Here is a 115,343-nt window from a genome sequence, read left to right as displayed (position 1 = left end):
TCATCGACGACGCCGAGGAGGTTGCGCAGTTCGTCGCTTACGGACACGGCGTCGGGATGCGCGGCGTGCTCCAGCAACGTGCCGTCGATGTCGAGGAAAAGCGCCCATTGTCCTTCCGGCAGGTCGGGTGCGGTTGGCAGGCCCGGTGCTTTCGGCAGACTATTCATGACGCCACCTTCCGCATGCGGTCCAACAGTGAGACGATGTTGCTGCCGGTGTTTGCGGGCCGCTCGGCGACACTTGTCGCTCTTTCGAGGTCGCCGCGTTTGCGCAGGCGCGCGGCATCGAGAAGCATGCTGCCGGCCCAGCGAAAGACATTGTTGTCGCGCACTATTTCGCGCATCGGGCGCATGCGCTCGCGTTGTTCGTCCGGTGACATGGTCAGCGCCTGCAGCAACACCTGGCTCATCATCGCCGCGTCGTAAGGATTGACGATCAGTGCTTCCAGCAGTTCGCGCGACGCGCCGGCAAACGTGCTGAGCAACAGCACGCCCTGTTCGTCGTCACGCGCGGCGACGAATTCCTTGGCTACGAGGTTCATGCCGTCATGCAGGCTGGTGACCATGCAGATGTCGGCGGCGCGATAGATCTCATAGACCTGTTGCTGCGAACGGTGCTCAGCCACCATGACCACGGGCTTGTAGCCGTCATGACCGTAGCGCTGGTTGATCTCGTTGGCATAACGCAGGCATTCATCGTGCAATTGCTGGTAGGCCGGCAGCGTGCCGCGGCTTGGGGCAGCAATCTGCAGGAACACTACCTTGCCGATCCACTCGGGGTGGCGCGTAAACAATTCGTCCAGCGCATGGAAGCGGTCGAGGATGCCCTTGGTGTAGTCCAGGCGCTCGACACCGACGCACAGCCTAACGTCCGCCGACAGGCCGAACCGCTCACGCAGGCGGGCGCGGCTTTCCTCGACCGGTGGCAGTTTGGCCAGGAGTTCGGCCGGCCATTCGATGGAGATGGGATAGGCGTGCACCAGTGTCGTCCGCCCGCCATACGAGATCGCGGCGTCGGCGCGCTCGATCCGGCTTTCCAGGAACCTGTCTACGCTTTCAGTGAAATTATTGGCATGAAACTGGGTGTGAAAGCCGATGATCGAGCTCCCGAGCAGTCCATCAAGAACGCGTTCGCGCCATGGACAGATGCTGAACACTTCGGAGTTCGGCCACGGGATGTGCCAGAAGGTGATGATGATCGCCTCCGGCAGGCGCTCGCGGATCATGCGCGGCAGGAGCGCGAAATGGTAATCCTGAACCAGCACGATCGGCCGCTCATTGCGCGCCTCGGCAACCACCATATCGGCGAATTTGCGGTTGACGACCTCATAGGCCTCCCAGTCCGAGGCACGGAAGACCGGCCGGGTGAAGGCGATATGGCAGAGCGGCCAAAGCCCTTCATTGGCAAAGCCGAGATAGTAGCCCTGATATTCGTCGTCGCTCAGCCACACGCGGCGCAGCGTATAGGACGGATTGTCCGGCGGCACCTGAACCCGATCGTTGCTATCGACCGTCAGACGATCCGCCGTTCCGCCGCCATAGGCGATCCAGGTGCCGCTGCAGGCGCGGGTGATAGGCTCAAGCGCCGACACCAGGCCGCTGGCCGGCACCAGAAGCTCGACGCCGTCGTCCTTGATGTTGTGGATATAGGGTTCTCGGTTCGAGACGACGATGACCTGCGCGTCCGGCAGGTCGTCGGCAAGTATCTTGCGCAAGGTGTCGGGCGACCAGTTCACCAGCGCCGCGTCGGGAGATTGTCCATTCTTCTCGAACTCCCGCAAAACCTTGCGCGTCGCTTCCGATGCGACGTCCTCGCCGGCAGTCGGTGCAACCGTCAAGCTATGGCTACGACGTTGCCTGGAGATCGATAACAGAACGGCTAGAATCGAAAGGCCAAGGCTTGCAAGGATCAAGACCCAGAGCAGGGCCATGCCATAATCGGTCATTCCAATTCCAACTCAATTTTGGCCGTCAGGGCCTTTTTCTTCATGGTTCCATTTGAGTGTTCGCAGCCGACGATCGCCCGTGAGAACCTGTGTTTTTTGCAACGCACAAACCTTGGGATCGGTTCCCGTTGAAAGCCGTTCCGATCATGTCCGCACGATCAGCGGAACCAGCCCCTCATGGCGGTCGGCGAGAAAGGCGACGACGCGGTCGCCGACGCGCTGAAAGGTAAGATCGACCCTCTTTTCGCCGACACCCAGATGCCTGAGCGTCAGCGTATCGATGCCGATCGGCAAACGGGGTCGGGTCACATGGATTTCGCCGTTCCAGCCGTCGATTTCCAGACCGAGGCACGCCTGCATCAGCATGAAGGCCGAGCCTGCCGACCACGCTTGCGGCAGGCAGGCGACGGGGTAGGCGATCGGCGCTTCGCCCGGCGAGCGGGTGAAACCGCAGAACAGTTCCGGCAGTCGCATGTTGAAATGCACTGCCGATTCGAACGTACCGCTCATCAGCCGCACCACGCTGTCACGCTCGCCGAACCGCGCCAGGCCGGCGCCGCACATCGCCGTGTCATGCGGCCAGATGGAACCATTGTGGTACGACATCGGGTTGAACAGCACAGCATCGTCGGAAAGCGTTCGCACCCCCCAGCCGGAGTGGAAGGAAGCCGAAAGCAACTGGTCGGCGACCATCTTAGCCCGCGCCGGTTCGGGCAGGCCGACATAGAGCAGGTGTCCGGCATTCGACGTGCGCACCTTGCACGGCTCTCCGGCGCCGTCGATCGCCAGCGCATAGAAGCCGAGATCGTCCAGCCAGAAATCACGCTCGACGGCGATCCGCATCTCTTCGGCGCGATTTTCCCAGTGCTCGGCCTGCGCGAACTCGCCCCGGCGGCGGGCAAGAGCGGCAAGGCCCCTGAAGGCTGCGAAGACATAACCCTGCACTTCGACCAGCGCGATCGGCCCCTTGGGAATGCGCCCGTCGGCGTGGAAGACGGAGTCGAAGCTGTCCTTCCAGCCTTGGTTCGCAAGGCCGGATTCGGCGGCGCGCTGATAGGTGACGAAGCCGGTTGCGCGGCTCGCCTCTTCCGTCCACTTGGCGGCGGCGCAGAGAGATGGCCACAGGCTGGCGATGAAGTCCATGTCGCCGGTGCGCTCGGCATAGGCGCAAGCGAGGTGGATGTAGAGCGGCGTGGTATCGACGCCGCCATAGTAACGGCCGAAAGGCAGCTCCTGCAGCGCCACCATCTCGCCCTTGCGCGTCTCGTGCATGATCTTGCCGGGCTGCGAGTCGCTGAAAGGCGATGTTTCGGTCGCCTGGTGCTGGGCGAGGAAGGCAAGCACGCCGCGCGCCAGGCCGGGGTTGAGCCATAGCATCTGCAGCGCCGAGATGACGCCGTCACGGCCGAAGGCCGTCGAAAACCAGGGGATGCCGGCATAGGGGTAAGGGCCGGTCGACAGCTCGGTGGTCAGCAAGGCGACATCGGCGCGAGCGCGTTCGACCCAATCGTTGAAGACGCGGCCCGAACTGTGCACCGTCGCTCCATGGCGGCGCTTGGCCCGCATGCCGAAACGGGCGCGCGCCGCGGCCGCCCGGAAGCGGTCGCGGTCGGGCGTTTCGGTCAGTTCCGCGCCGACCTCGACGTAAAGCATCTTGCTGCTGCGCTTGGTCACTGCGATGAGGAAATCCGCGCGCTCGGCGCTCAGCTGGTCCGGCGGCTGCGAGAACGTGATCGCAGACACCCGCGCCAGCCCGTCCAGTCCGTCATAGCGCAGCAGCACCGAGGCAGGCTCGATCTCCGCTGCATGCGCCATTCCGCGCTTCGGCCGGGTCGAACCGCGCACCTCGAACATGTCGCGGAAATCGGCGGCAAAATGCAGCGAGACGCGGATTGCCGAATGCTCCTGGCTGTAGTTGGAAAGGGTGATGCGCTCGAACAGCCGGTCCTGCCACAACAGCCTGACGCGCTCGATATGGATGGCGCCCTGGGGGATGTCGCGGCCACCGACGCTTTGCATCGGCAAATTGGTCATATTGCTGGTGAACAGCACATTGTCCTGGCTGAGCGAGGCGCCGAGCAGAGATGTCTGCCGGCCGCCGACGGTGAGCCTGAACTCCGACAGCACCCGGGTGTCGTCACGGAAGAAACCGTCGCCCGCACCCCTGATATCGCCGTAGGCATCGGCCACGGCAAAACAGTCGCCTTGCTTCAGGGCAAACAGCCGGTGCGGCTCGCGCGGCGCGGTTTCGTCCAGGGAGGCAAGGGCCACGGCAGGGTCGAGCTTGCGCTCGTCAAGTTCGGTCATCAGTCACAAATCTCTGTTTCGGGCTCGGAACGTCCGCCGTCGTTCACGACGCTTTCGATTCAGCCGGGGCGCCGATGAGACGCGCATAGGCAGTGAGATAGTCGCGCGCCATCCTGTTGGCGGAGAACCGACTTTCGAAGACGGCGCGCACCTTTCGCCGGTCGAGTTGCAGCAAGGCCGGCACCGCGGCGACCGCGGCGTCGAGAGAATCGACGACAAATCCGGTAACGCCATGGTCGATGACTTCCGGCAACGCACCGCAGTTCCAGCCGATGGTTGGCGTACCGCACGCCATCGCCTCGATCGCGGCAAGGCCGAACGGCTCGGGCCAGTCTATCGGAAACAGCAGACCAGCGGCATTGCCGAGGAATTCAGTCTTCTCACTCTCGGCGATCTCGCCGACATAGTCGATGCGGTCGCCATCGATCAACGGCTCGATCGTCTCATGGAAATAGGCGCGATCATCGTCGCCGATCTTGGCCGCCAGCTTGAGCTTCATGCCCGAGCGCAAGGCGATGTCGATGGCCCGGTCCGGCCGCTTGTCGCGCGAAAGCCGGCCGAGAAAGGCAAGGTATGGTTCGCCCGCCGCCGTCTCGAAGGTCGGCTGATAGAGACCCGTCGGCAGCCCGTGATGGATGGTGGCCAGCCAATTGGCATTCGCAAGCCCGGTCTTCTGGCTATGCGAGATCGAGATCAGCGGAAAGCGCGGAAAACGCTCATAGGCTGGCGCCAGATCGACATAATCGAGCCGGCCATGAGGCGTCGTCACCGTCTTGTCCGGCATGGTCTCGAAGAACGAGAAATGCAGGAAATGGCTGAGATGAAAATGAATGATATCAAAGTCGTGGGCTCGGTTCCTCACATCGGCAAGCATCGCAAGATGCGCCGCCGTGTCCGATTTCAGCGGGCGCGGATCGAGGCGTAGCGCGCGTTCGCGACCTGGTATCAGTCTGGCCGACGTCCGGCTGTCGCCGCTGGCGAACAGCGTCACCTCATGGCCGAGTTCGACCAGCCCTTCGGTCAGATAGGAAACGATGCGCTCGGTGCCGCCATAGAGAAGGGGTGGCACCGATTCGTGCAAAGGGGCGACATGGGCTATGCGCATGGTTTGAACGTGTCCCTCAAGGCAATCACGAGAGCGAAATGCATCAGCCGGCCTAACGTTCCGGACAAAAGCGGGCGTCGGCAACCCAAGCCCACCAGCGCAGATTTTTTTGCAATAAGCGGAACAAACGCGCCATCCGCGAATTTAGTAGGGTTGGTTCGCGCTGCGGCCGACCAGGGAGAGAACAAAATGGACCGCTTGCATTTCTTTACGCCCGTGCGCATTGCGCGCGGGCAGGGACACCCCGTCGAGGAAGTCGATAGCGTTGCCGAAGCGATGGTCTTTTTGCAGAAATGGCCATTGGGACGGCGTGGGCCTGTGTATCAGTGCGCCGTGAATTGCTGCTCCGCGGCCCTGTCGGGCAGAATGTCGGCCGAAGCAGCCAGGAAGGCGTTTACGGGCTTTGCCCGCATCACCCGGCTGCTCGATGATGACATGGCCCTGCCGATGGGCGGCGAAAGCATGGCGGAAGTCCACGCGCTGAGGCGCTAGGCGCCGGTCCAGCCATTTGGCTATTGAACACCCGGGCTTTGGCGGCGCGGGCATCATCTTTTTCGCACCGGAGTATTCCGGCGCGGCCCTTCACCTCATGGGCCACACTGTGCTTTCATGCGGCGTTTCGCATGACCGGTGGGTGACGACCATCGACGGGCGGTCCGAACGTGGAGGGGTAGACAATGCCGAAACTGATCCTGGGAACACTCGGCGCTATCGTCATCGCCCTCATCTGGGCGGTCTTTGCCAGTTTGATGGGCGCGCCATCGATCGTGATCACGGTCGGCGCGGTCGCCATTGGGGCCGGCGTCTACACCTACGTCGACCGACGCTCGACTTGACGCGTCCCCGGTCTGCCGCGCGCTCGACCAATTGCACGCCGGTGTTTGACGCGCGCGGCAGTCGCGGCGGGCATTCTTCAAAGATGAGCTTGCTGGCCGCATAGAGAGCCAAGACGCAGACAGGGCGCCACACGTCGGACCGGGCTCCGCGAGAACTTGGGAGAGATCGTCAAAGATCTTTCAATCCGGCCAATGTAGATCGAAACGGCGAATCCGTGGATTTCCGGTGGAACATCGTCGCCTCGAAACACTTCGGGCGTTGCACTGCCCCATCAGTGCACGTTCCCTTGTTCTGTTGGAACTGGCCGGCTGCCGAAAGGTGGCCGGCTTTTTTGTATATTAGCGGAACCTGAAATTACGGGGCTTGTTCTGCATGCGGCAGCGAGCCCCTCGCTGCTGGTCGAGGGCCGTAACCCTTGGCCGGGCCCGCATCGCTCCGCCAGTGGTGCGGGCCCACGGCCTCCGGTTTTTCCGGGCGTCTCGACTCGCTGATCCTCACCCTGGTCCGGCTATGCATGTCACTCAAAAAAAGGCTCGGTTGTGAGACAATGACATGCACACGCGGCGCGCTTTAGCACAATCATTCACAAAGCCGTGGGTTCAACTGTTGCTACCCTTCTTGGCTGGATTGTGCGAATGATGACTGTCCTTTTCACCGCCACCCCCTGAAACTCGGCTTTTGGATCGACGGTCTTCATCCGCCGGGGGTTTGTTGACCCGCAGGGGTTTTCTGGCGTTCTCGTGCGATGCGCCTGGCCCGCCCTGCCGGATCGTGTTCGGGTGTTTCTTCGATGTGGACATGATCACCGATCCTGCTGACGGCCCTGATGAGTGGTGTTGACCTTGGTGTTGGCTTGCTGCCCTTGGCGCTCCGGATCCGGCGCTCCGTGAGTGCCGTGCTGGGCATCATCGTGGCTAACCTGTCGCCCTTCTCCTCGACCCTTCTGGCTCTGGTTCTCAGGCGGCACGGGCGGCATTTTGCTCGACATCTGCATCTCCTTGGGTTGGTCTCGTGACTCGAAACCGTGATCGTGGGGGGAAGTTCCGTCTGCTTCGTCAGCACCTGTGATTTCGGTGCCGACGGAATCTGATTCCCAACGCGGATTTCAACGAACGGCAGCGGCCTGCCCGCGTCGCCCCGCCAGTGGTGCGGGCCTGCAATATAAATCCTAAGCCTGGGCTGCTATCGCAGTTTATTGCGAGCTTCCGGCGACTTGCGTAGCGGGCTGCAGTGGCTTTCAGGAGAGCAGCGTGTTGTACCCGGTCAATTGGAGCGACCGAAATACAGTGCTTGACCACGTTGCTGACATGATCGGTGACGAGCGCGGTGTCGCGCCTGGATCGCGGCAGCAGCCTCTGGTCCGATCTGCCTGCAGCTGATGGCAGCTAAAACGACGTCAAAAGACCTAAGCCTCTTTGATCGCCCTCGCTGCTCGCACGAGCGATGACCAGTCAGCTCCCATGGCTGAGACAAGGTCTCGAGCATCTTCGTCTGATATTCCGGTACGGTCTACGAGCTTCCGTGCCAGCAATTCGAATGCCAATTCTATGATCGTCATAGCTCAGCCCCTACGAGAGTGCCCGTGACGATAGCTTGCAAATGGGTCTTCCGCATTTGCACATGTTAAGCGACCATCACGAATGTCTCATGTACCGCAGAATGTCTGCAGGACGCGCTCATCCGGGCGTGGCGGCTCAGCATAGCGTTCCATTCCCGGCTGCTCATCGAAGGGACGGCTGACGACCGCCAGGATCTCCTCGAACGGTGTGAAGTCGCCGCCCAACGCCGCCTGGATCATCGCCTCGATGCGATGATTGCGGGGGATGAATTTGGGATTGACGGATTGCATGGCTGCCCGGCGCGTGGCCGTGTCGGCTGCTTCGCTTGCAATGCGCTGGCGCCACCGCGCCGACCAGGCATCGAATGAGCCTGGATCCTTAAACAACTGCCGCGCCGTGCCTTGGCCGTCCGCAGCGTCGAGGTCATCGCCCAGGCGCCGAAAGCCGAGCGTAAAGTCCGCTTCGCCGTGAGCCAGCACGTCCAGAAAGTCGGCAGCGAGCTGCAAGTCGCCTTCCGCTTCGGTCAGCAGTCCGAGTTTTCTGCGGAAGCCGCGCTGCAACACAGCCTCATAGGAGGCCTGGAACGACCTCAGCACCTCTTCCGCTTCAGACACTGCTTCATTCTCGTCCGTGCTCATGAGCGGCAGCAGGGTCTCGGCATAGCGCGCAAGGTTCCATGTGGCGACACGAGGCTGGTTGGCATAGGCATAGCGACCGGCGCGGTCTATCGAACTGAACACCGCGCCGGGGTCGTAAGCGTCCATGAAGGCGCATGGGCCATAGTCGATCGTCTCGCCCGAGATCGACATGTTGTCGGTGTTCATGACGCCATGGATGAAGCCGACCAGCATCCAGCGCGCCACCAGGTCCGCCTGTGCGGCGACAACGGCCTCCAGCAAAGCCCGGTACGGCCGTGCTTCCCCCGCCAGCTGTGGGAAGTGACGCTGAATGGCATAGTTGGCCAATATCTTGAGCGCCTCGGTGTCGTGGCGCGCGGCGAAATATTGGAACGTGCCGATCCTGATATGACTTGCCGCCACCCGTGTCAGGACGGCGCCGGGCAGCCGGACCTCGCGATAGACCGGGTCGCCGGTGAGCACCGCCGCAAGGCTTCGCGTCGTCGGAATGCCGAGCGCCGCCATCGCTTCGCTGACGACATATTCGCGCAGGACAGGGCCGAGTGCGGCGCGGCCGTCACCGTTGCGCGAGAACCGCGTTGGTCCCGATCCCTTCAGCTGGATGTCACGGCGAATGCCGTTGACGTCCACCACTTCGCCAAGAAGCAGAGCGCGCCCGTCGCCAAGCTGAGGCACGAAGTTTCCGAACTGGTGGCCCGCATAAGCCAGGGCGATTGCCTGCAAGCCTTCCGGAAATCTGTTGCCGGCAAGCATCGCCACTCCATCCGGGCTGGTAAGCTGGTCGGCATCGAGCCCGAGTTCCTCCGCGAGGGGCCGGTTGAACCGGATCAGCCGCGGTTCGGATACCGGCTTCGGATCTGTTTGCGAGAAGAAGCGCTCCGGCAATTGCCCATAGCTGTTGCTCAGGGCGGGAAGCCCCGTCTGAATGACCGGGGGTTGTTCAGCAGTCGCAGGTGACGTCATGACAAGCTGTCTCTGAAGAGGAGGGTTCAACAGCTCCCGTTTCGAGGAGCCTGTGTTCATTTGAGCATATAGGGACGCAACGCCGCTGGTGCCATCCGGATCCCATCAGGCCGGCACCGGATACAAGCTGGGAACCACCCGCCTCGATTTTCGAGGTTCAGGCTGCCGTGGGACGACGGGCCGTGGCGGAATCCAGAGATGACCCCCGCATCGCCACTGTCTCCGAACTGAGCACCCGGCAATCTAGTCAGTGCGGGCGTGCAATGCCGGGGCGGCGTCTGCCTTGGTTGGCAGCGGCTCTCTCGGGGCCGCTCCCGGCGATGATTTCGAACCCGGTTCGACTCGCTCCTCGGCGATGAGCCGGGCGCCACGCTCATAGGTCAGGTAGCGCCAGAGCCACTGGATCGAGACCTGAACGCGGTGCTGAAAACCGACGAGCAGGTAGACATGGATGAGCGCCCAGGCAGACCAGGCGAACCAGCCTTTCAGTTTCAGCCTACCCGATTCGAACACGGCAGCGTGGCGGCCGACAATGGCCGTGTTGCCTCGATTGCTGAAGACAAAAGCGGGCAGCGTATCGCCAGCATCTATCCGGCGTGCCAGTGCCTTGCCGAGGTGCTCGCCCTGCTGCTTGGCGACCTGGGCAAGACCCGGCAATGGCTGGCCGTTCCCATCGAGGACCAGTGCGACGTCGCCAAGCGCGAAGACATCGGGATGGCCGACGACCTGCAGGTCGGATTCGACCTTCACCCGACCGCCGCGGTCGAGCCCGACACCAAGCTGGGCGACCAGCGGAGAAGCCGCCACCCCGGCGGCCCAGAGCGTCAAGGCCACCGGGATCACCTGGCCGCCGACGGTGATCTGATGCGCTTCGATCGCCTCGACCCGGTTGCCGAGCGCGACCTCGACGCCCAGGCTTTCAAGGCGCAGACGTGCATATCTGGAAAGCTCCGGGGCGAATCCGGCGAGCAGACGCTCGCCGGCTTCTACCAGTATGATCCTTGTCTTCTCGGGCCGGATGTTGCGGAAGTCGCGCGCCAGTGTGTGCCGGCTGAGTTCGGCGATCGAGCCCGCCAGTTCGACACCGGTCGGGCCGCCGCCGATAATGGCGATCGTCATCAGCCGGGATTGCTCGACTGGATCGGTGGTCCGTTCCGCGTGCTCGAACGATAGCAGCAGCCGTGACCGGATCGTGCGCGCGTCCTCGATGGTCTTCAAACCGGGACAGACCCGAGCCCAGCTCTCCTGGCCGAAATAGAATGGCTGCGAACCAGTGGCCAAGACCAGGATGTCGTAGGGGACCGTGGTCCCATCGGCCAGCACCAGTATCCTGGCCTCGGTGCCGATCTCGGTGACATCGCCGAAGAGGACCTGAACCGAGGGATAGCGGCCCAGGATCTTGCGGATGGGCTCGGCGATGTCAGGCGCCGACAAGGCGGCGGTTGCAACCTGATAGAGCAAGGGCTGGAACAGGTGGTGATTGTGGCGGTCGATGATCGTCACCCCGATTTCCGCCTTGCCGAGCGCCTTGGCAACCTCCAGACCGGCAAAGCCTCCGCCGACCACGACGATGCGCGGTGTCAGGCTCCGGCCGTGGCTGCTCTCGGTGGCGAATTGCATGCTTGATACTCCCCTATCCCTGTCCGGAAGTCATAGCCTGGCAGGAGTGCCTCGCTGCTGGCTGGAGCTACTGCTCACTCCGGCGGCATCGGTCCAGGCAAGGCATCCGGCAATGACAGGCGTCGTGCTGACCACAAGGGCGCCGCGCGCGTGAAGAGCTACCAACCCGCGCCATGAGACGCGGTCGACCGCCCAGATGGTGCCGCTGGCGTCGACCCATTTGAGATGGGCGTCGGCGACTTCAACGGCCCGCATCATCGCCGCCGGTTCCATCCCGGCCCGAAAGACGATGATGGAATTGGCGGCGCCGTTGAAGAACGGGCCGGCGCCGGCTGCCAGTCCCGCAAGCAGGACGATGCTGGTCAGCGCTGCCGAAGCACCGCGTGCCGGTCCGCCGCGGTTGGGCAGCACCAGCACCAACACAAGCGGCACGATGCCGAAGATGACCAGCCACGCAATATCCCAGGCGAGCGGCAAGTCGCTGTTCATCTTGATCCGGTGCAGACCCAGCAGCCAGTGAAACACGACGGCATCGACGACATGCCAGACGCCGAACCCGGCGAAGGCGAGCCGCAGGATCTCCGTGGTGGTCCCGGGCCGCGCGCCGGCCGCCCTCGCGGCCACCAGCAGCACCGTGCCGGCGACGGCGAGCACATACATGCAAAGATGGAAGAGGCCGTCGGCCATGATCTGGAAGCGCAGGTCGGAACCCACCGGATCGGCGACGCCCGAGAGAAGATGATGCCATTGCAGGATCTGATNAGCGCAGGTCGGAACCCACCGGATCGGCGACGCCCGAGAGAAGATGATGCCATTGCAGGATCTGATGCAGGACGATGCCGTCGAAGAAACCGCCGAGCGCGAAGCCGAGCAGCAGCCAGCCGGCTCGCGTTCTCGGGTCGAGTGTCGCGGTGATCGCGTCCATGTCAGGACCACCGGCTCCAGGCCGGGGCGTTCAGTTGCCTGCGCACCGACATGTCCGGCGGCATGGGGTCATGGAGACCATGACGCGCCTCGAGCCAGAAGGCGGATATCAGCCCACCAACCACCGTCGTCAGAACCAGTGTCGCAGCAATTATCGCCAGCATGGACGTCGATCCTCAGCCGCGCAGGGTCGGCCGCGCGGAACCTAACAGCGGCTTCCGTGGAATGTTCCTGGCTGTCGGTTCGGTGGAGGGAACAATCAAGTTCCAGCACGGTTCGATGCTGGCGACGGACGGCTCAAGCGGAGAAGGTCATGAACGAATATACGGCGGCAGATCCGGGCGGTCTCGACGGCCATCAGCCGAGCGGCATCACCCGATGGCTGTTTTCGACCAACCACAAGGACATCGGCACACTCTATCTGGTCTTCGCTTTCATCGCGGGGGTGATCGGCATGCTCTTGTCGGTGAGCATGCGAATCGAGCTGCAGCAACCCGGGATCCAGTTTTTCCCCGGACTGGCGTCGATGATCTACGGTTACCAGGGCGACGCGGCGATCGACGCCGGCAAGCAGCTTTACAACGTCTTCACCACGGCCCACGCGCTGATCATGATCTTCTACACTGTGATGCCCGCCCTGATCGGCGGCTTCGCCAACTGGATGGTTCCGATCATGATCGGCGCCCCCGACATGGCCTTCCCGCGCATGAACAACATCTCGTTCTGGCTGCTGCCGCCGGCATTGATGTTGCTTTTATTGTCGATCTTCATGCCCAGCGTCCCCGGCGGCTATGGCCCTGGGACCGGCTGGTTCCTGTACCCGCCGCTGTCGACCTCCGGCCATCCCGGTCCCGCCGTGGATCTGGTCATCCTGTCTCTGCACATTGCGGGCGCCTCCTCGATCCTGGGAGCCATCAACTTCATCACCACCATCTTCAACATGCGCGCGCCGGGGATGACCCTGCACAAGATGCCCCTGTTTGTGTGGTCGATCCTCATCACCGCCTTCCTGCTGCTGCTGGCTCTGCCGGTGCTGGCCGGCGCCATCACCATGCTCCTGACTGATCGCAATTTCGGAACCACGTTCTTCGCGCCGGACGGCGGAGGCGACCCGCTGCTGTACCAGCATCTCTTCTGGTTCTTCGGCCACCCGGAAGTCTACATCATGATCCTGCCGGCGTTCGGCATCGTCAGCCAGGTGATCTCGACCTTCTCGCGAAAGCCGATCTTCGGGTATCTCGGGATGGTCTACGCAATCGTGGCGATCGGGGTGATCGGCTTCGTCGTCTGGGCCCACCATATGTACACCAGCGGGATAGGCCTCGACACGCAGCGCTACTTCACCTTCGCCACGATGGTGATCGCAGTGCCGACCGGGATAAAAGTGTTCTCCTGGATTGCAACCATGTGGGGCGGCTCGGTCGGCCTGCGGACGCCGATGCTCTGGGCCCTCGGCTTCATATTCCTGTTCACCGTAGGCGGGGTGACGGGCGTTCAACTCGCAAATGCCGGCCTCGACCGTGAACTGCACGACACATACTTCGTCGTCGCGCATTTCCACTACATACTTTCACTGGGAGCGATCTTCGGCATCTTCGCGGGCTGGTATTACTGGTTTCCGAAAATGACGGGATATCTCTACAATCCGCTTCTGGCTGGGGTCCATTTCTGGACGACCTTCGTCGGCGTGAACCTCGTCTTCTTCCCCCATCACTTCCTTGGATTGGCGGGCATGCCGCGTCGCTATGTCGACTATCCCGACGCATTCGCCGGCTGGAACATGGTGTCCTCGTATGGATCGTACCTGTCGGCCGCGAGTGTCGTGATTTTCCTCTTCGGCATCTTGGAAGCTTTCTACCGGCAAAGAGCCGCCGGCATGAACCCATGGGGGCCAGGAGCTACCACATTGGAGTGGGAGCTGACCTCTCCACCCCCTTTCCATCAATGGGACAGGCTGCCGCAAATCAGATGAGGCCGGGTTGTCGAACTCCTGTGCGCAAGCCAGCCCGGTTCGCCGCTGAGGCGAACTTCAGCCTGCCGGTGGCAGACGTTGGCTGCAGCTGAGAACCGGATCGCTATCTGAAGCTGATTAACAGCACAGCGAACAAGCTTGCGAGCGCGACTGCCCAGCAGAATAACCAATTGGCGATCAGAAGAAGCGATTTGAGCACGGTGGCATGGCAGTAATCTTCGATGATCGATTGCATTCCAAGCCGCATGTGAACGCAGCTTACGAGAATGAAGCCAATAAGGGCTGGCGCGACATAGATCGATCCTACGACGCTGAGGACGGCGTCTCGAGGCTCACCGACCAGCATTATAACGACCGCGACGATGTAAATGACAAGGATCAACAGGGCAGCAGATGTCAGCCGCTCCAGCATGAACGTTTCGGTTCCGTGTTTCGCCGATCCAAGGCCCCGCACTCGAGCTAGCGGAGTTCTGATTGAGGGTCTGTCAGCCATGGCGTTTCCCCAAAATTACTTGGTTGACTTGCGGGCAACTCAAGCTGTTGCTGTTTCGATGCCCGGGCCGTCGGTGCCGACGGATAGTGGGCAAGCACGGTCTCCAGTCGAGCAAGGCGGGCTTTGTGGGCGTTCAGTTCGTATCCTGAACGCCATCCAATTTGCCTGGGTCTGCCATCTCTGCATAGCTCGCTTTCAAGCAGCGAGATACGAAGGCGGACCGCGTCGATCTCCTTGACGAGCGCGGCCTTCACCGATTTTCGACTCTGCATGGCTGTAGTTCCGGTGCAAGGATGGTTCCAAACCTGACGCGTCTGGAAATGTTCCCGGGTGCCGAAGGCGTGCTGAAGATTAATGCCTCAGTGCTGGACCCGCACAATGGGTCGCCATGAGCTAAAGCCGGGCACTAGCTCAACGGCCGCGATGTGCCCGGCGAATGCTTGTGAAAACGAGCGAACGCCTGGCCCGCCTCGTCCCGAGAGATAAGTAGCCCCTCAGAACAGCGACCGCACGTGGCCGAGATGACCAGAGGGTGTTCTTGGGCCAACATATGTTATCGGCCACTTTTGTTTCTCTCTCCTGCAAAAATATTTGGGCTGAAAGGCCGGGAACTAACCGATCCTCCGGATGTTGCGGAGTTAGTCAGGAGAAACGGACTATGTCGGACAAAGAAATTCATCGGGGCGCCTCGCGTTTTCGCCCTATCCGCGTCGTGGACGCCCGCGTGTTTCGCGGGCCGCACCTCTATAGCATGACGCCAATGGTCCAGATTCGGATCGACCTCGGAGCCCTTGAGGCGTTCCCGACAGACAAACTGCCCGGGTTTTCCGAACAAATCGTCCGACTGTTGCCCGGCCTTGCGGGCCATGGCTGCAGCTATGGCGCCGCCGGCGGCTTCGTCCGCCGCATGCAGGAAGGAACCTGGCTCGGCCACGTCGTCGAGCATGTCGCCCTGGAACTGCAGAGCATGCTCGGTCACCGGGTGACACGAGGAAAGACACGGTCGGTCAAAGGCAGTCCGGGCACTTATAATGTCATGTTCGCCTACAAGGACGAGCTTGTCGGGCTGCTCGCCGGGCGCGTCGCGCTCGAACTGGTGGACAGCCTGCTGCCGGCCAATCTGCATGGTGTCGAGGGGCTCGGCGACATTGCGGAAACGCAGGGGCCATTCGAGTTCGCAGCCAGGCTGCAGCAGCTCAAGCTTCTGGCCGCCGAGCGTGCCTTGGGGCCTACGACTGCTTCCTTGGTGCGCGAGGCCGAGAGGCGAGGCATTCCGGCGGCGCGGATCGACGACAGCAGCCTCGTGCTGTTTGGTCACGGAAAGCATCAGAAGCGCATCCGCGCCAGTTGCAGTGACCTCACTTCCGAGATTGCGACCGAGATCGCCTCGGATAAGGACCTGACCAAATTCCTGCTGCAACAGGCCGGCCTGCCGGTGCCACGCGGGGAGCTGGTGCGATCGGCGCAGGACGCGGTCGCGGCAGCCGCACGGCTGGGCTACCCCGTGGTCACCAAACCACTCGATGGCAATCATGGAAGCGGCGTCAACATCGGTCTGGCAACAGAAGACGACGTCCGCTGGGGTTTCGAACAGGCGCGAGAACACAGCCGCAGCGTTATCGTCGAGCAGCATTTCGTCGGCTCGGATCACAGGATCCTGGTAATCGGCGGAAAGGTGGTGGCGCTTGCCGAGAGGGTTCCGGCCCATGTGGTCGGCGATGGCCGGAGTTCTGTCGCCGAGCTCGTCGAGGAGACGAACCGCGACCCGCGGAGGGGAGAGGGCCATTCCTCGGTATTGACCCGCATCGAAATCGACGAATGCGTCGAGCATTTCCTGTCAAAATCGCAGCTCGCCCTGGCGAGCGTTCCAGCGCCGGGCCAAATGGTGCTCTTGCGGCCCACCGCCAATCTCTCCACCGGTGGGACCGCGATCGACCGGACGGAAGAAATCCATCCCGAAAACGCGCTGATCGCCAGGCGGGCGGCACAGATCGTCGGTCTCGACATTGCCGGGATCGACTTCGTCTGTCCCGACATCTCACGGCCGGTGAGCGAAACCGGCGGCGGCATCATAGAGGTGAATGCCGGTCCTGGCTTTCGCATGCATCTCGAACCCTCGTCGGGGCGCGCCCGCAACGTCGCACGGCCCGTGCTCGATCTTCTCTTCAAAGGCGGCAAGGACGGCCGGATTCCGATCTTCGCGATCACGGGAACCAACGGCAAGTCGACCACTGCCCGGATGCTGGCGCACATCCTGCAGGCGAATGGGGCAACCGTCGGGCTCACCTCCACCACCGGCGTCTACTTGAACGGCGAGCGGATCATGACAGGGGACTGCTCCGGTCCGCAGAGCGCCAGGATCGTGCTGCGCGAGCCGGGTGTCGATGTCGCGGTGCTGGAATGTGCGCGCGGCGGCATCCTGCGCGAAGGGCTTGCCTTCGATGCATGCGATGTTGGCGCCGTTCTGAACGTCCACGGCGATCATCTCGGGCTGAGGGGCATCGACACGATCAAGGACCTGGCGGAGGTGAAATCGGTCGTGGTCGAGTCCGTCCGCCGCGGGGGATGGAGCATTCTCAATGCCGACGACGTCCATACGTCCGCAATGTCGCGAGATGCCGGCGGCAGGATCTGCTACTTCTCGCTGGCGAGCAGGAGCGAGTGGCCCGATTTCTTGCGCAGCCACCTGGCGGAAGGCGGCCGCGCCGTGACGCGGGAGCCCAGCAGGGACGGCTGGGACATTTTCATCCACGAGGATGGGGAATCGATGTTCCTGATGAGCGTCGACGAAATTCCCGCGACCTTCGAGGGTTCTGCCGAATTCAACGTTGCCAACAGCCTGGCAGCCGTCGCCATGGCGCATTGCCACGACGTTCCGGCGGCAACGATCCGGGCGGCGCTGGCCGAGTTTGGCACCTCGTTCGAGCAATCTCCCGGTCGCCTCAACGTCTTCGACGGGCATGGTTTCCGCACGATCGTCGACTATGCGCACAATCCGGAAGGGCTGAAGGCGCTCGGAAAGCTCGTTTCCCACATGAGGCGCGGCTATCAGCGCACGATCGGCCTGGTCGCCATACCCGGTGACCGCCGCGATTGTGATATACGCGAGATGGGCGCGATCGCTTCGCGGATATTCGACGTCATCGTCTTCAAGGAGGATGAGCAGGAGCTGCGCGGCCGAGCCCCCGGAGCGATCGCCGGCTTGCTGCGGGAAGGTGCCTTGAACGCCGGCTGCGCCCCAGGCCGCATTCACGCCGTCTGTCCCGAGAAGGAGGCCGTCGACGTGTGTCTCAGGCTTGCACGGGAAAACGACCTTGTCGTGCTGACCGTCGACGACGTTGAAGCCGTGTGGCGGCAGGTAACCGGCTTCGGAGGCGCGACGCCTTCGAGGGGAGGGCCCGATCAGACCCATATTCGCCATCTGAGGGCTGGCTGATGTGGTCGCTGATCCTGCACGGCGGCGCCAAGAAGATCGATCCGCAAGAGGAGGAGGCGCATCGCAACGGATGCATCGAGGCGCTCGAGGCAGGTCGGGCCGTCCTGGCCGGCGGCGGAACGGCGGTCGATGCGGTGGAAGCGGCCGGTCGCATCCTCGAGGCGGACCCGACGTTCAATGCGGGATATGGAAGTGCCCTCAATTCGGACGGCGAGGTCGAGATGTGCGCTGGCCTGATGGAGGGCAGGGACTTCAATGTGGGTGCCGTCGCAGTGATCAAGGGCGTGCGCCATCCAATCAGTGTCGCGAAGGCCATGCTGCATGAGGAGCCGATCCTGCTGGCGTCGGAGGGGGCCCGGCGTTTCGCCGCCGAGAAGCAGCTGGAGCTTTGCGATCCGGCGGATTTGATCACGCCGCAGCAGCGCGACGCCTCCAGCAAGTCGGAGGCGAAGGATACGATCGGTGTGGTTGCCCTGGATCAGTACGGGGACATCGCCGTCGGCACTTCGACCGGCGGACTGGACGGCAGTGCTCCGGGTCGTGTGGGGGATTCTCCGCAACCCGGTTGCGGCTACTATGCCGACAACCGGTTGGGAGCCGTCGCCTTCTCGGGAGATGGTGAGCATATTGCGCGAAAGGCTCTCGCGGCCCGTGTCATGCAGGCACTCTCGGCGCGGCAGGCATTGTCCTCGGGGCAGGCTGAAGGCGGCCTGGAGCAGGTGCTGAATCCCGCGCTCAAGGAAGTCGAGGCGATCGGCGGCGAAGCCGGAGCCATAGTGCTTACCGCGACCGGCGTGTCTGGATGGGCGCATAACAGCAGGGAGTTCGCAGTCGCTTTCATGACCAGCGAGGACAACCACCCGCACGTTTTCCTGCGCAAGAAAGACGTGGGCAAATGACCGACAAGAAGAAAAAACGATCCTCGAACGGTAAAGCCGGAACGCTCGTCATCATCGGCGGCCACGAGGACCATGATGGCGATCGTGTCATCTTGAAGGAGGTGGCGAGCCTGGTTCCGAACGGCCGCCTGGTGCTTGCCACCATCGCGTCTCATGAGCCGGATGGCTATCTCGAGAAGTATCAGAGGTCCTTCGGTGAGCTGGGCATCAAGGATGTCATCGAGCTCTACGTCAACGACCGCCTCGAGGCAGCTCATGAAAAGAAAATAAGTGCGCTTGCAGACGTGAGCGCGGTGTTCTTCTCCGGCGGCGACCAGCTCCGCATCACCAGCCAGATAGGCGACACGCCCATCGACGAGCGGGTGCACGAAATCTATGAAGCCGGAGGCGTCATTGCCGGCACCTCCGCGGGCGCGTCGGTCATGAGCGACACAATGATGGTGAAGGGGCCGAACGCAGCGTCCTTTCGGATCGGCCACATTCGGATGGCGCCGGGACTGGGCCTGCTGCCGAATGTCATCATCGACCAGCACTTTGCGGAACGGGGCCGCATTGGGCGGCTCATCGGGGCGGTGTCGCAGAACCCGCGCGTCCTCGGCATCGGCATCGATGAAGACACCGCGATCGTGGTGAAGGGCGAGATGTTCAAGGTCATCGGCAGCGGCGCTGTCTATCTGGTCGATGCAGCCGGCGTGACCCATTCCAACATCGCGGAAGGTGAGCCTGATGCCGCCCTTTCCATCCATGATCTTAGGGTTCACGTGCTGAGCTCAGGCGACGGGTTCGATCTCGCGCTGCGACGGCCGGTGGGGATTCCTTAAGACTTCGCCGCACTCAAGCTGGTGGTGTGGGGCGGTCCGCGTACCGCGAAAACCGCATATATGAAGCAGTTCTCCTATTTGAAGTCGCCCAACCAGGATTGTCGCGTTGTTGCAGGCCCGGCAGGATTACAGACGGCCTCTCGTCGGCTCGAATCCCGCAAAGCTGAGACCTTCGCTCGCCCGGCGTTCTGCCGGGCTAACCCCGCCGGCGACTGGCCTGAATGGCAGCAAAGGTTACCGGACGATACCCCCATGCGTCGACGCCGACATCATGCTGGCGCGTCATCGGCTTCAGACGACCGTGCGAATGACCGTGCAGGTTTACCGATCTCTTGCCGATCTGGTTCCAGGTGCGAAAAGGATAGTGACACAGAACCAGCAAGCTGCCCTCGACAAGAAGCTCCATATAGTGGTGCACGCTCGCCCAGGCCGGGTCGCCAATGGTGGCAGCGCCATCATTGTTGCCAATTATCAGGTGCTTGGACCCGTTAAGAGACGACAGCAGTGAAGACACGGTCTCGGCTGGACCCTTGGCGAAATCGCCGAGGTGCCAGACCTCGTCGTTCGGGCCAACCGTTTCGTTCCAAAACGCAACCAGCGCCTGGTCATGCTCGACCAACGAGGCGAAGGGACGCCGGTCGAGGCGCAGAATGCGCGGATCGTTGAAATGCGTATCGGAAGTGAAGAAGATCATGCGCCGCGGCCGGCTGCGACGCGCGACCGGCGATCGCGTCTAAATGCCGGAGCGCTCTTCGGCTTCATCATCGATCCCGATCGGGGCTTCCCTGAGCATCTTGAGTGCCTCTTCCTTCGTAAGGCCGCACTTGCGCGCGAAGTAGAGCGCCTCGATCGCCTTTTCGCGATCCGCCGTGGATTTTGCGTGCTGTTTGGGCTTTTTGCCCATCGTTCTCTGCCACCTTCCGAGGCCACCAAACCATCACAGTGCCGCGTTGTTCCCGTGCATCGGCTGACCTGCCGGACTGCGCGAATGCCGATGTCGCCGGCATCCCGCGAGCCCCGGACAGCGCGTATATCAGCCGGCTCGCGACAACGGCGGAGCGACTCCAACCCCGACAGCGTGAATTCAAACGAAAGCCCGCGCCGTGGGAGGGGCCGGCGCGGGCGATCGGGCTACCGATCTTGCAGCGCGGGGGTCGACCGCTGCATGGCTCGAACTGTGCAAGCGAGCATTTGTTCCGGGCCGCATGCAAAGCATCGGCGTTTCATTGCAATTCTGGGGGACACAACCAGCATTTCGCTTCAGTCCGCCGCCGATGTGGGAGGATGAATACCGCCTTGCGCTAATTCGTCCGCCCTGGACACGAAACCAACCGCGCATTGAGCGCGTAGCTTCGGCGATTTAAAAACACCTGCACTGGAATATTTCCGGGCGCATGGAACATCTCCGGCCGCTGATGTTTAGGCCGGAATGACGATGATCTCTGTTCTTACAATGATTTACTCTCTCGCCATCTTTATCGGCGCGAAGCGGCGCAACCTCTTGGTGAATGCGAAACTCGACAGAGTTTTGCGCAATATGGCTGGCGCAGAACTGAATCAACGTGGCCAGTAAACCGCAACACCGCCGGTTCCAGTTCACAGCCAGTGTCCTCGCGGCCGCTACCTCGGTTCGGGTGGCAAGCGGCTCGGCAGGACTGCAAGGGCCGCCCCCTCTGGGCTGGCTGGTGCGTGGTCGACCCGATTTCGTCGATGAGGGCGGAGCACGCTGGCTCGAATTGGGGAGCCGCGTCCACGATCCCCGCACCGGGGCACGCACCTTAGGTCCGGCCCACGCGAGTGGCTTCGGAGGACCTATCCATGAACGATGATGATCCTATAGATTCGCTCGCCAATGCAATTCGTCATCGCAGCGCAATTTTGTTTGTGGGGGCGGGGGTATCGATCAGCGTCGGACTTCCGTCTTGGGAGAAGCTCATCGAGCGAATGGCAAAGGAGCTCGGCGTCGACGATGAATTTTCCACGCGACGCGATCGTTTTCAGACCTTGGCCGAATACTATCGGATCAAGCATGGCAGCATCGGACCACTTCGCAGTTGGATGGACAGAAACTGGTCTGTCGCCAAGGAACGGATCGAGAAATCGGAATTGCACCGTCTCATCGTGACGCTCGATTTTCCCGTCATCTATACGACGAACTATGACCGGAACCTGGAACTCGCTTTTGAAATCCACGGTCGAGAGTACGTGAAAGTGGCCAACGCACGGCACGTTGCGCAGGCCCGTCGAGGCATAACGCACATCGTGAAATTTCACGGCGACTTTGACGAGGACTCTTCCCTTGTCCTCACCGAAACCGACTATCTTGACCGCCTGTCCTTCAATTCTCCCCTTGATGTCCGCTTTCGCTCCGACGCTCTCGGCAGCACGATCCTGTTCATTGGCTATAGCCTCTCCGATCCAAACATCCGGCTGCTGTTGCACCGGCTTTGGCAAACCTGGCACCGGTCTGGATATGAGAAAGATCGTCCCCCTTCGTTCATCTTCATGCCCAGCCGCAACCCTGTGGAGGAGGCCGTGCTTGGGCGCTGGGGTATTTCGGTGCTCGTTGGCGCAGGTGATGATCCTGAAGCCGGTCTGACGGATTTCCTCAGGCGTTTGGTGGAAGCGGTCGCGGTGACCTGAGGCGCGCTCCCCAGTGGACCGTGGTTGGGTTTTCGCAGGTGCGCGGTGACCGACGAACCGGGCGGTGGCCGACAGGCGCCAGATCGGCGACTGTTGGAGCCACGACTTCCACAATCAATCCCGCAGCGATCATCTTGGCGTGAAGTCGATCTCCGGCGTCAATTGCCGGCAATATGCACAAACCAGGTCAATCGTCGTTTGCACATCATCCAGGCAAACAACTTCCGACGGGGTATGCATGTAACGCAAAGGCACGGAGAGCACCCCACTTGCGACGCCGCCTCGGTTCTGCTGCATGACACGCGCGTCGGTAGGGCTTGAGCTGCCCACCGCCTGAAGCTGATAAGGTAGGCCCTCTTTCTCGGCCACCGACTTCAGCAGATTGAACACCACCGGGTTGGTGTTCGCGCCTTGAGTGATTGCCGGCCCTTTCCCAAGGTCCAGTTTGCCCTGATCCTCGGCGCGAGCGCGCGGATAGTCCATTGCCACGCCCATATCAATTGCGAGGCCGGTTCGAGGTGCGATGTTGAACGCTGAGGTCATCGCGCCTCTGGAACCAATTTCCTCTTGAACCGTACCCAGGATATAGAGGCCCACGCCGGGGTGAACGCCTCCCTCATCGGAGAGGCAGCGCAGGACCTCGGCGCCGATGAGGAGGCCAACCTTGTTGTCGAACGCTCGTCCGACAGCAAGGTTGCCCTGTAGCGCCGCAAACTCGCCGTGGATAGTGACCGCGCTGCCGACCTCTACGACCTTCAACGCTTCCTCTCGCGAACTCGCGCCGATATCGATCCATAGTTCCATCAGCGAGGGAGTTTGAGACGTGTCAGAGGCTTTGAACGTCTGGATTGCTTTGCGACCTACGACGCCCAGGATCGGCTCCTTGCCGTGCACCCAGACACGCTGGCCGATTTCAGTGGCAACGTCCGTTCCACCTATGGTGCTGAAGAAAAGAAAGCCGTCATCGTCGATGTAATGGACGATAAAGCCGACCTCATCCATGTGCCCGGCATACATGAAGCGCATAGACGCCTCAGGATTGATGATCGCTGTGACATTGCCCATGACGTCCGTCGTCAACCTGTGGGCATACGGACGAACATACTCGCGGAAAAGCTCCGCTACGGGTTGCTCAAAGCCGCTCGGCGACGGGGTCGCCACAATTTCCTTCAAGAACTTGAGTGATTCATCGCGCATCAAGCTGACTTTCACGGTTCAAGGGGTGGAGGGCCATTCGAGCATGGTCATACTCGTCGGGCTTCGCGCCAATTTTGGCCTTCTTCGGTGCGATCGCCCGCGAATTGGTCAGCCCAAGGCAGGTTGTGGAGCCAGGCTTCGCGCCGGGGGGTCCAAAGCTCGTATGTCGGGAGAAGGTCGTTTGGCGCATCGTCGAGAGTGCCGATCATGATCTCGGCTTCGTCGTCGCGGAGATTCACCACGCGCGACCCGCATGCCGGACAAAAACCTCTGCCGTTGAACGCCGCAAGCTCGCCCTTGCACTGGTAAGCCGACCGCGGCCACACGGCAAAGGCACTGTAGGTGCTGCCGCTGGTTCGCTTGCAATCCTGGCAATGACACAAGCCAACGCGCAACGGCGCGCCGGTGACAACATACCTCACAGACCCGCAAAGACAGCCGCCGGCCCGCTCTATCTTGTCAACCTCGTCGTTCATGGTCGCCGCCGACATGAGTGAGGGGAAACGTGTTGGACTCCGCTCTGCTGTTTGCATCGAGGCATCGAGTTAATGGGCAATGTCTTCAACAAGGCCTAGCTCCAAAGCTCTTGCTGCCATCAGGTAGCAGCTGTTCAGGGCATGGTCGCGCAGCTCTTCCAGCGATGTTCGAGAACCTTGGACGAGATCGGCGAACCCTTCATTCTCGAGTCGCTCTGCCGTTTCCAACAGCGCAAGTTGTTCGCGAACGATCTGAAGACAGCTTCGAATTGGTCCATTCAGAACCAAGTCTTTCTCAAGCCTTCTTTCATGAATCAGCAGGACTGCTTGCGGGCAAAGGAACCTGCAGGCTTTCGGGAAAGCGGCAAGGACCGTTACCCCGGCAGAGTAAACCGTATTCTTGCCAATGATGTAGCCGTTGCGGCCCGAGTGTTTCAGAAAAAGTTTGAACTCTAGAGCTAGACGTCGCGCGCCGTCGGCGTCGCCTCCGGGCGTGTCGATTTCAACGTAGAGATCGTCTTCCCCGGAACGCACGGCTTTCAAATCGTCCAAGGCCTTGGTGACGACAGTGTCATCAATCAAGCCGTGTATACGCAAGTTTGGATCGAACAAAAGCCGGTGAAGGTCTGGAGCGGGCGGCGGGGAGACGGTGTGTTCGGCTGACTGGGGGAACAGGTCCATATAGGCATCCTCATTATGGGGGCCGAACTTAGTTGGTACCCTTTTGTTCCCTTGAGGGAGTTCGAGCGGTGCTGATCACAGCCGCGTCTCTCTGCGGCTGTGGAGCTCCCTCTTTCATTGCAGATCCTTTTCGCACCTGGCCCGGTAGAGGCACCTCAGCCGCTAGGTTGGCTCCATGGGCATATCGGGCATTTGCCGGAGCTGACGCAGTCGCTTTGCTGATTTCTGCCACGTCTGGGACCAGTCCTGTGGACGGTTGAACTCGACGGCCTCAATGGTTCCCGGCTGCTGCCTTCCGGACCCCCGCGGTCGGGCTATTTTTCCTGGCCGTGCCATTTTTCCGGGGGGCTGAAACAAACAGCTTTGTTGGCAGTTCTAGCGTCCGGAGCACCGGCTCCGCGCGGCGCGGCCGAGCGGCCGGGGCTGTCCGGCAGGAGGTCCAGCAATGTCTCACGATATGCAAAGACGATTTGCAACGCGCTTGATCGCGGTTGCGCTGATGCTCTCGGCCAGTGGCGTGGCGCCTGTCCTGGCCCAGGATACCCCGACCGACTTCACAGCGATCATCCAGCAGAAATTGCCGGCCGTGGTCGCGATCACGACCCGGGAGGTTGTCCAGGACCAGACGACGGCGGGCGACTTTACAAGTCCGTTCGACGGCCAGGGCCTCGGACCCGTTCAGCCGCAGGTGAGGGAGGCGCTTGGCTCCGGATTTGTGATCAGTGCCGACGGCTACATCGTCACCAACAACCATGTCGTTGCCGATGCGACAGAGATCCATGTCGTATTTTCCGACAAGGAAACGGCGCCGGCGCAATTGGTCGGCCGTGACCCCGCCACCGATATAGCGGTGCTGAAGGTCGACCCGCGGCCCAACATGACCACGACCAAATGGGGTGACTCGGATGCAATGCAGCCGGGCGCATGGACAATCGCGATCGGCAGTCCCTTCGGGCTCGGAGGGACTGTCACTGTCGGCGTTCTTTCGGCCCGCTCGCGAGACATTCAAGCCGGGCCGTACGACGATTTTCTCCAGACGGACGCGTCGATCAATCGAGGCAACTCGGGCGGTCCGCTGTTCAACGCACGTGGCGAGGTGATCGGCGTCAACACCGCCATTGTCTCGCCGTCGGGCGGCAGCATCGGAATCGGGTTTGCGGTGCCATCGCGTACCGCCCAGAGCATCGCCGACCAGTTGATCCGAACCGGTCGGATCGAGCGCGGCTTCATCGGGGTCCGCCTGCAGGACATCACGCCGTCGCTGGCTGAGGCCCTCGGGATGAAGGATGACAAGGGCGCGCTGGTTGCTTCGGTTGAGCCCGGCAGCCCGGCGGAGAAAGCCGGCTTGAAGCCGGGTGACGTGATCACCCGGTTCAACGGCAAGGGCATTGAGGGTGTCCATGACCTCACGCTTGCGACGGCTAGCCAGAAGCCTGGCAGCAAGGCCACTCTGACACGGAGTAACGGCGGCAAGGACCAGGAGATCGCGCTTGTCATCGGTGAGCGCAAGGATGCGGAGGTGAAGACCGGCGCTGTTCCCGACAAGAAGTCGGCGGCCGAAGGCCTCGGCCTATCCCTCAGCCCGATTCCGGATCAGGCGCGTCAGCAGCTAGGCATCAAATCAGGAACGACCGGCGTCTTCGTCGTGGAAGTGGTTCCCGATGGCCTTGCCGCCCGGAGCGGATTGCAGCCGGGCGATGTCATCATATCGGCCAACGATCGCCGCCTGACGGAGCCTTCGGATATCGTCGAGGAGTGGGCGAACTCTCGCCGGCAGAGCAAGCCCATCCTGTTTCGGCTGGAAAGGCAGGGGCAGTCCGTGTTCGTGGCGGTCGCCGGGAAATGACCGTCTCCAGGACGGCCATGTGACTGCACCACGATCCGCTTGCGGATCCGCTCCAAAGGCGCCGGAGCCCAGGTGCAACGGGGAAGCATCGCCGCAGAAAGTTTGCGGGATGCGCTCATTGGCCAGGCGCGCAACGCGCACTTATTCTGCAGCGTCAGAGCTCTTTTGAGCTCGTCGTGCTCGAGTGTGCTCGCCATCCTCAGGCAGTTTCGCGCCTTGCCGTAAGCCGTGCCTGGAGAAGGACGACGACGAGCAAAAACAGCCCGCGGATCACCGACTGCCAGTAGGCTGACAGCGAAATCCAACCCATGCCGTTTTCGAAGTTCAGGACGTTGAAAAGGATCCCGAGCAAGAGCACGCCGGCCAGCGTGGTCAACACCGAGCCCGAGCCGCCGGTCAGCAGCGTCCCGCCCACGACCACGGCTGCGATGGCAAACAGCTCCCAGCCGACGCCCTCGATCGGCTGGCCTGCGCCGAACTGAGAAGCGAGGACGACGCCGGCGAGCCCGGCCAGGCACCCGCTTGCGACATAGACGAGAAATTTGACGCGGTCAGTGCGCAGCCCCATCAGCCGCGAGGCATCCTCGCCACCGCCGATGGCCAGCACCGTCCGTCCCGTGCTGGTGTAGTTCAGGACCACTGAGCCGACCGCATAGGCAACCAGGGCGATGACTGCCGGAATCGGGAAAATCCAGAAATTCCCTTGGCCGATGGCGGTGAAACCCGAATCGTAAGACACCGAAACGGTCTGGTTGCCGGCCAGAAGCAGCGCCGAGCCGCTTGCGGCCAGCATGGTCGCAAGCGTGGCGATGAATGGCATCAGGTTGCCGCGCGTAACCAGGAGCGCGTTGATCAGCCCGGCTGCCAGGCCGGCGCCAACGCCCGCTGCAAGGCCTGCCACGATGCCGTGCGGGCTCGCCAGGGCCGACGCGACGCTGCCCAAGGCGGCGACGGAGCCGACGGACAGATCTATGCCGCCGGTCATGATCACGAAGCACATGCCGAGCGCGACGAGCGCGAACATCGAGTTGTAGCGCAGAACACTCATCACGTTGAAGAGACCCAGGAAACGGTCGTAGCGCAGGAATCCGAACAGGACGAGGGCTGCAAGCGCGATGACGACACCGTAAGTGCCGATGATGCGAACCAGTCTGGCGCTGTTCATGGATTACACCCGGTGTTGCTGCTGCAGCCAGACGGCGAATGCGATGATGCCGGCCTTGACGACGAGCGCAGCGGCGTCGGGCACGCCATTGGCGAGCAGCGTGTAGCGCACCAACTGGATGGTCAGTGCGCCCAGCAGGGTGCCGATGATTGTGGCCTTTCCGCCACTCAACAGCGTGCCGCCCACCGCGACCGCCGCGATGGCGTCGAGTTCCATGCCCAGCCCCACGAGATTGGCGTCGCTGGAGGAGTTGATCGCAATGACGACGAGACCGGCTAGCCCCGCGCACAGGCCGCTGATCGCATAGACAGCGAGCTTGATCCTCGATACGGCGATGCCGGCGAGTTCAGAGGCCTTTTCATTGCCGCCGACCGCCAGGATGCTTCGCCCGAACACCGTGCGGTGAAGGGCCCAAGCGGCCGCCGCAACCAGCACGGCCATGATGATGACCTGCGCGGGAATGCCGAGCGGGCGGGCAAGTCCGATCCACTGGAATTGCGGCACGCGGAAGGTCTGCAGATTGCCGTTGGTCATGACCTGCGCGATCCCGCGCCCGGCGATGAACAGCACGAGCGTTGCGACGATCGGTTGGATGCGGAAGCGCGAGACCAACCAGCCGTTGAACAACCCGAACAGGCCGGCGACGAAGATCGAGGCAACCATCGCGACGGCTACCGCCAGATAGATGTTTCCGACCGGGAAGATCGTGCCCATGAAGATCATCGGCGCCAATGCGCCGGAGATCGCCATCAGCGAACCAACCGACAGGTCGATGCCGCCGGTGGCGATTACCAGGGTCATCCCCACCGCGACGATCACAATCGTGCAGACCTGGGTCAGGTTGACGTTGAGTGTCTGCAGAGTCGCGAAATTGCGCGTATAGGCAAGGTTGAAGACCACCAGCAGCACAAGCGCGATCACCGTGCCGTAGCGCGCCAGGAAACCGAACACATCAAAGCGGCGGTTTCCAGCGTCGTTGGCTGCGGATGGTGTGGCCAGATCGCTCACGCTGCCTCCTTCGCCGCGCCGCCATGCGCCATCGCCGCGAGCACGTCCTCCTCGTTGGCTGCCTGGCCTTCCAGTTCGGCCACCCTCACTCCTTCGCGCAGCACGAATATGCGGTCGGCTCCTTCCATCACTTCCTCGAGTTCCGAGGAGATCATCAGCACGCCGAGCCCGTCATCGGCAAGCTTGCGGATGAGGCGCTGGATCTCGGCCTTGGCCCCGACATCGATGCCGCGCGTCGGCTCATCGAGAATGAGCAGCTTCGGGTTCATTGCCAGCCAGCGGGCAAGCAGCACCTTTTGCTGGTTGCCGCCCGACAACTCGCGGACCTTCTGGTTGGGCCCCGAGCATTTGATGTCGAGTTCACGAATGAAGCGCTCGACGATCTCCTTCTGCCGGGCCTCGTTCAGGATGCCATTGCGGCTGATTTTCGGCAGCAGTGCCAGTGTTATGTTCTCCGCGACGGTCATTTCCGGCACGATGCCCTCGGCCTTGCGGTCCTCGGTGCAGAAGCCCATCCCTGCGGCGATGGCATCGGCGGCACGTGCGGGATGGTAGGACGCGCCCTCCATCGTCATCTCGCCTGCGCTCCGGCGGTCGGCGCCGAATACGAGGCGGGCTGTTTCGGTGCGGCCGGCGCCGAGCAAGCCGGCAAAGCCGGCGATCTCGCCGCGGCGCAGGTCGAAGCTCACGTCACGGACCAACTGGCCGGCTGCCAGCCTTTGCGCGGTAAACAGCACATCACCGATCCTCGACCGATCGCGTTCGCCGAACGCGGTCGCGTGGCCTTCGACGGCTGCGACGTCGCGGCCGAGCATGGCCGCGACCAGCTCCAGCTTGCCGATGTCGCTCATCGCCGCGCTTCGCACCGTGCGGCCGTCACGCATGATCGTGACCCGGTCGCAGACCTCGTACAACTCGTCGAGCTTGTGGCTGACGAACAGAACGGAGACGCCGTCGGCCTTGAGCTGACGGATAACGCTGAACAAGACCGAGACTTCACGCTCGTCCAGCGAGGAGGTCGGCTCATCCATGATCACGAGGCGGGCGGAAAAGCCGATGGCGCGGGCGATCGCCACCATCTGCTGCGTGGCGGTGTTGAAATCGCTGAGCGGGCNGAGCGGGCGGCGCACGTCGATGCCGATCGAGAAGCGGCTGAGCAGGCGCTCGGCTTCCGCATGCATCGCGCTCCAGTCGAGCAGGCCGCGGCGGCGCTTCTCGCGTCCAAGGCAGATGTTCTCGGTGACCGAGCGCAGCGGTACCAGATTGATCTCCTGGTAGATGGTGCTGATGCCGCTGACCTGGGCCTGATGCGGAGACCCAACCTCGAACGGCTTCCGTTCGAACAGCACCTGGCCCGCATCCCGGCGGTAATAGCCGGTGAGCACCTTGATAAGTGTCGATTTGCCCGCACCGTTCTGGCCGATGAGTGCGTGGATCTCGCCCGGAAGAACCTGGAGCGAGGCATCGGCCAGGGCAGGGATGCCGGCAAAACGCTTCTGGATGTCACGCATGTCCAGGAGCAGCGCGGCTTGGTCCGGCTGAGCGGTCATCGTCAAACTCCCAAACCCTACCCGCCGGAGCGGGTAGGGCAGCTGGAAAGAGAGTGGATATCAGAACGCAATATCGAAGTCTTTCTTCGCGTTCGTGGCGTCGAAGAAGGCATCCTCGTTCTTGATGAACGGCGGGATCTTCTTGCCGGCCGCATAGTCGGCCATCGTAGCGAAGGCCTTCGGCCCGAACAGCGGACTACAAGCGCAGATAGCGCCGATCTTGCCGTCGATGATCGCCTGAACGCCTTCCTTCTCGCCGTCGATCGACAAGATCAGCACATCCTTGCCCGGGGTCTTGCCGGCGGCTTCCAGAGCGGCGATGGCGCCCAGCGCCATCTCATCATTGTGCGCGTAGATGATATCCGCATCAGGGTGCGCCTGAAGCAGCGTCTCGGCGACCTGCCGGCCCTTGTCACGGGCGAAGTCGCCGGACTGCGACGCCAGGATGGTGAACTGCGAGTGCTTGGCGATGAAATCGTCGAAGCCTTTCTTGCGGTCGGTAGCGGCCGAGGCTCCGGTCGTGCCTTCCAGCTCGATGATCTTCGACTTGCCATTGGCGTTCTTGATCAGCCATTCCCCGACGCGGGTCGCCTCCTCGATGAAATCCGAACCGATGAAGCAGACATAATCCTCGCCCGGCTTGGCCATGGTGTGATCAACGTCGCGGTCGACCAGAAACACCGGTATGCCGGCATCGCGCGCGGCAAGAATGACCGGCACCAGGGGCTTGTCTTCGCGGGGCGGCAGGAAGATTGCGTCGACGCCCTGCGCGATCATCGAGTTCACGTCGGAGGCCTGCTTGGCCGACGAGCCGGCGGCATCCGTGTAGACCAGCTGATGGCCGAGCTTGGCGGCTTCGTCCTGCATGCTCTTGGTCTCGGCAAGACGCCACGGATTGTTGCTTTCCGTCTGCGCGAAACCGACCTTGTACTTGTCCTTCTTGGCGAGCGGCGGGAGCGCCGCGAAGGCGCGTGAGCCGAGTGTCAGCGCGACCGCGCCGGCGGCGGAGCCAACCAATAGTTTTCGACGGGTAATGATCATGCTCTTTCCTCCTTTATTGTCGCTTTCAGCGACTGTGTAATTTCCTCACGATATCGGCCTTGACGGCTTTGGCGATGACGCCGTTGGCAAGCTGGATCAGGCTCTATGCCGCCTCCAAAATGAAGTCGGCGCAGCGGTCGCCCAGCATCATGGCGGGCGCCGCCGTATTGCCGGCATTGATGTTGGGGCAGGCCGACATGTCGGCAACCCGCAGATTGTCTATTCCGCGCACGCGCAGCGCCGCGTCCAGCACCGCCATCCGGTCGCTGTCCGAGCCCATCCGGCATGTCCCGGCCGGGTGGTAGTTGGTCTTCACAAAGCGCTTGCAATGCTTTGTCATGGCTTCGTCGCTGAGATCATCCTGGCTTGGCACGGCAATGGCCTTGACCCGATCGGCGAGCGGCTTGGTCAGAAAAGCCTGCAGGAAATAACGCTGGCCGGAGATCATTTCCCGCATGTCGTCGGGATGTTTAAGGAGGTTCGGCGAAACGATCGGCATGTCCTTCGGATCCGCCGAACGCAGCCTTACGAAACCGCGCGACTTTGGCTTCACCACCACTGTCGTCACGGTAAGCCCATAGGTGTTCTCGACCAAGGTCAGGATATCGCGGTCCAGATAGACGTGCGGCACGCAGAAGGCCTGGATCGTCGGTTCGCCCTCGGGATCGGCCGGATTGACGAAGGCTCCGGCCTCCACCCCCGCTGACAGGATCGTGCCGGTGCCGAAGAGCTTGAAATGCAGGCCGTTCCTGATCATCCTCCAGCCTTGGCCCTGCCTGAAATAGCCGTATGGGCCGTTTGCGGTGGCGATGATCGGCACCTCCGGATGGTCGATCAGGTTTTCGCCGACCCCGGGCAGGTCGGCGACGCAGGAAATGCCGTGCCCGGCAAGCGCCTCGGCGGGGCCGATGCCGGACAGCATGAGCAGTTTCGGCGAGACGAGGGCACCGGACGAGACGATCACGTCGGCATCTGCATGGACGGTATGCTTGGCGCCCGACGCATCCGAATAGACGACGCCGGTGACCCGACCGTTTTCGATCAGCAGCCGGCTGACTGTGCAATTGAGTTTCAGCGTCAGCTTGGGATCATTCGTCAGCGGCTCGATGAAGGCATAGGCGGCGCTGCTGCGCTTTCCCCGCCGGTTCATGAACTGGTAGAAGCCGACCCCGCGCTGCGACGGTCCGTTGAAGTCATGGTTGTACGGCAATCCAAGGCCTTGGACGGCCTGGACGAACCAACGGGAAACATCATCGATGTGGCCTGGATCCGAGACCAGCAGCGGACCTTCGCTGCCATGCAGTTCGCCGCCGAGGCGGTTGTTTCCCTCCATGCCGGTGAAATGCGGCAGCACCGCCTGCCAGTTCCAGCGCACGCCGGCATTGTTGCCGCGCAGCAGTTCGTCCCACTCCTCATAGTCGGCCGAGCGGCCTCGCATGTAGACCTGGGCGTTGACCGAGGTGCCGCCGCCCAGCACGTTGCCTTGCGAGATTTCATGGACGCGGCCGTCGAGATGGGCCTGCGGCTCGGTGCGGTGATAGCGCATGAATTTCGAGCCGTTGATCATCTTGAAGATGCCGGGCGGCATGTCGAGCAAGGGGTGATGATGGGAATGGCCGGCCTCCAGCAGCAGGGTTCGCCGTCCCGCTTTGACAAGCCTTGCCGCCGCGACGCAGCCGGCTGCTCCGCCGCCCACCACGATATGGTCGTAGGACTGCGTCATGCTTCCGGCGCCTCACGGCTTTCGAATGTACCGCGGACATACTCCCAGGCCGCCGAGAGGTGGTTGAGCAGCGCCCGCTCGGCGCCGTCAGGATCTCGCTCAATGATGGCCGTGCAGATTTCACGATGGCTGAGGAAATTCACGCGGTTGCGCTCAGGCGACCGCGGCATGCGCATCCAATGCGGCGACAGCCAGGCGGTAAATGCCTTGTGCACGACAGGCAGCACCGGGTTGCGCGCGATGTCATAGAGCGCTGCGTGGAACGCCACGTCCGTCGCATAGAATTTCTCGGAATCCGGGATGGCTGCCTCGTTCATCGCCAGCGCCGCCCTCAGGGCTGTGACGTCATCCTTGCGGGCATGGATGGCGGCGTTGCGCGCCAGCGACGCCTCGAGGAAGACGCGCATGTCGTAGAGGTTCTTCACGCCCGCCTGGTCGCTCAGCAGATGTCCTACGATGCCGTCGAGGGCGCCGAGCGCGGCATCCAGGCCAGGCCGGCGCGCCACGGGCCGGAACCGCGGACGCGCTTCCACCAGGCCGCGGCTGGCCAGGCGCGCAATCGCCTCACGCACAACGCCCCGGCCCACACCATACTCGATCATCAGTTCGCGCTCGGCCGGCAGGTAGCTGCCGTCGCCAAGCCTTCCGGACGTGATGTCGGCCTCTATGCCGGCCACCATCGCGTCGGCCGCGCGGGCGGCGAGAATAGCCGCGGGCATCTCAGGACGCTCTTCCGTATCCAGCAAGCCTTTTTCCTCCCAGATGGTCCTGTTATTAGAAGGTAAATCGGACCAAAGCACAAGCGGATTGATGCTTTTGTAGGACCAAAAATGACAGATTGACTTCAGAAGCGCTGAAAGATCAGCCACATTGTTGCCAGTCAGCGCTGCCGGTGCAATTATGGTCCGATGAAAAAACGTGAATGGAGCGCAGCATGAGCCGCACCGAAATCAAGGAAGTCGAGACCCGGCTGTTCCGGGTCCCACTGCGTGAGGTGATGACCGATGCCAAGCACGGCGCGCACACGCATTTCGAGCTGGTCACCGTCACGCTGAGGCTTGCCGACGGCACCGAGGGCACAGGCTACACCTACACCGGCGGCAGGGGCGGCTATGCGATCAAGGCAATGATCGATCACGACCTCGCGCCGTTCCTCAAGGCACGCGACGCAACGCAAATCGACACGATCTACGACGGCATGCTCTGGCACATCCACTATGTCGGGCGCGGCGGCATAGCTTCTTTCGCGATCTCGGCGATCGACATCGCATTATGGGACCTCAAGGGCCGGCGTAGCGGCCTGCCGCTCTGGCAGATGGCGGGCGGGGCCGGGAAGAGTGCCAAGGCCTATCGCGGCGGCATCGACCTAAACTTTACCCTCGATCAGCTTTTGGCCAGCATCGATTCCTATCTCAATGCCGGCTTCACCGGGGTGAAGATCAAGGTCGGCAAGGACGACCTGGCCGAGGATGTGGCCCGGGTGAAAGCAGTTCGCGAGCGCATAGGACATCACATCACCTTTATGGTTGACGCCAACTACGCGCTCGACGTCCCGCGAGCGATCGAGGCAGCGAGAGCATTCGCCGCCTACGATCTGCTGTGGTTCGAGGAGCCCATCATACCCGACGACTATGAGGGTTACGCCAGCATTGCCAAGGCGACCGGAATGCCCCTGGCAATGGGAGAAAACCTGCATGTTATCGAGGAGTTCGAGCATGCCTTCGCTTGGTCGAATCTCGCCTACATCCAACCCGACGCCTCCAACTGCGGCGGGGTCACCGGCTGGCTGCGCGTGGCAGCGCTCTCACGCAAGGCTGGCATTCCGGTCTGCAGTCACGGGATGCAGGAACTTCATGTCAGCCTCGTTGCAGGTCAGACAAATGCCGGCTGGGTGGAGGCGCATAGTTTTGATATTGACCATTATACCACTGAGCCGCTGAGGCTTCAGGATGGTTTGGCGATAGCACCCGACGAGCCTGGAGTGGGCGTTGTCTTCGACTGGCGGAAATTGGCGGATTTTCGCCAATAGCGCCCCCTGAACGGCGGCACGGCCGCATGCATTTTGTCCAGATCCTGCTTCCTCGTTCCGGCAACGCGGAGAGCGCTTCGCCGAGGAAGACTTCGACCGTCTGAAGAACGAACTCGCCGCCGCCGCAGCCAGCGGGCATACCACTTATCGGATGCCACACTTACATTTGTAATTGCAGCGACGCTTCACCGGCTTTAACTCACGCGATCATAGCAGCGACACGATAAATGCAGGCGGCCGCCCGAACACCGGCAGAAGCTGCAAGCATTGGGTGCGCCTGCAGGGAGGCGGCGATGGTTGCAACGCGTACGGACACTGCGCATGCGGTTATGGAGGACTTCATTCTATCACGGCACCGCTCACCGGTCCGCGAAGTTGGATTTTACGAGGCTATGAGTCAAACCCGACAAGCGATCGCCGCATCGCGCGAGGTGCTGAGGCGCTTTCGCGAACGTCAGGGCGACGACACTCCTCGAGCAAAGAATACAGACCGTGGTCCTGTCGCCGTGTCAGCCTTCGATGCCGACATAATACGCGCTGCATGCCGAGATCTGATCGCGGAGATGAACGTGCCCGAGTGTCAATGGCGCGAGCTGGCGCGAAGTCTGGTGCGCGAATTCGTAGCCTGCGAGCAGACCGAAGCCGGTTTGGTGGATTGGATCGTCCGCCGGCCAGCGATGACGAAGACGGACGAGGTCGGCTGACCGGAGCCAAGTGGCGAGGCGGCGAATGAGCCAGGAGTCAGTCGACCGCAATCAACGCGAGCAAACAGGTCTCCCGGCGACTTGTTGCGCGGAACTGCGGTGGTCCGAGGATCGGAAACTTTGGCGAGCGGCTTGGACACATCTGATCCTCCTCGTCTGTAGCGTCGGGCTCGTGTTCGCATTTGAAGCATATAGCGAGGACTGGCCGATGGCGTGACCTTTGGTTGAGTGGAGACGAATGCGTCCAGCCCACTGTCCAAGGCACGGCGACGGCCATGTCGCGTTGCTCCCGGCCTTCGCACACAAGGAGCCCAAGCCGGATGCTAACCAGGCTCCATTAGGCCAATGGGAACAATTTGCGCGGGCCGAGCTTGGGCTAGCGTCGTACAGAGGTGCAACTATGCAAGATAGTTTTGACCGAGCTTCATCCGTCGCCGAGGTTGCGGAATCATTCGTGAGATCCCGGAGGCCGTTCTCTGTCGTATCGACCCGGGATGCGGTCACGATTGTCAGGAAACAGGCAGCTTTTTGCGAGCATACGGATGGCGAGCTTGCGGAGTTGGTGGCGGCAATTGCGGTCAGGCATGGTCGGTTGGTCGCCTTCGATCTTGATCTCGACGACACAGGGTTGGAGATCGGTCGCGCAGCATAGCCAACGCCTCACGCAATGAGATAGCCACCGTCAACCGGCAGAATTGCCCCAGTGATGAACCCCGCGAGCGGCGAACACAAGAACAAGGCGGGGCCGGTCAGGTCGCCCGGCGTACCCCAGCGACCCATCGGAGTGCGTTTCATCAATTCCGCGTTGCGAGCTGGATCGGCCCGTGGCGCGGCGGTCATGGCGGTCTCGATCCAGCCAGGCGCCAATGCGTTTACGCGGATGCCATCCCCGGCATAGGCGATGGCGAGCGACTTGGTAAGTTGCACGATGGCGCCCTTGGATGCGGCGTAAGCCGGCGCATGAGCCGCGCCGAAAAACGCGAACATCGAGGCGATGTTGACGATGGCGCCCCCGTTCGAGAGTGCCCCTCGGAACGCGCTCGCACTCCGCATGGAGCCGGTGAGATTGATATCGACCACTGTTTCGAAACCCTGGACAGTGAATTCGGCGGCGCGCAGGTTTACCCCTGCGCAATTTACGAGCGCTGCAACGGATGTGAACTGACTGGAATATCCTTCGACCGCAGTCATGTCCCGGACGTCGAGTACTGAATACGAGACGGCGGTGCCGTATGCACGAGCGGCCGCTACCTCGGCGGCCGTGGCCCCCGTCGCGTGGACAATTGCCCCGGCCTCGGCGAACGCCATGGCGATGCCGTTTCCGATACCTGTCGTGCCTCCGGTAATGACGACGGTCTTGCCCGCGAAGAAGGGCATGGCCCATATGGAGTCGGTCACCAATATCTCCTCGTTTCGCCTCTGTGGCGGACCGCGAACTCACCGCAGCGGAAGGCAAACGGGCGGATGTCTACCGTACGAATTGATCGACGAAATCGTCACCGAGACCCACGCTCGCATAGTGATTTCTGCACATGTCGATCTTGGTGAAAACGTCCTCGAAACCAATCTGCTTGTTATCCTTGTCCAGGTAAACCATGCAGCCGGAAATGTTGAAGAAGGTGATCATCTCGGGCACGTCGCTTGGAACCGTGAGCGTGTGGATTTCACCGGGCGGCTCGAAAACGTAAGATCCCGTCTCTGCCACCCAGTCGTGTTCAAGATAGTGCCAACGCCCCTTGATCACATAGCCATGCACGGGGGCCGGATGCAGATGACGGCTTAATATCCCGGCCCGGCGTACGCGGAGCAGATTGCACCACTGCCCTTGCATTGTGTTGAGCATAAGTGGTCGGAACCACACGCCCTCCGCCTGTGGGACCCAGACACGCTCGTCTTCGGGGACGGCAGCGATCGCGATCTCTTTCGGTGCCAGGGGATGGGCGGAGCCGTTGAAGGATTGATACATAGGAACCTCTGTCGCCAATTCATTGGAGTCCATATCAGCGCGATCCTAACAACTGGGCCGAGTTCTGCCGAGGCGCAATCGGGCGCCCACGCATTGGGAAAGTTGTCGGCGCGCGCCCGCCCGCTGCCGCGACCGCAAGCGGGAAGGGTTTCGGGATGGTCCGTTGGGCCTCGAAGACGATCAGTGGGTTCCTTCTTGCCTTATCATGCGGCTATCCGGGAGTGCACCGGGCTGGTCCTGGTCTGGAAGCCCCGGTTTCGGACTTCCAAGGCCAGCAAGGCGAGTTCGACCTCGTCCAATCGCGACGGGCGTGCATTTTCCGGCATGCCTTCGGCGGTGGCCAGGTCGATCAGGTACTCGTTCCAGGCCCAGTTCTTGAGCACAGCGCGTTTTTCGTCGGGTGAAAGGACGGGATCATCCACCACCTGCATCGGAGAGGCGTAGAATGTCTCGGGCTCGGAAAGCGCCGTCTGTATGTGCCCTGCCTGTACACCCGTGCCGTAACCATGGCTTGCCTGGAGCCAAGCCAATCGCACACGCTGCAAAACTACGTCGGAAAAGGCCTGTTTCTCCTGCGATACATGCTGACTCCTGATCTTGGCCTGGGAAGCAGGAGGTGCCGCCTGCACCACGTAATTGAGGCCTTGACGCTCGGCATAACGGATCGCCGCTTCCAGCGTCGGAAAGTTCAGTTCAACCTGGGTCAGGGTGTCCCGGCCACCGGTATAGCCCATCAGCGGCTCGACGAACGGGGCTGTGCGGCGTTCGAAGACCAATCGCCAGGCCTTGCGGGGCTTTGCCGAGGTCATGGCCGGGCGGCATGGCTGGTAGATCCGCGCCGTTGCGCCGTCCGGAAACACTGACCGTCCCATTGACAAAGCCGGCCCGTCTAGACGAGGCCGATTGTCATTGTCCGGCCGGACGGACGTCTTGGTTAGGTTTCTGTTGTCGCTGCTTTGAACTGTCTCCATTGCCTGTCCTTCCCGTTATGAAGGGTCGCACGGGCAGCGGCCGTAAGGGCCGCCACCCATACTGCATCCGTCAGTTCTTCCCGTTGATTGCGATCCGCTTGGCCTTCGCCTGCGCCCGCTCGGTCTTGGGCAACGTCACGGTCAGCACCCCGTTCTTGAAGGCGGCGTTGACCTTGTCTTCTTCAACCTCGTAGCCGAGCGGAATGAGGCGCTCGAAGCGACCGTAGAAGCGCTCGGAGAACTGCCGGTCCTTGTCCTCGGTCTCGGAACGCTTCTCGCCTTTAAGCTTGAGCGCCCCATTTTCCAGCAGGACTTCTATGTCGCTCTCGTCCAGGCCAGGTATTTCAGCCGTGACGCGGACTTCCTTGTCCGTGTCGGAGATTTCGACACTCGGCCAACTGGCGGCGAAAGAGGGGCCGAAGGCCGGCAGTCTGGCGCCAAAGCTGCGGAAGGCGTCATCGAACAGCCGGTTTACCTCCCGGTGGAGGGAGACGAAGGGGTCTCGATCTCCATCAGGGAAGAGACTGGGCGCCGAGTTTCCGTTGCCCCGGCCCCATGGGATCAAGTCACGTACGCTCATTGTCTTTCTCCTTTCGTAGGTCTCTGAGCCGGGCGGGACGCCCGGCTCAAGCGAAAGCCTTCATGGTGGATTGCTCAGGCGGCCAGCTTGTCGGTCTCGACCTTGGGAGCCTCGATCTTCGGCATGGGAGCCCCGCTGGAGATTTCGATCTTGCGCGGTTTCATCTCCTCGGGAACCTCGCGCTTGAGATCGATGCTCAGCAGCCCGTTCTCAAGGCTGGCGCCCTCGACTTTGACATGATCGGCCAGTTCGAACCGACGCTCGAAAGCGCGGCCGTTGATGCCGCGGTACAGATACCGGCCGTTCTCATCGCCGGATTGCGACCCGCTCACAACCAGCATGTTGGGCTGGTGGGTGACGGTCAGCTGGTCCTGCGGGAAACCGGCGACCGCCATCGTGATGCGATACTGATCATCATCAACCTTGGCGATATCGTAGGGCGGCCAGTTGTCGAACGAGGCCACACGGCTCGCACTTTCAAGCATGTCGACCATGCGGTCGAAGCCGATGCTGGACCGGTATAGAGGGGTAAAATCGAGGTTTGTCTTCATAGCCACATCCTCCTTTGAGCAACATGGACAACAGAAGGCGCCAAGAGCCTTGCCGCCTCCTGGTGTTGCCGGCCCCATTGGGCGGCCGGCGACCATCATTTAGAATCGCGACGTGCACCTTCAAGAGGAAGAATAGGAAAATTTTCATCGGCAATCTGGGCGAACGCACCGATGCCACACCCCTCCCGCCGGCGGGGTCACTCGCCGACGGGTCCATGGTGCAAGAACAACTACGTCGCCCTTAAATCCGATCGACGAATGGTACGAACGCGGCCACTGCCGCGCTGTCACTGCAGTCAGGACCGGCACGCTCATCCGATTGATCCAACTGTTGCAACGCATCCATGATCGCGTCGAAGCTGACCGGTTCACCCGCTCCCGGCAGCATGCGAAGCGCTGGCACGGATTCTACGGCGCAGGCATCCGACGCCCATGACGAAAGAATGGCGCGCTACTCCTGAACAGCCAGGGCAACGTCGGCCAAAACGTCGTGGGGATGTTTGAAATGCCGCGCCGGATGCAGCAAGCGGTCCAGAAAACGTCGGGGGCCACGGGTTCAATCGATGCAAAATAGGTCGAAATGGGTCCTTCCATGGATGGTCCTCCGCTTCAGACAATCTCATGCGAGTTTGGCGGCTCTCGCCAGCGGCTGTCGCGATCACGACCAGGCAGATCATCCAGGAACGACGCTCAACGACTTTCCCTAGGTGATGTCGATACCGAGACTCATCGTCCGGCACCCTGGGCGGCTCGATCACGACCGAAGCGAACGAGCCGTTCGCGATCGAGGGTGGCGATGCTGCACTTCCCCAGATGTTCGGAGCATAGCGAGGGCTGCGGCCTTGGAGCGGCGAGGGGACTTGCCTACATCGCACATGTCGTCGATATGGAGGTCGATGAGTTCGCCGAAGGCTTCAGGCGCGCTAACAGGGCTTTGTCGGCGTCTCACTGCGATCGACTTGGTGTCGGTGCTCCGGCGCCGCGCAACGTCGCGTTGCAGGGAGGTCTCGCTGACGCAGCGTGTGCGGCAGGTTCTAAGGTTCTGATGTTAAACAGATGCTGAAAAATCAAGAGCATAGAGTGGCCGTGGCCCCGATGATGGATAGGGCGCATATCTGAACAATATCAAGTAGTTAGTGGAGCTCGTGTGCAAAAATAGCACACGAAAGTTCTGCTTCTCTTCTTTTTTCGTTCCCACGACAGAGTCGCCGATAGCCCTTTTCGGACGCTCTTTTGCCGACGATATTGACCGCTCCAACGCGGATGTCCGCCGTGACGGTCCGCGGTCCTCAAGGCATCTAATTCGCCACTTTTTGGGTCGCGCCTCAGCCCGAATTTGCGTGTTCCTGTAGCCCAAACTGCGACATTGGAGATTCAGCATGAGCGATCGGATACTTCGGGTCGCTCATCAAGCTTGGCGGCGGCGACAGCAAGCATCGCCCGAGGCTCCCCGCGTGTTTCGGGTGCGCCGCGACGGTAAACGCGCTTTGCCCGCATGGGAGAGAGCTTTCCAATCCTTTTCCGCAACCAGGCCGATTTTACAAGAAAGGGGGAGTCTCAACCAGCGGCGTTTCACGAAGGGCCTGGAGATCCGCAATCCTGCGGGAGGAACCTCAATGCCCCACCGCAACGGCCGGTGCGGACACTTACCCCAAACCGCAAACCGCACCGGCCATTTCCCAGGTCGTGACCCGTCAGGTGACGTACCTTGGCGGCGCAACTCTCAGCAATGCGCTCTTGCCCAGGACTTGGATCGCAGTCTCTCCTATAAACACAGATGCTCAATCGCGGATATATCGGGTTTCGAAGCCCGCGAATTTTGTGATGCTCAGCAGATCGAGCACGCGGACACGGCCTTGTCGGAATTCGAGAAACTTACGCTCGCGAAGTTCGCGGAGCATCCGGTTGACATGAATGGGAGTAAGGCCCAGGGCGTCCGCGAGATCGTACTGGGTCAGGGGGCACTCATAGCTGTTGTGGGTGACAGCGCCTATCAGTTCCAGACGGGTTCTCAGTTCGAGGAACAGATGCGCTGTGCGCGCTAACGCGCTGCGTCGTCCTACATTGGTGAGATGTTGAGCGATGACGGCTCCGTTATGCCCAAGAGCTTCCACAACTAGGGAAAAAAGATGGGGTGATTTCATAGCCGCGAGAGTAAATGTCTTGGTTGACGCCACCAAGACGCACAGTTCAGTTTGAGCAACAAACGTTTCAAGAGCGCCACCCGTGTACGACCGGGACAGGACTATGTCGCCTCTCAGGGCAAAATCCAGAATCTGTCGCTGCCCGCCTGCGAGTTGGTGAGAAATGCAACCCCAGCCCGACTCGACTATGAATACGCGATCGTTGTCCTCGCCCTGACTGAAGATGACCGTCTCCGGAGAATAGCGCTTCGGCACGAACCCCAGCGTCTTTATGAGCGCCGCATCGTCATCGTTAAACCCGATGTATGAGGGCCGTTTCTCGTTTCCGCGCAAAGAATGTGTAGCGTTCGACATTCACAACCCGCCCAATGTCTTCCTTTCTGCCCCTTGGGGTCAAATGTACATCAAATTTGATGTGATGAGTACCTATTCTGCGTCGCCGGCAGGATCTGTAAACGTCTGCACGCGAAAGCAAAGAATGGAATCGCGCGAAAAACCCCGGCTACGTTTTATTTTTTGTAAAGTTTTCTCGTATGGACTCGACTATTTCGCTGGCGATGAAGCAGCTTCGGTTGTCCACTTGACCGGCGGCATTCCGCAAGGTCCTCGATGCATCCTTGAGCAATCCCCTGATCTGTGCTGAGGACAATAAATCCGATGCCTCAAGTTCAAGTAGCACCGATTCACTCACGTGAAGAGCAGCAAGGGCAACCGCTCGTGGCCTGGTGGCTAGTAGTTTCAAGAGATCACTGTTGGGCCTTGTGCGCGATTTCTTTTTTGCCATAGTACTTCTCAACTGTCCGGACAAGAAGGTTGTGTAGGTCAAAATCACCTCGCTTCGAGAACTTGATCGCGCCCGAGACGGGAGATGTTGGAGGGCTCAATCGATGTGTGTCTTTAGACAAGTCTAATAACTAAGCTATCCCGCTTTGCAGCGACGACACAGAGGCAAAACATACCGAATTAGCCGTAGCTGGTACGTCAACCTTGGGACACCACAATGTCGCTATCGCGACGGACGTCGCATTCGCAAAAGGTCGAAAAGTTTCTATCTTGCAGAAATTCAGTCGCCTCTCTTGCCCAACTGGCGGGTGTCGCCGCTTGCCTTCCTGGATGGGTCGATCCATCTTCAGATACGTAGGCTAGGGCATCGGTTCTGCCTCGGTCGAAGTTTCCCCAATCCTGGCCTGATGATGACGAAAAGTCGCACAGGTGTGGCACTAAGCTCGCGCCAGGACGCTCTTGCCCTCGTCCAAAGCTGACAGCCGGAAAGGTTCGATTTGGCCTTCGGTCTTGTCCAGATACTGCATCAGCGCCGTTACCAAGTGATAGAATATGCTAGCGGGAACCTCCGTTGCCTGTGACCTTCCGCGCTCGTCAATCCTGTCGATCCACAAGCCAAGAGGCGCGGGATCAATATGCCATCGAAAGAGGCGGGCGACACGAGCTTCGATCTCTGGTTTTAGATCAGGGCCGCCCATCTTGTCCAAGGCAATGGCAGCTTTGACGGCCTCACATTGTGGCCAACTGCGGGACAGCCGGTCGATGGGTATTCCTTGCCGCGACACAGCCGCATAAGCCAGACCGGTCGCACGATTCAATCCGCTGGCGATCGCTGACGAATAGAGCTTTCGTGCGTAATTGGCCAAATCTTTTTGCCCACTTGCTTGTGCGAAATCGATGAGGAGTGAGGCCCATTCGAAATGGTGGCCAGGTTCGGTCCGTTGTCCGCTTTCTCCAGGCAAAGGCAGCCAGTCGACGTCGAAATTTTCTCCTACAGTCCAGCTCTCCTGATCGAAGAAATGGCAGCGGAAGAGATCAACGACGCGTGCGGCCCGACGCAGATATGTCCGGTCGCCAGTAACGCCATGCCAGGCAAGGAAGGCTTCCAGCATGTGCATGTGAGGGTTCGAAAATCGCATACCATTCGAGCCGGAGGTCTCCAGAAAGCCGTTCAGACAATGGTCTTCGAGATGGGTGTCAATGAAGTGAAATGTCTCATTTGCCAGTTGCAAGGCGTCGGGATGGCCGCATCGGTGAGCGTGGGAAAGCGCTAGGAGTAAGCAGGAATGATCGTACGCGTCCTCCGCAGGGTCAGCCACGGTGCCATTGGCATTTAACGTGCGCACCCAGCCGCCGCGGTTGGTACGCCCATGTTTCGCAATGAACTCGATGCCATGGTTGATCAGTTTGTCGGCCGGTCCGGCCCATCCGCGTTCCTTGGCCACAGCAAAAGCGTAGATCTGGCGAGCCATCGTGCGCATGCGTTTGGGCCTGCCCAAAGGCCTCGTGTCTAAACCGAGAGCCTCGTGAAAGCCCCCGTACACATCATCGACCCCCGCGGTGGACCACAGCGGCAGGGTCTCATTGAAGAGCCAATGTTCGACCCGTTTGCGCCACGAACCGCTGATGATGACCCGGTCTTCTGATGCCGTGTACTTCGTCTCGAGCCGTCCGCTCTTTTCAAGCTGCTCTACGACCATCTTCACGTCCTGGCTGTGGCTGACGGGGGCGACGAATACCGCATCCGGTGTCGCCACTACCGCCACCCCCTTCATTCCGACGACCGTTAGCAGCCTTCCTTGGCTTCTAAGGTAGGAAGTGTCGCAATTCATGGCGACGACGTCGCCCATGACGACATTGCCGTCCCCGTCCGTCGGGCTGGCTTCGAGCAGCGATTGCCACGATCCAAGGTCGTTCCAGCGAAAGGAAGCCGTAACCATCGCGATATCGCGTGCATGCTCCATGACCGCATAGTCGATTGAAGTGGAGGGAACGGCCGAGTAAAAGCCCTGGGGCAGATAGATACCGGAGAGGTCGACCCGCGCGGTCTTGTGTGCCCGTTCCGCAGTGTTCCAGATGTCCGGTTGGAAATCCAGAAATGCCCGCCGCATCGCGTCAGCGCGAAACAGGAAAATGCCTGCGTTCCAGTAGAATCGTCCTGACGACACGTATCCGCGCGCTGTCTCGGCATTTGGCTTCTCGACGAAGCGCGAAACCGCAGCCACCCGATCGTCGTTTGCTGCAACCTCGATGTAGCCGTATCCGGTTTCGGGATGCGTTGGCTTGATGCCGAAGACAACGATGCTTCCTGAATCGGCGGCAGAAACGCCCGACTCGACGGTGTCCCAGAATTGCGCTTCGGTCGATATCTCATGGTCGGAGGGGACCACGAGCACAAGAGCGTCGCCGCCATGTTCCGAGATCGTCTGCAGGGTGGCTATGGCGACCGCCGCGGCGGTATTGCGACCGATAGGCTCGAAAATCGGTCTGCCGCCGTTCAGGCCGAGCGAAGCGACGTCTGAGATGACTCGATCGGCATGTCGTTCGGAAGCTATCAAGTAGATCGGTGTCTGATTCTCGGGCCGCGCCTTGAGACGCCGGACAGTCTTTGCGAGCATTGACCCGTCGCCCGAAAGGTCGTGGAATTGCTTGGGATTGTCTTCCCGTGAGAGCGGCCACAGGCGCGCGCCCACGCCCCCACTCATGACAAAACTCACCAGCTTGTATGCCACGATCCAGTTCCTTCTCAGAAATGCCTGGCTATAGGCTCCCGACCTCTTGATTTTTGCGCGGAAGCAGATTGAGAGCATCGAACATCTCGCACGGTCGTTTCAACGAGACGGAGCTTCGCAACAGGAATCGGCAAGAAGCCGTGACCATGGTCACCGGTTGAGAATTGACAGCGAATTCGGCGACGCAGGCATTGACAGAAAACGCCACTCCGACCTCTGAACACACAGCGCCGATCAGGCGCCATGTTGACGACCATGAGTTGGCTGCCAAAGTGATGGCCCGTGACGACGCTCGACCCCCAGCCCAGTTGGCAATCACGAAGCCAAACCCCATGCCAAGCGCCTGCGCGGCCATGAGATCGAGTCTTGAATCAGCACACGTGTTCCCGCGAACCGGTGAGATCGATGAGAGCATTGGTTGCGGAGACGAACGCTATTCGGTCTGACTTGGCTAAGTTTTTTGAAGGGCACGTTCCGCTCCGAAAATTGCGCCGCGAGAATGATCGAAACCCTTAGCACGCTGTCGGTCGCCGGCTTCGTCAGGAATTCGGGTAGGCCCTGAGGCCCAGATACGCATGCCGTCATCCAATAGGCTATGCCAATCGACGGCCAAAAGGATGTATCGCGCCCAAGCGCGGAGGCTTTGTATTCTGGAGCGTGCGTCCGACTCGGGCGCTGAATCAAGGCTGGGCTGCAAGATGCCGTTTACCGCATTCAGGTTGCCGTTCCGCGAATATGTCGGATATGTCGACGAAAGGCGTTTCGGACGCCTAGTTTGCCTTCTTGAAGACATTCAGGTCGAAGTCGTCCGGGAAGCGACGCACCTTCATCCATTAGGGAAAACGATGACGGACTGCGCCGCGTTCTCTCTGCAGGCGATGGAAAACGGCGAAAACCTCGAAAGGATGTCCGCGAGGATTAATACCCTCACACGCAGCGTGATGTTGAACCGCAGACGGCAGGTCTCGTTGGAACAGCAGATGTCATTTCTCTCAAAGACGCGAGCGGAACTGCAGTGCATACTCGTTCCCTTATGACGTAGCCCCTACGCCAATTGGCGGCATTTACCTTCCCTCCCGCCGGCGTAGTCTTTTGCCGCAATCTGGTTTCGCGGGGCCTCAGCTTTTAATGCAGAAATCGGCCGGACATCGTGCTTCGCCTATGTCAGGACGGCGGGCGCGCTCGAATTTCCCGCACGGCTGCAGGAGCAGTTGAATGGACCGCATGTTGCCGCACCAATGGCCCACTACAACGAACCAGCAGGTTTCGGTAGCCCAGGAGTTTATCGGCCTCGCTGATATAACCAGGTTTTTGACGCGTTACGTCGCAACGATCATTGCCTGCCTCGGCATCGCGCTCTTGGTAGCCTGGTTCTACAACTCGACCTCTGATCCGGTTTTTACCGCCAGCGCGCAGATCCTGATCGAGCCGAAATTGCCCCAACATCTACAGGAGGGCGGAGAAGTAAATCTATCATTGGACACCGCGCAGGTGGAAAGCCAGATCGCGGTAATGCAGTCGGAAAAAATAGCCGCGATGGTCATCGACCAGCTGAAACTCGTGGAAGACCCCAACTTCAATCGTCCACACGCTCCGATCTTACCGGAGAGATTCAGAAAGCTAAAAACCGTCCTGGTTGAGGCTTTCGGAGTCCAGAAAAGCGCCAGGGTCACGTCGCTCTTGGATTATTTCGGCTTCGGCATGCCAGAACCCACCGCGTCACTGACCGACTACCAAAAATTCCGGCGCACAATGGCGACCTTCCGCGACAGCCTCGATATCCGCAGGGTCGGTGTTTCCTACGCGATAGACATTTCATTCACGTCTGTTGATCCCGAGGGTGCATCCAATATTGCGAACGCCACCGCCGATGCCTTTGTGCGTGAACAGATCGAAACCAAGGCTGACGGCGCAAGAGAAGGTGGTGCGTGGCTCGAGAAGCGTCTTCAGCAACTTCGTGCTCAGATGAACGCGGCGATGGCGAAGGCTCAGGAATTCCGTTCTCGGCACGACTACAGCGTCGTCAACGAAGCCAAAAGCGAAGAAGGCAATTCGATTGAGGGGGTCAACGCTGAGCCGACTCTTGAAGAGCTCGAGGTGACCGCCGAAACCTATCAGAAGATGTACGAAAGCTTCCTCCAGGCCTACACCAATTCGGTCAGCCAGCAATCGTATCCGGTCGCCGACGCGAGGGTGATCACGGCCGCGACAGCGCCGCTTTTTCCGAGCGCTCCAAGGCCGAAACTGGTGCTCGCCTTTGCCGCGATCGCCGGAACCATTTTCGGCATCGGGGTTTCGCTTGTGAGGCAGATGCTCGATTGGACCATCCGATCGCCACGACACATCCGGGATAACCTGGGTATCGAATGCATCGGAGAGTTGCCGTTGACGAGCAGGCGGATGGGTTCCAGTCACGTTGACGAGGTGCAAAGACGTCCCCACTCACGATACAGCCAGTGCCTCAGGAAAGCACGGACCGAAATCAGCCTTGCGGAGACCAACCATCAAGTCAAATTCCTCGGGTTAACTGCCGTGTCCAACGCCAGCCCCAAGAGCTCCGTCGCCAGCAATCTCGCCACGCTTTACTCGATGTCGGGCCTGAAGACATTGGTGATTGACGCCGATGTTCGCCGGTCGGCCACGACCATGCGGCTGCTAGGCCGTTCGATTGCGTACGACAAACAGAGCCAGGACCCAATTCGACTCAATATCGTGCGCGCTCCTGGGCGGCCGTTCGACATGCTTCCCAGTTCGGTGGTGGACGGCGGAAATCTGTTGATCCCACGCAATATGGAGGAATTCCTCTCGGAGCTTACAGCTTTTGATCTCGCCAATTGCGAACTTGCCGCCTATGACGTCGTCATCGTTGATCTGCCGACACTAGCCTCGGGAGCCGACGAACTGATTGTCGGATCCGTTCTGGACGGTGTCGTCATCGTTGCCGAATGGGGCAAGACACACGTCGAGACGCTGCGCGAACTGGTCCGGACGTTGCAGGCCAGCAGGACGCATGTGCTTGGTGCGCTTCTGGCGAACGCTCGGGCGATGACATCCATTCACCACAAGGCTTGACAGGGGGACCGCCTTCGACTGCTGGGAAAGCGAGAGGATCACTCCTCGGCATTAGTGGTAGTGTGGGGAGAGTGTGGCGCTACCTCCTTTGCCTTTCTTGCCGACAGCCTCCGAGATTGGGAAAGTGTGAGAGTCGAGCAAATCAAAACAATGATCGTCATGACAAACGCCTTAGAGAAGCAGTCACATCTCGCGCCCCCGATTTGGAGCCAGCCATCGATGCCGATGGCAGTCGACAACCGGCCGGTCATGCATGTTGTTTCCGCTCCAGACCATGAAAATGGCGGGGCGTTGTGGATGGATCTGCCGCCCACCCTTAGGGCAGGCTCGACTAGTCCTCCTGTCGGAGGTCTCTTGAAGCGAATGCTCGATTTGATTATAGCGGTCACGGCGCTTGTCGGGGCCGCGCCGGTGATGATCGTCGTTGCTATGTTAATCAGGATGACGACAGGAGGCCCGGCGGTGTTCTCGCACAGCCGGGTCGGCTTCGGCGGGAAGCCGTTCAATTGCTACAAATTCCGTTCGATGGTCGCCGATTCGGAAGACGTTCTGAAAGCCTATCTCGAAGCCAATCCTCATATGAGAATGGAGTGGGAGAAGACCCACAAGATAAAGGACGACCCCCGCGTGACATTCCTCGGGCGAATGCTGCGAAAGTCGAGCCTCGATGAACTCCCACAGCTCTATAACATCATTCGCGGCGATATGAGCTGCGTGGGGCCAAGGCCCATCGTGAAGGAGGAACTCGAGCGTTACGGCGACCACGTAGGTGAATATCTTCGCATGAGGCCGGGACTGACCGGTTTGTGGCAGGTGAGCGGAAGAAGCAGCGTGGATTATGCCACGCGCGTAGCGCTGGATAGCCAGTATGTTCGGAACTGGTCGGTCTGGTTCGACATCGTGATCCTGTTCAGGACTGTCTTCGCGGTGATGCGCTTCGACAGGGCTTGCTGAAGTCCGGACATATCACCCCCCGGTTTGCGTCCAACGGACGGAGAGAAACAGCCCTACTGTGTATGCGCCTGCCAATACAAATGCCAGGATCAGGAATTTCAAGACGGTCACATGGCCCGGAAATCCAAATCCGTTCCAGGCGAAGCTTCCAATGAGGAGCAGTGCGGTCGCCGCGATAAGGGCGGGAGCCTTGAACCACAGCCCCATCAGAACGCCTCCAGCCGCTAGGGCTATTATAGTCATGAGCACCGAAATCTCCAGGGCACCCGCAGGACGGATCAGCTCACTGCGGCAGAGGGTTCCGTCCGGGGCCTCAGGGCCCAGGGTGCTCACTGATATGCGGCCTCAAAGATCATGGCAAGTGGCCGGATGGCATTGCGTAGATGGTCAGCTTATGGGTTGAGCCTTGCCTCTGCCTCTTGTTCGGGAACGGTTTCGGCGAGCCAAGGTTACAGTGCCCAATACCGCATGCCATCATGCGTCCGCGATCGGGAGCGTCGAGCATTGGTTTCGGGTTGATTTGATCAGCGAGCCGGATCAGTAGACCTGGCGCAATCGGAGACTTGATCAATTGATGCCCTGGATCGGGACCGTTTCGGCCTGAAGGCCACCGCCTGCCGGGAGGATAGCCAAACCTGACTCCGGCGACGGGATCTCGACTTTCACTGTGTCGCCGGGTTCGATTGGTGTCGTTTCCTCGGCCGGGAGTTCCGCAGTGCTGCTATCCGTCGTCCTAACGATCTTGAAGACAGGCTTGGCACTTTCGGAGCGTTGCCTGAGGGCGAGCAAGGCGGGGACTGCTATCTCGGTTTCGTGGAGCAACTGCACCGCGGTATCGGCTTTGCTGGTTACTTCATTGAGCTGCATCTGCGTCTCCCGCAAACTTTCAGCGACTTCACTGGCATGACGGTTGCCGAGGTCGAGAATCTCTATGTCCGTCTTGCTAATCTCCTGCCTCACGCGCAAGAGCGAGGTCTCGGCAGCCAGTCTGTCCCCCTGCATTTGCGCAACCGTCCCCTCCAGGGAAAGCTCGCGCGGTGCAACTGCCAGCCCCTTCGCGACAAGCGTCGAAACGCTCGCGAGTTCCTTCTGAACCAACTCGATCTGTTTGTCGTGGAACGTCAGTTGCTGCCCAAGGGAGTCCAGTTCCTTTTCCAGAAACTCTCTGAGATCGTTCAGCGAGCGGAGCTGTGTGGTCAGCGCATCCTTGCGGATGGCAAAAATCCTCCGCTCCTGGTCCATTGTCGACGCGACTGTTTGGTTGGAAGCCCTAACCTTTAATTCCGCAGGAAAAGAGATTTCGTCGCTGCTGGCCAGTTCGGCCTCAAGGCGCGCCTTGCGGCCAAGAAGGCTGACGTTGTTCAGCGCCAGTAGGCCCACCTCGCCCTGGCCCGAGATGACTTCCCGCCCGAGCCTCGATATGTCGTCCTCGCGTATTGGCAAACCGCCCGCGATCCCCACCGCCTGCAGCACGGTCAGCCCGGGCCGATAAGGAAATTCCCCAGGGGCCTTGACATTGCCGACGATGTAAAACGGTCTGTACTGCACGATCTCGACGGCGACATCCGGCTGGCGGCCGAGACCCATCTTCTGCATCAACCGATCGCCGATGGCGCGTGCGAGATCACCGGGAGCGGTGCCCTGCGCGCGTATCTGCCCGACAAACGGAAGGAACAGGGTCCCGTCGGCGCCCACCACGAAAGCGTCGTTGAGAGACGTCCATTCGAAAATCACATCACGTGATGCTCGCCATTCATAAACCTTGAGCCTGACCTTGTCTTGAGGTCCGAGGAGATACTCGGCGGCCGCCGAAGGCTGGAGGCCGGCGGTCGCCGCAGCGAGTGAAGCAGACGCCATCGTCAAAAACCATCTGCGCATTGTCTTTCCCGTCGTCAAAGTTTCAAGATGTACTCGGGTTCGATTCGTCCAATGGCCGCGTGCAAGATGGCGAGCAGGTTACCCCTGAGCCTGCCCCGTCGGTCGACATACGGCTCGGGCCAAGGGCTATTTGCCACGTTGGCCGCAATATTCCTGAGCATAAGGGGAAGCGCGAAAGAGGCCGGCACGGACCCCTTCCTGATCAGATAGATCGCATTCGCAACCTGGGAGTAGCCTAATCGGGTTCCGCTGACGCGACCTGTCTTGATACCTAGATGGACTCCCGTGATCGAGGTCACGCAGACGACACGCCCTTTGGATCTCATTTGGCTGGTGAAGTCGATGTCTTCCTGCCAGCCATATAGCACGAGGCGCTCGTCGAAACGCAAATCACCCACAAGCGAGGAACGGAGGGACATGTTGCATCCGTATGCACCCACATGGTCAACCACAGAGGGTCCAACATCTCTGATGCCCTCGGCTGCCCGCAAAGCGGCTTCGGCATCTTCCCAGGTGAGGCCAGCATTGGTGGCCCCATCTCTGACGACCCTGCCCATCACCACCGCCCATCCGTCATTTGCCATAAAAGCTTCTTCGATCTGCTTCAGGTATTCGGCCGATGGGACGAAATCGTCGTCGAAGAACGTGATGATGTCGAAACGCGCCAGCGACGGTGCAAGAGCCGTGTTCCGCTGGGCGGCCAACCCCTTCGGCCCGAAAACACACGATACAGGAAAGGAGCAGTCTCCCGGCAATTCGACATGCGTCGCGTCGGGCGCCGACAATATGACTTCGTCGGGAAGTCTCTGCTGGCCACGCAAATAGCCAAGCAGGCGCGCGACCTGCCCGGGGCGGCCAAGGGTTGGGATAATCACTGCGAGTCTCATGCCTGGTCCATGTTCGGCGTTCCCGACGCTACAACGGCGAACAGACCTGGACAGCCTGCATAAAAGACTAGGGACAACCGTGGTCTACCTCAGAACATAGGCTTTTGGCGTATTCCGGGTGCAAGTCCCACAACCATAAGCATTAGGCCGTCCCGCGCCCCGGGCAATCTGTAACCGATCGGACAACTTGCAGGAGCCGTGACATGGAAAGGAGACTGTCGGGATGAGGATTGCTGGCTTGAGGCAAGAGGGGAACCATGCTCCAGGAACGTTCTTCCGACCTGGCAATCGCCGCCAAGGTCAATTTGCCAATCGAGAAGTTGTCGCCCGCGCTCGGGAGCGTCGACAAATACGCAAGAATAGCGGTCGTCCACGACTGGTGCCCAAATTTCCGGGGAGGAGAGCGGGTTCTAGCGCAAATCTGCAAGCAGTTTCCGAACGCCGAAGTCTTCACGCTTTTCGATTTCTTGCCCGCGGAGGTTAAGGAGCAATATTTCAGGGACGTGGAATTCCATACGTCGGCGGCCAACCGTATCCCCATGGTGCGGAAATTCTACCGGTCTCTCTTCTTCTTTTGTCCCTTCCTGATCGAGCAGTTCGATGTGACAGGTTACGACGCGGTCATCTCATCTTCGGCCGCATTTTCGCGCGGCGTGATCACGAGGCCGGATCAGCCGCATCTATGTTACGTGCACAGCCCAGTCCGCTATGCCTGGGACGAGCAGTTCTCGTATCTTCAGCAGGGAAATCTGGGCTTCGGTCCCAAGGGAATGCTCTATCGTTACATGCTGCACCGGCTGAGGACGTGGGATACCAGGACCGCGCATGGTCCTGACCTGATGCTGGCGAATTCGAATTATGTCCGCTCCCGGATCCAGCACATCTACGGGCGGGACGCACGAGTCGTTTTCCCGCCCGTCTCTCTGGCGGAACTGCCATGTGTGGAGGACAAGGATGACTACTACGTCTCGGCATCTTTCCTGGCCCCGTACAAGCGCACCGACCTGGTCATCAGGGCCTTCAACGAAATGCCGTCGCGGCGGCTGGTTGTCGTTGGCGAAGGACAGCAATCCGCCAGCTTGCGATCGCTGGCTGGGTCCAACATCACGTTTTCCGGCTTCCTACCCCGCAAAGAATACGTTGATACGCTGGCGCGGGCAAAGGCCATGGTCTTCGCTGGCTGCGAGGACTTCGGCATTGCGTTGGCCGAAGCGCAAGCCTGTGGAACGCCGCTGATCGCATTCGGCCGTGGCGGGGCGGTTGATATAGTGCAACGCCTGGGATCATCCCACGAGCCGACAGGCGTACTGTTCAAGGCCCAGACCGTCGATCACCTCAAGCAGGCTGTCGAACGATTCGAACAAAACAGCCATGCCATAGCGCCCAGCGCCTGCGCCAAGAATGCCGGACGCTTTTCTGAGGAGAACTTCGACAGCGCTATCCTGGAATCGGTGCGCGCCGTCCAGGTCCTTCACGAGATCATGTGAATTCGCGAGCCCTGACGACTTTCATTTCCATGTCGACGCCGTCTGCGGCCGCCATCGCCTCGAGATAACGCAGGCCCGTCGCCCTCCAGCTGTATGCCGCGGCTCTCGCCCTACCCTTGCTTATCATCTGCCCCCGCAGGGATCGAGAACTGCGAAGCTGCACGAAACTGTTGAACCATGCGTCCTGGTCGTCAGGGGATGCAAACAGCGCTGCATTGCCGCAGACTTCAGGCAGGCTGGCGCGGTCGGAAACCACCACAGGACAGCCGATGGCCATTGCCTCTAGCGCGGGAAGGCCGAAGCCCTCCGTGAGGGAGGGGAAAGCCAGGCATAACGAGTCCGCGAGAAGGGCGGCCAACTCGCCATCGGCAATGCGCCCGAGCCAATGGATGTTCTGGGCGTTGGCGCTGGTTGCACCTGACCTGTAAACCCGCGTATCAGAGATCCCAACGATCGCGATCCTGAGCCCCGCTTCAGCAAGGCGGTCAGCCATGTTCAGGACAAGTCTCATATTCTTATGAGGTGCGGCACTGCCGATCATGACGATGGTTTCCGGCGATGCCGCCAGTCGTGTCCTGATCGAGTGTTCAGGCGCCCATCGCAAGGCATGCTCATGGCCGTTGGGGGCTACGAAGGCCCGTTGCGCGGGGATGACACCGCGGCGGACCAGCTCGCCCAGCGAGTAATCGGAAACGGTCGAAATGCCCCATGCCGTCTTGCCGAGGTATGGCAGCAACGTTCTGTAGAAGTTCCTGAAGGCACGGGAATAGCTCTGTGGCGCATTCCAGACGTTTGCGTCATGAATGCAAACGATGTGCTTACGGGAAAGCAGCGGTCCGGTATTGCAGAGGCTGAGCAGACCGCCGCCCTCGAGAGCGAAGGGAAGTCGCGCCTGTTCCCAAACATGCCCGACCGCGCCGCCGATTTCGCGGCGTTCGACGGAAAAGAGGGGGAAGTTCGCGGATCCAGGTGGACAGAGCAGCTGGACGTGAAGGTCGCGAGCGAGTGGCACCCGCTCTTGAATCAAATTGTCCAGCGAACGGACGACCTCACGCGCATAACGTTGGACGCCCGTTGTCGCCTGGGAAAGAAAGCGCCCGTTGATCGTCCAGCGTCGTGCCATGCCATTACCTTTGAGACGTTCAGTTTGAGCGGCGAAACGTGCGCGGTCACTACGGCCATTAGGTCATCTCGGTGGAGAGGGGGTCATCCGGCTAGGCGAGGGCGGCGCAATACCTACCTCAAACGTTTGGGGGCCTTGCACCGCCGACAATGTTAATCTGAGCACGGGTGTGGGTGGACCGGAGAGGGATATGGGGAATTTCGAATTCGAGGCGACGGAATCGCCGTCACCAACGCAGTTGAATGGTCACGCCGGAAAGCTGTTGGCAGGATCGCTTGGCGAAGACTCCAAATACCTGGTCGGAAAATCTGAGCAAAGGTCGGCGGATCAAGAGGGGGCGAGGCGGCGCTGGACGATAAACGGAGACTTCACGACGCTTCGCCATAACGGAGTAGCCCGTTATGCTCGCGAGGTGACTATGGCTCTCGACGCCCTTATTTCGGAAGGGCATCCTCTTGGTCGCGATCTGGAAATCGATCTTGTGATCCCACTTCCGCTTGCCGAACCCTTTCCCCTCAATTCCATCAGCGTACGGATCGTTCCGGAATTCAACAGGCCACGACTTCCGCAATTTTGGGTGCAGGCGCAGTTGCCCTGGCACGTGCCCGGGGGATTGCTGAGTTTCTGCAACCTCGCTCCCGTCATGCTGAGGCGACAGATCGCATGCATCCATGACATGCACACCAGGCTGATGCCGTCGAGCTATGCGCGCGGCTTCCGCTGGGCACACCGCCTCCTTCTTCCAGCGCTCGGCAGGCGGGCTGCTCGCATCACAACGGTCTCGCAACTGGCGCGGAGTCACCTCATCAAATTCGGGATAGCACGAGAGGAAAATATCGTTGTCACCTACAACGGCAGCGACCATGCTAAGAGGTGGGATGCCAGGAAATCGTCACTGGCCGTCGACAGGGGTAGGCCATATGTCCTTTGCCTTGGCAGGAATGATCTAGAATACAAGAACATGGAACTTCTTGCCAGACTCGCCCCGGTTCTCGACGGGATGGGCCTCGACCTCTGGATGCCCGGCGACGTCGACGAGACCACGATCCTGCGCCACGTCCAACAACTGCCAGCAAACATCGTTCTTCTTGGGCGGATCGCTGACGACGATTTCAAGAAGGCGCTCGAAGGTGCCCTGTGCTTCCTGTTCCCCTCTCGGATCGAGGGCTTTGGCCTGCCCGCCGTAGAAGCGATGGCATCGGGCTGCCCCGTCGTGGCCTCAACCTCGCCGTGTCTGCCCGAAATATGCGAGGATTCGGCGCTCTACGCCGACCCCGACGATGTCAATGCATGGGCCGAAGCCATCCGCCGCCTGATGACGGATCCTAGCCTGCGGGAGGGGTTTGTGACCAAGGGACACCGCAGGGCTCATAGCTATTCCTGGCGGTGGATCGCCTGGAAATACCTCGAGCTGATGGTTCAGGTCGATGCTGATTTCGGAGAATTCGACAGTTGAACGGTTGCGATCTTGGAACAAGCCCCTCTGAAGAAGTCAACCTTTCTGGATCCTTCCAAGTCGGAGGAAATTGGCGTTGCTCTCAGAGGAGGTCTCTCCCAGAAGCAACGCCTCAGCCAAAAAGGGGTGTCTCGCAACCCATAAGTTGAAGCGCTGAAACGAGCGTATGATTCTAGGGTGTTGGCGATCGAAACCGATCGCAAAGACCGAATTAACGCCTGAACTTCTGTTATCGAAAATTGAGAGCGAACGCTTCGTTATGCAGTCTCAGAATGCGCAAGTTGGAACCGTGCTTGAACCCTACGAGCATCATCGCGCCAAGGACAGCACGGGGCATCCAACTGCAACGAGTGGCAGGCGATTGCGGATCGCTCTAATAGGGCAGTTCGGTGTTGGAAATTTTGGCAATGACGGTTCGCTCGAGGCGATGATTGGCACGCTTCGGCGAATCTGCCCCGAAGCTGAGCTTGCTGCAATCTGCACATCGCCCGAATCCGTCAAGAAAGTCTTCGGGATAGAAACCATCAAGCTGACGCGGCCAGATATCAAGGCGCGTTGGCTCAATCGGGCGAACCGCACCCTGGGTCGGGCTCCGTACAAGATGTTGGGACCGGTCCGAGCCTTTCTCAAGCTCCGTGGCTTTCATGCCGTCCTGCTACCCGGAACCGGTGCGTTCGATGATTTCGGCGACACACCATTTGGCATGCCCTACCTTTTTGCCAAATGGTTGCTGATGGCGAGGTTGCGTGGCTGCGTGGTCGCATTTGCGAGCATTGGAGCCGGGCCTGCTTACCATCCCCTCAGTCGTGTGTTCTTTGCCTGGGCCGCGCGCTGCGCATCATACCGTTCGTTTCGGGACGGAATTTCGCGCGATTTCGTCCGATCCCTCGGCGTCAATGTCGCAAGCGATCGGACTTTCCCCGATCTTGCTTTTGGCCTCGCAGTTCCACCGGTCGAGCGCGAGATATCGGCAGCCACCGTCGTTGGCGTGGGCGTCATGAACTACCGAGGCCGCACGGGCGGAAGCGCATTGATCTACAACGCATATATTTCCAAGCTCGGGGAGTTTGTCGCACGCATCGTGATGCGGGGCTTTGCCGTTCGACTTATCCTCGGCCAGGACAATGACGAGGTGGCGGTGGTCGATGTCATCGAACAACTTCGGGGCCTCCTATCTGATGCTGATTTGGCAGGAGTCGTCTACACCCGGTCTGCATCGCTTCATGACGTTATGGCGCAAATGCAGATGACCGACGTTGTCGTCGCGACTCGATTTCACAATGTCGTCTGTGCCCTGCGGGTGGGTCTTCCAGTCATATCTCTGGGATACCTCGAAAAGCATGATGCTCTTGCGGCCGATACCGGTCTGTCGGACTTTTGCACCAGCGTAGAAACCTTCAGCGTAGAATGGCTCGAGTCGCGGCTGGATGCACTCCTGGCGGAAAAGGAATTGCGAGCGCGGCAGGTGCGTGAAACCGTACTGCGATACAGGCAACAGCTTGAGGATCAGGAAGTTCTCCTGCGAACACAGGTGTTTGCCCGTGCAGTGTCTCGCCCAGTGATGTTGACCTGAGTCCGCATGGGCGAGGCACGGATCCGCGGATGCAAACCGAATTAGGTTACCGTCTCGAGAAGTTTCTAGGCCCAACAACTTTGCGAAGGCTGATCCATGCCACTGATCGACATTGTGATTCCAAATTTCTGCTACGGGCGCTACTTGCCCCAGGCTGTCGCAAGTATCGTGCGGCAGCAGGTGGAAGACATCAGGATTCTGATCGTCGACAATGCTTCCACAGATGACAGTGTCGACGTTGCAAAGAGTCTGGCCAAGCGGGACAAGCGCATAAAAGTCATCGCACGTGAGAGAAATCTCGGCCTGCATGCATCGTGCAACGAAGGTGTAGACTGGGCTGGATCGAAGTATTTTGCCATAGTTTGTGCCGACGATCTTCTTGTTGAGGGTGGTTTTCAGCGCGCCCTCTCGGTCCTCGAAAAAGAACACGACGTTTCCTTTGCGTGCGGAGCCGAGTTGGTTTGGCATGAGGCGTCACCCTTCCCGGTCGTGGAGAATTCGGGCGTCGGCGACTGGCGATTTCTGTTGACGGAATCGTTCGCTTTGGAGCGGTCCCTTCCAAGCAAGGTTCTTTTCGGGGGTGGCGCTGCGCTCATCAGAACCTCCGATCTCAAACGGGTCGGCCATTTCAGGTCGGAGATAGCCTACAGCGAGGACTTGGAGATGTTCTTGCGGCTTTCGCTCAATCGCAGGGCGGCGGTAACAAACGCGATCCATGGAATAAGGAGGGTGCACGGCGCGAATCTATCGGCGGTGTTCTGGCAAGACTTCAAGCGCGACATTGTCGAGAAGAAGCTCACATTCGATAGCTTCTTTTCGCACGAAGCAGCCTGCATGCCTGGGGCGGAACACCTACGGCGAAGCGTCTATCGAAACCTCGGCAAGCGGGCATACTGGTCTGGTCTATCGCACATCGCCCGCGGCCAGCGGGCATCTGGTTTTGATCTCCTGCGGTTTGCGACGGAACTCTCGCCCAGCCTGGCCTACGTCCCGCCGATCGACTACTTGGTCCGTCTGCCTAATCCAGTAGCCCACATCCGATCGCGCCTTGCGGAGGCGTGGAGCCGACATTGGTAGCGACGCAGCAGGCAGGTAGCCCCGTCCCAGAGCACACTTCGGGTCGTAAAGCCCCGTTTCATCCGCGCGGAGGATAACCCATGACCGGAAAGCGCATCGGTGTCATTTACCTGACCGACGGCAGGCGCGACGACCTGACCTATGCCAGCGCCGTGGCATTGGGGTTGAGCCATGCGCGAGAGATAGACATCCATATCGTTCAATCCGGATTCCGCTCGACTCCACCACCGGCGGTGCTCGGGGTGCTCCAGGCGAGGGGCCATCGTCTGGCGACCCACACCCTTTCAACCGCCGGCCGGGGTTTGCCCGGTCATGGCCATATAACATCGACGGCATATGAGAAAATCGAAGCCATCGCCACGGTTTCGGGCGAACATGATGTCGTCTGCTACCTTGACAATGATACGCTCGTCATGCGGCCCCTTGATCTGGCAGATGCCGCCCCGAAAACACAACCTCTGGCGGCCGTGCCTGACTTGTCCATATCCACGGGTTTCGACAATCCCGCATTTTTCGAAAATTGCGAAAAGCACGGGCTGGAGCGGCGCTACTTCAACTCCGGGCTGATTATCCTGAACGTCTCCCGATGGATTTGCTCGGGAATTCCTGAACGCTACGATTCCCTCATCCAGACACATGCGGAGTTTTGTCCCTATTGGAACGGGTCATGCATCCACATCGACCAATGCGCCTTGAACATTGCCGCCAATCGGAGGTGGGAGACGCTGCCTGTGGAATTCAATGTGCAGAAGTCGGCATTCCAGACGAGTTATTGGGATCGGGCATTGATCCGGCACTACACGGGACCGGAAAAATTCCTCCCGGCGAGCGCGCACCGTATCGACAGCAAGGAGCGGTCCGTGCTCGGCCGCATTGCGCGTGAGTGCGGGGAACTCGGTCTGGAGATTCCGCCGCCCTATTTGGCCTTGCCGTACTGGGCCAATCGAGTGCGTAGGAGTGCCGAGCGAAACAAGATTTCGCGGCTGATTGACCAATTTCTGGCAGTATGATGTGTTCCGTCCCCATCGGCAGTACCCGGGTGGCGAGACTGCGTCTCGCGTGCCGGGAGCTGCCGATCAACCCACTGAAACCCGCGCACGTCGGAGTGCAGGGGAAATCTTGATGATCTCGTTAAGGAGAGGATGCCGCGTGATGATCAATCCGGCTGCCCATCCCCCCAACGCCAAGCATCCCGCTATGATGGCTTCCATGGTGGAAAGATAGAATCCGGAACCGGATACCCCGATGGCTGCCAGGGGTGGGAGCGCGCTCGCAAAAGCGACGACGGCGCTTTTCCACAACGCCGCGGCGATGTCCCTGCGGCTCAGTCCCAGCCTGCGTCGCACGAAGCTGAGGGCAAGATATGCCTGGAACGGAACGGTCATCAACAGGCACCAGGCCGCTGCCTGCAATCCGCCGAAGACAATGGCCAGGGAGAGGAGAATGCCTGAAAACGGGAAGACGATCAGCGCCCGGATGAACAAGTCGCGGATCGCTCCCATGGCTACCATTACCGGGTAATTGAGTTCGAAACTGAAGGAAAAAAGCAGCGCGATCGCGACGATTTGGACCAGCGGCGCGACCTCGGTCCACTGGTGACCGAGCACGATGTCGACGGTCGGGTACGCCAGAACCGACAGCACCAGGAGCGCCGGCCAGTGAAGCGCGGTGATAAGGGAAAGGGCGGAAAGATAGGGACGTTTCAAATCCCTGCCTTGCCTGGCCTCGGCCGAGAAGGCGGGCAGTACGACCGCTATCGCACCTCCGATGACTAGCTTGTCGGGTATCTGCCCGATCCAGAGCGTCCTGCTGAACAGGGCTGCTGCATTCGGCGACACGAAGCGGCCCAGGAGGAGCAGCGGAAGGGCGTCAAACATGCGGAAAAGTATTGCGATAGCACCGTTGTATCCCCCGAATGAGATCATCCCGCGCCAGTTGGCCAGGGATGGCCTGAACATCCAGAAATGGGGGCAGAGCGCGAAGGCGAGGCCCGCTGCAATACCACTGCCGATCAGCCAAGCCCAAGCGAAGCTCATGTAGCTGAAGCCTGCCAATGCCAGTCCAATCGTCGCTGCACAGTTTGTCACGGCTCCCGCTATGTCGATCGCTGCGATCTTGCCGAACCGCATTTCCCTCCGCAAGAGAGCGGTTATCAAGGTGAACGAGGCGTCGACGAAGAGGCAGACAGAGATGACCCTGAAATAGGGAACGAGGTTCGGCTCGTTGTAAAACGAGGCGAGAAATGGTGAAGCGGCGACGAGGGCGGCGGCAATGGAGCCGGTGAGGATGAACGTCACTGTAAAAGCGCCGCGAATATCCTCGCGGCTCAGTTCCTTGCGCTGGATGAGGAAGCTCGAACTGGAGAACTCCCTTATGGACAGGGCTATCGCCAAAATGGCCATGCCGATCACCGATACGCCGATCTCCTGGGGCGTCAAAATACGGGAGATGAAGGCTGCACTGATAAAGTTCATCACGAGCAAGACGTAGCGTTCCCCCACGCTCATCAACAGTGCGCGTTTGACCGAAAGCATAGATGTCCTTTCCCGGCGGCGCGGCCGCGTGCGCCACCATGGATAGTCCTTTAAACAGGGTGGAAGGTCAGGACGTCCAATAGGCTAGGGATGGACCACCGACTAAAGTGGTAGCAGAAAGACAGACCATCGAGTGCTCTGGCCGCGCCGCCCATCAGTTCAGTTTGATCGGACTGGTTAAAACCGGGCGCAAAAAAGTCCTAACCTTATCCACCGGAGGTATGCGTTGGAATTACCACAGGAGGCACCTAGGGTGTTCCATATTGTTCTGAATCCGGCGGAACGTGATGGACCAACAAAATCGCGACATATATGGACTTCAACTACTTCGCGCCATCGCCGCTTTTGGCGTCATCTTTCGCCACACGCTCGACATGTCGGATGGATCGGGCGTTGGGCGGTTCAGCCCCGCGTGGACGCGCTCATTTGGAGGAGCGGGAGTAGATCTGTTCTTTGTAATCAGCGGATTTATCATGGTGTACGTGAGTTTTCCGCCCAGCCGGTCTTCGGAATCTCCGTCACGTTTCTTCGTCAAGCGTTTAACGCGCATATTCCCGTTATATTGGATTTGCAGCGCTGCCATCGTGGCGATGTGCACAATAGGGTTCCTGAAGAACAAACATGTTGATTCGTACACGCTGATAAATTCCATATTTATTCTCCCGGGCGACAAGTTAGTATATGTTGCATGGACTCTTTCGTACGAGCTATATTTCTACATAATTTTTGCGGTTTGCCTAAATTTTAGGAAAAAGCTCCGAACCTCGATCTCGACGGTTTGCATTATGCTGGGCGGGATCCTGGTGGGCCACTTAATTCGGGATTCGACCTTCTCGGTTTTCATTTGCAGTCCGTTAGTGCTGGAATTTTGTTTTGGTATTGCTCTGGCTTTGTTGTTTTCTTCCGCCAAGAATTGGAACGTCCCGATCGCGCTGAGCGTTCTCGCGCTTCTAGTCATTGTTGTTGGTCCCATATTTGCGGACCAGACTGGTTCCATGTCCGAAGCTTTTCGGCTCGTCGTGTGGGGTTTTCCGGCAGCTGTGATAGTGGCTGCATTTCTGAAGCTCAAGCTACCGCACTCGAAAGCTGGACGTGCAGCAGTCCTGCTCGGTGATGCATCTTATGCGCTCTATTTGACCCATGTATTTGTCATGATCGCATATGGTTGGCTGATCAAGTCGACATTTGTCGGAGGAATGTCACAAGTCGGCTTCGTTCCCGCAGTTGTATTCTTATGCCTTATTGTCGGTGTAGTGGCACACATTTTTGTGGAAAGGCCAACTCTTCACTTCGTCCGCAAGCTCACGAGCCGCCAGCCAGGGCGCGGGCTTCTAGAGGCAAAAAATGTATCATTGTGAGTCGGGTCACTGGCGTTATGATCGTGTATAGCGGCGGATCGGGCCGCAAGGAATGTCAGGTTATCCGCAGGCCAACGGAACGACAGGGCAGACGCGACCTAGAACCGTTTCGCAAGGGTAGGCATCGACCTCCGAAAGGGGTAGGGCGGAGCCTCCGTTCACCCCTATTGGCAGATTGCGCCAAGCGGTGGCCCTCCCGACTATCGAGCCTGGATTTTTCACCGGGAGGCGAGTCTTGCCATGACCTTTCGTTTCAAAGCCGCCGCGGTTTTCCTGGTGGCGACAGCCGCGCCCGCTTGCGCCGACGTCCTATGGGGCGTGAATGGCCATCCAATAACTGCCTATCCGGGCATCGCCATTGAAAAGCAACTGGATTTCATCAAGGACCTTGGTCTGAAGTCTTACAGGGTCAACGTGACGGGCGAGGACGACGCAAATGTGCTTGCCGAACTCGTGGGCGCCGGAAAGGCAAGGGGGATCGAGATCCTGCCGGTCCTCACGCCGGCCATCGATCTGGACAAGGACAGTCCAGACGAGATCCATGCCAAGACTAGGAAATTGGCGATTGCCCTCGGCACAAGGTTCAAGGCCGATATCCGCGTTTGGGAACTTGGCAACGAGCTAGAGAACTTTGCCATCATAAAGCCGTGCGAGAACCGCGACGACGGTTCTAAGTATCCATGTGGATGGGGGCCTGGGGCGGGAACGGGAGCGCTAGACTACTATGGCCCGCGCTGGGTCAAGGTGAGTGCCGCGCTAAAGGGCCTGTCGGAAGGGATGACACGGGCCGATCCCGGCATCCGCAAGGCGATCGGCACCGCCGGATGGGGCCACACAGGCGCGTTCGCGCGGATGAAAGAGGACGGGATCGTTTGGGACATCTCGGTCTGGCACATGTATGGCGATGATCCGGAATGGGCTTTCCGCGAAATATCAGGCTACGGCAAGCCGATATGGGTGACAGAATTCAACAATCCCTATGGCAGTCAGCGCAGCGAGCGGCAGCAGGCCGACGGCATCAAGCAGACGATGGCGCGCCTTCGCCAACTCGGCGAGAAGTACAAGGTCGAGTCTGCGCAAATCTACGAACTGTTCGATGAAACCTACTGGGCACCCAGCTTCGAAGCCAATATGGGCCTAGTGCGGCTCATCGCGGCTTCCGACGGCAAATGGAGGATCGGCGAGCCAAAGCCTGCCTACAAGACGGTTCGTGACTTCACACGGGGCCCGCAGCCGCTGCCCAAGCCTAACCGCGAGTGCGATCCCGAGAGCACAGCCGCAAACAAGTCCGAATATGTCAGGCAGGCAGCCTTCGCTTACTGCCTCGTACTTCGACACGAGAGTGACGGTGCCAGCTTGGATCGGTGGTCGGCAGCGCTCGAGAGCGGGGAGAGCACACTCGCAGGCATAATCATAGAGATGATGCGCACGGACGATTTCGAGACCAGATATGCCACGATCGGCCTGACCGACCGCGCCTATATCAGTTTTCTTTACCTGCTGCTGCTGGACCGTCCCGCCGATGACTATGGGATGGAAACCTATGCCCGGCAATTGCGTGCCGGGACCATGAGACGTGAAGACGTGGCCTTGGGCATCATCAACTCAAGCGAGTTCAATGCCAAACACGCTGCCATTCGGGAAGTGTCCGTTGTGCCGAACCCGGGGTGAACGATGTCAGCACGGTGTGCACAGCGTCTTTTCTTGGCTGGCGCCCTTCTGGTCGCTGTGGCGACGGGAAGCCTGGCCTGCGGAAGCGAGATCGGAGCAAAATTCCCGCTTCGCGTCGAACCTGGAAAGCGCTACCCGGTCGATAGGGACGGCCATCCGTTCTTCATGCAAGGCGACTCGCCATGGTCGCTGATCGGCGACCTGACTGAAGAGGACGCGAATCTTTACCTGGAAGACCGCAAGGCGCGCGGGTTCAACACCGTGCTGGTCAACCTTCTCGAACACCGGTTCTCCCGAAACGCGCCTGCGAACGCATATGGCGCGAAGCCGTTCACCGACAACGGCGATTTCGTTGCTCCCAACGACGCGTATTTTGCTCATGCCGACCGCATTCTGCAGAAGGCATGCGACCTTGGATTCCTGGTGCTGCTCGCTCCGGCATATCTTGGATATGGTGGTGGCACAGATGGTTGGTATCAGGAAATGTCCGCGGCGGGAGGAGGTAGGCTTAACACCTTCGGCCACTTTATCGGGCGGCGCTACCGGCACTTCGACAACATTATGTGGGTTAATGGCGGCGACTACGACCCTGCTGACAAGGATCTCGTCAGGGCTCTGCCAAGGGCATCATGGAAGAGGATCCCGATGCCCTCAGCACTGTGCACGGCGGTTCCGATACGGTGCCGCTCGATTTCTGGGGCCGCGAACCATGGCTGAAGGTAAACAACGTCTTCACATACGGCCCGGTCTATACGTCCGCGATCAGGGAGTACAATCTCAGCAGGGGCATGCCCTTCTTCCTTATGGAGACCGCCTACGAATTCGAATACGGCGCCGATGAGTATCGAATCCGAATTCAGGCCTACCAGGCGATCCTCTCGGGCGCTTTTGGCCACCTCTACGGCAACAACCCAATTTGGCATTTCGAGGGGCCTGGCCTGTTTCGGCCAACCATGGGGTGGAAGGAGGCTCTCGACAGTCCCGGCGCAAAAAGCATGGAGGTTCTTTTCGCTTTCTTTTCGTCGAGAAAGTGGTGGCTTCTTGAACCTGACAACAAGAACAGATTGCTGGTCGATGGCATGGGCAATGACATGGGCAGAGCAGTCGCCGCCACAGCAGGGGACGGCTCCTATGCCGTCGTCTACATGCCCACCAATGACGCCATCACCGTAAACCTTGCTCGGATTTCGGCGACTTCTGTCCGCGCCCTCTGGCGCGATCCCACGAGCGGGGAAGTGACGGAAGTCGAAGGCTCGCCCCTCAAGGCGCAGCGAACAGGTTTCAAGCCGCAGGAACTCAACAGCCGTGGATATAGGGACTGGATTTTGGAACTCATACCACAAAGCCCCGTGGCGCAAAGCCAATGAACGCGGACGGCGTGCGGCAACCCAAAGGTAGGCTGCGCCAACTCCTCCGGAAGGTGTAGACCAGCCCCACTGTAAAAGCGGTAGGCGGCGGCGACGCTTCCTCGAACAGGGCATGCTGGTCGTCCATTGGCGTTCTCCCCCATTCCTTCAAGGCCAAGTAGCTTCCTGGCGATCACTATCGGCTTGAGAAGAGGTGCGCGATGAAAGTCATGGTAACCGGCCATCAAGGCTATATCGGCTCGGTGATGGTGCCGATGCTGCTGCGTGCCGGGCATTCGGTGACGGGCTATGACAGCGATCTCTACCGGCGCTGCACCTTTGCAGCGGGGGGCGAGCGGGCTTCAATCGCGTGGATCCAAAAGGATGTCAGGGACGTGCACCCGCGCGACCTAGAAGGGTTCGATGCCGTCATACACCTTGCCGCTCTTTCCAATGATCCGCTCTCCGACCTTGATCCGGACATCACCTACGAAATCAACCATAAGGGCAGCGTCGGCTTCGCGAAGGCGGCCAAGGACGCCGGCGTGTCGCGCTTCCTGTTTGCCTCATCGTGCAGCAATTACGGACAGGCGGGCGACGGAATGGTCGACGAAACGGGCGAGCTGAATCCGGTCACGCCTTACGGCTGGTCCAAGGTGCTTTCCGAACGGGATATTTCCGAACTGGCTGACAGCAGCTTCTCTCCCACCTATTTCCGCCCCGCCACGGCCTACGGCCTCTCTCCCCGTCTCCGCTTCGATATCGTGCTGAACAATCTCGTCGCCTGGGCAGTCACCAAGGGCGTCATCCTGCTGAAGTCCGATGGAACGCCGTGGCGGCCGATCGTTCACATCGAGGACATTTCCAGGGCGTTTATTGCCGGGCTGGAAGCGCCCCGCGAGACCATTCACAACGAGGCCTTCAATGTGGGACGCACGGACCACAACTACAGGATCCGGGACATCGCCGAGATTGTCGCCGAGGTCGTACCGGATTGCCGGCTTGAGTTCGCGTCCGATGCCGGACCCGACAAGCGCTCCTATCGCGTCAACTTCGACAAGATCGCGCTTGTACTTCCTGCTTCCAAACCGCAATGGGATGCGCGCCAAGGGGCCGTGCAGCTCTACCATGCCTACCGAAAGTCGAATGTCACCCTCGAGGAATTCGAAGGGCCTCGCTTCCAGCGTATAGGTCACATCAGACATCTCCTGGCCAGTGGACTCCTGGACCAGCGGATGCGGGTCGCTGGAGCCTCTAAGACATTGGAGGCGGCGGCCGGATAAGCCGGATGAAACAGGTGAACCCCGAGGGGCTCAGCTCGCCGCCGCCAACCGGCGTCGGTGACGAAATCTATGCCCTGGTCCAACGTCTGTTTCCGATCTGCAGGAGCATTAGCGGAGACGGCGTGCGACAAACGCTGGACGTAATGTCAGGGCACATCGACTTGGAACGGCACGAAGTGCCGACAGGGACGCAGGTTTTCGATTGGACCATCCCCAAGGAATGGAACATCCGCTCGGCAAGCATCACAGGCCCGGACGGACAAACGGTGGTCGATTTTGCGGACTCCAACCTGCACATTGTCAACTACAGCTTGCCCTTCAAGGGGATCCTGCGGCTCGACGAATTGAGGCCACATATCCATACGCTGCCCGAACAGCCGCAGGTGATTCCCTACCGCACCTCCTACTACACCCCGACCTGGGGCTTCTGCGCAGCCCATGACCGTGTGGCCAACATGCCGGACGGTCTGTATCGGGTGGAGATCGATGCCGAACTCAAAGACGGAAGCCTCACCTACGGGGAATACCTGCACCGCGGGCAAACAGAACGGGAATTCCTGTTTTCAGCGCACATTTGCCATCCCTCACTCGCCAACGACAACTGTTCGAGCCTGGCCGTGCTGGCGGCGCTCGCGAGAAGTCTTAAGGGAAGGAGCACACGATACAGCTATCGTTTCCTATTCGCCCCGGGCACGATCGGTGCGCTTGCCTGGCTGTCGCGCAACGAGAACCGGACATGTCTCATCGACCACGGTCTGGTGCTGTCATGCGTTGGTGACGCAGGAAGCCCGGTATACAAGCGCAGCCGCCGCGGTGATGCCTTTATCGATCGCGCCATGGCACACGTGCTTGGGCGACAAGCGGGGGCAAAGTTGATGGATTTCTCGCCTTATGGCTATGACGAGAGGCAATACTGTTCGCCTGGCTTCAATCTTCCGGTCGGCATGTTCCAGCGGAGCGTCCACGGCACATTTCCCGAATACCATACGTCGGCCGACAATCTTGACTTCATCAGGCCGGAGCATCTCGAGGATTCCTTCCGCGTTCTCACGGACGTAATCGATATCGTCGAAGAGGACTGGACGCCGTTGAGCCTTTTGCCGAAGGGGGAACCGCAACTCGGCAAGCGCGGCCTTTATGCAGCAGTGGGAGGGCAGAAGTCGTCGGGCGCAACCTCGATCTCGCTGCTATGGGTGCTAAACCTCGCCGACGGGCAGCATTCGCTTCTCTCCATGGCGGAGCGTTCGAACTTGCCGTTCAAGGAACTGGCGGCCTCCGCGAGACTACTATCGGAACATGGCCTTTTGTCAGCAGCCTCATGAGACCGATGCGTCGGTTCGTCGTCTGACAAGGGGCCAGGTCTTGTCCCTTTCCGACATTGCTGTCGGCATCAATGGCCAGCGGATCGAAAAGGTCGGGTCATTGTAGTGGACGCCCGTCGACGCGTTGGGCGTATAGAACTGCGATATGAGATACGAGACTTCGGTGCCATCTGTAAGGGTCTGCAGGCCGTGGGCGAATCCGGCAGGGATATAGACCTGCTTCATGTTTTCGGACGTCAGCTCGAAGCCAAGCCACTTGTGGCGTGTGGGCGAATTCGGACGCAGGTCCACGACGACGTCAAAAATCGCGCCGCGGACACAGGAGACCAGCTTGACCTCGGCGTAGGGCTCCTCTTGGTAGTGTAACCCCCTGAGAGTTCCCTTTTTGACCGAACAGGACCGGCTGTGCTGGACAAAGCGGGTCGCCAGACCGCAATCAGCCATCTCCTTTTCGCAGAAAAGACGGGTGAAAAAACCACGGTCATCAACCATCGGTGTAGGTTCAATCAGCCAGACACCTTGAAGCCCCGTTTCGGTAAACTGCATGCCTTGGATCCCCGGTGCCGAGCGAGACCGGCGCGCCAATTGTCAGCGTCGCCAGCCCACGCTGGAAGGGCTACCTAAGCCTTAGGTGGCCTCTCCGATAGCGGTACATCAAGATGACAGCTTTACCCTTTCGGCGGGCTTAGCGACGGCGTTGCCGCCACCCGCTCGCTTTTAGGATTAAGGCACCCGACGGATAGGCAAATCGAACCAGGCGGGGCTGGGATTCTAACCTGTCGCCATCTGCCTTCGGAGGCGCGGCAGGCATAGGTTCTGCGTAGGGCACGGCGTCTCCGTTTTTCAAACCAGGAGCAGGGGAATGAACATCCAGGCAGTCGAAATCGTTCGCGATCATAGTGCGGCAAGCCGGAAAGTCGGTTGCAGGCTCTGCGGGTCGCGCCTGCGCCATACTCTGGTCGATCTGGGCATGTCGCCGCCTTGCGAGAGCTTCCTCCAGGCCGACCAGCTTGACCAGATGGAACCTTACTATCCCCTCAACGTGCTTGTCTGCGACACGTGCTATCTGGTGCAGCTCAAGGAGTATATGAGCCCCGAGACGATCTTTAGCGAATATGCCTACTTCTCTTCGTTCTCGACGAGCTGGGTGGCTCATTCGAAAGTGTATTGCCAGGCGATCACAAGGCGTCTTGGGCTTGGCTCCGACAGCCTTGCGGTGGAGCTCGCCAGTAACGATGGTTACCTGCTGCAGCACTTTCTGCCACTCGGCGTTCCTGTGCTGGGCGTCGAGCCGGCAGCCAATGTCGCGCGCGCCGCGATCGAGAAGGGCGTGTCCACCCGGGTCGACTTCTTCGGGGTCAGGCTGGCAAACCAAATGGTGTGCGAAGGACTTCGCGCGGACCTCATCATCGGCAACAACGTCCTGGCGCAGGTGCCAGATCTCAATGACTTCGTCGCTGGGATGGCGATCCTGCTCAAACCGGAGGGCGTAGTCACTCTAGAGTTTCCACACATCGAGCGGCTGATGAAGGAGAACCAGTTCGACACCATCTACCACGAGCATTTTTCATATTTCTCGCTGCTGACGATCGAGATGATGGCGGCTCGCCACGGACTGCGGCTGATCGACGTCGAGGAGTTGTCCACCCATGGCGGCTCCCTGCGCGTCTATCTCGCCCATGAGGGCAGTAGTTGGCGCGTGGATGACAGTGTGCCCAAACTTCTCGACCGCGAAAAGCAGCACGGTCTGACGGAGATGGTTACCTATGCCTCCTTCGGCGAGAAGGCTCGGCGCGCGAAGCGTGACCTCTTGGCGTTTCTTATCTCGGCCAAAAGCGAGGGTAAGAAGATTTGCGGCTACGGCGCACCGGGCAAGGGCAACACGCTACTCAATTACTGCGCCATCGGCACCGACTTCCTTGACTTTACCGTCGACCGCAATCCCTACAAGCATGGCCGCTTCACCCCGGGAATGCACATTCCGATTAAATCCGTCGAGGCAATCGACGAGGTCCGGCCAGACTACATCCTGATACTACCGTGGAACCTGAAGGACGAGATCATTGAACAGATGCACCATGTCGCTGCCTGGGGTGCAAGGTTTGTGGTCCCAATTCCTTTTGTGGCGGTGATCGACCCGTCGGAGGTACGGAAATGAAAGTTGTCCTTTTCTGCGGCGGTCGCGGGACCCGGATCCGGGACTATTCCGACAGCATCCCGAAGCCGATGATCCCGCTTGGCCACCAGCCGATCCTGCGCCACGTAATGCAGTGGTATAGCGATTATGGACACGACGAATTCGTCTTATGCCTAGGCTACAAAGCCAATGTCATCAAGGAGTTCTTCCTCAACACACGGCCGCAGACCTTTTCCGATTGCGTGGTCACGCAGGGAGGTCAGGACGTAAGACTGCTCGGCGACCAAGTCAAGGACTGGAGCATTACCCTGCTTGATACCGGGGTCTGGCGGAATATTGGCGAACGCCTCTGGGCCGCAAGGGACCAAGTCAGGAACGAAAAAATGTTCCTGGCCAACTACTCCGATGGCCTGACCAATGTCGATCTCCATGACGTGATCGCGAAATTCGAAGCCAGCGGCAAGGTCGGCTGCTTTCTCGCGGTGCGCGCACCACTGACATACCATTTGGCCGATATCGCAGAAGACGGTCGTGTGCGTGAGTTCCGCACGACGGATACTTCGGAAATCTGGATCAACGGCGGTTACTTTTTGTTCCGCCCCGAAATTTTCGACTATATGCGCGAGGGCGAGGAGCTCGTTCTTGAACCCTTCAGACGCTTAATCGATGACAACATGCTTATGGCGTACAAGCACGGTGGCTTCTGGCGGTCGATGGATACGCTGCGCGATTGGCAATCGCTCGAAGAAATGGTCGAGCGGGGCGACATGCCGTGGAATAGAAAGGTCACCGCCGAAAAAGCCAGGCGCAGCATGGTGATGGCCGCGTCATGAGAGGGCTTGGCCTCGCGCGTCGCGGGGAGGAACTCTCGATCCTCTGCCTTGGTGCCCATTCCGACGACATCGAGATCGGCGCCGGGGGCACTATCCTTGAGCTGATCGCGTCTGAGGTCAAACTTAAGGTACACTGGTGTGTACTAAGCGCCGGCGGCCAGCGGGCGGCCGAGGCCAGCGCTTCGGCCGAAGCGTTCCTGAAAGGATCGGAGTCGTCCACAGTTGACATCGCAGACTTCGAAGACAGCTACTTTCCGGCCCACAGCAGGGCAATAAAGCAGTGGCTGATAAAATTAAGATCTCGCGTCCAGCCGGACCTGGTGCTGACCCACGCGAGGTTCGATGCCCATCAAGACCACCGCGAGGTCAACCAACTGACCTGGAATGTCTTCCGCGATCATCTCGTGATCGAATATGAGATTCCCAAATGGGACGGCGATCTTTGCCAGCCAAATGCCTACGTGCCGCTTACAGCCGCCGTGCTGGAACGCAAGATCGAGCTTCTGCACGAGCACTTCGGGACGCAGCGCTCGAAGGACTGGTTCGACCGTGAGACATTCGCCGCGCTCGCAAGATTACGCGGGATGGAGTGCCGGGCGCCCGAACATTTCGCCGAGGCGTTTACGCTCAGAAAGGCCAGACTTCTTTAGCAGGCTTTTTGAATTTGAGCGCTTATCGAAGGTCGGGCTCCTTACCCAATCCAAGGGAACATGATTCTGAGAAGGGCTGCGGGCTGCGAATCGGTCGGGGCACGAGGTTCGATGCGGGTCGGGTGTGCAAGTTGCGCAGAGCCTGCCACCGCTGAAGGTCGACATGCGGATAAGCGAGCCCGCTCGGATCGCCCTTCATTTTCCGCGCGTTTTGCATGTTGGAAGCTGGCGCTTTGCGTTCGGGAACATCCTCGTGGTGCCGACACGCATCAAGACAGGAAAAAAGCACGGTCTCGCTACGTCATGAGGTCGCCACGAGGCGGTGGGTTTCTGATTGCCGATTGGTCACACTGGCTGTTCGGTGAGTGTTCTGCGAAGCTGCTGGAATGTGTGCCAGTTCATCGCTATCGTTGAAGCGGCGAAAGACAATCTGCGAGGGGCGGCCGACCAGAAAGTGGCTTGCTCCCGATTCCAGGGCCCGCGCGTACACGGCTAGCGCGCCATCAACGGCATCTATGGTTTTCATCAAGGTCGCGTCGTCGTGAGTGTAGCTGACGACGAGCGATGGCATGAGCACACCGCGCTTGATGGTCTCCTGCAGGAACAGGGAACGGAAGGTCTGCGAGGGCTTGCCGTCTTGGTCGAGCGTGGCGTATGTTAGGCAACTGGGACGGCCGACAACCTTGAAGTGCTTATCGACTCCATGGCTTCTGGCAATGTCCGTGATCCCATCTTTCAATTTCGTTCCCTGACGGTGCAGGTGTTCGATGACGGGTTGTTCCCGATAAGTCCGCATGGTCGCGATTGCCGCGGCCAGCGCATGGGTTTCCGCCCCATGAGTGGTCGACAACAAAAACACCCGCGGGCGGTCCGTATGCTCGAGCCCACCGAGCCGCATATATTCGCGTTTGCCTGCCAGGGCCGAGACCGAAAATCCGTTGCCCAGGGCCTTGCCGAATGTAGACAAGTCCGGTTCGATGCCATAGAGCCTCTGTGCTCCCGCTGCATGCCACCTGAACCCGGTGATCATCTCGTCGAGAATGAACAGCGCGCCGTTTTCCTTGCAAAGACGCTGGACGTTGTGCAGGAAGCCGTCCGCCGGATCGTCGCCACGAGAAGGTTCGAGGATTAGGGCGGCGACCTTGCCCGGGTGCCTCTCGAACAAATCCTTTACGCTGGCGATGTCGTTGTAGCGGAAAGTGAGGGTCAGGTTTCGGACCGCTTGCGGAATTCCCGCATTCATCGGTGTACTCCCGATGAACCAATCGTCCGTCGAAAAGAAGGGGTGGTCGGCGCAGCATGCGACGAGATCACGACCCGTGTAGGCGCGGGCAAGGCGGACGGCCCCTGAAGTCGCGTCCGATCCGTCCTTGCAGAACTTTACCATCTGCGCGCCGATCAGTTCCAGGAACGTTTCGGCGCACTCAACTTCGATGCTTGCGGGCCGCGTGAAGTTGGAGCCGCTCCCGAGTGCCGTCTCCACCGCTCTGAGCACAGTTGGGTAGGCATGCCCCAGCCCGACGGAACGGTTGCCCATGCCGTATTCGATGTATTTGTTACCATCGACATCCCAGACGTGGCACCCCAGACCACGTTCGATGAAGCCCGGCGCGAGAACGGGATACTGATCCTCGCCCTTCGCATAGGTGTGGCTGCCGCCCGGGATCAGTTCACGGCCGCGTTCTTGAAGGCGTGCGGATTTGCGAAAACAGAGGCTTTGCTCAGACATGCGGACCACTCCAGTTTGGTAGAAGTCTAGATGTCCGACCCCGGACTTTCGCGCTCTCCATAAGGTCACCGGTTTAGCACTTTTGGTGGATGGACGGTGCGATTGTGCCTTGGCGCCCCATGACGATTTTCAGGACTGCAGATCGGCTGAATCCAGACGGTTTGGAGCATCCCGTCATGCGGCGCGGGTTTTGCGCTCCGGGCGGTAACGTGCGGAGCGTGGCCATTGTCTCCGTCTAAAGTCTTCGACTTTCGCGAGCAACCGCGGTTTGAGGCAGGACAGTGTGAACGCGGCCCTCCGAAAAAGGAGGGCCGCGTTAACTGCAATCAGCTTTCAGCCGAAGTCCCCTCCGCGAAGAGATCATTGACTTTGTAGGCGACTTCCGTGCGGTTGGTCGCCTTGAGCTTCTTCATGATGTTGCGGATGTGCACCTTCACGGTGCTCTCTCGCAAGTTCAATTCATAGGCGATGATCTTGTTCGCCTTGCCGCGTCGGAGCGCTTGGGCGACCTCAGCCTGCCTGAGCGTGAACATGCCCGTCAAAGGTGTTTCACGAGTGCCTGAATCTATCAGGTGCCGCATGGACAGGACACTACTTGCCGGAACGAAGATGCCTCCTGCCGCCGCAAGATTGATGGCCTCGACACAGACGTCGATCCCGACGGAGGTCGGAATGTAGCCACGCGCGCCACATTCGAGAGCGGTCAGTATCTGTGCAAGGTCTTCTGTGTCGGCCAAGATCACCACAGGTACCGACTTGAATTCTGACGAAATGCGCCTGATCTGATCCGCGATGCCATGGTCGGTGACTTTCCGGCCGCCCAGGTTGAAAAGAATGGCTGCAACGCTCATCCCCTCACTCACGCGCCACTCATCTATCGAACCCATGGCTTCTATGGCCATGCCGAGCCCGTGGTCTTCAAGGGCCGATGCAAGACATTCGCGGTCCAGAGCCCTTCCGTCCAAGATGAGGAGGCATTCCCTGCTTAGTTGTTCGTGGACTTCTCCTGTCCCGCCTGCCTGGATTTCTGCCTGATTTGCTAAAGTGTATCTTTCCAGTTCTACTGTAGAACCCATACTCTTACCCACCCTTTTCCCACAAAACCGCCCTGCGGCGGCCAATTGGCCCCTCATTGTTCGGTACTTCAGAAAGTCCAGTTAATGCCCGCCCGTTGTGAGAGCTTTGGCCGGGATTGCCCAACCTGCGGCCCACTGCTGTCCTTAATCCCAACTAGAACAACCTCAGTAGCTTATGGGCTATTCACAAGCGGGAGCTAACATAAGTTAATTTTTGGTAAATTTTTGATTCGGCGAAAACGCTGAAGGGCAGCCCCGCCGCGGTGCTGCCATTTTATAAAGACGGAAGACGTGACTTTGGCCAGCCGATAAATCTTGTGGGCATAGAATATCGCGCGACCTACAATGCTCTCGTTCTGAACCTATCCGGCGAGGCTCCACCTCGCCAGGTCCTCACCCGGAATACGGAACTGAGGCTGCTTGCATCCTATCTCCAACAGCCGCGCTGGTGACACAGCTGCCGGCAACGACATCTAAACGCCAGCGTCTGCGTCACGCCACAGTCCTGCGCGTCATGAAGGTCGGGCTCAGGCTGTTCCCTGAGCATCAGCCTCCGTCAGCCAAGACACATCCAGAACGGATCCGGCATTGTGGATTTCGGCTTCGAAGGCGTCGATCAGCCTTTTGGCGGCTTTGCTGGCAATATGGCCCTCGGGGTACTTGGCTTTCACGGCCCGGGCACACTCGTAAACTTCCTTGAGTTGCCTGACCTGCTTGGGCCCAAACATGCGATACACAACCTGGGTGGTCATATCTCCTCTCCTCCTTAAGATGGAACTCTAAACAACCCGCCCGTTGCCAGCCTCCCATCCCCTCATCATCAACACAGGTTCAGCTGAAAGCAAAAACTGCTTGCGATTGTAGTAAGACGACCGACTTCCCTGGTCGACCCGTTCTTTGGGAGGCGTGCCGGGACCAAGAGATAGCCATTTGCAGGAGGGTACAGGAAAAATTAGGGCGCCGTCGCCACATCACAACCACTCTACCTCCGCGCCTCCTGCCTTAAGGACCAATCCCACTACCTGTGCCTTTCTAGGCGACGCTGACAGCAGCCCGGACATTTCGGCCATTCAGCTTGCAACTCATGCTGATCGGTCCGCCGGCTTCATTATGAAATGAAGGGCAGGTGAGGGAGCATTTGCGCGACCGCCCTTCGCAGGTCAAGGCTACCCCCTTTGACTCTCTTGCCCGGGATATCCACCTGCCGAAAGATCAGCGATCGGACAGCTTGCTGTATCCGCGTCACGTGGCCAAACCAAAGCGGGAACTCGAGCGGCATGCAGGTATCTTTGCCGGGACTGCTAATATGCGCGGCTGTTTTGGTCGTTGCCTACTATTCGAGGGGAATGCTGATCATCGGCTTGATCGCTTCCCAGGCTTTCGGCGCGACGGCCGTCGCGACCCTGAGCTTTCTGGGTGGGTCATCCCCGTTGATCTACACCCTATTCGCCGGCTTGCTCGTCACAGCTGTCGCCGCGAGACGCCGTGTCTGGTTTGATCTTGGACTGGTGTTCGGAACCATCAGGCCGGTCTGGATTCTTACAAGCCTCATGCTTTACGCAATTATCGGATCATGGCTGTTTCCTAGGTTCTTTGCGGGGCAGACCGCCGTATTCGTGCAGTCCAAGATCCGCGGCACAGTCGTGGAAGATTCTTTGGCGCCCGTTTCAGGCAACATTTCTCAGACGGGCTATTTCATTCTTGGTGGACTAGCTGCGATAGCCCTTTGTGCCCTGCTGCTGCACTCCAACCGGATTGTCCAAATCCGGCGCGGCTTCTTCTTGTGGTGCGGCCTGCATACGGGGATGGGGTTGATCGATTTCATCGGCAAGAACATGGGAGCGGGAGACCTGCTGGCCCCGGTCAGAACCGCCAACTACGCGATCATAACGAACGCGCTGGAGGTAGGATTCGTGCGGATTACCGGGCCTTTTTCGGAGGCCTCTTCGTTCGCCAGCGTTTCTCTCGCCTGCCTGGCATTCTGCTACAGCTACTGGAGAAAGACGAAATCAGAGCTTGCTAAATGGCTGTCTGGCATCCTGCTCTTCCTGTCCATTCTGTCGACCTCATCGACCGCTTACGTCGGGCTGACACTGCTATGCATTCCCGTTGCTTTGTCTATGCTATCCTCAGTCATGAGGGGAAAAGTTGCGCGTGAAGAGATACTGATTATAGCTCTCATGGTAGTGGGCGGGACCGCCATACTGGGCATTGGTCTTTACAAAGCCGACGCGCTGGATCCGTTCGTCAGCCTGATCAACAGCACCATCATCAACAAAGCTGATTCCGCATCAGGCCATGAGCGCACCTATTGGAATGTGAAGAGCCTGCAGTCGTTTCTCGATACCAGCGGACTGGGCGTTGGTTTCGGCAGTTCAAGGGCATCGAGTTGGCCGATCGCCGTCCTTTCGCAGTTGGGTTTCTTCGGATCGCTGATGATAGCTGTCCTGCTCTGTGTCGTGGCAAGGGGCTTGGGCGCGCTTCGGGAATGGGCGGATCCAGAGACAGATGCAGTCGTGGCGAGCGTCAGGAATGCTGCCCTTGCAAGCATAATTGCAATGTCGGTGTCGGGTGGCAGCGCTGATCCAGGCATCCTCTTCTTCATCGCACTTGCAGTCGTTTGCGCCACGAGAGCCCGTGCTCGGCGCGTCATGGTCGAACGAAACGCCCCGGCGTCGGGCCACGGCACGGTTAACGTCGTGTACTCAGGTTCAGCCGAATTGGCTTCGCGGCGGCAAAGGTTCCTAGCGATGTGCCAGGGGCCCGTTCTGTTCAATGTCGACGGCAATGTCGATTAACGGACGGCCGCCCGCTCGAAGGCCATATCCCTGCCGCGGCGTTTGCCTGGAGGAGCAGAAGGGCTGCCGCCAAACCGCATTAGAAGCGTGGTACTGCTGTGTCGAAGAGTTGCAGAAGCGGTTGCGTCCCACAACAAACCACAAAGCGCGCCATCTTCGCTGATCTATCTTTGCCAAAAGGATTGCTTGGGCATCGGCGGCCAAGCGGCGTCCAACGTGGTCATCTCGCGGGATCAGGAGGGCCGGCTACTCCGGTCGAGAAGCGCGGCGTGAATTTTACATCTAAAGTGATCGGTGCCGTAACGCGAGGGCCATCCCAAGGACGAAGCAGCCAGAGTTATTGGGAGTTTTCGAAGACTTTTATGCTGCAGTCGATATTTGCTTCCATGACGGGTCGACGGCTCTCGTCAGAAACAGTTACCGAAAGTTTGCTTTGAAGTTCGCCCTGAACTTCGTCCTGTGCCATGGCGACCAGCATTCTAACTGCGTCTACCCGGGCCTCAAGCGCCCCATCGTAGTGGGTGCCCTCTGTGTCGGGAGAATGGGATTTGCCGTCCCGGACATCGAAGAAAAACAGCGGCATTTTGCGTCCGTGCTTAATAACAAAGTGCTCGTCAGAGCAGAAGGTTTGCGTCTGGGCCACGGCTGTTTAAGGCATTCTTCGGGAGCATTCTAGCAACCGCAGATGGTCAATTGGATGCGGCTGTGGAGAACTCGACTCGGGGCGATCACAAAATATTAAAAAAGATATGGCCGGCAGAAAACACGACGTCGCGAGCCGCTAGAGGGCGGCGATCCAGTCGTTAGCCGACAACAACGCTCGCCGGGCCACCGTGTCGCGAAAGGGTCAACCAAACTGATAGGTAGGCCTGAAGATCGGTTCTGGTAAGCTACCGCCTCGCCAACCGCATTTGTGTCGTTCGGAGTTTCCTGTCTTGCCTCTGAATTTTGTGGACGAAGCCCGGCCCAACACGTTCGAATTTGAAACCTCGGCGTTGATCAAGGCGTCCGGGTTTAGGGAATATGATGCGCGCTGGTGGTTTGGCCAGGTCGCGCCCGAACTTAACCTGATCGGCGTCCAGGCGCTTGGTATGGGGCTCGGCACTCTGATCCGCCGTCTCGGCGCTGGACCCGAGATCATCACCGGGCATGATTTCCGGTCGTATTCGCTGTCTATCAAGCTGGCACTCGTCTCCGGGTTGATGGCCGCTGGCGCCAAGGTGAGGGACATCGGTCTAGCCTTGTCGCCGATGGCGTATTTCGCCCAGTTCGCGCTCGACACGCAGTCGGTCGCCATGGTCACCGCCTCACACAATCAAAACGGCTGGACCGGCGTCAAGATGGGTGCGGCGCGGCCGTTGACCTTCGGTCCCGAGGAGATGACCGCGCTGAAGACAATTGTCCTGGCCCGCGACTTCGATCTTCTTGGCGGCGGGTCCTATGATTTCGTTTCCGATTTCCGAGAAACCTATCTTGACGATCTGACCCGGGACAAGCGTATCTCGAAGAAGCTCAAGGTCGTAGTCGCCTGTGGCAATGGCACTGCCGGCGCCTTTGCGCCTGAAGCGCTGGAACGGATCGGCTGCGAGGTGGTTCCGCTCGATGTCGAACTCGATCATAGCTTTCCAAACTACAATCCAAACCCCGAAGACATGCAGATGCTGCATGCTATCAAGGACAAGGTGCTGAAGAGCGGCGCCGATCTTGGGCTGGGTTTCGATGGCGATGGCGACCGCTGCGGCGTTGTCGACAATGAGGGCAACGAAATCTTCGCGGACAAGGTCGGTGTGATGCTCGCGCGGGATATTTCGCTGCTCTATCCCGGGTCGACCTTCGTCGTCGACGTCAAGTCCACCGGCCTATTCCGCACTGATAACGTATTGCTAGCCAATGGTGCGGTCACCGATTACTGGAAGACCGGGCACTCCTACATCAAGCGTCGTGTCGCCGAGCTAGGGGCCGTTGCAGGCTTCGAAAAATCCGGGCATTTCTTCTTCAACCCGCCTGTCGGTCGCGGTTACGACGATGGGCTGATCACTGCCATCGCCATCTGCCAAATGCTCGATCGCAGCCCCAGCAGTTCGATGGCCGACCTTTACCGCACGCTGCCGCTGACCTTCGGTACGCCAACCATGTCGCCGCACTGCGCGGACGACGTGAAGTATGGCGTCGTCGAGCGGGTGGTTTCTGAGTTCCAGACTATGAAGCGGGACGATGCAACCTTCGCCGGCCAGAAGATCGCTGATCTGATCACCATCAACGGCGTGCGCCTCGTCGCCGAGGATGGCACCTGGGGGCTGGTGCGTGCGTCATCGAACAAGCCTGAGCTTGTCGTGGTTGTTGAAAGCCCGGTTTCATCGCTGCGCCGCCGGGAGATGTTCGAGGCCGTCAACGCCGTGCTGCTCCGCAGTCCGGAAGTGGGCGCTTACAACCAGACTTTCTGAGAAGGCGTAAGGAGCCAGGCTGGGACTTGGGCGCACTGTTCTGCCTGATCGATCGGGACTATGGGGTCTTGCAATTCTCGCAGTCCAGTGCGCGCTCTGGTGAAGCTCGCAGCGCCAAAGGTGTACCGTGGTGGGTCACCTGCGCATGGCCCAGTAATTGCGTAGCCTATCCCGGCGTCCGGTGAATCTTGGCCGCCGCCGGGAGACCCACCGTGATCGGATACACACCGCAGTTCGGCTGCAATAGGTGCAAACTTCCTCTTGTCGGCGATGAGACGCAAGGATTCAATCGCTTGACCTGCCCTAGCTGTGGGCTTTCAGACACATGCGAGAATGTGATGCTGGAGATTGACGAACGGCGAGCGGAAGCACTTTCGCGCGCGCTCTGTCGCCCTGAAATACGAGACCGTGAAACAGGTCAGGCCCGGACTAAACTCTACCGTTTCGCTCTGCTGTTTGGGGGCAGGGCACAGCTGGATCGTGCATCCCGAAGCAAATGATCAGCAGTGCGCATTTGCGATGGAGGTCGACCTTTGCCGACCAACTCCGGGATCTACTTGCTTCTGGTGGCCTCATTGGTCAACCGTCACCTGAGAACTGTACTCCCCTATAGGGCTGGCCGCGCGACGGGTAGTTTTATGTGAGCATCAGCTTTGGCCGCGTGATGGGGCAAGTGGGGGAAACAAGCAATCTGAAAATCTTGTTTTTGGTTCCATATGGACTTCTCGTCCAGCGGACTACCAACGGCGCACCAGGCGTCTGAGACTTGCCACTTCCGGGGCAGCATCGCTCACGCAGTGCAATCCGGCAGGAACTGTGCACAATCTGTGGGGTTCTTCACGTCGGCTTCATGTGTCCTGAGAGATAAGCCGTCTGCACCCAATGTGGTTTCAGCGCTTGGAAGCAGTTCTGGCGTACTGCCGAGGTCGCTCTTACCCCTCCAAGCTCTGAACGCTTTCGAACACAAAGAAGAAAGCTCAAGGCGCCTACGCGGGCAATCCCGCTGATGGGCCTGATTGTTCTTGGCAAGGCTTGGCAAGGCTCAACCAGAGGCGAGCTCGGCAAGTTCTTCGGCCGCTTCATTGATACCGTGTGCGACCGCTCGCTCGAGCCAAAGGCGACCGGCTGCAGGATCGCGCTCCCCAGCGATACCCCTTGACAAATAACGCCCGAGCATGAGTTGGGCTTGGCCGTGCCCACGTCCAGCAGCGGCGGCGTACCATTTCTGCGCCTCCGCCTGGTCGATCGGTAGGCTCTGGCCGGCTGCGTACAGCGCACCAAGTGCAAACATCCCCCCGGCGTGGCCGTCGGCGGCTGCCCCCTGGAACAGCTGCATAGCAACCTTTGGCTCACGCGCGCCACCGCGGCCATTGAGCAGCATCTCGGCAAGCGCCACCTGGGCGTCGAGCAGGCCGGCATTGGCCGCCCGAGCAAACCAGAGGCGGGCCTGCGATAGGTCGGTCACCACGCCGCGTCCATCTTGCAGGAGACGGGCGTACATATATTGCGCCTCGGCGACACCTTCAGCCGCGCGCCTTAGCCATTGCGCCGCTTGGCCCTCGTCCTGGCGGACGCCAACGCCATTGGCGAAGCAGAGCCCAAGATTGAATGCGGCGATCAGGTCCCCCGATGAAGCGGCCGCTTCGAACCATCCGGCAACGCTTGCACGATCATCCGGCTCGCCGGCTCCTTCAAGAACAAGATTGGCGAGATCGACCTGTGCTTCCTGATTGCCGCCAAGTGCAGCGGCGCGCAGCCAGCGTGCCCCTTCTTCGAGATCCTGAGCCACGCCGTTGCCCGTCAAATAAAGCGAGGCCAAAGCGCGGGCGGCGGCCTGATGGCCCGCTTCGGCCGCCCGCCGATACCAGTTTGCGGATTCTGCAAAATCCGGCCGCTGCGTCTTCACATAGCGATCGCCAAGGAGATAGGCAGCCTCAATATTGCCCGCCAATGCAGCGCGCCGCATCCACGCCTCTCCAGCAGATATGTCCTGGTCGACAAATGCACCATCAATCAGTGCCATTCCCAACCGGAACTGAGCGGAGGGAAGGCCTTTTTCTGCAGCAGCCTGATAGAGTTGAACGGCTGCGTTGATGTCGCTCACGACGCCGAGCCCATGCTCGGTAAGGATCGCGAGAAGGTAGATTGCGGTCGGCAGACCGGCGTCGGCGGCGCGTCTTACCTCGTTTGCAATCCTGACCCTGTTTTCACGTTTGCCACTACGGGCGAGCGACAGGGCAAAGCCGAGACACCCCTCGGCGCAGCCGGCAGAAGCCGACTTCTCGTACCATCGGTGCGCCGCATCTGCATTGCGCATTGCTTTGGGACCGCTGGTAAGTATATAGCCGAGGATCGCCTGTCCGGTGGCCGAGCCCGCCTCAGCCGCCTTGGTGGCGAAATCGAACGCCGCTGTGAAGTCCGGTTTGCCCGAGGAATCCGCCATGAACAATTGGTCGGATTCGGAGCCCTTTCCGTCGCCTTCCTTAGCCACCAGCCCGGTCAGGTAGAGAGCAGCGAGCAGCGCTTGCGCATCGGCGCTCCCGTGGTTGGCTGCCCGCAGCAGCCATCGCGCCCCTTCCTTACGGCTTGGCGGCACACCCGAGCCTTCGAGATAGCAACGCGCGACCCGGTACTCGGCCTCGACGACCCCCGCGCGCGCCGCGGTCGCCATCAGCGGAAAGGCTTCTGCGGGCTTGCCGCTGTCAGAGAGCTGGATCGCTCGGCGCAACGCTGCCGCCGGGGAGGCAAAAACAGTCAGCCGATCCAGGATTGTCATCGATCCGAGCCTCCGAAAACACCCTGCGCTATGGCTCCCGCATGGCTTCCTGGCCGATCGGGAGCATCACACCGAGAATATATTTGAGCACTGTGCGGCGGCCGACCTTAACATCGGCGGTCACCGGCATGCCAGGGCTCACGGTGAAACCGGCAGGCACGCCGTGGAGGGCGACCTGGTCGATGGAAATCCGCGTGCGATAGAACGGTTCGGCGTCCGAAGGCAGCATAGCCAGTGAGCTGTTCGGATCGCGCGCCTGATCCTGCGCAGAGAAGGAATCAGGGCTGAGCGTCCGCACGGTGCCATGAGCAAGGCCGTATTGCGAATAGGGGAAGGTATCGAACTTGATGACCACCGGGTCGCCGATATGCACAAAGCCGCTGCTGCGGCCGACGATGTTTGTCTCGATTTCAAGCTGCGCGTTGGCCGGCACCAGCGTAATCAAGCGCTCGCCGGACTGCAGGACCGAACCGACCGAGACCTTGGCCACGGATTGAACGATCGCGTCTGCTTCGCTCTTCAGCTCGACCAATTGCTTACGCAGCTTTGCCTTGTTGTGAAGTTCACGGGCGTCCGACATGCGCGAACTGGCTTCGGATAGGCTCTGTGAAACATCCGCTCGCCAGCCCTGAATATAGCCGTCGCGCTCGGCGGCCACCGCCGCCTGCTGGAGCTTTGCGGCTTGCGCGGTCTGCTCGGCATTGCCGAGCGCCCGGGACATTTCCGCGCGATTATCTTCGGCGAGCAGCGTGTTGAGGCGGCTGCCCACCTGCCTTGCTTCGAGCTGCTTGCGCATCTCTTCGATCGAGCCCGCGACCGCGAGCCGCTGGCGGTAGCCATCTGCATCCGATAGCGACCGCGAGATTACGGAACTGAGTTCGTCGCGCTGCCGGTCGAAATTCTCGACCTTGGCGTCATAGACCGCCTTGCGGCGCTCAAAAATCGATGCCTGCAAGGTCCAGCTTGGGTCGAGACCGTCATAGTTGAAGGTCTGGCCGTCCGCTTCCGCTTTCAACCGCGCGACTTCAGCTTCAAGTGTCGAAACCTGCATCCCGAGCGACGCCAGATCGGCAGAAGCAAAAGTCGCATCAAGGCGAGCAAGCACTTGACCGGCCTGCACGTGCTGTCCCTCACGAACGTCGATCGAGCGCACGATCGCCGTCTCCAGCGGCTGCACGACCATGTTGGGCGATTTTGACACCACGAGTCCTCTGGCCGTTACAACCTGATCGACCGGTATCAGTCCGGCCACGGCGATCAGCGCGATGACCAAGCTCGCGATGATCCAGACGATGCGCCGCGCCGCCTGCGGAATAGGAGCATTGGCGACAGCCGTCGACGGCCACTGGAATTCGAGTATGGCTGGCGTCGTCAGATCCCTCGTTTCCATCCGATGCCGCCGAGAGGGGAGGGTGATGAGAGAGGTGCTACTCATGGGTTACCGGACCTGAAGCGCATCTGAGTCGTGGCATCGTCAAACCAACCGCGGTGGGATGGCGACCGGGCGGCCATGACGGCCGTCGAGGTGCCGGTTTTGCTGCGACCACAGCTGGCGATACAGCGCGCAGCGCTCGAGCAGTGTCGAGTGCGGCGCGACGTCAAGGACCTTACCTTGATCCATAACAAGGATGTTGTCGCATTCTGTTAGCGAGGACAGCCGGTGCGAAACGATGATCATCGTGCGGCCGCTGGCGATGCGCATAAGATTGGCGCTTACCACTGCCTCGCTCTCCGGGTCGAGCGCGCTGGTCGCTTCGTCGAGGATGAGAATGGTCGGGTCGTGGATGAGGGCGCGTGCGATCGCCAGCCGCTGCTTTTGACCGCCTGACAAATTGGGCGAACCTTCCTCGATATAGGTGTCATAGCCATTGGGCATGCGCTCGATGAATTCCTGGGCGCCGGCGAGGTGCGCGGCGCGCATGGCATCGGAAAGCGTCAAGCCTGGACGCCCGGCGATGATGTTATCGCGGATCGACCCGCGAAAGAGAAAATTGTCCTGCAGGACCACGCCGAGCCCTTGGCGAAGATGGCGTAGGTTGATCTCCTTGAGGTCGACGCCATCAAGTTTGAGGAAGCCACTGTAGTCGCGGTTGATTCCCTGTAGGAGGCGCGCGATCGTTGATTTTCCCGAACCGCTACGCCCAACAATGCCAAACATGCTGCCGGCGGGAATGTGGAAGCTGACCCGGTCAAGCGCCGGTGTCTTTGTAGCGATGTAGCTGAATGTCAGGTCGCTGAAAGTGACCTCGCCCACAAGCCTGGGTCTCAGGCCGGTGGAATTCGAACTGCTCTCCAGCGGCCGGTTGAGAACCGAGGCCGCCTCGCCAATAGCTGCACCGACCTCCTCGTAGTCTTCAACCAGTCGGGCCAGGCCGACCAGCGGCTGCGCTACGCGCTGGGAGATCATCATGAAGGCAAACAGGCTGCCAACCATATAGCCCGAGCGGTCGTTCAATGCGAGATAGGCGCCGATCAGCATGGTGCCGAGCACCATGACGCGTTCTATCGGCGTGACCAGCGTCTGCGGCCAGCTTGCAAGCTGCCCGAATGCGAGGCGAGCCTTTCCGGCTTCCGCTACGCGCTCATCCCAGAGCGCCTTGCGCTGCGGCTCGAGGCCGAGCGCCTTCACTGTCTTGATGCCGACGACAGTCTCGCCAAGCGCTGCCGACTTCCAGGTCTCGGCTTCGACCACTCGCTGGTATCTGCGGCGCAGCGGTCTGAGAAAGGCAAGGATGATCAGCATGATCACGGCCGCGCACGCCATTACCACCCAGGCGAGCGTGGCGTTGATGTAGAACATGACCGGTATCAGCACGCACAATGTGATCAGATCCAGGAACGTGCTGAGAAGTTTTCCGGTCAGGAACTCTCTAATACGATAGACTTGGGCCAGATGATACATCGTCTCGCCGGCCGGATGACGCTCGAAATAGTCGAGCGGCAGGCGCAAGAGCCGGCTAAAGACGTGCAACTGCAGCTTGGTGTCCAGACGGGCGCCGACGACGTTGATGATCAGTCGCCGCGCATGGCCAAGAAGTGTCTCATAGGCGAAGACCACGGCAATCACCGCAGACAAGAGCAGCAACGTCGAGATGCTGTTGAACTGCAGCACCTTGTTGACCAGCGTCATTACGATGAGTGGCGGCAGGATGGTCAGAATGCTCAGCGTGAACGAGGCAATGGCTATGTCGCGCAGGGGCTGGCTTTCTAGCCGCACCAGTTGGGTGAGCCAGTGAAGGGTGAAAGGCGCATCCGCCGCCACGTGCGACCGTGTCGCGCGCAGCAGCACCGCCTCGCCCGTCCACACCCGCGACAGCCGAAGCTCGTCGATGGGGGTGGCCTCACCGTCGTCCGGCGCGTCGGCACTTTTGAGGAAGACGACATTGCGCTCCGCACTCGCTCCGGTCAGGAGGGCCGCGCCGCCATCGCTGAACAACAGCACGACCGGTCCGGTATCCTGGAAGCGCAAAAGATGTGACCAGCGGATACGCAGGGCACGCGCCCACATGCCGGCGGTCTGCGCCCATTCGGAGAGATCGGTAGCGGTCGGAACCGCCCTCGCGGTCCTGAATTCGTTGGGGTCGAGTTCGACGCCATGATAACGCGCGGCCTGCAGTACTGCCTTGATGCGTGGCCCGATCTGGTCGCGCTCGGCGGGACCGCCGGGGGTCCGCGTCGCCGCGTTGTGGCCGCCCGCTTGGCGCGCTGCGACGTCGCCTTCGGCGTCGGCACGGATCGAGGCCGGCTGGTTTTCGGCGTTTACGGGCACGTTTACCATGGACTTCTCATCCGGTACGCAGGGCGAGGGTTCGAAAATGCCCAAGCCGAGGTATTTGCCGAGGTTTCCGGCAACGCCGCATTATACTTCGAACCGACCGGCCACGCGACTCTGATGCCAATCCCTGTTTGGAAATGATGAACGCGCGAATTCCGCTCTCCCGCGAAGTCCGCGCGTACGTTTCGTCCTGTGTGGTCATGGTGGCTGACCATGGTCGGGAACCCAATAACCTGGAATGATCAGCGCGCGGGTCCGCTTTCCAGCGAAGCCCGCGCGCCTGGTTTAATCTGGACCATTTCCTGTCCAGGTTCACTCACTGCTCACTCATGCGGCTTCAGAATATCCTTCAGAGCCTTCTTCACTGTGTCGTCGGTGTTGGCGTAGCCGGCGCCCTGCTTGGTCTTGTCCGAGATCAGGTCGGTGCTCGCACCTAACGGCTTGTTCTGGTTCTGACCAAATCCACTGATCGTATTGAGGACATTCAGGAGGTCGGTCGTCACCGAACTGGCCGCCAGGCCAACAAGCTGCCGGAACGACGCATGGCTGACGGCACCACTGTCGGTCGAGCCGGATCGCAGGAACTGCGTCGAGTCCTTTAGGCCCAGCGTATTGGTCGTGACGTTGGCTTTGTGACCAGGACCGTTTTCGGCATTGTTATGGTTCCCGGAATTACCAGGTGCATCCTGATCTCCGTTGCCAAAGCCGTTATTGCCATGGTGGTGGTCACCTGTGTCACCGCCCGGGCCGGTCGCTCCGGTCGCTCCCGTCGATCCGGCTGAGCCAGTCGCTCCGGTCGAGCCAGTAGAGCCTGTTGCACCAGTCGAGCCAGTAGCTCCGGTCGAACCGGTTGCTCCCGTGGAGCCCGTTGCACCAGTCGAACCTGTCGCTCCCGTGTCGCCAGTTGCACCTGTGGCGCCGGTCGCACCAGTAGATCCGGTAGAGCCCGTTGCACCAGTCGAGCCTGTCGCCCCGGTATCACCTGTGGCTCCGGTAGCACCAGTCGAGCCAGTCGAGCCCGTTGCACCGGTCGCGCCGGTATCACCGGTTGCTCCGGTNGCCCCGGTATCACCTGTTGCTCCGGTCGCTCCGGTTGCACCAGTTGAACCAGTCGCGCCGGTGGCACCCGTCGCTCCAGTATCACCGGTTGCTCCGGTTGAGCCCGTCGCTCCGGTCGAGCCAGTCGCTCCAGTAGAGCCGGTTGCACCAGTCGCGCCGGTATCACCGGTTGCTCCGGTCGAGCCTGTCGCACCAGTAGAGCCGGTGGCGCCGGTCGAGCCTGTCGCTCCGGTAGAGCCGGTGGCGCCGGTCGAACCCGTCGCTCCCGTATCGCCGGTCGCACCTGTGGCTCCGGTGGCACCAGTCGAGCCAGTCGAGCCCGTTGCACCGGTCGCGCCGGTATCACCGGTTGCTCCGGTCGAGCCAGTCGCNGCCCCGGTATCACCTGTTGCTCCGGTCGCTCCGGTTGCACCAGTTGAACCAGTCGCGCCGGTGGCACCCGTCGCTCCAGTATCACCGGTTGCTCCGGTTGAGCCCGTCGCTCCGGTCGAGCCAGTCGCTCCCGTATCACCGGTTGCTCCGGTCGAGCCTGTCGCTCCGGTAGAGCCGGTGGCGCCGGTCGAACCTGTCGCTCCCGTATCGCCGGTCGCACCTGTGGCTCCGGTAGCACCAGTCGAGCCAGTCGAGCCCGTTGCACCGGTCGCGCCGGTATCACCGGTTGCTCCGGTNGCACCAGTCGAGCCAGTCGAGCCCGTTGCACCGGTCGCGCCGGTATCACCGGTTGCTCCGGTCGAGCCAGTCGCTCCGGTCGAGCCAGTCGCTCCAGTAGAGCCGGTTGCTCCGGTGGAACCGGTTGCACCAGTCGAACCTGTCGCTCCCGTGTCGCCAGTTGCCCCTGTGGCTCCGGTGGAGCCTGTTGCTCCAGTCGAGCCCGTCGCTCCAGTGGAGCCAGTCGCCCCGGTATCACCTGTTGCTCCGGTCGCTCCGGTATCACCGGTCGAACCAGTCGCACCGGTAGCGCCGGTCGCACCTGTGGCTCCGGTTGCGCCTGTCGCACCAGTAGAGCCAGTCGCTCCGGTAGAGCCGGTTGCTCCGGTCGAGCCTGTCGCACCAGTAGAGCCGGTGGCGCCGGTCGAACCTGTCGCTCCCGTATCGCCGGTCGCACCTGTGGCTCCGGTTCCACCAGTCGCGCCGGTCGAGCCCGTTGCACCGGTCGCGCCGGTATCACCGGTTGCTCCGGTCGANCGGTCGAGCCCGTTGCACCGGTCGCGCCGGTATCGCCGGTTGCTCCGGTCGAGCCTGTCGCACCAGTAGAGCCGGTGGCACCAGTCGAACCTGTCGCTCCCGTATCGCCGGTCGCACCTGTGGCTCCGGTTCCACCAGTCGAGCCGGTCGAGCCCGTTGCGCCGGTCGCGCCGGTATCACCGGTTGCTCCGGTCGAGCCTGTCGCACCAGTAGAGCCGGTGGCACCAGTCGAACCTGTCGCTCCCGTATCGCCGGTCGCACCTGTGGCTCCGGTTCCACCAGTCGAGCCAGTCGAGCCCGTTGCACCGGTATCGCCGTTTGCTCCGGTCGAGCCTGTTGCTCCAGTCGAGCCTGTTGCTCCAGTCGAGCCAGTCGCACCAGTAGAGCCGGTTGCTCCGGTCGAGCCGGTGGCGCCGGTCGCTCCCGTATCGCCGGTCGAACCTGTGGCGCCCGTTGCACCGGTCGAACCAGAAGCACCCGTCGCGCCAGTCCCACCTGAAGCGCCCGTGGCGCCGGTCGCGCCTGTGTCACCAGTTGCGCCAGTGGCGCCCGTTGCACCGGTTCCGCCTGAAGCACCCGTGGCGCCGGTCGCGCCAGTTGCGCCAGCACCGGTGGCGCCCGTCGCGCCTGTAGCGCCCGTCGCACCTGCGCCGGTCGCTCCCGTGGCGCCTGTCGCACCCGTGGCGCCGGTCGCACCCGTGGGGCCCGTGGGGCCTACTTGACTCGTGATGTTGAAACTGCCCCCATTGAAATTATTGTTGTTGGTGGGATTGGCAGCACCGGCCGTGAAAATATAAGTGTTACCGGCACCAGGTACAAGTGTACCCATTACACCGAAGTTGGCATTGTAAATGGTATAATTGTGAGTAGTGTCTGGTATCGTTATGGTTGCAGCAAACGCAAATACCAATCCGTTTGTTGCGGATGGAAGTTGGAAGCTACCAACCACTGTATCGGGGTTGAGTGATGTATCCACGAGATAATACGTGTTGACGTTACTGCTGTTGCCCGAACCAGTAATCGTACCCGTGAGTGTCAGGTCACCTGCTACCAGCACCCCGCTGTAACTTGCCACGCCAACTGAGGTCAGCGGAGGTAAGGGCGTGGACGCACTCACGTGTTCCGACATCCCCCAAGAGCCACCTAGCTTGGCTGCGCCAACCAGCGATCTCGATGCGCGGACGTCCGCGCCGACGGCCTGTTCCAGCGCCGCAACGAAGGTCTCGCCAGCATTCCCAAAAGCTGTCTCGCAGCTCCACAGTCGGAGTTCGCCGTCCGCGGCAAGCGCCCTGCCGATTGCGGCAAGATCCTCAGCATCTTCCTTCAGTGTGGCGGCCGACCACTCTCCGGCTGTGAAGCTAACCCGGCCAGGCGCGCCGTGCGCCATAATATGGATCGCGTCGAGCCCTTCGTGCCCTGCCAGCGCCGCAGCGATCTGCTGCGCCGCCGGCCAGCGGCCGTCGAGCACAATCGCTTGAACCTCGGGGCGCACGTTGCCGAAAACTGTCTGAAGGTCGGAGACCGAAGGATCGACAAAAAGAATTTCAGTGGCACGGGCCATGACTGGCTCCTGTTGGCTTCGAACTCAGTTCAAGCTGAAACCGCCCACCGGCCTGGCCGGTGAGCGCTCGGGATCAGCGGCTTGAGAGGCCTCATCTTCCGGACGGTCCGACGGCGCTGTCGGGATGTTCGACAGCGGGGCTCTCTACGCGGAGGAAGCTGCAGGCCTGGAAATTCCCGCCATCGTCAAACGTGCCAATCGCCAACGAACCGGCTGCGGCCGGAACCTTGACGGTGACAGCGACGGCGAGGCTTCGCTTGACGGCCTTGGGAAGAATGACCTGACCGACGACGGCGCTCTTGGTCGTGTCCAGGATAAAATATGGCACATTCTCGGTCGTGTCGCCGATGGGCAAGACGCCTCTCACGGCAACTTCCATGACCGCAAACCCCGTTATATAGCTCATAATTTCCTCCTCGGTCGGCAGCGGATGCGCTGCCGTTTGTCTTGTTTCGTGCCTAGGTTTCTATCGCTGCCGGGCGCCCGCGCCCGCTGAGGCCGGTCGCAGCTTCTACCGGCGCTCGAGCCGCGTGCATTGAGCAGCCAGCAGCTCCGTAAACCGGCGGGCGCCGCGCAGAGCGACGAGCCGGGCGCTCAATACTTGAAGGCCTCTTCGTGCCGGCCGATCGAACGGCGCCCCGCTTGTCTTCAATGAGATGAGTGTGGAGTTCGCAACTGGACGGCGGTCCACAGGGCACCGAGCAATACTCATCAATCGCCAGGCAATCTTTGCTGGCGGCCAGGTGCAGATAATTGGGGGATTGATCGAAGCAGAAACCTGCGTTGCGGACGCATCGTTTCGCACTTGGTATCACACCGACCACAGCCAACTCCCAACACGCGTGTCAACTTGCGAGGGAAATCGACTACTTGCGAGGGAACATCAGGTTGGGAAAACGTTGGATGACGTCTTCCTTGCGCCAAACACTTTCTGCGCCCTCACGCACGAAGTGGCACTTGCTCCAGATACTCTCCTGGCTTCGCAGACAGCGCGAACCGACAGGCCTACTGCCCGGTCCACGGAAACCCTCCCATACATAAGAGATTAGTAAATTATAAAATTAGCAACTTGTAAATAACCTGTTTACAATTTGTTAATTGCCCAACCACGATTTACTACCTTGGAAAACATCGAGATGGCGCGGATACGGCCAAATGCATCGAAAAATCCGGGGCTTAAGATACACCACCTTCGTTATCGACGAACGCTTGATATCGCGGCGGGGGTGTACGTAGCGATCGAGCCTACAGGGCAATTCGCAAAGCCTCGCCCAAGGTGACCGCGAGACCCTTGCTGCGGCGGAAGGTGCTGGCTAACAATGGATCACGCTGAGGTAGCATCCAGATGGCCGAGGCAGGGGAAAATGTGCATGGGACATGAAGGCCGGATAAGTCCGCACTGGAACGGATCCCTGTCCCCGACGGCACCATGGCACAAATGTAACCGCTTCAGCCCGCAGTCATGGGGGTCGAAAGTCAGCATATGACAAGCGGTAAGCGCCTCTGCCTTAACATGATCGTCAAGAACGAGATGGCGAACCTTCAACGCTGTCTCGGGGCGGTTGTCGACCACATCGACTGCTGGGTCATCGGCGACACCGGCTCGAACGACGGAACCCAGGATTTCATCAAGGCGTTCTTTGCCGTCCACAACCTGCCTGGCGAGCTGCATGAGTTCCCGTTCCACAATTTCGAGCAGGCCCGCAACGCCGCGCTCGATCACGCCTATGCCTCGCCGCTCGCCTATGACTATCTGCTGTTCGACGATGCCGACATGGAGCTGATGGTTGAGGATACGGGGTTCCGCGAGGGGCTCGACGGCCCGGGCTACCGGCTGTTGCAGCGGTCGGATTCCGGCCTGGCCTATTGGAACACGCGCCTTGTCAAACGCGACGCCGGTGCCCGCTACCATGGCGTGACCCACGAATATCTCGACGTGCCCGGTGGCGTGCAGGAACTGAGGGGTGCCTGGTACAAGGACCACGCCAGCGGCTCGAACCGGGTGGACAAGTTCGAGCGTGATGCCAGGCTTTTGCTGGACGCCCTTGAGAACGATCCGGAAAATCAGCGCTACTGGTTCTACCTGGCGCAGTCCTACCGCGACGCTGGGCGGACGGCGGAGGCGGCGGTGGCCTACGCCAAGCGTGCCGCGATGGGCGGCTGGGACGAGGAGGCGTGGAATGCCCGCCTGCAGGAGGCGCGCTGCCTGCGCAAACTCGGCGACGAGGCTGGCTTTGTTCAACAGGCGCTTACCGCCTTCAATCAACGGCCGCAACGCGCCGAGCCACTTTATGACCTGGCACGGTTTTACCGCGAGAAGGGGATGAACGACGCCAGCGTGTTGTTCTCCGAAGCAGGGCTGGCGATCAAGCGGCCGGAGCAGGACATCCTGTTCCTCGAGGATTTCGTGTACACGACAGGCCTGCGCGAAGAGTATGCGATCGCGGCGAATTATGCGCGCGACCCGGTGCGCAAGGATCGCGGTTTCGCGACTTGCAACTGGTTAGCGCTGGACCGCAGTATCGGCGATGGACCCAGGGATCTCGCGTGGTCCAACCTGTTCTTCTATATGCAGCCAGCCAAGACAACGATGCCGTCGTTCAGCGCTCATCCGATCGTTTTCGCTGCGCCCGAGGGCTACAGGCCGTCAAGCCCCTCGGTGGCGCGCCTGGGCAAGGAGATTGTGCTTGCTCAGGCAGCGGTGAACTACACCACAAGCGAAGACGGCGTCCATCTCCGGACGAAAGGCGGCGAGGCGATCCTCGCTCGGAATTTCCTTCTGCGGTTGACCAATGGGCTCGCCGTCCGATCGACAACCGAGATGCTGCCGCCGACAAACATGCGCGAGGCCGGCGTCGAGGACCTGCGTCTGTTCGCCTGGAAAGGTAAGCTGTGGGGCTCGGCCTCCGTCCGCGATCTGGCGGACAGCGAGGGCAAGCAGGTCATCATGCGCGTCGACGACAGCGAAACCGGCCACCACCGGATGACCGACCTGCGCGTGCTGCCCGCGACGGGGCCGAGTGCGCACGACAGGAAATGGATGACGCAGGTCACATCAGGCGAAGCCGGCGAGGAGCGGCTGCAGTTGGTCTGTTTCGGCGATCCAATTCGGGTGGCGGATGAGCGAGCTGAAACGATCAGCGAGACCTCTCCTGGAATTGCGGCCCAACGATTCGGCGGCGTAAGCCAACAGGTCGCTTTCGCCGGCGGTTGGCTAATGTTGATTCACGAGGTGCAATGGAGACCCTCCGAGAACAGGCGATACTGCCTGCATCGGTTTGTTTGGTTCGACGCAATGAACCTGCTGCAAAAGGTGAGCCGTCCCTTTTACTTCAACGAAAAGGGCGCCGAGTTCGCTGCCGGATTGGCTTGGCATCCCGATGAGAAGCGCTTGCTGATTTCCTACAGCGTTGCCGACAGCGAGTGCTGGATCGCGACCGTCGATGAGGCGGATGTGGGAGGGATGCTAGAGGATGTGGATCGCCTGTCTTCGGGGGTGGCTGATCCAGGAACGAAGCAGACACTGTCGACGCCGGTCTTTCGCGCCCCTCCAACGAAAGCCGCGATCAAGCCTGGCCGCGCCGACGGTGGGGCCATGGGTGATGCAAACCGGGCGCCGTTGGAAGGTAAGGACTTCGGCACCGGCAGCATGAAGTCGACAGAAGAGATCTTTCATGAGCTCGCGCCGTTTCTGCGCGACGTGGATTCACCGCTGGAACGACGGCAACGATCGCGCCAGTTCGACGCGCGGATTTATCCCTTCCTTGGCAGCGACGACACCGCACTTCCGCAGATCAACTGCTTCTATGAAGTGATGTCCGACAAAGCTGAGCATCGTACCTTGATTGGCGCCACAACGTCGATGCGAGCGGCTGGCCATCCGGTGCGGGTGTGGAGCTATGCGCCAGAGAAGCTCGAATTCCTCGTCCGGCGCGGGATCGAGGTCCGCAATGCCGACGACGTCATGCCGCAGGCCCTGTTCGAGCGCATCGTCGCCGGCTCCGAGATCAGATATTTCAGCGATATTTTCCGCTACGCCCTGCTCTACGAACATGGCGGCCTGTGGATGGATTCCGACGTGATCCTGCTGCGGCCGTTCCCCTTTCGCGGCGATCACTTTTTCAATCTGCAATGGCGGGGAGCACACAAGGGCCACTTCATCTGCGGCAACGTCATATACGCCAAGCCCTACAGCCGCCACCTCAGGGCGCTATACGAATTGTCGCTCGAGCGTTTCCAAGAAGCGCGCGGCAAGGAGTTCGGTGACATCGGCCCGAAGCTGCTCTCCGACTACATCGCGACCGTAGCCGGCGCCGAGCTGCGCGACCGGGTATTCAGCCCGATGTTCTTCAACGCGATCGATTGGACCGAGATCGACAGGTTCGATAGGCCGTTATCGGAATTGACCGATTATCTGAACGATGCCCGCGTGTTCGGTATCCACCTGTGGACGGCCCGCAACGACGCCCGGCCGGGCGGCGAGGGGGCACCGTTGATCTCGCAGCTGATCAACCCACTCGATAGTTTCCCGGCATTCACAACTCTCGCCGACCGCTTCAATACCGACAAGAACCGGCATACGGGCAACCGTCATGCCTATGCCAGGGTCTACGATCGCCTGCTGTCGGGCAGAAGGCTGGCCATGCGGCGGCTCATGGAAATCGGGCTTTGCCGCAGGCTGGCGGACAACCAGAGCGAGACACCTTCGGTCGCGCTATGGCAGAGCTACTTTCCGTTTTGCCAGGTGGTCGGCGTCGACCTGACGGACTTTTCCCGCCTGAACAATGAACGTTTCAAGTCGTTCGTCGGCGACCAATCCAAGCTGGATGATCTGCGCGGAGTCGCGGCGAAACTCGAGCCGCGCTCGTTCGACGCGATCATCGACGACGGCAGCCACGCCTCGTTCGACGAGCAGCTCACCCTGCGCGAGTTCTTCCCGCTGCTCGCGGAGGGCGGCTGGTATTTCATCGAAGACCTCGACTGGCAGCCGCCGGGCGAGGATCTTGGCAAGATCACGCTGACGAAGAACTTGCTGCGGGAAATCCAGCAGTACGGCAGCGCGCGGTCGGTCGATCCGCTGGGCGTGAGCGCGCTTGCCGGTCAGTTCGCCGAGATCCTGTTCTTCGACAGCCACTACGAGTTGAATCGGGCGAAACTGCTGGGAGGCCTGGTGGCTATCCGCAAGGGCGCGTCGGGCATGTCCGCCAGGCGAAATCTTGCACCAGCGCGTGAGTGAGCAGAGCGCCGTGAAAGTCGCTGTCTACACCATCGCCTTGAACGAAGCCGCAAACGCGGAGCGCTGGGCCAATTCGGCCGTCGACGCCGACTATCGCATTGTCGCCGACACGGGCAGCACCGACGATACGGTGGAACGGCTGACCGCTGCCGGCGTTACCGTGCACAGGATAGCGGTCCGCCCATGGCGTTTCGACGATGCCCGCAACGCCGCGATGGCACTGATCCCGCACGACGTGGATGTGTGCTGCACAATGGACATGGACCGGTTCCTTGAACCTGGCTGGCGGGCAAAGCTCGAGGCTGTCTGGACTCGCGAGACGACAGCCCTTTATTGTCAGACAGTGTACAGAGCGAGCGTCGACGACCCGACCCCACTTCGCAACTGGCCAGCGAAAAACTTTCATCATCGCTGGGGATATCGTTTCAAGAGGCCTGTTCACGAAGCCCTGGTCTTCACGGGAGAGAGGGAGGTCACGGCCAGCAGCAGCGACATTGTCATGTTCGAGGTGCAGGACCTTACCAAGCCAACAAGGAGTAGTTACCTGCCGCTGATGGAAGTGGCGCACAAGGAAGACCCCGCCGACGCACAAATCTGCTTCTGGCTGGGGCGAGACCTGATGTGGGCCAACCAGAAGGATCGGGCTGTCGAGTTGCTTGAGCGCTATCTTGCCTTGCCGACAAGCACGTGGGGCGAAGAACGAGCCGAGGCCATGCGTTATATCGCGCGTATGCGCCCGGAACAGAGCTTGTCCTGGCTGGACAAGGCGCGGATGGAAGCGCCGCACCGCCGCGAGATCTGGGCCGACCTGGCCGAAGAGCTCCACGGCAAAGCGGACTGGTTGAATCTGTTTTGGGCTTGCACCAACGGTATCGAGAGGACGCACCGCACCGGAAGCTATCTGGACGATCAGAACTGCTGGGGATTTCGGCTGTTTGACCTCGGCGCCATCGCGTCATGGCATCTCAATGCGATGGACCGTGCGGTAGAATGGGGGCAAAGGGCACTTGAACTCGACTCAGTTAACCAGAGACTCAAGAACAATCTAGAGTTTTTCGTTCGGCTGCGGGAGGAGGAGCGGACCGGAGATATCGAGACACGAGCACCCACAGATGCCGCAGCCACGCAACGCGGCTGAGCCGCAAATGCAGATCTACTGCGAAGGGCTAATCTGGTTCATGCGACTCTGCGTGGGCGCCTGCTTCGCAGGATGTCACTTCATGTGTTGATCCGAACCGATTCCTCGGGTCGTTCATCGCTGATCGCCAGAGGTGGAAGGCACACATACGCTTTCAGCGACGGCATTACCCCATTCATGATGCAGTCAATTCCAGCATTGTTCAGCCTCAGGCCGAATCCCGCGAAATCGATGATCATCGGCCGTATTGGAAGGCACCAGTCGAGCAGCGCGCGTGCCCCGTTTGGAGAAACTGAATAACATACAAGACCCAAAAGATGGTGTGCTCGCAGAAGAACGGGTTCCGTTTCGGCCTCTTGAAAATCCTGGACATGTGTCATCACCTCTCCAGAAAAGAACTCAAGCCTCGCGCCAGTTCCGCCTGGGAGGGCATCCAGCCAAGCGTAACACCGCAGGCTTGCGCTCCAAAGGATGAAGTCCCAGTCACGAATGTTAGCCAACAGTGAATGCATGTGCGGTTCGAAATGACGAGAAAAGATGGCATCGTCTTCGGCCACGGTTATTGCCTCACTCCGTCGAACAGCTTCTTTCCAGAGCGCGACGTGAGAAACGGCGCAGCCCAAACTTCCAGCCGCGTAATCTAGATCCGGCGAGATGATTTTGTCCTGTACAAGCCGATCACGGTCCACAAGTCGACCATCAGTTCCAGGAAATCTCCGAATACTTCTAAGATGATCGTTCGTCTTACGAAATCTCTCGAGACGATCAACGCTGCGATCAAGGTTGATTACGTGAACGTGATCTATCATTCGTCTCACCGTATCCTCGCCAGGCAGTGATTTTCGTTCTCACATGTAACGGACTGAGCGCGACCAATTCAAAAATCGTTGACTGGACGACGCAGGCATCTCCGTCAAAAGTATGGATCAATCTCCAAGACCTCGGTAATTGTGGCAAACTTTCGCGTTGCCGACTCGGAAAAAGCGATAGCCCTGTCGCGCCGTTTCGTAAAAAGAGCGTCAAACTCAACGGCGTCGCCGTCGAAATGCGGAATTTGCTTGATGTGCCGTAGGGAAAATCCGAAAAGTCCAAGCATATCGATGATATCACCGAGTAGTTTCTGACCTTTGTATATAGGGACTACGTGCGTCTCCAGTTCGATGGCCAGGCAATTTTCCAGAAGGTGCCCAAAGCCCAGCAGAACTTCGTATTCAAGACCTTGAACATCTATCTTCATCACGTCCGGCGACGGAGCGGCGTGCCTTCGGAACAAATCGTCATATCGAACGCATTCGACGTCCTGCGTGCCGACCACGACAAAAATTGGCGCTACCGAATACTGCTGCAGCACGTCGAAGTTTGGCTCCCTCAAGGAGGAGCAGCTTGTATCCGCTGTAATGTGGAGCTTCTGAACGCCTGTGGTGTGGGCCAGCGCCTTTTCTATTACCTGAGCGCCGGGGATTCGGCCAAGGGTTTGCCTTAGCACTGCAGCCTCCGACGGTATGGGTTCGAAAACCACCGGCGTAATCTGATCGGCTCTCAGCATCCACTTGAGTTGCAGGCCCCCTTGGCCACCGACATCGACAAGCGTAATGCGCTCCTCTGCTGGCGTACGGGACAATTCAGGATACGCGTCAAACGTCTCAACCAGAACGCTGACGAGGACGAACTGTTCGCGTCCAGTGCCAGCATAGAAGGGGTGGCGGTTTTTGGAGCAGCCGATGGACAGGGTTGAATGGCAGCTCAGGAATGTCGCCTCTACCTCAAGTAGCCCCTCGGAACTCTTTTCAACCGCTATGCTCCTGCAAATGCCATCATTGACTATGGACCCGTCCGCAGAAATTTCCGCTACATCGATGGAGCCATAGTGATGGATGTAGAAATTGGCGGTAGCGTCAGGGCGAAATTTCAGCAAACATTTCAGCCTGATAGTTCTAAATAGAAAAGCTGAATTATGGAGGCGCAACAGGTGCCAGTTGTGCCGCTCCGTATCCGAGACGACAAGGGATCCGTCTTCAAGGCGAACTGATATTTCATTCGCCACCTGCCAACTTGAAAAAGCATCCCCTGTGTATGTTCGCGAAAAAATGGCCTCGCCCACTCCTCATCCCCCATTTCCCGAGCCTTCGCCTTCGTGGACTGACATGGTATTTTAAAACGTGGCGGTCGGATATTGGGAATCGAAGCGCGGCGGCGGGATATCGTTACACTGTTTGGGGGCGACAGCTTGATTTCCGCTGCGCTGACCGGATCGGACCCGCCAGCAATAACTATGCCGCCATGACGCGGCCGACCAGTGTACCCCCGAAGTTGCTTTGCGCTCCAATCGACTATCAGCCGCACCTTGCTGATCCTCGAAAGCGAATTTTGCCAACATAGACAAGAAAGGGTTCGGTCGGCGACCCGGTCTAGAACTCCCCCTTAACTTGTTGCCCTCATATCGGATGCCATTTCAACGGAGCGCACGCCATATTGATGGCACAATCGACATCGTCATGCGGCTTTGAGGCCGAAACACGAAAGTCGATAGTGTCAATCAAAAGTGGATAACAACTGGGTACCGAGACCTTGGGGTTATCGAATCGTAGAGATCTGGTTCTTCTTTGCTCAAAATTGGACACAGTCGTGCTAATGTACGGGCTGCGCGCCGATCGGTCGCACAGGATGTCAAGTCGTCGTCCGGCATCGGCAGTTGATTCTACGCACACATCGATAAGTGACCAAATACAAAGGCCGTGGCGGGGGCAAGTTGATGGGTGTCGATATATACGTTATGGATTTTCTCCTGAAATTCCGCGGGCGGTCTCTTGGCGAAACCTTGTGGTTAGGACGTCAAGGTTACCACATTCACGACAGCACCTTGGGAAACTCCGTCCTTCGTTCATATGACAGACGAGTATCGATCGAAAATATCAAGGGAGAAACGGGATATTGCGAGGAATTATTCAAGTATCTGGGAAGCAAGGCGATAAGGTCACTCGATTATTCTGACTTCGAAGGAGCCGAGATCACTCACGACTTGAACGATCCGATTCCTGATGAACTTGCAAATCAATTCGACTGTATTTTCGACGGCGGGACGATTGAGCATGTGTTTGATACGCGAATGGCATTTTCGAACGTAAAGAGGATGCTAAGAGTCGGCGGCATATTCTTGATGGTGGACGGCGCAAATAACTTTCTTGGACATGGCCTTTACCAGTTTAGTCCTGACTTGTTATGGCGAACATTTTCTCGCGAAAACGGGTTCGAGATAGAGCTGATGCAATTGGTCGACGACGTGGGGAAGCCCAATCCACGAGACGTTCCCGACCCGGCTGTTCTCGGACAGCGCTCAAACATGACAATGAGCACTGCTAGAACATACGTCCTCATGGCAGCCAGGAAGACATTTGAGATTTCTGACGGCGAGCAGAAAGTTTACCAAAGTGATTACCTTGCGGCGTGGCAAAGGTCAGGAACGGATGATTGAGCGCGCAGCCAGCAAGGCGTTCGCAAACCGCGGCCAAAAGCTTGTTTGACACGCGCCGTGCGTCCCGACCCTTTGCCTTACGGATCAGGTATTCTAAGTTCGAGCGGTCGGACATCAGGGACCCAATTGCGGCGACGAGATTTCGTTACACTGTTTGCGGGCGCAGCGATCCGCAACTTGATCCCAGCGGCATTGACGCAGCCGGGACGAGCAGGCACAAGCTACGCGGTGTCCGTGCCGCCCCTTGCCGTTCCCTCCACCCTACTAACCGCCCCGATCGAACTCGCCGGCGACTGGGGTCACATGCTTCCGCGCTCCGCAGATCAGGTCGTCGAGCGCACGCGGCACGCCTGCCTGGATGGCGTCCGCCTGCTCTCCGATGGCCAGCCTACGCGACTTCGTGTCGACGAGCACACTTCGGGGCAGCCGGCGATCTGGCTGCACCCCGACGGTAGCAGCATGGCGTGGATCATTGTCGACATTGGCGAACGGGATTGGTCAAAGCTCGCCTACCAATTCGGCCATGAGCTCGGCCACGTCATGGCCAACAGCTGGCAGGCGGACGCCAAGCCGGCGCCGCCCTGCCAGTGGCTGGAGGAAGCGTTGGTTGAGGCCTTCTCGCTGCGCGGTCTTGGTCGCTTGGCGAAGGACTGGAAAGAGAGTCCGCCATTTGCCGGCGACAACGCGTTCGGCGATGCCATAGCGGCGTATCGCGACAACATCGTCCGCGGCTACGCCGCGCTCGCCGACAGCCAGGGGCTGAGCCGCGACCCGGCCGCCTGGTTCGCCGATCATCGCAGCGAAATCGAAATACCCGGTCTCAATCCGTTTGCCCAAGCAATCTCCCAGACCATCCTCACTGAGTACGAGGCGGCGCCCGACTGTGTCGAGGCGCTGGGCGCACTGAACCGATGGCCCGGCCGCACAGGTGTACCGATCGCCGAGTATCTGAATCGATGGGAGGCGAGTTGCGCCGAACTGCAAGCCTCGCCCCGACTGCCGGTCCGGCTGCGCGAACTCCTGCACATCGCTTGATCGGTAAGGGGTGAGGAACAAACCAACTCTGATCTTCGGAACTGCACCGAAGGAGGCAATTGCGAAGCGTTGACGCGCACGAGACAGCATCCTTCTGCGAAGCCTTGCACGGGCCGCGGCAGAATCCACTCCGCTAGAGCCAGCGGGGGAGGAGGAGAGGGCGCCGCTCGCCGCCTGTAGTATGCTGCGGTTGGGCAAAGGGATCGCCCGGCCAGGCCCGATCTCTATTATAGATCGGGCGCGCGGCGAACTCGACCTCGCAGAGTATATGCAGGCTGTTCTCCGATCGACCAGGTGGAAGGGGATGATACGACCGGGAACGTGGACGATCAGCTGCGGAATGTCTGGTATGCCCCTTATGATCGGCGCCTTCGCGCCAATGTCGGCCGTTGAGGCTTCCTTGGTCGTCTCCCGAAAGAAGACGTTCGACTTGGCGGCATGATCACCGGATTGATCCGAAGCAGGCACTCCCCCCTTTGCGAGCGTACTGCTTTAGAATGATCTAATATAGTCGATTGCATGGCAGTCGTCGTTCCCGGAGCGGTATATGGTGTGTAATCGTTGGTTGCCGAACCATTAATTCAAAGTGGTGCGCCGGGAGAGCTTGTCATGAAACTATCGAACCTGATCAAACGTTACGACAATGTGGAAAGAGCCGCCGAGGAACTCGAGACAGAGCTAGTCGAGGCTTTGAACATCTCCCTGAGCCTTGACGAGGTGTCACCATCAGACGACGGCAGTGCCTCGAAAGACAGCCTCGCAAAAGGGACCGATGCCCTGCAACCCGAGGGCACTCCCAATGAAACCCCTCGCCAGCTAACTTCGCATACGCAGAGCCGGCTGGCTGCTTTGAGCTCATTTGAGATGCTCATTCAGGATGCGGAAGGCCATTTGGAGGATGTCAAAGCCAAGCTAATGGAGGTTGCAACTTCGCACCACTACACACGCGATTTTTTTCAGATCCTTCAAGCGGACTTCTTTCGTGCCAACGAACTGGAAGTGGCAAATGCCAACCTGACGAGAGAACACATGGTCCTGTCCGAACAGCTGCACGATGCGATGAGGAAGCAACGTGAGCACGACAGCGCGTTCGGAGCCATACAGCAGCGCGAAGTAAGCTTGGTCCAGGACAGGGACGCTCTTCGTAGTGCGCTCGCCGCCGTAAGGCTGGAACTTGTAGAAGCGGCCACTACCATCGCAATAAGGGAGGCGGACTTCGGCGAGGCGGCCAAAGCTCTTTCGGCCAGAACAGCCGAGGCCGATAGACGGGCGCGCGAAAACGATACCTTGCGAGAAAAGCATGTCAGACTCTCGATCGACCTCGACAAGGCGCAAAAGCGGGAAGCTGAGGCGAGGCGGAGGCTTGATGAGTTGTCGACGATTCACGCCAACGATGCGGTGCGGCATTCCGAACTGCTGGCTGCGCTCGGCAGGAGCGAGAAGGACGAAACGCGGTTGCAGAAGTCGCTTGAGATCGCGCAGGCGAAACTGTCGGAAATGGCAGAGGCCGCACGCATCATGGAAGATGACACGGGAGCCGAACGTGCACGCAGTCTCGCAGAGATGCGAGGTTTGCGATCTGAAATTCAAAGTCTTCAATCGCGACTGGATGCGGCAACGAACGAGGCAAGCGTAGCATCCAGTGAAATCGCCAGGCTGACGGCTCAATGGAGCGATACCATGGCCGAAAAGCAGGTTGCGGATGAAAGGTATTCTGATCTCTTGAAAGAGAGCGAAGCCCACATGACGAACCTTTCGAAGCTGACTGCGGACCTCTCGCACATCTCGGCGCAATACGCCTCCGAGCAGATGCAGCACGAAGTCCAGAGGCAGGAATGCGAAGATTTGCGGGCAGAAATTGTTGCGCTTGGTACGCGGGTCAAGGAGTTGCTGCCCTATGAGCGTTTGCACAAAGTAACGAGCGCAAGGGAGCGTGAGGGCGTTGTTGGTGTTGGCAGCATGGCAGTGGAACCAACCCGCTCCACAACCAGACGACGTTCCCGCCCGAGCTTGCGTGCAGCGTCGTAGGGAGCGACGGCGGTACTGATGCTGGTGGTCACAAAGTGATCCTTTTGGGCGCACAATCCAGCGCCCGGCGTTCCGTTCACACTTGGCTCTATTAGAACCGAAGACAGCAAAGCAGGCGTGCGAACTTTGTCTGGCCCGCTCGTTTTTTCCGACCTCAAGGAAGCAGCGACGCAACCGCCGCATCACAGTTCCGCAGCGCAGCAAGCGCGGGTAGTTGAAGTCGATCTTGCCTTCGAGAAGTTTGGCAGCGACACATCTGCTTCACCACCAGCAGAGATCACGAAGGTCATAGAGGAGGCCCTTCGAGCGCAGGGCTGATGGGTTGACAATTGATCCGGTGTGATCGTGCTGCGGTGCTACTACAACCATGAACGCCCGACGGGCGCATCACCCATTCAACGCTTCGACTTCGTCAGGTCGCAACTTTGAGTGTGAGATCGTCGAGCCCGCGCCTGGGCATGGTCGAGAAGGACGTCGAGGTCCTGCTCAATGGGACATTCTTGCCGATCTTTCATCTTTGACGAAACCCCGGCCGGCGTGGACGTCGGAACCAAACGTGAGGTCTACGGCCCTCTTTGCCGAGCTGTTGAGTGGCGCAGCGATCCTTTGATCTCGTCCTACCTGACGGAGGTCTATGAGTCAGCGATCGCGGTTGGGGAGAGATCGTCAAAGAATTGTTTCCATGGTCCGATCCTGATCGAACCGTATTCGATGTGAATCCCTCTTTTGTTCCCATGGTAGGCCGTTTGCACGCGCAGTAATAGTTGATTCAACCATTGCTGGTATAATGTGGGATGTGGGTGGCGGCTCCGACAGTTCGGCGGGCGCTGAGTGCCGAAGCCGCCTGCGCAGTCCGGTTGGGGTCTGACCGCGCCGTCCTATTCTGGGACAGCGCGGTCAACGATTCGTTAAAATGTTATGGAGATAATTAAGTGCATGCTAATTGAATCGCCGGTCGCGGTTCGGTGCATGTATGCTTGTCCCAGCAGTTGGTTTCGCTGCGCTGGGTTGGTGGTCCTGTGAAAACTGATCCATTTCAGCGCTAACAAAGTGACACCGCTCTTGCATAGATATTTGCCGGCTGACCCCGGTCCTGATCCGATCATTGATCCAGGTCAGGCTCGCCGGGCTCGAGGTGGTTGGGGCCTGGCGAGCTGTCTACCAAGCACGGAACGCTCTGGCTGCGGGGCGGCCCGGCTTTCTTTGGGGGTAGAGAGCAGCCGGGCCTAACCGGCTGGGGACTGGGGACATGGCCGGCTGCCAAGTTATATATGCTCATGCTAATATGAACGCACCACACCTTTATGGACTAAGCGAAGGTGGAGCATGCTCGACGAGTCGGTGGCGACCTGTTGTGAGCGTGTTTGAAGCGCCTCACTGCTCAACGGTGTTTGACCACGAAAGCCAAGACCTGGGCGCTGGCCTGGGCGAGAGAGATCGGCGACAGGTGAGGGTCGACGAGATCACCCCGAAGCGCTAATCGCCATTCTGGGCGGAAAAGTCTGGGGCCGGCGCCCTCCTTTTGAACCTGAACAAACTAGAAGGGCGCCGAGCCTTTTTACCAGACAGCGCTTTGAGGGAAGCGGCGCCGAGTAGCAGGAGTGTATCTCTCTCGTTAGAGTTGTTGGAACACAGCCTTTTGGACGATGGACCGCAGCAAACGCTCGAGAAGGCGGCCGGCGCCAGGTGGGATCTGCTGGGCTGTGCGGCGCCGGCCAAGCAGACATCTGGTCCGCCGCAGTTGAAGTCATGACCTATTCGGTCGATCGGCGTTATGGCGTGATCACCTACGAGGCCCGCGCGCAAGCTGGCTGCCGCCGGGATCGCTTGACGTCTTGGGGTGGAGGCCGTCAGCGGGAACGAGCGCCCGCAGAACCCTCCGAGTGAATTCGAGGACGACCGACCACACGCTGAGTTCGGAGCCCCCTGGACCAACATCGACGCTGGCCTAATCCACCTTTTGGATGAACTCGTGGGTGCTGAGTGTCTGAATGGTGTTGTCGTCGGTGAGTTGACAGCGCCGCCATTCACTAAGCGAAGCTCTTTCGTTCTCGGCCTATCTGTCGGCCACTCATGGCGTCGAAGCCGACCATATTCTGGTATTCAACGACGGTATTCCTGTCCGCTGGTGCCACCGCATCTGTAGCGTCCAAGTTCCTGCGTCATTTGTCGTCCTATTCGGCCAGTCGCCGCGATGCCAGGGCAGCATCCCCGATCATGTGCAAACGCAAGCCTCGGCCCGGCTACCCAACAACAGTGGGGAGATCGTTGGTTGCAAAGACAGCATCATCGGCGCGTGAGGAACCTGCGCCGCGAGGAAGGCTTGCGTCATTCCTCTGCGACATTTCAGGGAGGCGCNGGCGCTTGCCGCCCAAGGATGACGCGATTTAAGACGGTCAACCTTCCCCGGCGATTTGACGATGGTGCGTGGCCGGCTTGTTGGGCATCATCGGCCGCCTTTAGATGAGACACCACCGTCTCGACGGGTAGGCTCGGGGGTGTTCGGTTTTTCGTCGGTTCTCTTCGTCCAAAGCGTGTGGAAAAGTGCGAATGAAAACAGGAAATATCCAACCTGGAATATGACCAAAATCAGCAAGGTCCATGCAAGCGACTTCCAGAACGAACCCGTTGCTAGGTAAATCCATAACGCCACCACGGTCGACGTGGCAAACATCCCGACCAGGAATCGCGGAAAAAACATTTATGTTCAATGCCGCCCCATATTGGACCGACCGGTCTTTCGTCTACTCCCATGAGCATTTAAGGTTTCACTAAATTAGTCATTGCGCAAGCGCCATGCTGAGGTGATGAGGCTCTTGGTCCTTTTTATTTACGCGGCCATTCTGGTTAGAGCACGGGGACAAAATAGAAGGCTCCGAGCCTTACCGGCGGGGCCGGGCGCAGCGGCTTCGCATGCCTCATGTTGGTCGACAATCTACCCGACCTCAAATGGGGCGGTGGCGTTCGATCACCTGATTGAGTTCCGCCTGAACTGAATTTCAACATCAACTTTGAGGAGCAAGGTTGACCGGGATCACTGCCATTCCGCGACCAACCTCGCGAACGCATCCCAGTCCTCAAAATGCTGGGAGCCTTCAATTGTGCCACTAAGAAATATTGCGCTGCAGCTGGATATGCGTGTAAGTGCGTCGTCTCGATTGGACCCGTTGAAACTCCGGGTGGCTCTTCCGGCCGCCAATCCGCCGGACAACTCAACCGCATGACGCTTTTTGCAGGACAGGCCCCGTTTGGTCCGTGCGTTAGTAACTTGACCGAAATCCGAATTTCTTTGCATAGCTGTCGCGACCAGTGGTTCGGCAACATCCAAGGTGACCTGCTCGCAGGCCTCGTTGTCCGCTGGCGCTTATCCTCGAGGCGATCGCGTTCTCGAGCATTGCCGGCGCTGACCCAAAAAAGGGCTTTATGCTTCGTTTTCGGTTGCGGTGATTTCCGCAACAGCCTGCGGCCGGCCGGGCATGATTTCAGCGGCCACGGCGGCCACAGCGGTGGTCCTGGTCACGCTGGTCCGTGACCACGGCCTGCAGTATCTGCTGGCCGCAACCGTGCTGGCCAGCGTCATCCATATTGGCGCAGGCCTCATCAAGCTTGGCCACGTGATGCGCTTCGTCTCGCGCTCGGTCATGACCGGCTTCGTCAACGCACTGGCGATCCTTATATTCATGGGCCAGCTGCCCGAACTCATTGGCGTCCCCTTGCTCACCTATGTCATGGTCGCTGCAGGCCTCGGCATCATCTATCTCTTTCCCTAGGTCACCAAGGCTGTGCCTTCGCCGCTGGTGTGCATCCTCGCCAAGCTGGCGATCACGTTGGTCTTCACCGCGCCTGCGATCGTTGCCGGCTACCATGCCGCCCATGGTATCGCAAAGCACATGATGCCTTTGGAAACCTGGCAGATCGTCTTTTCCGTTATTGGCGCGACCGCCGTCGGCGTCACGGCATATCTCCGGGTCGCGGGCATGACAGCCGCTGACCAAACCGGCAGGGACGTGGTTCGAGCCTAGACCCGCGCGGGCGAGGCGGGTAGACCAGACCGACGAAGGCCTAGCCACCTCCTTATCGGTCGTGGAGCGATCGGGTCGCATGCCAGGGATCTAGCCGCGGCACCACGTGCTGGCGCGGCCCCGTCGTGGATTTGGACTCTTCGGTCAATGCCCATGGCAGGCCGACCAGTCGGTGGCAGGACGACAGCAGGGCCGTGGCTGCGGCGTTGGAGGTGCGTGAGGTCCCCCACCTGGAATGCGTGGACGGCGCTAGCGAACTCGGAGCGATCTGCCGGAGGCGCGTTGCGCGCCAACGTCTCCGTTGCCAATCTGTACCAAGAGCGCTCCAAACGGCCTCTTCAAGGTTGTGTGCGTCAAGTTCTGCAAAATGGGGCGGCCATGATGCTGGTCATGCGGCTTGGCGCAGAGCGAGCTTCTTGTGCTCGCGCAGGTCGTCCATGTTGATGTATNGGTTGGCCTCCATCCAGTTTTCATTGGTCTCGACGGCCAACGCCCTGACCAGGCGCAGGCAGCTTTCGGTATTGGGGAAGATGCGCACGACATAGGTGCGCCGGCGGATTTCCTCGTTGAGCCGCTCCAGTGGTGGATTTGAGATGCTTGTGGTGCTGTCTCGGCAGCCTGAAGAAGGTCAGGGTTTGTTCGATGGCATCCTCGGCCCAGCCTGTCAGCCGCGGGTAGCGGGCGGACCATTTGGACAGCCACGCGGCGAGATCGGCCTTGGCCTCGGCGAGATCGCGCCGGTCGTAGAGCCAGCGCAGTTCCTGCAGACAATCGTCGCCGTGCTTCCTGGGCAGGTGATCGAGCGCGTTCCTGAGGAAGTGGACGTAGCAGCGCTGCCATGCTGCTTCCGGGATCACCTCGCCGATCGCCGCGACCAGGCCGGCATGGTCGTCGGACACGGCCAGTTCGACGCCCTTGAGACCGCGTCGTTTCAAGCCGACGAGGAAGTCCTTCCAGGCCGAGCGGCTCTCGCGATTGGCCATCTCCACGGCCAGGATCTGCCGGCGCCCGTCCCAGTCGATGCCGACCGCGATCAGCACCGCCTGGCTCATCACGATGCCGGCTTCGCGCACTTTCTCGTTGGGCATCGAGAATGAGGTAGGGGAATGGCTCCTGAAGCGGTCGTTCGGCAAACGCCTTCAGGCTCTCGTCCAAGCGCTTGTTGATGGCCGAGATCGACGAAGCCGAGAAGGCATGGCCGCACAGCTCTTCCGTGATCGCCTTGACCTTGCGGGTCGACACGCCCTGCACATACATCTCCGCCAGTGTCGCAACCAAGGCCCGCTCCGAACGCTGGTAGCGCTCGAACAGCTCGGTGGAGAAGTGACCCGCCCGGTCCTGTGGAACCCGCAGCTCAAGCTTGCCCACCCGGGTGACCAGGGGGCGGCCGTAGTAACCCGAGCGATACCCAAGGCGCTCAGGCGTGCGTTCGCCCTTCGAAGCACCCAGCGCCTCCTCCATCTCGGCCTCGAGAACCTCCTGCATTACCGCACGGATCACTTCGTGCAGCCCATCCGGGTTCGAAAGCAGAATGTCTTTGACGGCAGCGCTGGCGGTCTTACCTTCTGTCTTGGTCATGGTGGCGTTCCTTCCAGGGAATCGGTGACGTTGAACATCACCAGCCTGCCATGACNTTACCTTCTGTCTTGGTCATGGTGGCGTTCCTTCCAGGGAATCGGTGACGTTGAACATCACCAGCCTGCCATGACCGCCCCCTCTCAGCGAATTTGCAGAACTCTCAGCACACTACCTCGGCTTTCGGCGCTGCATTCCTTCTTCACGAAGGTCCATGGAGAATTCCCGACCACGGGTCGAAAGATCGGCTTGTGATCGGAGTGGGCAGATCCTCCCCGACTGAATCTGCCAATAGGGTGTTATCGAGTCAACCGGGTCGAACTTGAGGTCGCGGGTGTCGCTGATCGGCTGCTCGTCGAGCTCGAGAGCTGCCAGCTAAAGGAAGAACACGGCTATGAAGAGCTCCGCAGTTGATGTGGATGCCCAGAGCTGGGAGTGCAGACCGACGAGTTCCCAGCGGGCGAACTTGCCATTGGTAGCGCGCCAGACCAGTGGCGAGAAACCCTCGATGAAGGCCCCCGAGGCGCACGCGGGATGGACTACAGTGGCGTTTGGCGAGAGGGCCTCGAAGACGAGATCGAGTGTAAGATGGACGAGCTCGACACGCGTATCGCGCAGTCCCTGCGATCGCGCCTTGTTCGCGGCGCTCGTGCGTGCGAACTGTTGGTAGATCGAGCTGACTAGATGAACCGGGATGGCATTAAAGCGGAACTGGAAGAGACGTCCCTGGCCGAACTAAGTAAGATCAATCCAGCCATCGCTAAAGGTAGGCGAACACGAGACGTTCGGACTCCGTGCCGCTGAAATCCTCAAATTGAAACGGCCGGACCGTTGGAGCTATCATCACCCGCTTGGCTTCCAGAGCTACGGAGCGGGTTGATTATCTGAACGTCCTCGAAGTCCTTTTCATTGTCGGTCACTACGACACACTCGTTGGCTTCGGCTACAGCGGCAATGATTGTGTCTAGGGCGCTCCGCGAACGGCCTCTGGCTTTGCCGTTGGCCATCAGCCGCGCCCACACGAGGCCAGCTTTCTCGTCGAACGATAGCACGCGGCCAGCGAACAGCGCTTGCGGGCCTTCGGAGCCCTCGAACCAAGTTTCAAGGCTGCTGCGCTTTTTCCCCTTCGGCTTCTCTAGGATGCCTCGGCGAATTTCGGCGACAGTAAGCGAAGCAATGAAGAGGTCTTCGTCCTTCTGCGCGCCCATCCAGGCCAGCAACGAGCCCGAAGGCTCCGGCTTTATGACGTTGCTGATGATATTGGTATGAAGAAGGTAGCGCGTCACAGGTCGATCTTGCGCCCCTCTTCGCGCGGCCGGCTGAGGTCGAGATTGGAGCCAACCAGAGGCGAGCGACGCAACGCGGCGAGAATGCTGCCCGCTTTCGGTGGCTCACCCGCCACTGCTTGCTGTATGGTCCGACGAAGCTGTCGGGCATCCGGCCCGCTCTCCGTTAATTTTCGGGCAAGAGTTCGCAGTAGATCGCGGTCTGCGTCGAAGGCCTGGATCTCGAACCGCGCGATGCCGCGCTCAGCCAGGCGAGAGCGATAATTCTCGATGGCTCTCTTCTGTGCAGTGTTGCCCATCGCGTGCCTCCGTTCTCTATCCGGATATATAGCCATGGCTTCTTCGGAGCACAAGGTGCCCCGTCATCGGGCAGCACTGGCTCCTGCGCGACGCGCGTTGATAGAATTCCAGCTTGTCGAAGCACTGTGACTTGGCATCATTGTCGCGAAACGGAGTATTTCGCGTCAGGACAGGAACGCGATCAGAGCGCGCCGAAACGGCAACAGCCGAAAAGCTTCGTGTGGTCGCCGGCGCGGCCCGCGAATCGGCTGTGTCTGCGTCGCCGAAGCCCGATCGACGCTTCGTCAATCTGGTCCGGCTGCTGGCGCGACAGGCCGCACGGGATTTCGTTCAAGCCGAAACGGATAGCCAGACGCGAGACCGCGTCCCGGAGTAAGGGGCCGCCTCATGAAGGTCGCGCTTGGCGCTCGCTACTCAACTGACAATCACCGAGACGCCTCGATCGAGGATCAGTTGCGGCTCTGCTGCTTGCGTGCTGAAAAGCAAGGCTGGACAGTCGTCGACAGCAATACCCACCGCGCGATCTGCGGCGGGTCGCTGTTGCGTCCCGGCCTTCAGGAGCTGATCAGCGATGCGATGCAGGGCAAATTCCTGATCGTGCTCGCAGAGGCGATGGATCGCCTGACCATGACCGCAAACCGGGAGCAGGCCAGGCTGGGCAAACGTTGCAACAGATCCTTCAAGGAAATTCATAGACTCTTAGCAACTCCGGCTCGCTGTGAATGGTAGGCTTATTGCAACGTCTGAGGTCAGTGGTTCCAAACCGTGGCCCCGCTTGTCTTCGACTGGCCGAACTGCTTGCAATTTCGGCTAAAGGCAAGAAGAGCGCCCATTTGTTTGTTCGACACAGGATATCGACGGTCGTCACGGCCACCGAGATTTGTCCGGTCGTTGGACAACCCTTCGAAATCGCAACTTCTGCGGAGAACGCGAAATGAGAAATTCGGTAGGACTTGGTCCTGAGCCATGATGACACTGGTTAGTCGCCTACGCATGGCAGCGCATCCTGACCGCCTTCGAATCCTGGGCCTTTGTGCGCATGCGGACCTAACTGTCTGCGAGCTAGCGGAGATTCTGAGCGTGTGTCGAGAGCGGGTTGCGCGACACGTCCGGCTGCTCGCCAGAGCCGACTTTCTTTGCTGCAACGAACAGCCTCCGTGGCGCTCGTACCATCTCAACGCAGGATCCAACGACGGCGGGCTGGTTCAATTATTGGTCGATCTCCTGCCCCATCGCGACGGCTATCATAAACAGGACCTGCAGCGGCTCGAAGCGGTACGAGACACGCGGCCGAAAGGGACCGCGTGCTTGATCGTGAAATAGGTCAATCCAATTGGAGCGCGAAGCTACCATGGACAACTCCGCAGACGGCGCGATCGCACAGCCGGACACCCACGGGCGGTCTTCCTTGGCCGCGGTTGATTGCCGCGTCCACGAGCTGCTTCTGAGACAGGAGCGGCAGGAGCGGACGACCCTCAAGCTCATCGCCTCAGAGAACTTTGCGTCCTCGGCCGTGCTGGAAGCGAACGGCTCGATTTTCACGAACAAGTACGCCGAGGGGTACCCCGGCGCGCGCTACTACGCTGGAAACGAGATCGTTGATGAGCTTGAGGATCTGGCCATTGGGCGCCTGAAAACGCTATTTGGCAGCGAGCATGCCAACGTCCAGCCTTATTCCGGCTCGCCGGCCAACCAGGCTGTCTATCGTGCGCTTTTGAGTCCCGGTGACAAAGTCATGGGCTTGCCCCTTCCGGAAGGGGGCCATCTGACTCATGGTTGGGCCATCAACTTTTCCGGAACTGACTATCAACGCGTGCCCTATGGACTAGATGAAAAGACACAGCAGATTGACTATGACCGCTTGCGCGAGACAGCCAAGCGGGAACGGCCGCGGCTCATTTGGGTCGGCGGAACCGCTTACCCGCGTGTCTTTGACTACGCGGCAATGGCAGAAATTGCCCTGGAAGCGAACTCCTATCTCGTAGCCGACATTGCGCACATCAGCGGCCTGATTGCCGCGGGAGCGCACCCGAATCCCGTGGGCCATTGCGACGTGGTCAGCAGCACGTCCCACAAGTCGATCCGCGGTCCCCGCGGTGGCTTCATTTTGTCAAGGAACGAAGATCGCTATCAGGCCCTGTATCATACAAAGAGCAAATACAATCTCGCCAGACGAATAGACCGGGCGGTCTTCCCTCACCTGCAAGGCGGACCTCACATGAATGCCATCGCTGCGCTAGCGGTTGCCTTGCACGAAGCCGCGAACCCGTCCTTCCGAAGCTACGGCCAACAGACGGTCAAGAATGCCAAGGCTCTGGCACATGCACTGCTTGAGCGAGGTTATGACCTGGTTACCGGGGGGACGGACAATCACATGCTGATCCTTGATCTTCGCGATCGGCCATTATCGGGCAAGGCCTATGCCGAGCGACTAGCAAAGGCAGGAATCATCACAAACTTTAATATGGTGCCTGGCGACCCGCGGCATCCGGCGGTCACAAGCGGAATTCGCCTGGGGGCGCCAGCAGTGACGTCAATGGGCATGCGCGATGTGGAAATGGTGCAAATTGCTGGCTTCATTGACTCCGTCCTCCAGCGGCCAGACGACGAAGATCTCCATGCCTGCGTGCGAAAAGACGTTGCCGACTTGTGCGCTGCGTTCGAGGTCCCGGGCATCTCCGACAAGTAAGGTGGGCCAAGCAAAATGCCCATACCACATCCAACATCCGAAGCGAGGTTTTCATGGCTAGGCAGTTCGTGTTCTCTTCCGAATCGGTTGGCGCGGGGCACCCGGATAAGTTGGCCGACAACATCTCGGATGCCATCCTCGATGCCATCCTCCGCACAGATCCCAAGGCGCGCGTCGCCTGTGAAGCGTTGGTAAAATCAGGGATAGTCGTTCTGGCTGGCGAGATCACCAGCGATGCCCAGGTGGATTACAGCCAAGTTGCGCGCGATACGATTCTCGACATTGGGTACGACGACGAGGCCGTCGGCTTTGACGGCCGGCGTTGCTCCGTCGTTCATGCCCTCACCGAGCAGTCGCCCGACATCAGCCAAGGCGTTGACGAGGGAAGAGGGCAAGACCTCCAGCAGGGAGCGGGAGATCAGGGCCTCATGTTCGGCTACGCATGCCGCGAAACCGATACCCTGATGCCTTTGCCGATCCAGCTCGCTCATCGCTTGACGAAACGGCAGGCGTATGTCCGGAAGGCACAACAGCTTGGCTGGTTGCGTCCTGACATGAAATCCCAAGTCTCAGTGCGCTATGAGGGGTTGCGCCCGGTCGCCCTGGATACCATCGTCGTGTCGACGCAACATGACGAGCAGGTCTCGCAAGAGACTGTCCGCGAGGGCGTCATTGAGGAAATCATAAAGCCTGTCCTGCCGACCCACCTGGAGACGGAAGGCATCAGAATTCTGGTCAACCCGACGGGGCGGTTCGTAGTCGGCGGGCCGCGCGGCGACTGCGGTCTCACTGGACGCAAGATCATCGTCGATTCCTATGGCGGGATGGGTCGTCATGGCGGCGGCGCCTTCTCGGGCAAGGATCCGTCCAAGGTTGACCGCTCGGCTGCCTATGCAGCCCGCTATGTCGCAAAGAACATCGTCGCTAGCGGACTTGCGGACGTGTGCGAGGTGCAGCTTGCTTACGCAATCGGCGTGGCCAGTCCGGTTTCCGTCATGGTCAACACGTTCGGGACAGCCAGGGTTGAGGAAAGCAGGATCGAGCGCCTCATTCTTGAGTTGTTCGATCTCAGACCGAAAGGCATTATCAAGATGCTTGATCTCTTACGCCCTATATACCGCAATACAGCGACCTATGGCCATTTCGGCCGTGAAGAGCCTGATTTCACCTGGGAGAAGACAGACAGGGCGGACGAATTGCGTCGCGAGGCAGGACTCGCCGCCCCGTGAGAGCCGCCGGCGAACGGATTGGCAAGCGGAAAGCCCATTTCCACCGGGCAGACCCGCGCCTGGCAGGCGTGGCGAGAAGCCGGCTCGGGTTTTTTGGCGGAGACATTGATGCCGGATTATGACGTGCTTTGCATCGGCAATGCCATTGTCGACATCATCGCCCAGTGCGACGAGGCATTCCTCGAGATCAACGGCATCATCAAGGGCGCGATGAACCTGATCGACACGCGCCGCGCCGAACTGCTCTACAGCCGCATGGGCCCGGCGATCGAGGCCTCCGGCGGCAGTGCCGGCAATACCGCCGCTGGCGTCGCCAGCTTCGACGGCCGCGCCGCCTTCTTCGGCAAGGTATCGAACGACCCGCTCGGCGAGATCTACGCCCATGACATCCATGCCCAGGGCGTCGCCTTCGACACCAGGCCGCTCCAGGGACAGCCACCGACGGCGCGCTCTATGATCTTCGTCACGCCCGACGGCGAGCGCTCGATGAACACCTATCTCGGCGCCTGCGTCGAGCTTGGCCCTGAGGATGTCGAGGCCGACAAGGCATCCGGCGCCAAGGTTACCTATTTCGAGGGCTATCTGTGGGATCCGCCGCGCGCCAAGGAGGCGATCCGGCAGACGGCGAAGCTCGCACACGAGGCCGGACGCGAAGTGTCGATGACCCTGTCGGATTCGTTCTGCGTCGACCGCTACCGGGACGAGTTCCTCGAGCTGATGCGCTCGGGCACGGTCGACATCGTCTTTGCCAACAGCCACGAGATCAAGTCGCTCTACCAGACAAAATCCTTCGACGAGGCGCTGGCTNACCTATTTCGAGGGCTATCTGTGGGATCCGCCGCGCGCCAAGGAGGCGATCCGGCAGACGGCGAAGCTCGCACACGAGGCCGGACGCGAAGTGTCGATGACTTTGTCGGATTCGTTCTGCGTCGACCGCTACCGGGACGAGTTCCTCGAGCTGATGCGCTCGGGCACTGTCG

General features: G+C 60.0%; 90 protein-coding genes, 5 pseudogenes and 1 other annotated feature (2 of these 96 cut by a window edge). Of the genes and pseudogenes, 42 read left to right on the top strand and 53 right to left on the bottom strand.

Features of this window, described 5'->3' with window-relative positions:
* The 4 genes from otsB to X756_RS150480 form a co-directional block, all read right to left on the bottom strand.
* A protein-coding gene (otsB, locus tag X756_RS150465) for a trehalose-phosphatase (protein ID WP_031238681.1) crosses the window boundary here: on the bottom strand, positions 1-167 show its beginning. 622 nt of this gene lie to the left of the window's left edge; only the first 167 of its 789 coding nucleotides appear in the window; its start codon is at positions 165-167; its stop codon lies beyond the left edge, outside the window.
* Complete coding sequence (locus tag X756_RS150470) at positions 164-1,945, bottom strand: trehalose-6-phosphate synthase (RefSeq protein ID WP_023730107.1); 1,782 nt, start codon at positions 1,943-1,945, stop codon at positions 164-166. Before X756_RS150470 ends, otsB begins: the two co-directional genes overlap by 4 nt.
* A gap of 144 nt (positions 1,946-2,089) precedes the next feature.
* Positions 2,090-4,252, bottom strand: coding sequence for an amylo-alpha-1,6-glucosidase (locus tag X756_RS150475; RefSeq protein ID WP_023693460.1), 2,163 nt, complete (start codon positions 4,250-4,252; stop codon positions 2,090-2,092).
* 43 nt (positions 4,253-4,295) lie between these two features.
* Positions 4,296-5,357 carry a glycosyltransferase family 4 protein gene (locus X756_RS150480; RefSeq protein ID WP_023672687.1) on the bottom strand — a complete coding sequence of 354 codons (1,062 nt, stop codon included), beginning with the start codon at positions 5,355-5,357 and terminating at the stop codon, positions 4,296-4,298.
* A 189-nt stretch (positions 5,358-5,546) separates the two neighbouring features.
* Here X756_RS150480 and X756_RS150485 point away from each other — a divergent pair, with 189 nt between their 5' ends.
* A complete protein-coding gene (locus X756_RS150485) occupies positions 5,547-5,849 on the top strand; it encodes a DUF982 domain-containing protein (protein ID WP_023688551.1) in 303 nt (100 codons plus the stop codon).
* Between the two features lie 185 nt (positions 5,850-6,034).
* On the top strand, positions 6,035-6,193 hold the full coding sequence (locus X756_RS1000000168830; RefSeq protein ID WP_023696179.1) for a hypothetical protein: 159 nt from the start codon (positions 6,035-6,037) through the stop codon (positions 6,191-6,193).
* A 600-nt stretch (positions 6,194-6,793) separates the two neighbouring features.
* Here the strand turns inward: X756_RS1000000168830 and X756_RS1000000169905 are convergent.
* The 7 genes and pseudogenes from X756_RS1000000169905 to X756_RS1000000169365 all read right to left on the bottom strand — a co-directional run bounded on the left by X756_RS1000000169905 (position 6,794) and on the right by X756_RS1000000169365 (position 12,062).
* Positions 6,794-6,994: a hypothetical protein gene (locus X756_RS1000000169905; RefSeq protein WP_081727376.1), complete on the bottom strand. Its 201-nt coding sequence runs from the start codon at positions 6,992-6,994 to the stop codon at positions 6,794-6,796.
* A gap of 2 nt (positions 6,995-6,996) precedes the next feature.
* On the bottom strand, positions 6,997-7,182 hold the full coding sequence (locus X756_RS150490; RefSeq protein ID WP_023688550.1) for a hypothetical protein: 186 nt from the start codon (positions 7,180-7,182) through the stop codon (positions 6,997-6,999).
* Between the two features lie 657 nt (positions 7,183-7,839).
* A complete protein-coding gene (locus X756_RS150495; RefSeq protein ID WP_023715805.1) occupies positions 7,840-9,354 on the bottom strand; it encodes a protein adenylyltransferase SelO in 1,515 nt (504 codons plus the stop codon).
* Between the two features lie 243 nt (positions 9,355-9,597).
* Positions 9,598-10,974 carry an NAD(P)/FAD-dependent oxidoreductase gene (locus tag X756_RS150500; protein ID WP_023693465.1) on the bottom strand — a complete coding sequence of 459 codons (1,377 nt, stop codon included), beginning with the start codon at positions 10,972-10,974 and terminating at the stop codon, positions 9,598-9,600.
* Positions 10,975-11,004: 30 nt separating this feature from the next.
* Complete coding sequence (locus tag X756_RS01000000165595; RefSeq protein WP_198020030.1) at positions 11,005-11,688, bottom strand: DUF2243 domain-containing protein; 684 nt, start codon at positions 11,686-11,688, stop codon at positions 11,005-11,007.
* 82 nt (positions 11,689-11,770) lie between these two features.
* A pseudogene (locus tag X756_RS1000000170560) lies at positions 11,771-11,899 on the bottom strand (DUF2243 domain-containing protein); the annotation flags it as partial.
* A gap of 1 nt (position 11,900) precedes the next feature.
* On the bottom strand, positions 11,901-12,062 hold the full coding sequence (locus X756_RS1000000169365; RefSeq protein WP_023710465.1) for a hypothetical protein: 162 nt from the start codon (positions 12,060-12,062) through the stop codon (positions 11,901-11,903).
* 149 nt (positions 12,063-12,211) lie between these two features.
* Here X756_RS1000000169365 and ctaD point away from each other — a divergent pair, with 149 nt between their 5' ends.
* Complete coding sequence (gene ctaD / locus X756_RS150505; RefSeq protein WP_023710466.1) at positions 12,212-13,870, top strand: cytochrome c oxidase subunit I; 1,659 nt, start codon at positions 12,212-12,214, stop codon at positions 13,868-13,870.
* A 103-nt stretch (positions 13,871-13,973) separates the two neighbouring features.
* On the opposite strand, the gene sdhD is transcribed toward ctaD, so the two are convergent.
* Complete coding sequence (gene sdhD, locus X756_RS150510) at positions 13,974-14,363, bottom strand: succinate dehydrogenase, hydrophobic membrane anchor protein (protein WP_027050929.1); 390 nt, start codon at positions 14,361-14,363, stop codon at positions 13,974-13,976.
* Positions 14,364-15,021: 658 nt separating this feature from the next.
* Between sdhD and cphA the strand changes: the two genes are divergently transcribed.
* The 3 genes from cphA to X756_RS150525 are packed head-to-tail and all read left to right on the top strand — an operon-like array spanning position 15,022 to position 19,519.
* A complete protein-coding gene (gene cphA / locus X756_RS150515; RefSeq protein WP_050589270.1) occupies positions 15,022-17,799 on the top strand; it encodes a cyanophycin synthetase in 2,778 nt (925 codons plus the stop codon).
* On the top strand, positions 17,799-18,698 hold the full coding sequence (locus X756_RS150520) for an isoaspartyl peptidase/L-asparaginase family protein (protein WP_023730105.1): 900 nt from the start codon (positions 17,799-17,801) through the stop codon (positions 18,696-18,698). Before cphA ends, X756_RS150520 begins: the two co-directional genes overlap by 1 nt.
* Positions 18,695-19,519 carry a cyanophycinase gene (locus tag X756_RS150525; protein WP_023688542.1) on the top strand — a complete coding sequence of 275 codons (825 nt, stop codon included), beginning with the start codon at positions 18,695-18,697 and terminating at the stop codon, positions 19,517-19,519. The genes X756_RS150520 and X756_RS150525 overlap by 4 nt, the downstream gene beginning before the upstream one ends.
* Before the next feature lie 196 nt (positions 19,520-19,715).
* On the opposite strand, the gene X756_RS150530 is transcribed toward X756_RS150525, so the two are convergent.
* Positions 19,716-20,213 carry a hydrolase gene (locus X756_RS150530; protein ID WP_023730104.1) on the bottom strand — a complete coding sequence of 166 codons (498 nt, stop codon included), beginning with the start codon at positions 20,211-20,213 and terminating at the stop codon, positions 19,716-19,718.
* A gap of 39 nt (positions 20,214-20,252) precedes the next feature.
* Entirely contained in the window at positions 20,253-20,423 is a 171-nt protein-coding gene (locus tag X756_RS1000000167540; RefSeq protein ID WP_023688540.1) for a hypothetical protein, read from the bottom strand.
* A 914-nt stretch (positions 20,424-21,337) separates the two neighbouring features.
* Here X756_RS1000000167540 and X756_RS150535 point away from each other — a divergent pair.
* On the top strand, positions 21,338-22,162 hold the full coding sequence (locus X756_RS150535; RefSeq protein WP_023730103.1) for an SIR2 family protein: 825 nt from the start codon (positions 21,338-21,340) through the stop codon (positions 22,160-22,162).
* Between the two features lie 129 nt (positions 22,163-22,291).
* Here the strand turns inward: X756_RS150535 and X756_RS150540 are convergent, their stop codons facing one another.
* From X756_RS150540 to X756_RS150550, 3 genes are all read right to left on the bottom strand, one after another.
* The gene (locus tag X756_RS150540; protein ID WP_023730102.1) at positions 22,292-23,359 is read right to left on the bottom strand and encodes a M20/M25/M40 family metallo-hydrolase; all 1,068 of its coding nucleotides are present in this window, start codon (positions 23,357-23,359) and stop codon (positions 22,292-22,294) included.
* Between the two features lie 47 nt (positions 23,360-23,406).
* On the bottom strand, positions 23,407-23,835 hold the full coding sequence (locus X756_RS150545; RefSeq protein ID WP_050589274.1) for a GFA family protein: 429 nt from the start codon (positions 23,833-23,835) through the stop codon (positions 23,407-23,409).
* 69 nt (positions 23,836-23,904) lie between these two features.
* Positions 23,905-24,516: an ATP-dependent Clp protease proteolytic subunit gene (locus X756_RS150550; protein WP_023730100.1), complete on the bottom strand. Its 612-nt coding sequence runs from the start codon at positions 24,514-24,516 to the stop codon at positions 23,905-23,907.
* 445 nt (positions 24,517-24,961) lie between these two features.
* Between X756_RS150550 and X756_RS150555 the strand changes: the two genes are divergently transcribed.
* The gene (locus tag X756_RS150555; RefSeq protein ID WP_023730099.1) at positions 24,962-26,362 is read left to right on the top strand and encodes a Do family serine endopeptidase; all 1,401 of its coding nucleotides are present in this window, start codon (positions 24,962-24,964) and stop codon (positions 26,360-26,362) included.
* A 199-nt stretch (positions 26,363-26,561) separates the two neighbouring features.
* Here the strand turns inward: X756_RS150555 and X756_RS150560 are convergent, their stop codons facing one another.
* The 6 genes from X756_RS150560 to X756_RS150585 form a co-directional block, all read right to left on the bottom strand.
* Positions 26,562-27,527, bottom strand: a complete 966-nt coding sequence (locus X756_RS150560; protein ID WP_023672667.1) for an ABC transporter permease — start codon at positions 27,525-27,527, stop codon at positions 26,562-26,564.
* A 3-nt stretch (positions 27,528-27,530) separates the two neighbouring features.
* Complete coding sequence (locus X756_RS150565) at positions 27,531-28,478, bottom strand: ABC transporter permease (RefSeq protein WP_245264519.1); 948 nt, start codon at positions 28,476-28,478, stop codon at positions 27,531-27,533.
* 53 nt (positions 28,479-28,531) lie between these two features.
* Complete coding sequence (locus X756_RS150570) at positions 28,532-30,085, bottom strand: sugar ABC transporter ATP-binding protein (RefSeq protein WP_023730097.1); 1,554 nt, start codon at positions 30,083-30,085, stop codon at positions 28,532-28,534.
* Between the two features lie 60 nt (positions 30,086-30,145).
* Positions 30,146-31,126, bottom strand: coding sequence for an ABC transporter substrate-binding protein (locus X756_RS150575; protein ID WP_023682467.1), 981 nt, complete (start codon positions 31,124-31,126; stop codon positions 30,146-30,148).
* 103 nt (positions 31,127-31,229) lie between these two features.
* The gene (locus X756_RS150580; RefSeq protein WP_023730096.1) at positions 31,230-32,849 is read right to left on the bottom strand and encodes a GMC family oxidoreductase; all 1,620 of its coding nucleotides are present in this window, start codon (positions 32,847-32,849) and stop codon (positions 31,230-31,232) included.
* Entirely contained in the window at positions 32,846-33,595 is a 750-nt protein-coding gene (locus X756_RS150585) for an FCD domain-containing protein (RefSeq protein WP_023682469.1), read from the bottom strand. Before X756_RS150585 ends, X756_RS150580 begins: the two co-directional genes overlap by 4 nt.
* A 188-nt stretch (positions 33,596-33,783) precedes the next feature.
* Between X756_RS150585 and X756_RS150590 the strand changes: the two genes are divergently transcribed.
* Both X756_RS150590 and X756_RS150595 read left to right on the top strand, forming a co-directional pair.
* Positions 33,784-34,878 (top strand): mandelate racemase/muconate lactonizing enzyme family protein, encoded by a 1,095-nt coding sequence (locus tag X756_RS150590; protein WP_023730095.1) that lies wholly within the window; start codon positions 33,784-33,786, stop codon positions 34,876-34,878.
* A 293-nt stretch (positions 34,879-35,171) separates the two neighbouring features.
* On the top strand, positions 35,172-35,582 hold the full coding sequence (locus X756_RS150595; RefSeq protein WP_023730094.1) for a hypothetical protein: 411 nt from the start codon (positions 35,172-35,174) through the stop codon (positions 35,580-35,582).
* A 660-nt stretch (positions 35,583-36,242) separates the two neighbouring features.
* Here the strand turns inward: X756_RS150595 and X756_RS150605 are convergent.
* From X756_RS150605 to X756_RS150635, 8 genes and pseudogenes are all read right to left on the bottom strand, one after another.
* Positions 36,243-36,980, bottom strand: coding sequence for an SDR family oxidoreductase (locus tag X756_RS150605; RefSeq protein ID WP_245262639.1), 738 nt, complete (start codon positions 36,978-36,980; stop codon positions 36,243-36,245).
* 70 nt (positions 36,981-37,050) lie between these two features.
* Complete coding sequence (locus X756_RS150610; protein ID WP_023710477.1) at positions 37,051-37,548, bottom strand: 2,4'-dihydroxyacetophenone dioxygenase family protein; 498 nt, start codon at positions 37,546-37,548, stop codon at positions 37,051-37,053.
* 203 nt (positions 37,549-37,751) lie between these two features.
* Entirely contained in the window at positions 37,752-38,408 is a 657-nt protein-coding gene (locus tag X756_RS150615; RefSeq protein WP_245264513.1) for an NADH dehydrogenase ubiquinone Fe-S protein 4, read from the bottom strand.
* Positions 38,409-38,589: 181 nt separating this feature from the next.
* On the bottom strand, positions 38,590-39,099 hold the full coding sequence (locus tag X756_RS150620) for an Hsp20/alpha crystallin family protein (RefSeq protein WP_023696160.1): 510 nt from the start codon (positions 39,097-39,099) through the stop codon (positions 38,590-38,592).
* A 74-nt stretch (positions 39,100-39,173) separates the two neighbouring features.
* Positions 39,174-39,650, bottom strand: a complete 477-nt coding sequence (locus X756_RS150625; RefSeq protein ID WP_023730091.1) for an Hsp20 family protein — start codon at positions 39,648-39,650, stop codon at positions 39,174-39,176.
* A 241-nt stretch (positions 39,651-39,891) separates the two neighbouring features.
* Positions 39,892-40,244, bottom strand: a pseudogene (locus X756_RS1000000169900) (hypothetical protein).
* A 1,187-nt stretch (positions 40,245-41,431) separates the two neighbouring features.
* Positions 41,432-42,148, bottom strand: a complete 717-nt coding sequence (locus X756_RS150630) for a Crp/Fnr family transcriptional regulator (protein WP_023730090.1) — start codon at positions 42,146-42,148, stop codon at positions 41,432-41,434.
* A gap of 866 nt (positions 42,149-43,014) precedes the next feature.
* Entirely contained in the window at positions 43,015-45,309 is a 2,295-nt protein-coding gene (locus X756_RS150635) for an AGE family epimerase/isomerase (protein WP_023730089.1), read from the bottom strand.
* Positions 45,310-46,007: 698 nt separating this feature from the next.
* Between X756_RS150635 and X756_RS150640 the strand changes: the two genes are divergently transcribed.
* The 3 genes from X756_RS150640 to X756_RS0134505 all read left to right on the top strand — a co-directional run bounded on the left by X756_RS150640 (position 46,008) and on the right by X756_RS0134505 (position 49,335).
* Positions 46,008-46,346 carry a hypothetical protein gene (locus X756_RS150640; protein ID WP_156941381.1) on the top strand — a complete coding sequence of 113 codons (339 nt, stop codon included), beginning with the start codon at positions 46,008-46,010 and terminating at the stop codon, positions 46,344-46,346.
* 178 nt (positions 46,347-46,524) lie between these two features.
* The gene (locus tag X756_RS150645) at positions 46,525-48,381 is read left to right on the top strand and encodes a GNVR domain-containing protein (RefSeq protein WP_023730087.1); all 1,857 of its coding nucleotides are present in this window, start codon (positions 46,525-46,527) and stop codon (positions 48,379-48,381) included.
* A 150-nt stretch (positions 48,382-48,531) separates the two neighbouring features.
* Complete coding sequence (locus X756_RS0134505; RefSeq protein WP_023730086.1) at positions 48,532-49,335, top strand: sugar transferase; 804 nt, start codon at positions 48,532-48,534, stop codon at positions 49,333-49,335.
* Between the two features lie 12 nt (positions 49,336-49,347).
* Here X756_RS0134505 and X756_RS1000000168825 read toward each other — a convergent pair whose 3' ends face one another.
* The 3 genes from X756_RS1000000168825 to X756_RS150655 all read right to left on the bottom strand — a co-directional run bounded on the left by X756_RS1000000168825 (position 49,348) and on the right by X756_RS150655 (position 52,100).
* Entirely contained in the window at positions 49,348-49,542 is a 195-nt protein-coding gene (locus X756_RS1000000168825; protein ID WP_156941380.1) for a hypothetical protein, read from the bottom strand.
* Between the two features lie 360 nt (positions 49,543-49,902).
* Positions 49,903-51,213: a polysaccharide biosynthesis/export family protein gene (locus X756_RS0134500; protein WP_084569915.1), complete on the bottom strand. Its 1,311-nt coding sequence runs from the start codon at positions 51,211-51,213 to the stop codon at positions 49,903-49,905.
* 14 nt (positions 51,214-51,227) lie between these two features.
* Positions 51,228-52,100, bottom strand: a complete 873-nt coding sequence (locus tag X756_RS150655) for a glycosyltransferase (protein ID WP_023730084.1) — start codon at positions 52,098-52,100, stop codon at positions 51,228-51,230.
* 257 nt (positions 52,101-52,357) lie between these two features.
* On the opposite strand from X756_RS150655, the gene X756_RS150660 reads away from it, so the two are divergent.
* Positions 52,358-53,587, top strand: coding sequence for a glycosyltransferase (locus X756_RS150660; protein ID WP_023730083.1), 1,230 nt, complete (start codon positions 52,358-52,360; stop codon positions 53,585-53,587).
* Here X756_RS150660 and X756_RS150665 read toward each other — a convergent pair.
* A complete protein-coding gene (locus X756_RS150665) occupies positions 53,580-54,710 on the bottom strand; it encodes a glycosyltransferase family 1 protein (RefSeq protein ID WP_023730082.1) in 1,131 nt (376 codons plus the stop codon). The genes X756_RS150660 and X756_RS150665 overlap by 8 nt on opposite strands.
* A 190-nt stretch (positions 54,711-54,900) precedes the next feature.
* Between X756_RS150665 and X756_RS150670 the strand changes: the two genes are divergently transcribed.
* From X756_RS150670 to X756_RS150680, 4 genes are all read left to right on the top strand, one after another.
* A complete protein-coding gene (locus X756_RS150670) occupies positions 54,901-56,166 on the top strand; it encodes a glycosyltransferase family 1 protein (RefSeq protein WP_023730081.1) in 1,266 nt (421 codons plus the stop codon).
* 259 nt (positions 56,167-56,425) lie between these two features.
* Positions 56,426-57,739: a polysaccharide pyruvyl transferase family protein gene (locus tag X756_RS0134495; protein ID WP_050589268.1), complete on the top strand. Its 1,314-nt coding sequence runs from the start codon at positions 56,426-56,428 to the stop codon at positions 57,737-57,739.
* A gap of 96 nt (positions 57,740-57,835) precedes the next feature.
* Positions 57,836-58,816 carry a glycosyltransferase family A protein gene (locus X756_RS150675; RefSeq protein WP_023730079.1) on the top strand — a complete coding sequence of 327 codons (981 nt, stop codon included), beginning with the start codon at positions 57,836-57,838 and terminating at the stop codon, positions 58,814-58,816.
* 80 nt (positions 58,817-58,896) lie between these two features.
* Entirely contained in the window at positions 58,897-59,826 is a 930-nt protein-coding gene (locus X756_RS150680) for a glycosyltransferase (RefSeq protein WP_023730078.1), read from the top strand.
* A 66-nt stretch (positions 59,827-59,892) separates the two neighbouring features.
* Here the strand turns inward: X756_RS150680 and X756_RS150685 are convergent, their stop codons facing one another.
* On the bottom strand, positions 59,893-61,350 hold the full coding sequence (locus tag X756_RS150685; protein ID WP_023730077.1) for an oligosaccharide flippase family protein: 1,458 nt from the start codon (positions 61,348-61,350) through the stop codon (positions 59,893-59,895).
* A gap of 287 nt (positions 61,351-61,637) precedes the next feature.
* Here X756_RS150685 and X756_RS150690 point away from each other — a divergent pair, with 287 nt between their 5' ends.
* The 6 genes from X756_RS150690 to X756_RS150705 all read left to right on the top strand — a co-directional run bounded on the left by X756_RS150690 (position 61,638) and on the right by X756_RS150705 (position 68,330).
* Positions 61,638-62,708: an acyltransferase gene (locus X756_RS150690; protein WP_023730076.1), complete on the top strand. Its 1,071-nt coding sequence runs from the start codon at positions 61,638-61,640 to the stop codon at positions 62,706-62,708.
* Positions 62,709-62,948: 240 nt separating this feature from the next.
* A complete protein-coding gene (locus X756_RS150695; RefSeq protein ID WP_023730075.1) occupies positions 62,949-64,379 on the top strand; it encodes a DUF4214 domain-containing protein in 1,431 nt (476 codons plus the stop codon).
* Between the two features lie 33 nt (positions 64,380-64,412).
* On the top strand, positions 64,413-65,096 hold the full coding sequence (locus tag X756_RS1000000166730; protein ID WP_050589267.1) for a DUF4038 domain-containing protein: 684 nt from the start codon (positions 64,413-64,415) through the stop codon (positions 65,094-65,096).
* Entirely contained in the window at positions 65,009-65,746 is a 738-nt protein-coding gene (locus tag X756_RS1000000166725) for a DUF4038 domain-containing protein (protein WP_084569913.1), read from the top strand. The genes X756_RS1000000166730 and X756_RS1000000166725 overlap by 88 nt, the downstream gene beginning before the upstream one ends.
* A gap of 200 nt (positions 65,747-65,946) precedes the next feature.
* Positions 65,947-67,008 (top strand): SDR family oxidoreductase, encoded by a 1,062-nt coding sequence (locus X756_RS150700; RefSeq protein WP_023730074.1) that lies wholly within the window; start codon positions 65,947-65,949, stop codon positions 67,006-67,008.
* A 5-nt stretch (positions 67,009-67,013) separates the two neighbouring features.
* Entirely contained in the window at positions 67,014-68,330 is a 1,317-nt protein-coding gene (locus X756_RS150705; RefSeq protein ID WP_023730073.1) for a DUF4910 domain-containing protein, read from the top strand.
* On the opposite strand, the gene rfbC is transcribed toward X756_RS150705, so the two are convergent.
* On the bottom strand, positions 68,325-68,876 hold the full coding sequence (gene rfbC / locus X756_RS150710) for a dTDP-4-dehydrorhamnose 3,5-epimerase (protein ID WP_023730072.1): 552 nt from the start codon (positions 68,874-68,876) through the stop codon (positions 68,325-68,327). The genes X756_RS150705 and rfbC overlap by 6 nt on opposite strands.
* A gap of 316 nt (positions 68,877-69,192) precedes the next feature.
* Here rfbC and X756_RS150715 point away from each other — a divergent pair, with 316 nt between their 5' ends.
* From X756_RS150715 to X756_RS150725, 3 genes are read left to right on the top strand one after another with little or no spacing between them, the layout of a single operon-like run.
* The gene (locus tag X756_RS150715; RefSeq protein ID WP_023730071.1) at positions 69,193-70,488 is read left to right on the top strand and encodes a class I SAM-dependent methyltransferase; all 1,296 of its coding nucleotides are present in this window, start codon (positions 69,193-69,195) and stop codon (positions 70,486-70,488) included.
* Positions 70,485-71,300 carry a sugar phosphate nucleotidyltransferase gene (locus X756_RS150720; protein ID WP_023730070.1) on the top strand — a complete coding sequence of 272 codons (816 nt, stop codon included), beginning with the start codon at positions 70,485-70,487 and terminating at the stop codon, positions 71,298-71,300. The genes X756_RS150715 and X756_RS150720 overlap by 4 nt, the downstream gene beginning before the upstream one ends.
* Positions 71,297-71,950: a PIG-L deacetylase family protein gene (locus X756_RS150725; protein ID WP_023730069.1), complete on the top strand. Its 654-nt coding sequence runs from the start codon at positions 71,297-71,299 to the stop codon at positions 71,948-71,950. The genes X756_RS150720 and X756_RS150725 overlap by 4 nt, the downstream gene beginning before the upstream one ends.
* A gap of 301 nt (positions 71,951-72,251) precedes the next feature.
* On the opposite strand, the gene X756_RS150730 is transcribed toward X756_RS150725, so the two are convergent.
* From X756_RS150730 to X756_RS150735, 3 genes are all read right to left on the bottom strand, one after another.
* Positions 72,252-73,679, bottom strand: coding sequence for a glutamate-1-semialdehyde 2,1-aminomutase (locus X756_RS150730; RefSeq protein WP_023730068.1), 1,428 nt, complete (start codon positions 73,677-73,679; stop codon positions 72,252-72,254).
* 326 nt (positions 73,680-74,005) lie between these two features.
* On the bottom strand, positions 74,006-74,755 hold the full coding sequence (locus tag X756_RS01000000165580) for a response regulator transcription factor (protein ID WP_023730067.1): 750 nt from the start codon (positions 74,753-74,755) through the stop codon (positions 74,006-74,008).
* 527 nt (positions 74,756-75,282) lie between these two features.
* The gene (locus tag X756_RS150735) at positions 75,283-75,507 is read right to left on the bottom strand and encodes a hypothetical protein (protein ID WP_023730066.1); all 225 of its coding nucleotides are present in this window, start codon (positions 75,505-75,507) and stop codon (positions 75,283-75,285) included.
* A 594-nt stretch (positions 75,508-76,101) separates the two neighbouring features.
* Between X756_RS150735 and X756_RS150740 the strand changes: the two genes are divergently transcribed.
* A complete protein-coding gene (locus X756_RS150740) occupies positions 76,102-77,553 on the top strand; it encodes a hypothetical protein (RefSeq protein WP_198020028.1) in 1,452 nt (483 codons plus the stop codon).
* Between the two features lie 337 nt (positions 77,554-77,890).
* Here the strand turns inward: X756_RS150740 and X756_RS150745 are convergent, their stop codons facing one another.
* Positions 77,891-78,136 (bottom strand): hypothetical protein, encoded by a 246-nt coding sequence (locus X756_RS150745; RefSeq protein ID WP_156941379.1) that lies wholly within the window; start codon positions 78,134-78,136, stop codon positions 77,891-77,893.
* A gap of 352 nt (positions 78,137-78,488) precedes the next feature.
* Between X756_RS150745 and X756_RS150750 the strand changes: the two genes are divergently transcribed.
* A complete protein-coding gene (locus X756_RS150750; protein WP_023730062.1) occupies positions 78,489-79,997 on the top strand; it encodes a phosphomannomutase/phosphoglucomutase in 1,509 nt (502 codons plus the stop codon).
* 1,042 nt (positions 79,998-81,039) lie between these two features.
* Here X756_RS150750 and X756_RS150755 read toward each other — a convergent pair.
* From X756_RS150755 to X756_RS1000000169360, 5 genes are all read right to left on the bottom strand, one after another.
* The gene (locus X756_RS150755) at positions 81,040-82,773 is read right to left on the bottom strand and encodes an SEL1-like repeat protein (protein ID WP_023730061.1); all 1,734 of its coding nucleotides are present in this window, start codon (positions 82,771-82,773) and stop codon (positions 81,040-81,042) included.
* A gap of 28 nt (positions 82,774-82,801) precedes the next feature.
* Positions 82,802-84,163 carry an HlyD family type I secretion periplasmic adaptor subunit gene (locus tag X756_RS150760; RefSeq protein ID WP_023825233.1) on the bottom strand — a complete coding sequence of 454 codons (1,362 nt, stop codon included), beginning with the start codon at positions 84,161-84,163 and terminating at the stop codon, positions 82,802-82,804.
* 84 nt (positions 84,164-84,247) lie between these two features.
* Entirely contained in the window at positions 84,248-86,551 is a 2,304-nt protein-coding gene (locus X756_RS150765) for a peptidase domain-containing ABC transporter (protein WP_023730059.1), read from the bottom strand.
* A 320-nt stretch (positions 86,552-86,871) separates the two neighbouring features.
* The gene (locus tag X756_RS1000000168820) at positions 86,872-87,051 is read right to left on the bottom strand and encodes a hypothetical protein (protein ID WP_023715472.1); all 180 of its coding nucleotides are present in this window, start codon (positions 87,049-87,051) and stop codon (positions 86,872-86,874) included.
* Between the two features lie 95 nt (positions 87,052-87,146).
* Positions 87,147-90,284: a DUF4347 domain-containing protein gene (locus tag X756_RS1000000169360; RefSeq protein WP_245264518.1), complete on the bottom strand. Its 3,138-nt coding sequence runs from the start codon at positions 90,282-90,284 to the stop codon at positions 87,147-87,149.
* Here X756_RS1000000169360 and X756_RS1000000169895 point away from each other — a divergent pair.
* Complete coding sequence (locus X756_RS1000000169895; protein WP_031238648.1) at positions 90,183-90,416, top strand: hypothetical protein; 234 nt, start codon at positions 90,183-90,185, stop codon at positions 90,414-90,416. The two genes, X756_RS1000000169360 and X756_RS1000000169895, sit on opposite strands and share 102 nt — an antisense overlap.
* Before the next feature lie 28 nt (positions 90,417-90,444).
* Here the strand turns inward: X756_RS1000000169895 and X756_RS150770 are convergent, their stop codons facing one another.
* On the bottom strand, positions 90,445-90,759 hold the full coding sequence (locus X756_RS150770; protein WP_023730058.1) for a hypothetical protein: 315 nt from the start codon (positions 90,757-90,759) through the stop codon (positions 90,445-90,447).
* Positions 90,760-91,836: 1,077 nt separating this feature from the next.
* On the opposite strand from X756_RS150770, the gene X756_RS1000000166720 reads away from it, so the two are divergent.
* The gene (locus X756_RS1000000166720; protein ID WP_023730057.1) at positions 91,837-95,589 is read left to right on the top strand and encodes a glycosyltransferase; all 3,753 of its coding nucleotides are present in this window, start codon (positions 91,837-91,839) and stop codon (positions 95,587-95,589) included.
* Between the two features lie 10 nt (positions 95,590-95,599).
* Positions 95,600-96,727, top strand: a complete 1,128-nt coding sequence (locus tag X756_RS0134465; protein ID WP_023730056.1) for a glycosyltransferase — start codon at positions 95,600-95,602, stop codon at positions 96,725-96,727.
* A gap of 80 nt (positions 96,728-96,807) precedes the next feature.
* Here the strand turns inward: X756_RS0134465 and X756_RS0134460 are convergent, their stop codons facing one another.
* On the bottom strand, positions 96,808-97,536 hold the full coding sequence (locus tag X756_RS0134460) for a glycosyltransferase family 25 protein (RefSeq protein WP_081726976.1): 729 nt from the start codon (positions 97,534-97,536) through the stop codon (positions 96,808-96,810).
* 104 nt (positions 97,537-97,640) lie between these two features.
* Positions 97,641-98,828, bottom strand: a complete 1,188-nt coding sequence (locus X756_RS150775) for an FkbM family methyltransferase (RefSeq protein WP_156941378.1) — start codon at positions 98,826-98,828, stop codon at positions 97,641-97,643.
* 615 nt (positions 98,829-99,443) lie between these two features.
* Between X756_RS150775 and X756_RS150780 the strand changes: the two genes are divergently transcribed.
* The 3 genes from X756_RS150780 to X756_RS150795 all read left to right on the top strand — a co-directional run bounded on the left by X756_RS150780 (position 99,444) and on the right by X756_RS150795 (position 103,262).
* Entirely contained in the window at positions 99,444-100,199 is a 756-nt protein-coding gene (locus X756_RS150780; protein WP_050589264.1) for a methyltransferase domain-containing protein, read from the top strand.
* 303 nt (positions 100,200-100,502) lie between these two features.
* Positions 100,503-101,234 carry a hypothetical protein gene (locus X756_RS150785; protein WP_023699091.1) on the top strand — a complete coding sequence of 244 codons (732 nt, stop codon included), beginning with the start codon at positions 100,503-100,505 and terminating at the stop codon, positions 101,232-101,234.
* Positions 101,235-101,843: 609 nt separating this feature from the next.
* On the top strand, positions 101,844-103,262 hold the full coding sequence (locus X756_RS150795; protein WP_023730049.1) for a hypothetical protein: 1,419 nt from the start codon (positions 101,844-101,846) through the stop codon (positions 103,260-103,262).
* A gap of 2,446 nt (positions 103,263-105,708) precedes the next feature.
* Here X756_RS150795 and X756_RS1000000167520 read toward each other — a convergent pair.
* Positions 105,709-105,936, bottom strand: coding sequence for an exopolysaccharide production repressor protein (locus X756_RS1000000167520; RefSeq protein WP_245264517.1), 228 nt, complete (start codon positions 105,934-105,936; stop codon positions 105,709-105,711).
* Positions 105,937-106,419: 483 nt separating this feature from the next.
* Positions 106,420-106,475 (top strand) — a sequence feature (sul1 is cis-regulatory element that is thought to sense ions involved in sulfur or methionine metabolism; They are found in Alphaproteobacteria).
* A 70-nt stretch (positions 106,476-106,545) separates the two neighbouring features.
* Between X756_RS1000000167520 and X756_RS1000000167515 the strand changes: the two are divergent.
* A pseudogene (locus tag X756_RS1000000167515) lies at positions 106,546-107,098 on the top strand (SulP family inorganic anion transporter); the annotation flags it as partial.
* Between the two features lie 574 nt (positions 107,099-107,672).
* Here X756_RS1000000167515 and X756_RS01000000165560 read toward each other — a convergent pair.
* From X756_RS01000000165560 to X756_RS150810, 3 genes and pseudogenes are all read right to left on the bottom strand, one after another.
* Positions 107,673-108,862: pseudogene (locus tag X756_RS01000000165560) on the bottom strand (IS256 family transposase).
* 806 nt (positions 108,863-109,668) lie between these two features.
* The gene (locus X756_RS150805; RefSeq protein ID WP_023685624.1) at positions 109,669-110,145 is read right to left on the bottom strand and encodes a type II toxin-antitoxin system VapC family toxin; all 477 of its coding nucleotides are present in this window, start codon (positions 110,143-110,145) and stop codon (positions 109,669-109,671) included.
* Positions 110,142-110,444: a hypothetical protein gene (locus tag X756_RS150810; protein ID WP_023671839.1), complete on the bottom strand. Its 303-nt coding sequence runs from the start codon at positions 110,442-110,444 to the stop codon at positions 110,142-110,144. Before X756_RS150810 ends, X756_RS150805 begins: the two co-directional genes overlap by 4 nt.
* Before the next feature lie 388 nt (positions 110,445-110,832).
* On the opposite strand from X756_RS150810, the gene X756_RS150815 reads away from it, so the two are divergent.
* The 6 genes and pseudogenes from X756_RS150815 to X756_RS1000000167500 form a co-directional block, all read left to right on the top strand.
* On the top strand, positions 110,833-111,174 hold the full coding sequence (locus X756_RS150815) for a recombinase family protein (RefSeq protein ID WP_023724679.1): 342 nt from the start codon (positions 110,833-110,835) through the stop codon (positions 111,172-111,174).
* Positions 111,175-111,411: 237 nt separating this feature from the next.
* Positions 111,412-111,768, top strand: coding sequence for an ArsR family transcriptional regulator (locus X756_RS1000000167505; RefSeq protein ID WP_081726248.1), 357 nt, complete (start codon positions 111,412-111,414; stop codon positions 111,766-111,768).
* A gap of 28 nt (positions 111,769-111,796) precedes the next feature.
* Positions 111,797-113,134, top strand: coding sequence for a serine hydroxymethyltransferase (gene glyA, locus X756_RS150820; RefSeq protein ID WP_023730044.1), 1,338 nt, complete (start codon positions 111,797-111,799; stop codon positions 113,132-113,134).
* A 53-nt stretch (positions 113,135-113,187) separates the two neighbouring features.
* The gene (gene metK / locus X756_RS150825) at positions 113,188-114,363 is read left to right on the top strand and encodes a methionine adenosyltransferase (RefSeq protein WP_023693516.1); all 1,176 of its coding nucleotides are present in this window, start codon (positions 113,188-113,190) and stop codon (positions 114,361-114,363) included.
* Positions 114,364-114,471: 108 nt separating this feature from the next.
* Positions 114,472-115,167: pseudogene (locus X756_RS0134445) on the top strand (adenosine kinase); the annotation flags it as partial.
* Positions 115,109-115,343 carry the beginning of an adenosine kinase gene (locus tag X756_RS1000000167500; RefSeq protein ID WP_084569911.1) on the top strand. Its footprint extends 365 nt past the window's final position, so only the first 235 of its 600 coding nucleotides appear in the window; its start codon is at positions 115,109-115,111; its stop codon lies beyond the right edge, outside the window. The pseudogene X756_RS0134445 and the gene X756_RS1000000167500, both read left to right, overlap by 59 nt.

This window comes from Mesorhizobium sp. LNJC405B00 (assembly GCF_000502615.1).
Classification (GTDB): Bacteria; Pseudomonadota; Alphaproteobacteria; order Rhizobiales; family Rhizobiaceae; genus Mesorhizobium.
This window is presented reverse-complemented; position numbering and strand designations above follow the sequence as displayed.

What these genes read in the sequence shown, in the direction of transcription:
- X756_RS150530 (WP_023730104.1), bottom strand. Translation starts at nt 20,213, where the DNA reads ATGATCTTCTTCACTTCCGATACGCATTTCAACGATCCGCGCATTCTG.
- X756_RS150500 (WP_023693465.1), bottom strand. Translation starts at nt 10,974, where the DNA reads ATGCAATTCGCCACCGAGAGCAGCCACGGCCGGAGCCTGACACCGCGC.
- cphA (WP_050589270.1), top strand. Translation starts at nt 15,022, where the DNA reads ATGTCGGACAAAGAAATTCATCGGGGCGCCTCGCGTTTTCGCCCTATC.
- X756_RS1000000167520 (WP_245264517.1), bottom strand. Translation starts at nt 105,936, where the DNA reads ATGTTTGCCACGTCGACCGTGGTGGCGTTATGGATTTACCTAGCAACG.
- X756_RS150495 (WP_023715805.1), bottom strand. Translation starts at nt 9,354, where the DNA reads ATGACGTCACCTGCGACTGCTGAACAACCCCCGGTCATTCAGACGGGG.
- X756_RS150740 (WP_198020028.1), top strand. Translation starts at nt 76,102, where the DNA reads ATGCTGATCATCGGCTTGATCGCTTCCCAGGCTTTCGGCGCGACGGCC.
- X756_RS0134505 (WP_023730086.1), top strand. Translation starts at nt 48,532, where the DNA reads ATGATCGTCATGACAAACGCCTTAGAGAAGCAGTCACATCTCGCGCCC.
- X756_RS150550 (WP_023730100.1), bottom strand. Translation starts at nt 24,516, where the DNA reads ATGGACCTGTTCCCCCAGTCAGCCGAACACACCGTCTCCCCGCCGCCC.
- X756_RS150595 (WP_023730094.1), top strand. Translation starts at nt 35,172, where the DNA reads ATGGTTGCAACGCGTACGGACACTGCGCATGCGGTTATGGAGGACTTC.
- X756_RS150755 (WP_023730061.1), bottom strand. Translation starts at nt 82,773, where the DNA reads ATGACAATCCTGGATCGGCTGACTGTTTTTGCCTCCCCGGCGGCAGCG.
- X756_RS150630 (WP_023730090.1), bottom strand. Translation starts at nt 42,148, where the DNA reads ATGTCGAACGCTACACATTCTTTGCGCGGAAACGAGAAACGGCCCTCA.
- X756_RS150645 (WP_023730087.1), top strand. Translation starts at nt 46,525, where the DNA reads ATGGACCGCATGTTGCCGCACCAATGGCCCACTACAACGAACCAGCAG.
- X756_RS0134495 (WP_050589268.1), top strand. Translation starts at nt 56,426, where the DNA reads ATGCAGTCTCAGAATGCGCAAGTTGGAACCGTGCTTGAACCCTACGAG.
- X756_RS150475 (WP_023693460.1), bottom strand. Translation starts at nt 4,252, where the DNA reads ATGACCGAACTTGACGAGCGCAAGCTCGACCCTGCCGTGGCCCTTGCC.
- glyA (WP_023730044.1), top strand. Translation starts at nt 111,797, where the DNA reads ATGGACAACTCCGCAGACGGCGCGATCGCACAGCCGGACACCCACGGG.
- X756_RS150765 (WP_023730059.1), bottom strand. Translation starts at nt 86,551, where the DNA reads ATGGTAAACGTGCCCGTAAACGCCGAAAACCAGCCGGCCTCGATCCGT.
- X756_RS150795 (WP_023730049.1), top strand. Translation starts at nt 101,844, where the DNA reads ATGAAACTATCGAACCTGATCAAACGTTACGACAATGTGGAAAGAGCC.
- X756_RS0134460 (WP_081726976.1), bottom strand. Translation starts at nt 97,536, where the DNA reads ATGATAGATCACGTTCACGTAATCAACCTTGATCGCAGCGTTGATCGT.
- X756_RS150715 (WP_023730071.1), top strand. Translation starts at nt 69,193, where the DNA reads ATGAACATCCAGGCAGTCGAAATCGTTCGCGATCATAGTGCGGCAAGC.
- X756_RS150670 (WP_023730081.1), top strand. Translation starts at nt 54,901, where the DNA reads ATGGGGAATTTCGAATTCGAGGCGACGGAATCGCCGTCACCAACGCAG.
- X756_RS150810 (WP_023671839.1), bottom strand. Translation starts at nt 110,444, where the DNA reads ATGGGCAACACTGCACAGAAGAGAGCCATCGAGAATTATCGCTCTCGC.
- metK (WP_023693516.1), top strand. Translation starts at nt 113,188, where the DNA reads ATGGCTAGGCAGTTCGTGTTCTCTTCCGAATCGGTTGGCGCGGGGCAC.
- X756_RS1000000169905 (WP_081727376.1), bottom strand. Translation starts at nt 6,994, where the DNA reads ATGTCCACATCGAAGAAACACCCGAACACGATCCGGCAGGGCGGGCCA.
- X756_RS1000000166720 (WP_023730057.1), top strand. Translation starts at nt 91,837, where the DNA reads ATGACAAGCGGTAAGCGCCTCTGCCTTAACATGATCGTCAAGAACGAG.
- ctaD (WP_023710466.1), top strand. Translation starts at nt 12,212, where the DNA reads ATGAACGAATATACGGCGGCAGATCCGGGCGGTCTCGACGGCCATCAG.
- X756_RS150520 (WP_023730105.1), top strand. Translation starts at nt 17,799, where the DNA reads ATGTGGTCGCTGATCCTGCACGGCGGCGCCAAGAAGATCGATCCGCAA.
- X756_RS150575 (WP_023682467.1), bottom strand. Translation starts at nt 31,126, where the DNA reads ATGATCATTACCCGTCGAAAACTATTGGTTGGCTCCGCCGCCGGCGCG.
- X756_RS150480 (WP_023672687.1), bottom strand. Translation starts at nt 5,357, where the DNA reads ATGCGCATAGCCCATGTCGCCCCTTTGCACGAATCGGTGCCACCCCTT.
- X756_RS1000000167540 (WP_023688540.1), bottom strand. Translation starts at nt 20,423, where the DNA reads ATGGGCAAAAAGCCCAAACAGCACGCAAAATCCACGGCGGATCGCGAA.
- X756_RS150690 (WP_023730076.1), top strand. Translation starts at nt 61,638, where the DNA reads ATGGACCAACAAAATCGCGACATATATGGACTTCAACTACTTCGCGCC.
- X756_RS1000000166725 (WP_084569913.1), top strand. Translation starts at nt 65,009, where the DNA reads ATGGAAGAGGATCCCGATGCCCTCAGCACTGTGCACGGCGGTTCCGAT.
- X756_RS150735 (WP_023730066.1), bottom strand. Translation starts at nt 75,507, where the DNA reads ATGACCACCCAGGTTGTGTATCGCATGTTTGGGCCCAAGCAGGTCAGG.
- X756_RS150625 (WP_023730091.1), bottom strand. Translation starts at nt 39,650, where the DNA reads ATGAAGACAAACCTCGATTTTACCCCTCTATACCGGTCCAGCATCGGC.
- X756_RS150620 (WP_023696160.1), bottom strand. Translation starts at nt 39,099, where the DNA reads ATGAGCGTACGTGACTTGATCCCATGGGGCCGGGGCAACGGAAACTCG.
- X756_RS0134500 (WP_084569915.1), bottom strand. Translation starts at nt 51,213, where the DNA reads ATGCGCAGATGGTTTTTGACGATGGCGTCTGCTTCACTCGCTGCGGCG.
- X756_RS150610 (WP_023710477.1), bottom strand. Translation starts at nt 37,548, where the DNA reads ATGTATCAATCCTTCAACGGCTCCGCCCATCCCCTGGCACCGAAAGAG.
- X756_RS1000000168830 (WP_023696179.1), top strand. Translation starts at nt 6,035, where the DNA reads ATGCCGAAACTGATCCTGGGAACACTCGGCGCTATCGTCATCGCCCTC.
- X756_RS150590 (WP_023730095.1), top strand. Translation starts at nt 33,784, where the DNA reads ATGAGCCGCACCGAAATCAAGGAAGTCGAGACCCGGCTGTTCCGGGTC.
- X756_RS150555 (WP_023730099.1), top strand. Translation starts at nt 24,962, where the DNA reads ATGTCTCACGATATGCAAAGACGATTTGCAACGCGCTTGATCGCGGTT.
- X756_RS150685 (WP_023730077.1), bottom strand. Translation starts at nt 61,350, where the DNA reads ATGCTTTCGGTCAAACGCGCACTGTTGATGAGCGTGGGGGAACGCTAC.
- X756_RS150700 (WP_023730074.1), top strand. Translation starts at nt 65,947, where the DNA reads ATGAAAGTCATGGTAACCGGCCATCAAGGCTATATCGGCTCGGTGATG.
- X756_RS150725 (WP_023730069.1), top strand. Translation starts at nt 71,297, where the DNA reads ATGAGAGGGCTTGGCCTCGCGCGTCGCGGGGAGGAACTCTCGATCCTC.
- X756_RS150470 (WP_023730107.1), bottom strand. Translation starts at nt 1,945, where the DNA reads ATGACCGATTATGGCATGGCCCTGCTCTGGGTCTTGATCCTTGCAAGC.
- X756_RS150770 (WP_023730058.1), bottom strand. Translation starts at nt 90,759, where the DNA reads ATGAGCTATATAACGGGGTTTGCGGTCATGGAAGTTGCCGTGAGAGGC.
- X756_RS150525 (WP_023688542.1), top strand. Translation starts at nt 18,695, where the DNA reads ATGACCGACAAGAAGAAAAAACGATCCTCGAACGGTAAAGCCGGAACG.
- X756_RS150580 (WP_023730096.1), bottom strand. Translation starts at nt 32,849, where the DNA reads ATGACGCAGTCCTACGACCATATCGTGGTGGGCGGCGGAGCAGCCGGC.
- X756_RS01000000165580 (WP_023730067.1), bottom strand. Translation starts at nt 74,755, where the DNA reads ATGGGTTCTACAGTAGAACTGGAAAGATACACTTTAGCAAATCAGGCA.
- X756_RS150660 (WP_023730083.1), top strand. Translation starts at nt 52,358, where the DNA reads ATGCTCCAGGAACGTTCTTCCGACCTGGCAATCGCCGCCAAGGTCAAT.
- X756_RS150720 (WP_023730070.1), top strand. Translation starts at nt 70,485, where the DNA reads ATGAAAGTTGTCCTTTTCTGCGGCGGTCGCGGGACCCGGATCCGGGAC.
- X756_RS1000000167505 (WP_081726248.1), top strand. Translation starts at nt 111,412, where the DNA reads ATGATGACACTGGTTAGTCGCCTACGCATGGCAGCGCATCCTGACCGC.
- X756_RS150760 (WP_023825233.1), bottom strand. Translation starts at nt 84,163, where the DNA reads ATGGAAACGAGGGATCTGACGACGCCAGCCATACTCGAATTCCAGTGG.
- X756_RS150490 (WP_023688550.1), bottom strand. Translation starts at nt 7,182, where the DNA reads ATGTCGAGCAAAATGCCGCCCGTGCCGCCTGAGAACCAGAGCCAGAAG.
- X756_RS150675 (WP_023730079.1), top strand. Translation starts at nt 57,836, where the DNA reads ATGCCACTGATCGACATTGTGATTCCAAATTTCTGCTACGGGCGCTAC.
- rfbC (WP_023730072.1), bottom strand. Translation starts at nt 68,876, where the DNA reads ATGCAGTTTACCGAAACGGGGCTTCAAGGTGTCTGGCTGATTGAACCT.
- X756_RS150485 (WP_023688551.1), top strand. Translation starts at nt 5,547, where the DNA reads ATGGACCGCTTGCATTTCTTTACGCCCGTGCGCATTGCGCGCGGGCAG.
- X756_RS150730 (WP_023730068.1), bottom strand. Translation starts at nt 73,679, where the DNA reads ATGTCTGAGCAAAGCCTCTGTTTTCGCAAATCCGCACGCCTTCAAGAA.
- X756_RS1000000169365 (WP_023710465.1), bottom strand. Translation starts at nt 12,062, where the DNA reads ATGCTGGCGATAATTGCTGCGACACTGGTTCTGACGACGGTGGTTGGT.
- X756_RS150815 (WP_023724679.1), top strand. Translation starts at nt 110,833, where the DNA reads ATGAAGGTCGCGCTTGGCGCTCGCTACTCAACTGACAATCACCGAGAC.
- X756_RS150680 (WP_023730078.1), top strand. Translation starts at nt 58,897, where the DNA reads ATGACCGGAAAGCGCATCGGTGTCATTTACCTGACCGACGGCAGGCGC.
- X756_RS150560 (WP_023672667.1), bottom strand. Translation starts at nt 27,527, where the DNA reads ATGAACAGCGCCAGACTGGTTCGCATCATCGGCACTTACGGTGTCGTC.
- X756_RS150745 (WP_156941379.1), bottom strand. Translation starts at nt 78,136, where the DNA reads ATGCCGCTGTTTTTCTTCGATGTCCGGGACGGCAAATCCCATTCTCCC.
- X756_RS150665 (WP_023730082.1), bottom strand. Translation starts at nt 54,710, where the DNA reads ATGGCACGACGCTGGACGATCAACGGGCGCTTTCTTTCCCAGGCGACA.
- X756_RS150545 (WP_050589274.1), bottom strand. Translation starts at nt 23,835, where the DNA reads ATGAACGACGAGGTTGACAAGATAGAGCGGGCCGGCGGCTGTCTTTGC.
- X756_RS150655 (WP_023730084.1), bottom strand. Translation starts at nt 52,100, where the DNA reads ATGAGACTCGCAGTGATTATCCCAACCCTTGGCCGCCCCGGGCAGGTC.
- X756_RS1000000168825 (WP_156941380.1), bottom strand. Translation starts at nt 49,542, where the DNA reads ATGGGGCTGTGGTTCAAGGCTCCCGCCCTTATCGCGGCGACCGCACTG.
- X756_RS150785 (WP_023699091.1), top strand. Translation starts at nt 100,503, where the DNA reads ATGCTTCCGCGCTCCGCAGATCAGGTCGTCGAGCGCACGCGGCACGCC.
- X756_RS150640 (WP_156941381.1), top strand. Translation starts at nt 46,008, where the DNA reads ATGCCGTTTACCGCATTCAGGTTGCCGTTCCGCGAATATGTCGGATAT.
- X756_RS1000000169895 (WP_031238648.1), top strand. Translation starts at nt 90,183, where the DNA reads ATGGATCGCGTCGAGCCCTTCGTGCCCTGCCAGCGCCGCAGCGATCTG.
- X756_RS150695 (WP_023730075.1), top strand. Translation starts at nt 62,949, where the DNA reads ATGACCTTTCGTTTCAAAGCCGCCGCGGTTTTCCTGGTGGCGACAGCC.
- X756_RS150705 (WP_023730073.1), top strand. Translation starts at nt 67,014, where the DNA reads ATGAAACAGGTGAACCCCGAGGGGCTCAGCTCGCCGCCGCCAACCGGC.
- sdhD (WP_027050929.1), bottom strand. Translation starts at nt 14,363, where the DNA reads ATGGCTGACAGACCCTCAATCAGAACTCCGCTAGCTCGAGTGCGGGGC.
- X756_RS150540 (WP_023730102.1), bottom strand. Translation starts at nt 23,359, where the DNA reads ATGCGCGATGAATCACTCAAGTTCTTGAAGGAAATTGTGGCGACCCCG.
- X756_RS150535 (WP_023730103.1), top strand. Translation starts at nt 21,338, where the DNA reads ATGAACGATGATGATCCTATAGATTCGCTCGCCAATGCAATTCGTCAT.